Genomic DNA, 115343 nt, shown 5'->3' with positions numbered 1-115343 from the left:
ATGAAATTCACCACCTAAGCCAGACTTTCCTCTGCTCTCGCGTGCGAAGTCGGCGTTTTGCTCAAATTCAGGTCGCAATGCTTGGCAGGCTAACAGTAATTGCTCTGCGCCATATTCAAGCATTAAGCTCTGAAATTATTTTTTCGGGAAGCCCGTCAAATTTGAACAGCCGAGTGCTAAAAATATTTGTCAATTTTTGTTGAAGATCCGTTTCCAAGTAAGTACTCCCTTTTAGCGTGATGAATTTTCAAAAACAACCCTACCGTAACCGAGCCGATTCTTGAATTGGAATAACAGTAAAGGCATCTTTTTCATAGTTTTGCGAGCTTTTTCCATTTTGCTCTGCGTCCAAACCCCGCGTCGAACTCATGCGCAACATAGTATTGATCACAAGCTGTACATTGACAGGTCATTTTCGACCTCCTCGTTTGTGGGTCTGCCTCATTTAATATTATCTCAATCATGCCTTTATCCGCTTCACTGTGGGCAAAGTAAGATAGCTGGAGGTATTTTACGCATCTGCAACCCGTTGTTCTCACAGCCTCGAGAAACTTTATAATTCTATCTATTGATACACGTACGCAGTGCTTATTTCCATGAGAGGACCAACACGAAGCACTAGAGAATGGCGTGATTAACTCAAGGCTGCCCGCGAGCTTTTGTAAAAAGGTATTGTCTGACACATTCATCAGACTATATGAAATATCCGATATCTCACGTTCGTTGCCAGATTGCAAAATGCTTATTAAGTCTTCGATTTCCATACCATCCCCTGTGAAATTAACGCCCGTTCATAGCTGCATGCACATGATTAAAGCGAGCGAAAGACAAACGCTAGTCAAGGGTTTAACTCCTATTAATAGATTATGCACTTGCTAAATTGTCTTGCGACATCCAAAACAAGTGCAAGACTATGTGAACAGCTAAAAATATAGCTGAGCATAAAAGCATATAGAGCTCAACCCAGCCACCACCTAATTTGAATAAGTCACCATCAAGGTCAATGACTGAGGAATGAGTGAATATTAGAGACAAAAAGCCAAAAATAAGAAATAACAATCGAACTTTATGCTTGAGCTTTAAACCCCAACTCACAGAGGTTAATGCTACATAGCCAAGTATTCCCCCCAAAGAACAAAGGATCCATTGTAAGCTGAAACCAACCGGCATAGTGGAAATATTTGCAACACCACCAAACAAGCCGATTAGCGCAAATATCATAAGAAATGATGCAGGTAGCCAAGCAAACACGGTTGTTAATCCGATTAACAAACTTCTCCAGAACATATATTTAACCTTGGTTTTCAAGCACCTTTATAATCGACTAAACATAGTTGGCTAAATTTACAGCTCCGCATAAAACTTAGGCACCTTTGATTGAGGCTACATGCCAAGCAACCAAGGCAGTATAAATAGGAAAACAATGAAAAACATAAAGCCATACACATAACCTGTGTTTCTAGACTTTCTCCAAAACAAATTTTGAGCTCTTTGTTCTGACTGGCTCAGTAAATAATCACAATGCGGACATTTGTTTCCCAAATACATTATCAATGTACAATTAGGACACCTCGCTGATGGCTCAAACTCTGCCATTCCCATGATTGTTGGCTTTTTGGGCTTCATAGCTTCCTCGACACATAACACGCAGGCACCGCAGCCTATCCACTGAAAGTGTTTTTTATGTAATTTAATTGTGCTCTTGTTTAACGGTAGAAAGTATGAGGCTATCAATTTCATTGTTCACAGCACCGATACTACTATTATTTAATATTACGTAACCAAAATTTAGGTCTGTGACAGAACGTGATAGAGAGACCCAACCTCGATTAAATCCAGCAAATCCGAGACTGTTATTTTCTGTGTCCACAACATAGCTCATGCTCCAGCGCCCGTTAGTATTCGGAGCTGGCTTAATCATTAGATCTATGAGCTTTTCTGGCAACAAAATTGAACCGTTATAATGTCCATCGCTATTGCGCAAAACTGCCATATTGAAGCGAGCTAAATCTACAGGCGTTGTTTGTAAGCCCGCCGCTGCTTGTTCATTGAAGTACACCATCCCCGTGACTTTACCAGTATCATCATAAGGTGTTGCCGACTTACTCATTACTATCTCAGTAATATTGAATGTAGAATCCTTCATATTCAGAGGTTCGAATACGTTTTTCTGCATATAAGCTTCAAATGTCATTCCGGACACATCTTCAATTAACAGTTGTACCACTGAATATCCACCACCGGAATAAGACCACTTTGTATTTGGCGCATGGATAAGTTCAACGGGTCCAGCGCCGTTGTTATTACCATTTAGTGAGTCGACAATAGAGGATAACTTGTCGCGAGACTCCCACCCTGTATAAGGCCCCAAAGACAGGCCGGAAGTGTGAGACAGAATATTTCTTAGTGTGACTTTTTTTACATCAAAATCAGATTGGGGAATTTGCCAGCGTTTAAGATATTGATTAATTGGTGTATCGAGATCTACTTTGCCTTGAGCGACTAATTGCATTGCTCCCCAAGCAGTAACCAGCTTAGAAATAGAGCCTACATTGAACAAAGTCCTTTGAGTAATTTCAGTTTTAGCCGCAACGTCAGCAAAACCATAGGAACGAAAGCTCACAACTCTACTTCCATTAACGAATGCCAGAGCAACGCCGGGAGCTTTGTGCTTTTCTAAAATTTGCGGTACACCATCGTCCAAACGCTTTGTGAGCTCAGATATATCTTTAATTTCTTTGCCAATAGAAAAGTTGACAAAAAAAGCCCACGATATTATCAAGATAGTTCGAATCATAACTTTCCTTGTGTGTACGGCTCCATGATACGAGCCGTTTTAAACTTGAACGAGGAGCGAGTGTCAGCCAAGCTTACAACGTCGCTCACGTATTTATTCTGTTAGGCGTTTGTAATGACAAACTCGTGAAAGCCCTCTGTTTCAACAGGCTCCACTTTCTCAACAAGGGCCACATTTAATTGAGTAAACAAGTTACTCCAAAACTTCAACGCCAAGCTGTCGTCTATATAAACTGCTACATGCCATTGTTCGCTCACAGCTTGCATCAAGTGTTGAACGACAAATTTCCCGACACCTTGCTTTCGATATTTAGAGAGGATAAATATATCAGCCAATTCCGGCATTTCTTTACCCCGAATCTCGGTCGTCTCAACAGTGGCAAAGCCTGCAACCTGGTCAGAAACAAAAATTAGATAAGCGGCACACTCTTGTTCACCGCAAACAACGGAATTGAGGTATTGTTCATCAATATCAAAGCGCCCGTCAGTACCTACATCCTCTTGATCAAATGAACTTTGGTGATATTGGTAAAACTGCCACAGCATACACAATGTGCCACTGTCAGTTGTTTTAGTTTTCCTTACTTTGATTTCCATTTGGTGCTCGTTCTTATTAAGGCTCAAATCCATAGTTTCCAACGGTGAAGGCTACCTTGGGTTTCTGATGCCAAACCTACATAACAGCCCGTTAAGTGTTTAACATAGTTGGCATTTAATTCTATTGCAGTCTTAAAGCCCAAGAAACATTCACCGTTAAGTTGATATTTAATCATCCCATCATGATGTTCCCAGTGATAGGTTTTTCTGAAGTATTCTTTGGCCGCTTCTTCAGTGGGGAAAGAAAAAATTAGTTCGAATTTACAAGATTCTATTTCCGGATAAGTTTTTCGAAGTGACCCAACTAACGTTGCGATTCTATTCATGCTCACCTAGATATAATTCCCCGCATACAACCTCCTTATTACATTCACTTGCAAATCGAATATAACACTAATTGATGCTGAGAATACTATGCTCTCCTGTAAGTACTTTCCAGAGATTAAGGACTTATTTAGTCGAAAGCCGAGACTTTGATTCGTTCAATATCGGCATTAGATCCGCACTGTGTATAGCTCTTCGAGCAATTCTGCTTACTATATTTTGTTATTCATTTTTATAGGTTGATAAGAGCCAACTGCAAGCAAGCCTACCGCTTTAAGTCATTCATTAGCTTTTTTGTTCACTTAACAACGCTAGCTTGTACACAAATGGCGCTAAATTAAGTGCTTAGGCACGCCACTGAGCTTACCTTTACGGCCGCTAATACGCTTGCATAGCGCCGAGGGCGTGGCATAATCAGCCCATCAATAACGATGTGAGTTAACTATGAGCTGGTTAGGTAAGCTATCGCACCAACGTGCGCCTTGGGTACTGTTAGCGGTGATTGCCACCGTATTCGAAGCAACTGCTTTGTATTTCCAATATGCCATGGACTTAGCGCCATGCATTATGTGTATTTATCAGCGTACAGCAGTCTTGGGTGTGCTATTTGCTGCCTTAGTGGGCTGTATTAATCCACAAAACGTGTATTTACGCCTAGTGGCGCTGGCGAGTTGGCTGGTTGCCAGTATTTGGGGTTTCTTGCTCGCCAAAGAGCATATCATGATGCAAACCACCACAGATCCGTTTGCCTTCGTATGCGAGTTTGAACCTAACTTCCCAAGCTTTATGCCTTTACACGAGTGGCTGCCGAGCTTTTTTGCTGCTACCGGTGATTGTGGCAACATTGATTGGCAATTTATGGGGTTATCAATGCCTGGGTGGATGCAGGTGATCTTTGCGGTGATGGCAGTCGTTGCAATTATCATTACCTTAAGCAGCTTTTTTTATAAACCTAAGGCTTCATGATTTACTTTCTTCCCAGTCAAATTCCGAAACTCAAGTCGCTCAGTCACAATGAGCGACTTGCTATAGTAACGGATTCATTAAACAGGCTATCAGCGCAGCGCCGAGTCATGCTCAATATTATTAAACTGCTGCTGATCACCCCACTATTTCTGCTGCTGGTGCGCTTTGAAGGCTGGCACATGTTGCCATGGCTGCTCTTAGCCGGCATCGCCTATCCTATTATTGTGCTCCCAGTGCGCCATGCATTCGCGCTGTTTCACCTTGATGAAGCCATCGCCGCACATAAAAAGGGCAACTAAACGTTGCCCTTTGGTTTATCAGCAATACTTTGCCACTATCTTACCTTCACCAATTCCCGAATTTGCGCCAACGTACTTGCACCAATACCTGGCACGGCGTCTAGCTCATCAACACTGCGGAAATTGCCTTGCACCTGACGATACTCGATGATGGCGGCTGCTTTAGTGGGGCCAATGCCCGGCAGCGATTGTAGCTGTGCTTCGGATGCTTGATTAATGTCAAGTTTGGCTGGGGTTACCTGCTCACTCGCTTGTTGAGGTGCCTCAGCAGCGACCACCGCTGGGGTAAGTACAAGCGCACAGGTGGTGTAGAGTGCGGTTAGTAGCTTCATGCTTCTCTCCTTAGAAGTTAAAGTAAAAGTCCTTGTTACTTCAACAGTAAATAAAGAATAATTACTGAGATGTGTCAAATAAAACTAACGATAAAATCGTGCTTTTTGTGGTAAAAATGCTTAACCCTTTAAAAGGAATAATTAAAACCCTTGACGGGCGAATCGCCAACCACTACCCTTACTGTATAAAAAAACAGTACCCTTGAGGAGAAGCCATGGCTGTTGTAACTAAATACGTTGTAGAACGAGACGGAGTCGAGCGCATGACCTTTACTAGCAAAAAAGAAGCCGATGCCTATGATAAGATGCTCGATATTGCCGAAAGCTTAGAAGAGTTATTAGGCGGCGTTGATGTTCCCTTAAGTGAGCAACAAGTAGAAAGCCTGTCGTTGGAAATAGCAAAACAAAAAGACGACTTTATGCACGTACTTAAAGGTACCAAGCCTGCAGCAAAGGCCACAAAAAAAGCCAGCAAAGAGCCAAGTGATAAGGAAAATGTTACCGAGCTCAAAGCCAAAGAGGCGTAAAGCTATTTCTTAGACATAAAAAAAGCCAGCATTGCTGGCTTTTTTTATCATTCGCGTTACTTAGTAACCGCTGCAACGGCATCGGCAAAGTAATCGATATTATCTTTGCTTACCCCTGCCACATTTACACGGCTAGAACCGACAATGTAGATTGAGTACTCTTTTTGTAGGCGTTCGATCTGTTCTTTGTTAATCCCTAGGAAAGAGAACATACCGTGCTGGCGTTCAATAAATGAGAAGTCCATGCCTTCGCATTTGTCGTTTAACTTATCCTTAAGCAATGAACGCAAACCATTGATACGAGAGCGCATGTCATCAAGCTCTTGGTGCCACATCGCAGTTAGCTCGTCGCTACTAAGAATAGTATTAACAATATCCGCACCGTGTGCCGGCGGCATAGAGTAAATACTGCGTACCACACTGAGCATCACTGAATTAGCAATATCAGCGGTGGCTTGATCTTTTGAGATCACCGAACAGGCACCAATACGCTCACGGTATAAGCCGAAATTTTTCGAACATGACGAACAAATGATTAGCTCATCTACCTGCGAGGCCAAATGGCGTAAACCCGCAGCATCCTCATCCAAACTCGTACCAAAACCTTGATAGGCGATATCAACCAGTACTGTAAAGCCTTGAACTTTAGCGATTTCAGCTACTTTTTGCCACTGCGCAAAATTCAAGTCCATGCCGCTTGGGTTGTGACAACATGCATGTAACAGCACCACATCACCCGCAGGCACTTGGCTGAGCGTGTTCACCATGTCATCAAATAACAAACCTTTGTTATCATAGTCATAGTAAGGGTACTCTTTCACATTCAGGCCAGCCGCTTCAAATAGGCTAATGTGGTTGGCCCATGTTGGCGTAGTCACCCACACCGTGGCTTGCTCATTACAACGCTTAATGAACTCGGCCGCCACCCGTAACGAACCCGTGCCCCCTGGAGCCTGAGCTGTACGCACACGGTCCGCTAGCAAAGCCGGGTGAGCACCGCCAAGTAGCAGTTGCTCCATTTTCTGACAATATTCCAAATTACCGGCCAGCCCAATGTATGACTTAGTGGTTTCATTGGCGAGACGAAACTCTTCAGCCTTTTTTACGGCCTTCAATACAGGGGTTTGCCCTTGCTCGTCTTTGTATACGCCAACACCTAGGTCGATTTTTTTGTCATTGGTGTCGGCTTTAAACGCAGCCATAAGCCCAAGAATTGGATCTGTCGGTAAAGGTTTTAATTGTGAGAACATGGAACTCTCTTTATTATCTCAGGTTAGGTTAGTCCTGACGGCTGGTTGGTAAGTGCTCGCTAATCTCTAAACACGCAGCTATTAGCAACGCAACCTGATCAGGGGTAAAAAACTCGTCGGTAAATGCTTCAGCATCAATAATGCCCACTACTTTACCTGTCTCGTCATAAAGCGGCAAGCAGCTTTCTGCTTTCACTTTGGGGTCACATGTATAGTATTCGCCACCGTTGGCAACATAGTCTTCCACATCATTTATCACCCGAGCAACCCCGCTGAGTGTAACCTGCACATTATTGCTGGTTGTTGCAAAGTCAGGGTTAATAGGAAAAAGAGGGCGACTAGGTGCGCCGTAATAAGCTAGCTTAAGTAGCTGTGGCTGACCTTCAATATGTTGACTTTGATAAATACCAAACCAGTCTACGCCACTTTCTTGAACAACAAAATCGACAATCGCTTGAAGCTTTCTCAACTTTGCTTCACTGCTCGGGGGCAAATGTTCGCGTAAATCGAAGGGCTGCTCTTGCAGATGACCAAATAAACTACACGCCCCACCCTCGCCCAACTCAGGAATTTGATATTGCCAACGAACATCGGCACTCGCGTTGTTAAGGTATTGCTGTAGCGCCTGTTGTTTATTCGCCACTAACTTGGGCTCAGCGCTAAGTTGTGCATTTTCTAAGTAGCTTAAAAGCATTTAGCCGTCCAAACATCTAAACATTTAGCCGGATGCTAGCACACCTTTTTATTACCGTGCAATACAAAACCGTCACTTCGACACTAAGCCAGTCATTTAAAGGTAAAAAATAGGGTTCTGAGGCAATATGAGAGGGTTAGTCGATATGGTAGCGAATGCGTATTTCATTTCCCGCTTGATTGTATTCCACATCTTCAGCCAGCTCTTTAAGTAGCTCAATACCACGGCCATAGCTTTGCTGGAGTTGGCTACCTGCTGCGGGCTCAAAAGAAAAACCAGCACCCGAGTCGGTAACGCTTAAAAGCAGTGTTCGTTGCTGTGGCTGATAACAAACTCGCAGGCATATCTCACCTTCGGTGAGTTCGCTTAGGCGTTGCTCACGCTCGCTGTAGTATTGTAAAAAGCCGTCGTCATCGGCCTTCAAAGCAGAGTCTAACCCTAAAATACCGTGCTCTAGAGCGTTGTTATAAGCCTCTGATAACAATATAAACAGTGTCGATTTGTGGGTGTTCAGCCCAGGCAAGTGGCCAACGAGGTCCATCAATTGCGCCACTGGGTCCACCGTTTTCAACTCCTCGGCACTTAACGCTACCTCAAGCTCAATGGGGAGTGGACTTATGGTGTGATTAATAGGTTGTAATGGCGCCTGAGGTTGCGGGTCGATAATAACCACGCTGTAATCGTCTTGTTGATCTTCATTATCGGTAAAATAATGCACAGCGGCAATGATGTTGTCAGTACGGATCATCGCTTGCGACGCCAAGGTGCGTAGCAAACCGCTGTAGCCAAATTGGTGCTGTTGTGCATTTTCGGCCTCAATGATGCCATCGGTGTAAACCACGATACGGCTATATTCATTGAGCGTGACATGGCGCACATCACACTCAAACTCCTCATCATCCAAAATACCCAATGCCATGTGTTTTGATTCGAGCTGACTAAGCATGTAGCCCGAATGGTCAATAAGATAACCATCAGGCAAGCCGCCCATCCAAAACGTCGCACTTTGTGCATTAGCACTAATTTCGAAAATAGTTGCAGCGCAAAACATATGTGCCGGCAACAAATCGTATAAAGCGGCATTTAACTCTCTGGCTATATCTCCTACGGCCAAGTTCTTTTCCACCATAGTGTAGAAAATACGCGCCACTGGCAGCGCCCCGGTGGCAGCGGCTAACCCATGTCCAGTGAAATCGCCTAATAGATAATATTGCGAGCCATTTGGCCCCAAGGCATTGAGAAACACGTCGCCATTAAACATAGAAGCAGGCGACAGGTGTGAGTCGACCCCCTTGGGTTTATCCTTATGTTGCAGGGCATTATTGAAAATATGCTCGACTAGTTCATGTTCACGTTCAGTTTGATTTTGATAATAGGTCAACGCGTCCGTTTGCTTTTTTGACTCGCTGACTAAATGGCGAATACGCAGATGTGCGTGTAACTTGGCTCGCAATATCTGTAAATCGAACGGTTTGGGCATAAAGTCGTCACCGCCTACGTCCAAACATCTTGCCAATGAGGGGTTATCTTCCAAAGCAGTAATAAAAATAATGGGGGTATAAACTCGTGTATTAGTGCGTTTAAGCTCCGCTGCCGTTTCATAGCCATCCATTTCGGGCATAAGAATATCCAGCAGTACCACATCAACATCGTGAGCCTGACATTGCGCTAGCGCCTGAATGCCATTTTCAGCTTCGATGACGCGATAGTGGTCACGCTCCAGCATCGCTCGCAGAATACGCCGGTTCATGGACTCATCATCAACAATGAGCACTAAGGGCAAGTCTTCGCTAAGCCCATGTGAAGGAAAGGAAATGTACTTTTCAGTCAATGGTAAATTTCTTATCGAAACGCGAAATTTGGAGAATCTTTTTTAACTGCGGGTTTGCATGGCTGATGGTAATGCCCTCTACCTGCCCCTTCAGAGCTTTATGCATATTGAGCAACATACCCAACGCTGAGCTATCCATGTAACTGGTTTCTCGCAGGTCGACTTCCACGTGCTTAGTGTCTGCGTGCACGTCTGCATAGGCTGTACGAAAATCTTGCACAAGATTAAAGTCAAACTTTTCCTTTATCACTATCACTAGTTTTTGTTTTTCCTCAACATAATGCTGTTGTAAACTCATACCCGCTCCTAAGCCACTGATAATCTACCTGTTTAAAATATAAACCTTGCCAGCCATTTCGCAATGACAACACCAAAATATGTTAGGATGACACTTTATGTTTATTAATTGGAGCAACCCATGAGCGATAATAACTTGGTTTACTCTACCGACACTGGCCGCATTCGACCTGAAAAACAAAGTGAACAGCCGGATGTTAAGCTTTTTAAAGACGGTGCACTGCGTATTGAGCGTCAAACCAAAGGACGCAAAGGCAAAGGTGTCATGCTCGTTGTGGGCATTGATCCGAGCGAGCATGATATGAAAAAGCTGGCAAAAACCCTGAAATCAAAAATGGGCCAAGGCGGCGCCGTTAAAGAGGGAGTGATTGAGATTCAGGGCGACGATCGCGACAAGCTCAAAGGTTTGCTTGAAGCTCAGGGCTTCAAGGTTAAAATTGCTGGCGGTTAAGCTCTAGTTAGGGCTATATAACGCCTGCCAGCGCGCTCTCATGGTGGCCGGATCATAGTCAATATGAGCCACCCCACAGGTTGCGAAAATGGGCATTTGCTCAGGGCAGAACTCCGCGACCATGTAACTGACGATTGGCATGTGTGCCACCACTAACCAAGTGTCTATTTCAGTATGAACTTCGGTGAGTGCTTGTAAGTAGTCAACGGCGGTTTTCGCATTAGCGCTGGGGATAATGTCATCGCACGTTTGCTCCAAGGTGAAACCTCGGCAATGTTCTTTGACACACTCGGCAGTCTGCTGAGCGCGCACATAAGGGCTTACTAACAAGCCTTGTGGATTAAACCTTTGTGCTAACCATTGGCCTACATGATCAGCTTGTTGCCGACCTCTTTGAGTCAGTTCGCGCAAGTGGTCCTGCGCTTGTAGCGCTTGAGCTTCCCCATGGCGCATGATTAAAATGGTTTTCATTGCAAAGAAATCAACTAATTAGCAAAAAAGTTTTAACCTAAAAGCTAGCCATCTTGGTTGCATGTTCGCTATAGTCTAGCTTAACCATCGATATTCGGGTAGGCACCAAGCCGTAACAGCTGGCCCTGAACGTCTTGCAACTTCTCTAGTTTCAGGAGCATTGTTTGAATATCAGCCGCAATGATAACAGACTCTACCAACCGCTGACACTGCCCAATGGTCTTAGGGTGTTGTTGGTCGAGGATCAAGACAGCCAAAAAGCCGCTGCGGCACTGACGGTGAATACCGGGCACTTTGATGATCCTTGGCACCGACAAGGATTAGCGCATTTCACAGAGCACATGTTATTTCTCGGCACCAAAGATTTCCCTGCCTCTGGAGAATTCCACGATTTTATCAGTCATCATGGTGGCAGCAGTAACGCTTGGACTGGCACCGAGCACAGTTGCTACTACTTTGATGTCGCCAACGAGCACTATCACCAAGCGTTGACACGCTTCAGCCAGCTTTTTTATGCACCGTTGTTTAACGCTGAAGAGGTCGATAAAGAACGTAACGCCATTGACGCCGAGTTTAAACTTAAAATAAAGGACGATGGCCGACGCATATACCAGGCGCACAAAGAAACGGTGAATCCAAAACACCCTTTTGCCAAGTTCTCTGTGGGCAACAGCAACACATTAAGTGATGAGCAAAACGCTATTCGCGATGATTTGCTGGCTTTCTTTAAGCAACATTATCAAGCCCAGTGGATGACATTGGTATTGAGCGGCCCTCACTCTTTGTCTGAGCTCAAGCAATGGGCTCTGGAGCTATTCACCCCCATCTCTGGCACCCAGCAACCTAAACCTGCGATCACCGAGCCATTATACCGAGAGCAGGACTTGGGGGTTGAGCTGCATATTGAGCCACACAAGCACTTACAAAAGCTCATAATTAGTTTTGCTATGCCCAGCATTGATGCCTTTTATAAACACAAAACGGTGAGCTTTTTGGCCCACTTATTAGGCTACGAAGGCCCGGGTTCCTTGCACTCACTGCTAAAAAATCAAGGATGGATCAATGCGTTATCCGCAGGTGGAGGCATTAATGGCAGTAACTTTAAAGATTTTAATATCAGCCTCGCACTCACCGATGAGGGCATTGAGTATTACCAAGACATCGTTGAAACGGTGTTCGCCTATATTGCGCTGATAAAATGTCACGACGATAAGCTGTCGCCGCTGTATCGTGACAAGCAAACGTTGTTGCAAATTGCCTTTGATAACCAAGAGCGAGTTCGCTTACTCGATTGGGTCAGCGGTATCAGCGTGAATATGCACCACTACCCCAGTGAGCATTACTTGTACGGTGACTACCTGATGACTGGCTTTGATAGTCAGCAATTTGCTGAGGTACTGCAATGGCTGACTCCCCATAATATGCGTCTGGTGCTAATTCACCCCGGCGTCGAGCCAAGTCGCTATACAAAGTGGTATAACACACCGTACCGCATCAACGCACTCGATAAAGATTGGTTAACCGCGCTGGAGAGTATTGATACGCCACTCAATACCATGTCTCTGCCAAGCACAAACCCCTACCTACAGCGTCCTTGCGTGCTTCATGAATTAGTGGCGCCAGGCAATAAACCACAAAAGCTCGCCACTCATCCAGGACTTAATTTCTGGTTTAAGCAAGATGCGACCTACCGAGTTGCTAAGGGTCACTTTTATCTCGCTTTGGACTCAGAGCTGGCGGTCAAAGACGTGCAGCACATGGCGCTGACTCGTTTATTTGCCGATCTGTTTATTGATTGTGTGGCAGAGCAATTTTACCCTGCTGAGTTGGCTGGGCTGAATTACCATATTTCATCGCATCAAGGCGGACTGACTTTACACACCGCCGGCTTGTCATCAAGCCAACTAGAACTGGTGCAGGGCCTATTGCAAGCGCTGTTTCATGCGGATATTTGCACGAAGCGCTTTGCTGAGTACAAAAAGCAGCTAGTGCGCCACTGGCAAAACAGTAACCAGAACAAGCCTGTTAGTGAGATTTTCAGCCGTATCGGCGCGCAGATTATGCCTTGGAACCCGACCCCGACGGAGCTCGCTCAGGCACTTAAAAGCACCAGTTACATGCAATTTAAACAGTTCCGCCAAGCCTTTTTCGAATCCGTGCATGTAGAGGCGTTTTTACATGGTAATTGGCGCCCTGCCGATGCCTACGATTTCTTACGTTTGGTGCAATCTCATTTGCGTACCCGCGCCAGTATCGACAGCATTAGCCGCCCACTGAACGAAATCACGCAAGTCGATACTCATCACCTAAAACTGCAATGCAGTGACAATGCCATGGTCATTTACTACCAAGCACAGACCGCAGATATAAAAGAAAAAGTATTGATGATGGTTGTTAACCACTTGATTAATCAGCCCTATTTTCATCAACTGCGTACACAGCAGCAATTAGGTTATTTGGTCGGTGCAGGCTATGCACCGTTTAATTCTCGCGCTGGACTGGCATTTTACGTGCAATCACCCAATGTCGATGCGCACACGTTACTTTCTCATCACCGCGCCTTTATCAAGCAGTATGTGCAGGGGTTCGCTGAAATTGATGAGCCTCACTGGCAACAAGCCAAGCACAGCCTCTACCGGCAAATTGCCGAAAAGGACAAAAACCTGCGCTTGCGTTCACAACGCTTCTGGTTAGCAATTAGTAACCCGGGCGTCGATTTTAGCCTGCAAAGTAACTTATTAACGACACTTGATGCTATCTCCTTGGAAGACGTACAGCACTATATGCAGCAGCTTTTTTCTCCTTCGCGGGCTCGCATGGAGTGGCTCAGTGACGGGCTTAAACAGTCGCAACAAGCCTTGGAACACGCATAATGCTTTACTCAATCAACGGCTTGAATTAACCTAGCATGATTGTAGTAAATAGAATGACAGTGTGTGTTTAGGTCAGGTTGTAGAAAAGGCTTAATAATAAGCGGATTGTTGTTTGTCAGTGGGTGCTCGTTTGCTCATGAGCAAACGCACATGCTGTTCGACTCTCCTTTACACACGGTTGTTTTATCACTACTTCTTGCCTTGCTATGCGTTATGACATTCAGTGTTATTTCGTTGCGCCGCTCACGTAAGAAATTGGCACGCTCAGAACAACACCTAAAACTGACCTTAGAAGGCAGTGGTGACATCCTCTGGGATTGGTATATAAAAACCGGTGAGGTCAAACGCGTTAATGATGAGCATGCCAATCACAGTGCAACCACACAAAGTTTTTGCATTCCCCCGAACCAAGCACTGATACACCCACAGGATTTACCTCGCGTTCAAAGTGCCTTACGCGCCCACCTTGCACAAAAAACAGCGTTTTTTGAAGCTAACTACCGATTGCTTGACCAGCAGGGACAGTGGCGATGGATGCTAGATAGAGGAAAGGTGGTAGAAAAAGACGCCCAACTACAACCGCTGCGTATGAGTGGCACAATGAAAGATATCGACGATATCAAAACCACTGAGCAGCGCTTAGACCTATTTGCTAAATGCGTTGAGAACCTCAGTGATGCGATGGCCATATATGACCATGAATTCAAGCTCGTTGATACCAATCCTGCATTCACCGAATTGTTCTCCTTATCTCAGAAAAAGCACCAAGGCTTGGCTTTTACTCTTCCGGGTTTGAATACCAAGCAAATAAGTACACTGAAGCGCCAAGTGCAACAGCACAGCCATATTCAGTGTGAAGTGTCGGTGCGCAGCCAACATGGCAAAAGATTGGCCATGGAACTGAGCGTGGACCCGGTACTTAACCAACAGGGCGAGGTAGACTACTATATTATGGTCTACTCCGATTTAAGCGAACGCAAAAAGACTGAACAAGCCCTCAATGATTTATCTAATCAAGACAGCCTCACTGGGCTTGCCAATCGTAATCAATTTTTTGTCGACCTCGACACCTTAATGAAACAAGACAGCCACCACGCCATGATGGTGATGGACTTGGATAACTTTAAAAAGATTAATGATTCGTTGGGCCATCAATTAGGCGATAAGCTGCTTATCAAATTAGCCCAGCGTTTAAGTGAGCGTAAGCGCCCGCAAGACACTTTTTATCGCCTCGGCGGCGATGAGTTTGCATTGGTGATGCGCGGCACCAACGACATTCATACTATTACCGCGATTAGTAACGACTTTTTGCAAACCATTGCCACACCATTTCGGATGATGAACCATGAACTCGCCATCACCGCCTCTATTGGCATAGTATTGAGCCCGGAGGATGGCGTATCGCCACAAATTCTATTAAAGAACGCCGATACCGCAATGTACCATGCTAAGCAACAAGGGAACCGTTACTTATTCTTTAATGATGCGATGAACCACCAAGCGGTTAAACGACTGCAAATTGAGAACTTAATGCGTTTTGGTCTCAAGCGGGATCATTTCGAGGTTTTTTACCAACCGAAGATGGATATCGCCACTGGCCAATTAGCCGGAATGGAAGCACTGGTGCGCTTTATAACCCCGAAAAAAGGGTTAATCAGTCCAGGCCAGTTCATTCCCATTGCCGAAGAAACCGGACAAATTATCGAGATTGGTGAAGTAGTATTAAAAAAAGCCTGTCGCGATGTAAAACGCTGGCGCGACGCCGAGCTATTTTCCGGGCGAGTTGCTGTAAACTTATCGGCGAAACAGTTTGCACTGCCTGATTTAACCGATCGTATCGACGCCCTACTACAGCGATATCACCTTCCCGCCAGTGCTCTTGAACTGGAAATAACCGAGGGGACCGTAATGGACAGCCCAGAGCAAGCAATCGCGATTATGCACGCCCTAGTAGGGAAAGGAATTCACCTCGCGATGGACGACTTCGGTACCGGTTATTCATCGCTGGCCTATTTAAAACGCTTCCCATTGCACACGTTGAAAATCGACCGCGCCTTTATCGTTGATATGGTTAATGAACGAGGTAAAAACATGGTCGACTCGATTATTACCATAGCGCAAAACTTAGGTCTTCATGTGGTTGCTGAGGGCGTTGAAGAAGCCAAGCAACTGCAGCAATTAAAGCAGTTAGGCTGCGAAACAATGCAGGGCTACTACTACGCCAAACCGCTTTCGGCTGAGCAATTTGAGGCGTTTTTATTGCGCGAACGCAGTAAAACGCAAGATCAGCATCACTTGTCGCTGGTGCAATAACCACAGTGTGACGCGGAATCAATGAAGGCTTAACAAGGATATTTTAGGCCGCTGTTAAAAGGACTTTAGAAATGAAAAAAGAACTCACCTTCATCGTCAAAGGGCACCATATTAGAATCATTAATTCCTGGTTCCATGGCGCCAAATTGTATGTCTACGCTAGCTCACATTCTAATAATAATTCGTGACAAAGTTAACCCGAGCACCTATCAAAAATAATTAGTAAGATGAAAGCATTTATAATTAAGTCTTCAATAAATATTAAACATAATAAAAGTCAAAATATAAAAAATAAAATTACAAACCATTCATAGCAAGGAAGAAGCATGAAATTAATTGATAATAAAAACAAAAAAGAAATAATAAAACTACTGGATGACCACCCTGACGAGGAAATTATAAATAAGTTTTCAGATTTAAATATCGACCTTAGAGAGGACATTCGTCTTTTTGAAGAAGAAACTCTCCTGCAAACCTTATTGAAGAGAGGTAGACCAAATCTGGTAATGTGTTTGATCGATAGTAATTGTTTTATAAGTTATCAACATGAGCTATTGAATACCGTTTTAGGTTCATGGGGTAATTGGGTAGAGAACAACGAGCTTAAGTTAAAAGATCTATTAGAAAAGTTGTTTGAAAGTGGTCTGTTAGAGCAATTACAACTCCCAGAAAACGCGGAAAGCTTTATTTTCGGAGGTTTTTCAAAACTTGTAGAATCCAGCCAATTCGACACTGTACAGTGGCTTCAAGAGTTAGGCCTAAACTTTGATGAATTGTCTGCAATCAGTGGTCACGATATAGCAAAACAACTCGTAGAGTGTGCCCATCAAGAAGATGACGAAGCGGTAGCCAGTTTATTCAAAAAAGGTTTAATCAGCCTAGAAAAATGGAAAAATAGAGGGCTTGCTACAGACTCAATATTAGTATCAGCAATGAGTTCCGGGCTATTCAAAACTTTACAGTTTTTATTGACTGAGATACCTTTAATCATAAACTCCCATTATATCGCATGCCTTAGTGTCAGATATGACATTCCAGAGGATCTATTACCCACATTTTTACCAAAAGAAATTCTGAAAAATAATAAGTATAAATCACTATCTTTACTTTATTCAATAGAAGAAGGTGATGGCAATGAAAAGTTACTTACCTATTTAGTGGAAAACGATCCTTCACTAATAAAAAACAATGATGACTTACCACTACCACGGGCACTTCATCGCAACTATGCCCTGTTCAAAAAAATAATTGAACTGGGTGCAGACATTAACTACGTTAATAAATTTGGCTATTCTTTACTCGACTATATTCAGCTTAATGATGATTTTGATGATGAGCATATTGAAAAAGCACGGTTCCACGGTGCTAAAACAGCCTTCGAGCTGAGTATCGATGCCCCTCTATGTCCTAAAATGTATGATATTTTAAAGTTAATTGATGGTGGGGAAAGCTGGAGCGACGGCTTCATTGCAAAACTGAGTATTCTAAATGATCGTGAAACCTCAAGATGGCACGCATTAATTGCACATTGTGTTAAAAACAAAAGCGCAACCCCTTCAAAATTGTGGCTTAAACAAGCTAAGGAAATGATCGACGATATTGGCGCAGACGAATTTTCTTCGATGATCTCATCTTTATTACCTTTGATAGAAAAACCTCGAAACAATAATTTAGCGCTTGCTGTAAATTCTAAATTTGCGGAATACATGGGCTTTGATAGTGTTATGACTAGTCGGTCCGATGAGCTTATCTATGCCTTTAGTCAATCAAATGTACTGGCTTTAAAAGGGCTACTATGGTCATCTATCTTTTCTTCAGATATTTCTATTTCGAGTCAACTTCGCAAAGTAGCTCAATCGATGTATAAAAAAGTTCATGATGTTGGTATGAGAAATGCTAAATTAGCCAACGCAGCTATGACAGCATTGACCCTGTTACCTAATGAACAAGGAATAAGTGATATTTTAATTATCTATTCAACGACTAAATACAACCCAGCCTTAAAAAATGTTCAACGGATAGTCAATAATATCGCACAAAATAAAGGCACCACAGCTGAAGCATTAGCTCAATCTTATATTTCTGATTTCGGTTTGTATGATATCGGCAAATATCAAAAGAAGCTGGGGGACAGTATTGCGGCTATTTCTTGTACACACGTAGGTAAGTGTGAATTGACTTGGCAAACCAGTGAAAAAACCCAAAAATCTGTGCCTACCAATTTGAAAACGAAATTTAAAGAAGAAATAAAAGCATTAAAAGGGCTTGTTAAAGAAATACAAAACGCCACAACTGCTCATACGCAACGTATTGAAAGCTTTTACATTAGCTCACAGAGTATCTCCTTTAGCGATTGGCAAGCACGATACATTGATGACAAACTCATTGGATTTATAGCTCGCCGCCTTATTTGGCGCTTGACCGGAAATGACGGTCAAAGCTGTGATGTGCTTTTCGTCGATAGCCAGTATATTGATTGTCACGGAAAAAAGGTTGAATTAGATAGCCAATCGGTTATCCGTTTATGGCACCCAAGCGAGGCTAACAAGGATGAGATTATTGCATGGCAAACGCTCTTGGCACATCACAAAATAACGCAACCGTTCAAGCAAGCACATCGCGAAATATATATTCTGACAGAAGCCGAAAAGCGTTCTCGCACACATAGTACGCGGTTTGAAAATCACGTCCTAAACCAACAGAAGTTTCATGCAGTTGCCACTCAACGTCGCTGGCACCAAACGCGAGGCGGCAGCTGGGACGGAGGCAGTGAAACAGAAGCTACAAAATATATTGACTGCCTACACTTAACCGTTATTTTTGATACGCAGGGCCTTGGCCAGTATGGTGACACAGATACTGGAATTCACAGCTGTGTGGGCACCGGTAAAGTTTTCTTTCGCCATCAAGATAGTGATGAACTGATAGCTTTAGAAGATGTTGATAAGACCATTTTTTCTGAAGTAATGCGTGATATTGATCTATTTGTGAGTGTTGCAAACATTTCCAATGACCCTGAGAGGGAAAATGGCGAAGCAAGTTACTGGTTCCAGCAAGGCTTTGGAGAGTTGAGTCAGATTGCAAAAACACGCAAGCAAGTATTGGCAAATATTATTGCTACACTCCCCAATAACAAGGTATTTACGCTAGAGGGAAACTTTCTATATGTTCAAGGTAAGTTGGCTAAATATAAAGTTCACTTAGGTTCATCAAATATATTAATCCAACCCCATAACCAATACTTGTGCATCTTACCCAAAATCACTAAAACCAAAGCCCACCTCCCTTTTGAAGAGGATAAGAAGCTTTTAGTTATTTTATCCAAAGCCTTATTGCTCGCTTCGGATAACAAGATAAAAGACGAAGCTATACTATCTCAGATAAATGGCTCATCACTAGTTCGGAATTAATCGAATTTAAAGTTCTACCGAAGTCAGAGAGTTAACTCTTTGTCTTCGGCTAAGGTTAAAGCACACTTATTCATTGCTTATTAATCCACTGCAAGATGCTGCTTCGTCGTTTGTGCTATTGCTTGATAACAACTTCTCTATCTACTTTATTTTACTTCATGAACTTTCTAAATACACCTTCCACTTTAAACATTGGAAAAGGTACTAACACTAAGGTCGCCAAATGATACCGCAGTGGGCAACGCTGCGCATTAATGCACGACGATAATGTACGTTAAACAGCGCTAACGCGACCGGGCCAATTAAGCCACCCGCCAGCGCCCAGCGTTTTGCTGGCATGCCTTTAAACGACGCCACAAAAAACAACAACAAAGCAAAACACACACTCACTAACAACAACATACAACCCCCACTGAATGTAGGCGCGCAGTTTAGCATTTTTACGCTCAGTTATTAACCACACCAAAGTCGTAAGTTCATCGCTCTAAGCAGTAACTATAGTGCCTTTTTAGCGCCTTTGAGCACGTCGCGGCCTAAGCCTGTGGCATAAAAAAGCGCCGGTTAAAAACCAGCGCTAAGTGTTAGGCGATTGGCAGAGCCATTACGACGGCTGCGTCGAGGGGTCATCGGTCCCCTGCTCTGCTGTATCCTGCTCGACCGTCTCCTGTGGCGCCGCGTTTTGGTCATAAAAACGCTGCCCTTTTTCAGCCATTGCCACCAAAGCGGGGGCTGGCGTGAACACTTCGTTTTGCTGGGCGTAGCTCGATAGCGTTGAGCACACATTGCTCAGCCCTAACTTATCCATGTAACTGAAAGGTCCGCCATGGAAAGGTGGGAAGCCAATACCGAAGATGGCACCAATATCGCCATCACGGGCGCTCGCAACAATGCCCTCATCCAAACAACGCGCCGCTTCGTTAAGCATTTGCATAACACAACGCTCGGCTATTTGCTCTTTGTTCAGCTTCGGAGCCGGAGTCACGCCAAGAAGTTCGTACACTGACTCGTCAGGCTTTTTGTCTTTTTTCGAGTAATCGTAGAAACCACGGCCTGATTTGCGTCCTAGTCGCTTGTTATCGATTAAGCGGCTAAACGCATCAGGGGCTTTAAAACGCTCACCCAGTTCTTTTTCCAAGATAGGCGCTATCTTAGAACCAATATCGATGCCCACTTCATCAAGTAAAGCTAATGGCCCCACTGGGAAGCCAAATTCAACCAAGGCTTTGTCGATTTTCTCAATGGGCTCACCGGCTAACAATAGGTTGGCTGCTTCGTTTACATAAGGCGCCAAGATACGGTTTACAAAGAAGCCGGCTTTATCCTTCACCACTATGGGCGTTTTGCCTTGTTTGCGGGCAAAGCTCACCGTACGGGCGATGGTCTGCTCACTGGTGCCTGCATGGGGGATAATTTCCACCAGCGGCATTTTTTCTACCGGCGAGAAGTAATGCAAGCCAATAACATTCTCTGGGCGCTGCGCTTGCTCAGCAATTTGAGCAATGGGCAGTGACGAGGTGTTACTAGCGAAAATAGTGTGTGCTTGGCCATGGCTTTCAATATCGGCAACCATTGATTGCTTCAGCTTGAGATCTTCAAATACCGCTTCAATCACCATATCTACGTGCGCAAAGCCACTGTAATCAGTGGTGCCGGTAATACGGCTCATCTGCTCTTGTAACTGCGCTTTGGAGATAATACGACGCTTGCGTTTTTTCTCTAGTAGCTTATAGCTGTAATTCATCGCCCCGCTAATGCCTTTATGGGCAACGTCTTTGACACGCACCGGCACGCCCGCTTTGATGGCACTGACATGCGTGATACCGGCGCCCATTAAGCCGCCGCCCAGCACCGCCACTTTATCGGTGCTCGGAGCATCATCGGCGCGCCACTCTTTTTTCATTTCCGTGGTAGCAAAGAAGATACCGCGCAGCGATTTCGATACATCACTCATCACCAAATCGGCAAAGCCATCGGCTTCGGTCTTGTAGGCTTTGAGGGTATCTAGCTCAACGCTGGCGCGCACTGCCTTAATAATATTATTCGGTGCGGGATAATGACCACCGGTCTTTTTGGCGACGTTTTCAGCCGCTTTTTTGAAAATCAGGTTGCGACCAAATGGATTAGACTCCAACAACGCCGATACTTTATCCAACGGCGGCTTGGTTGCACGCGCTTTGCCTTTAAGTGCGTATTTACACGCCACTTCAAGTAAAACACTGTGAGGGACACTGTCATTGACGAGGCCAGCTTTTTTCGCCTGTTTAGCGCGCACTTGCTTGCCGGTTAGCATCCACTCTAAGGCTTTCTGCAAGCCCACTAATTTAGGTAAACGCTGTGTACCGCCGCCTCCTGGGAGCAGGCCAAGCTGCACTTCAGGCAAGCCCATTTTGGTAATGTCACTGTCGCTGCACACCCGATAATCGCATGCCAAGGCAAACTCTAAGCCCCCGCCTAGGGCGGCACCATGAATAGCCGCGACGGTGGGATAAGGCAGCTTTTCCAGTTCAAAAAACGCTTCCTGACACATGGTCGATAACGCTAAGGCTTCTTCACGTGAATGAGCGTTATCGAGCATGTTGATATCGGCGCCGGCGATGAAGTTATCTGGCTTGGCGCTAGTAAATACCAAGCCTTTGACGTTATTTTCATTGGCGGTGCGAACAATGTCTTGCAGCTGCTCAGCAAAACTGGCGCGCAAGGTGTTCATTTTCTCGCCCGGCACGTCAATAGTGACGATGCCAACACGCTCATCGTTTAACTCAAAACTAAATACGGATTCTGTTGTCATTATGCGCTCTCCAATACAAAGGCCGCACCTAAACCACCGGCAGCACAGGCTGTAGTTAGGGCTAAGCCACCGCCGCGACGGTTAAGCTCATGAATACTTTGTGTAATCAAACGGGCTCCGGTAGCGGCGAAGGGGTGGCCATATGCTAGCGAGCCCCCGTTGACGTTAAATTTGTCCATGTCAATTTCACCAATGGCTTTATCACGGCCAAGCTGCTCTTTGGCAAACTTATCAGAAGCAAACATTTTCATATTAGCCAAGGTTTGCGCCGCGAAAGCCTCGTGCATTTCAATTAGGTCTAGATCGCCTAAGGTGATCCCAGCTCTATCTAGGGCAACAGGGGTCGAATGTGCCGGACCCATCAACATATCCTCGTGCACACCGATGGCACTGAAGGCATAACTGCGGATGTAACCCAAGATTTCATAGCCCATCGCTTTGGCTTTGCTTTCATTCATCAGCATCACCGCAGCCGCACCATCGGTTAATGGCGTCGAGTTCGCGGCAGTGACACTACCGTATTTGCGATCGAATACCGGCTTCAGTTTGGCATAGCCTTCAAGCTGTGAATTAGTACGAATGTTATTGTCTTGTTCAATAAATGACTTATAAGGTGGTACATGCGCAGTCATAACTTCCTGCGTCAATTTGCCCTCAGCCCAAGCTTGGCTGGCTAACGTATGCGAGCGATGCGCTAGGGCATCTTGATCAGCGCGGCTAATGCTGTGGCTTTTCGCCATTTGCTCTGCCGTTTGCCCCATAGAAAGCCCGGTTGAGTACTCGGCAACCGCCGGTGGCACTGGCATAAGATCTTTAGGACGCAACTTAGAGAAAATCTTCAAGCGCTGCGAGAGGGTCCGCGCTTTAGTTAAATCCACAAGGCTGCCTGCCAATTTCTTGCTTACACCAATAGGCAAGACAGAAGAAGAGTCTGCACCGCCAGCAATACCCACTTGGGTATGACCCGCCATAATTGATTCAGCGACATTAGCAATCGCTTGGAAGCTAGTCGCACAAGCCCGTGATACCGAGTAAGCATCAACATTGACTGGCATGCCAGTGCCCAAGACAATTTCACGGGCAATATTCGGTGCTTCCGGCATTTGCACGACTTGGCCAAACACCAACTGATCAATTTCTTTGCGATCAAAGTCCAAGCGCTCAAGCATTTCGTTGACGACCAGCTTGCCTAAATCGAGTGCTGGGACGTGGTGAAAGGCGGTAGCTTGTTTTGCAAAAGGCGTACGCAGGCCGCTAACAATGGCGATGCGCTCCCCGTTGCGTGTTGTTAATTTTGTTTGCTCAGACATAAAATGCTTCTCCTGCTGACAGGTCTGACCTGTTAATATTTCCTCGATTCTAAAACAACCCAAAGCGCAATGCCAATAGTGACGCTAAAATTCCTGCGCCAGCTACAACAATAGTTAAGAACTGGGTACGATGAAAATAAAAACAAGACTTTAAAACTATGTAATTGTGAGTAAAATCAATCGAACTTTTTAAACAGTGCAGTGCCTAAAGGGCGTTGCGCCAACCTAGGGCTGGGTTCCCCACCATTTAGGTTGCTCTGTTTCATTTATGCCGGCAAGGATACGTACACTTATGGCAGTTGCTAAGTTTGCACAATTAAAAACCTACCTCGATAGCGAAATTATCGGCCAACCCCATTTGACTCAAGCATTATTAATTGCTGTTCTCGCTGATGGTCACTTATTGGTGGAAGGGCCACCTGGGCTTGCCAAAACGCGGGCTGTTAATGCGCTGGCCAAAGGGTTGGAGGGGAGTTTTCAACGCATTCAGTTCACCCCTGATCTACTGCCCTCAGATGTTACTGGAACCGATATCTATCGTCAGCAAACCAGCGAATTTGTATTTGAGCCAGGCCCGCTTTTCCATAACTTAGTGTTAGCCGACGAAATAAACCGGGCACCAGCAAAAGTGCAATCGGCATTATTAGAAGCCATGGCAGAGCGGCAAATTACCGTGGGTAAAAACACCTATCCGCTAGAGCAGCTGTTTATGGTAATGGCGACGCAAAATCCGCTAGAGCAAGAAGGCACCTACCCACTGCCCGAAGCTCAGCTTGACCGGTTCCTACTACACCTTAATATTGACTACCCCGATGCGGACTCCGAGCTCGCCATTTTACGGCTGACGCGCGGCGAAGCACTTGAGGGGGAACACGCCCGTATTGAGCCGCTCACCCAGGCGGATTTATTTGCCGCGCGCAAGGAAGTATTAGCCTTGCACTTAGCCGAGCCGTTGGAGCAGTACCTAGTGCAACTCATTATGGCGACTCGCGATGGCAAGCAACTGGATGACCAGCTTGCTAGCTGGCTAGAATATGGTGCCAGCCCCCGTGCCACCATAGCCCTTGACCGTGCTGCGCGGGCCCATGCTTGGCTAGAGGGTCGTGACTTTGTCAGCCCCGAAGATATTCAAGCGGTGTTCCATAACGTGCTGCGCCATCGCATCATTTTAAGTTATGAAGCGCAAGCCGATGGCATCACCAAAGACCAAGTGCTGCAGCACATTCTTGAGCGAGTGGCTGTGCCCTAATGAACAATCAGGCCCCCACTCACTCAGTGGCGTACTGGCTTGAAAAGCTGCACAGCAATGGTCATAGCCTGTCACTGAAAGAGCTGACATATTATAAAAGCAAAACCCAGCTGTTGGATTTGGCGGTGCAAAAGCGTTTACGCAGCCCGCTAAGTGGTCAGTATCTGGCGCCGCACAAAGGCCGTGGTATGGAGTTTGCTGAGGTGCGCCATTACCAACAAGGCGATGATGTGCGCAGTATCGACTGGCGTGTCACCGCTCGTACTGGCGAAGCGCACACCAAGCTTTTTCAAGAGGAAAAAGAACGCCCTGTGTTGCTAATGGTCGATCTTAGCTCGTCGATGCAGTTTGGCTCACAGTTTGTATTCAAATCGGTGCAAGCCGCTCATGTGGCTGCGCTGGTGGCTTGGTCGGCGTGTAAACGCGGCGATAAACTTGGCGCCTTGGTATTTAACGAACAGCAGCACCATGAGTTTCGCCCACAAAGCCGTGATAAAGCGGTATTGAGGGTACTTCATGCAATGCAAGACATGCAGCATGCAGACATTGGCGAGCAGGTACACGTGGGGAACCTGCTCAGCCAGTTGCAACGCATGAACCAATTAGCCAAGCCAGGCAGTGTGGTGTATTTGCTCAGTGACTTTGTTGAGCTCAACGATGAATACGGCGATGCCATAGAACGTCAACTGCAGCACCTGGCACGCCATTGTGAAGTGGTGGCCGGTGTCATTAGTGACCCGTTCGAGCGCCAACTGCCACAATTCAATGACACCATCAACGTTGACACCGGCCGGGGTAAAATAAGTTTGGCCCTGGATGATGCCCACTTTCGACGCCGCTATCACCGCCAAGCACAGCAATTTGACTCGCAGCGCTTACAGCGTTTATCTCGCCATTGCCACTCACTGGTGGAGATTTCCGCTGCCAGTGCCCTTGAGCAACAATTTTCGCTTCGGAGTGCATAAATGCAAGGCAATCCCCTTTCTCAATTAGACGATGTCATGGTCCCTGAGCAGGTAAGTGCTTGGCCGCCAGGTCCCGCATGGTGGGTTATCGCAGCTGTGCTGTTGATTGCTGCGGTATTGGCGATGGCCCTGTATGTGCGTCAACGCCGCCATAACCGCGCCAAACGCGAAGCACTGCGCTTGGCGCAGAGCCAAGATGCCGCCCGTTTGCATCAACTGCTCAAACGGTTAGGCAAACATTACTATGGTACGCGTGTAGCGGCGCTCAGTGCCGAGCGCTGGAGCCAAGTATTGACTCTATTAAGTGATATTGATTTTAACGCCCGGGAGTTGCAGCAGTTATATCAGCCTAGAGCAGTCAGCGATGAGCTAAAAAACAAGCTGCACCAAGCCATAAAGCAATTTAAAACCAAGGAGCGCATCGATGTTTGAATTTGCTTGGCCCTGGGCTTTTGCCCTGCTGCCTTTGCCTTGGCTTATTGCGCTCATCGTTGGCAAACAAAAACACCATAGCACCTTGATGCTGCGCATCCACGCATTGGCACACATGGGAATGACCAATACCAAGGTCACGCCCAGCCGCAAGTGGCCACACTGGTTACTCGCAATTGTCTGGGCGCTTGTTGTAGCCAGCGCTGCCAATCCGGTGTTTCGTGGTGAACCCATCACCCTCTCAGAGCCAGGCCGTGACATTATGCTGGCGGTGGACTTATCTGGGTCAATGCGTGAGCAAGATATGGCTTATCAAGGGCGATTCGTCGACCGCCTTAGTGTCGTTAAAGCGGTGCTCAGTGAGTTTATTAGCCAACGCCGTGGCGATCAGCTAGGACTTATTTTATTTGCTGACACCGCGTTTTTACAAACGCCACTAACACGCGACGTTGACACTGTGGCGCAAATGCTCGAAGAATCACAAATTGGTTTAGTAGGACGTGCCACCGCCATTGGTGATGCCCTTGGACTGTCGGTAAAGCGTTTTAATGAAAAGTCACAATCAAACAAGGTAGTGATCTTACTCACTGATGGCCAAAACACCGCTGGTAACCTGAAACCCGAAGAGGCGCTTATTTTGGCCAAAGACGCTGGCGTCAAAGTCTATACCGTGGGTGTCGGCGCAGATGGCCGCAACCAAGGCGGGTTATTCTCTATGCTTGGCAGCTCTGGGGCCATGCTCGACGAATCGCTGCTAAAAACCATTGCAAAGCAGACCGGCGGTCAGTATTTTCGCGCCACAGACACCCAAAGTTTGGCCAATATTTATAAAGAACTGGATGCGCTCGAGCCACAAGCTGAGCAAGAGCAAACATTCCGCCCAGTGGATGCCCTGTTTTACCTGCCCCTAAGCGGCGCTTTATTGATGTTATTTTTGGCTGCTTTATGGCGACAACTGAAGCAGCAAGCTGTAGTAGGTGATGCATGACCGAGTTTACGTTTATTCGCCCCGATGCATTGTGGTTGCTGATAGTGGTGGCTTTGTACATGCTCTGGCGACTCACTGGGAGCAAACGCCAACCTAGCAATAGCCAGCTTATTGCCCCGCACTTGGCGACACAGGTCCTGAGTCAAGGCCAGCAAAAGCGTGCACCTAGTCATATATTAAGTACTTTGCTTATGGCTTTGATGGTAGTGGCGATTGCCGGCCCAAGCTTTAGCAAAAAAGAGGTGCCAGTCTATCAAAGCAAAATGGCCCGGGTGTTAGTCATGGATATGTCGCGCTCTATGTATAGCACCGACATCGCGCCAAGCCGCCTGCAACAAGCACGCTATAAAGCTCTGGATATGGTGGATTTGTTCACCGAAGGTGAAACTGCGCTGATTGCTTACGCCAATGATGCCTATACAATTTCGCCCTTAACCTCAGATAGTCAGACGTTGACCAATCTGATTCCCAGTCTCAGCCCAGATATTATGCCCGGACAGGGCAGTAATGTGCTTGCTGGGCTGACACAGGCACAAGAGTTACTCAGCCAAGCAGGCTATGCACGTGGCGATGTGATCTTACTGAGCGATGGCATAGATGCCGATGAAGAAGCGGATGTCCGTGATTGGCTCGCCAGTCATGACTACCGCTTACATATCTATGCCATAGGCACTGCCGAGGGTGCTCCGATTAACTTGCCAGATGGGGGTTTTCTTAAAGATCAGTACGGGCAAATCGTTATCCCCACCACCGACTTTTCACGACTCCAGCGCTTGGCCCAAGCCGGCAACGGAAAACTATTACGCTATCAAGCAAGTGCGGCAAACCTCAGGGTACTGCAGAGCACCGAGCAACAGCAGCAAGAATTGCAACAGGACAATAAGCAGACCTTATGGCGTATTGATGCGGGGATCTATTTGACCTTGCTCATCGTGCCGTTAATGTTGTGGCTGATGGGCCGTCGTGCTTTAGTGCTGTGCGCCTTTATGGTGCTACTACCACAACCTAAGGCCTATGCGGCGCAGTGGCAGAGCTGGTTTAACAACGAGCAGCAAAACGCCCTATCTGCTTATCAGAACGAGGCCTATGATCAGGCCAGCCAAACTGAAAACCCGCTGATAGCCGGAGCAGCAAAGTATCAACAACAGGATTACCAAGGCGCTCTTGATGCCTTTGCCTCAGACAATTCAGCGCAAGGGCTGTACAACCAAGGCAACGCCCTAGCGCAATTAGGGCAACTGGATGAGGCGATTGAGCGTTATCAGCAAGCGCTGGAAAAAAATCCTGAGCTCGAATCGGCTGCACGGAACAAAGCATTAGTGGAACAAATGCGCCAACAACAGCAACAGGATTCACAACAAGGAAATAGCGAGCAAGACTCCTCGCAAGATGAGCAGCAAACAGAGCAAGACAACAATAATCAGCAGCAAGGTCAGCAACAACAGTCACAACAAGGGCAACAACAAAGCGCAGGTCAGCGTAACGACGCAAACAACAATGACCCGCAAAACAGTGCCCAAGCAAACGATGAATCGAGTGGGCAACAACCCTCCGAGTCTGAGTCTAAACAAAGCGACAGTGAACAGTCGCAACAACAGCAACGCCAAAATGGCGAGCAGCAACAAGGTGATAAAGCGCAAAGTGCTGAACAACAGCAACAAGCTCAGCAAATGCAGAAACAGCAAGGTGATCAGCCTGGCACAGAGCAACAACTGGCGGCTCAAGCCAGTGAGCTGACGCCTGAGGAGCGCGAGCGCGCCCAACAGTTGAATCAGCTGCTACGTAAGATCCCTGATGATCCTGAAATTCTGCTGCGCAATAAAATGCAACTTGAATCAAGAAAAAGACAACGTTATCGCCGCTTACCACAAGGAGTTGAAAAATCATGGTAAGAACCGCCTTCATCATCGCACTCACCTGCTTAGCAATGCCCGTTTTGGCGCTCACTAAGCTTACCGCCAGTGTCGATAAAAACCCTGTGCTTGCCGGTGAGTATTTCGCTATAACCATCAAAGCCGATGATACGGTCAACAACAGCCAACCCGATACTCAAGCGCTGCTCGATGACTTTGTGGTTGGCCCTATGTCTCGTAGTAACCAAACACGTATTATCAATGGTGCCGTAAGCCGACAATCTACATGGCAAATCGAGCTGATGGCACGTGAAGCGGGTAATTATGAAATCCCGGCGTTTACCATTAATGGCGTGAGCTCAGAGCCCTTTACCCTAAAAGTGGTTAACAACGCCAACAGCAGTCTTGACGATAGCACCGCCTTTATTAAAACCGAGCTCACCCCGCAGTCACTGTATGTGCAGCAAGCCGGGGTTTATACCGTTAAACTTTACTTAGGTGTTGATTTAATTGATGGTTCACTGGCCGCGCCGAGTATGGAAAACGCCAATATTACGCAAATGGGCAAACAGCGGGAGAGCCAGGAAGTCATTGATGGGCGGCGCTACCTGGTGATCCAACGCGACTACTTAGTACAACCACAAAAAAGTGGTACCTTTGAGTTACAAGCACCACGGTTAAACGGCAAAGTGCGTAAAAACTACCGCGCTATGGCAGTTAGTGCCAGTGCCACAAATACATTGGTTGATGTGAAGCCCATGCCCGAGGGCATTAATGACACGTGGCTGCCAAGTGAGTTGGTGGATTTAAGTGAACAGTGGCAAGGCGCTGATGAACAAGTGCAGGTAGGCACCCCCATCACTCGTACGCTTACACTGACGGCTTTGAATACCACCAAAGAGCAACTGCCGGATTTAACCAGCCCAGACCTGGAAAACGTGCGCAGCTACCCCGATCAATCCGAGCGCACGCATCTTATTCGCGATGGTCGTATTATTGCTCAAACCACCACATCCATTGCCTATGTGCCACAACAGCCTGGCACCTATACGCTGCCAGCAATCGAGGTGCCTTGGTTTAATACCGTTACAGGACGAGCGCAGATAGCCAAAGTAGCAGAAAAAACCATTACCGTGGTCGGCGAGGCCAGTACCACGGCCGCCCCCTCCCCTAGTGATGCTACGCAAACCACGGCAATTGACGATGTTAGCGCGCCACCCGCGCACGCTGATGTAAGCTTGCTATGGGCGATACCAGGTTATGTGCTGTGGCTCCTGACTATGGCAGCGTGGTGGTGGCAACATCAACGTACTCAACCTCTAACACCAACCAGCACCAAACCGCAGCCTAAAACAGCAAAGGGTAATTTGCAGGCTGTGCAGCGCGCGCTTAAAGCGCAAAACCCGCAGGAGCTCTATCGCGCCTTAGATGCGCATGCCAAAGCGAACAAAAGCTCACTTCACCAATGGCAAAGCCACTGGCCTGAAGATGCCCGCCAAGAACTTACCAAGTTGCGCCAGCAACTCTATAGCCATGACGAGACCGTGGTTGACTACTCTTTGATTGCTCAGGGTATTAACACACCCGTGAGCATGCAGCAAAAGCAACAAACTGAACTAGACTCCTTGTATTGAGGCATTAGTTCGCTTAACTGCGAGTGGCCACTGCAATCGTCTTTAAGCGCCTGCTATGCGGGCGCTTAATATTGCCTTGAGCAAATAAATTTCCCGTTAAGTGAAATGTTTTATTGCTGTCGGAGGTCTTAATGGGCATGGCAGATAAACAAAAGCGCTATGAGGCGCTGGTGCAGGTATACCACAAAGAGCTCTATCGCTTTGCCTATTGGCTTTGCAAAGACCCTAGTGTGGCTGAAGACCTGGTCCAAGAAACTTTTTTACGAGCATGGCGTTCATTAGATTCATTAGTCGATCAGAACGCTGCTAAGTCGTGGCTGTTTACTATTTTGCGACGAGAAAATGCTCGCCGCTTTGAACGCAAGCAGTTTGATTACAGTGATGTCGAACAAGACACCCTCTGCGACGAACGCAGCACTTCTTTAGATGACGAAATGGAAATGACCGTTGTCCAACGACGTATTATGGAGCTTGCGCAAGAATACCGTGAACCGTTAATCCTACAAGTGATTGGTGGCTGCAGCGGCGATGAAATTGCGCAAATCCTCGGCTTAAACAAAAACACGGTTATGACGCGCTTATATCGAGCTAGAAATCAGCTAAAAAGCGCACTCACTCGAACCACTGAACCTATGAAAGGGGCTCCAAATGGATGAATTAGAATTTCGCCGGCGCCTTTTTGCTCATCCAAACACCAAAGACAAGGACGTGCTTGAGTTTGCTGAGCAAAGTCCTGAGCGCAAACAATTAGTTAATGAGTTAAAGCAGCTTGATAAAGAGCTTGTTGAGGCGATGCAAGTACCTGTACCCGATAATTTGGCTGATAAAATTATCTTTAACCAAACCATGGGGGAGCAAAGCGATCAACGCTCGGGCAATAATCCCGCAGCGAAGCAGACTAAACCAAAAACGCCGTGGTATATTGCCATAGCTGCGTCTGTCGTTATCGCCTTTACTGGGCTCTTATATCATCTGATGTCGCCAACGTTATCTATTGGTGAGCACGCTTTGGCGCATGTTTATCATGAAATTGACGCACTGAGTGTAAATGAGGAAATAGCCTTGGATGAGGTCAATTTACGACTCTCTGAGCTTGGCGGCCACCTTGATGAGTTACCTGGGGCTATCACCTACGCTCGTTACTGTAATTTCAAAGGGCAAAAAGGTTTGCACCTAGTTTTTCAATCGGATTTCGGCCCGATGACGGTATTTATCGTCCCCTCTGCGAACGATTATCTCGGTGATGCTCATTTTAATGATCAGCGCTTCGCTGGACGCGTTTCACACTTCCCTCAAGGAGACGCCATACTCGTGGCCATGGCGCAAGCGCCAGTGGATGAATACCAGGCACGAATAAACCAATCTCTGCGTTGGAATTAGGGGTTGCTTAGCGAACTAGGCTTGCTGTTACTAAATACCCTCAACGCTATTTAGGACAATTCAAAGACACAAAAAAGGCCACCGTTTAGGGTGGCCTCTTACTATCTCTAATTCTCAGGGATTAGCCTTCTTGCAACTCTGCCTCAACCTTATCAAAGGTATCTGTCAGTGCTTCGCTGGGCTCTTTAGTCGCCAGCGATACTGCAACAATAGCGATACTCGCAAGAATAAAGCCTGGGACAATTTCATACATCCAGTCGCTTAATGACTGGCCATCAATTGTAACCGGCGCATAAATCCAGAACAGCACCGTAGCCGCACCAACAATCATACCTGCAAGCGCGCCTGGAAGGTTCATGCGGCGCCAATACAAGCTAAATAACACCAACGGACCAAACGCTGCACCAAAACCGGCCCAAGCGTTACTCACCAACGATAAAATCGAGCTATCGCGGTCATATGCAAGGTAGATGGCACACAGTGCAACCAGTAGCACGCTGATGCGACCCACGAGCACAAGCTCCTTTTCTGAAGCATCACGTTTGATATAAATCTTGTAGAAATCTTCTGTCAGTGAGCTGGAACTCACTAATAGCTGCGAGGAAATGGTACTCATGATAGCCGCTAAGATAGCTGCTAATAAGAATCCGGCCACCAGTGGGTGGAATAGCAATTGAGATAAAATGAGGAAAATGGTTTCCGCATCTTCAACGGTAATGCCTTTCTCATAGCTATAAGCAGCACCGCATAAACCTGTTGCCACTGCACCTACCGCAGCAACAATCATCCACGACATACCAATACGGCGCATAACGCGAATATCTTTCAAACCACGAACTGACATAAAGCGTACGATGATATGGGGCTGACCGAAGTAACCCAGACCCCACGCCATAGCCGAAATAATTCCTAGCACTGAGCCGGTACCCACCCACTCAAGCATATCCGGATTTACCTGTTCAAGCGTGGCTGGCAGAGGCTGCTCAAGTAAGGTATAGGTAACAAAAGGCACGATAATGAGCGCTAAGAACATAATGCAGCCTTGCACAAAGTCAGTTAGGCTCACGGCTAAAAAGCCGCCAAATAAGGTATACAATACGACCACGCCGGTGGTCACATATAAGCCCATTTCATAGGATAAACCGAACGAGCTTTCAAACAGTTTACCGCCAGCGACAACGCCTGAAGAGGTATATAAGGTGAAAAACACGATGATCACCACCGCCGACACCACACGCAGCGCGTTTTTGGAATCGTTAAAGCGGTTAGCAAAGTAATCAGGAATGGTTATCGCATCATTGGCCCGCTCGGTATATACACGTAAGCGCGGCGCCACTAATAGGTAGTTAGCCCAAGCACCGATCACCAATCCTATGGCAATCCAGGTAGCACTAAAGCCAGTTAAGAACATAGCTCCAGGCAAGCCCATCAATATCCAACCGCTCATGTCAGAAGCACCTGCAGAAAGCGCTGCGACACTGGGTCTAAGATTACGCCCGCCTAACATGTACCCTGATACATCATCCGTTGATTTCTTGTATGCATACAGACCGATGCCGAGCATAACGATGAAATACAGAGCAAGAGAAATTATCGTACCTACTTCCAATTTAGCCTCCAACTTAGCGCTGAGCTTCACCCCAAAAGCCGCACGAAGCACAGATTGGGCGAAGAATGTTGTTATTATTACTTAGGCGCGTTGACCTTTGCTGCCTGTTTTTGCAGCAAAGGTCAGCATACCCTAACGACGTTGCAGTGTCTTTTTATCACAACGTACGCTCACACCACTATAGCATGGCCCTGACCCGCAACTCCAATTAGTGCGATATCCATACTTATGTATTAAATATTTGATACATATGATGGTTTCAACGTCACATTTGCGCACTTAGCTCACAAAAAAGTATAATTATTAATGAAAACAACCTAGATTTTTCATATATTGTTAAGCAATTAGCAACGTATTTTTGGAAGTGCCAATAAATGAATTTTTACGCTGCGCGTCAGCCCATTCTGGATAGAGAGAAAACACTGGTCGGCTACGAGCTGTTGTTCCGCGATGGCTTAGCCAATGTGTTCCCACAAATCAATGGTGATGAAGCCACCTCCAAGCTTATCGAAGGAAGTCAGTTTACCTTTGGCCTTGAAGAGCTAACCGACAATAAGCCGGCTTATATCAACTTTACTTTGGAAACGCTCAGTAAAGGATATGCCACCATGATGGGCACTGACGAAATTGTCGTTGAAATACTCGAGACCGTGCAGCCTGGCAAACGCCTACTAGCCTTAGTAAAAGACCTCAAAGAGCAAGGCTATACCATTGCCCTTGATGACTATAAGCATCAAAACGTCTGGCGTCACTTCTTCCCTTTTATCGATATTATTAAAATCGACTACCTGGAAAGCAACGAACAAGAAATACAGGAAGTGGTCGCGGCGATTAAAGGCTTTGACAACATCAAGCTGTTGGCTGAGAAAGTAGAAACTTATGAGCAGTATCAGCACGCGCTCGATCTTGGTTTTAGCTACTTCCAAGGCTTCTTCTTCTCTAAGCCTGAGATGGTACAAAGTAAGGCATTGCCGCCCTCGGAGTTGACGCTTGCCGAGTTGCTATACGAAACATCAACCAGTGAAATGGATTTGGAAAAAGTCACTAAAGTGTTTGAACGCGACGTTAACCTCTCTTACAAGTTGTTGCGCTATTCCAATTCCGCCATGTTTAAACGCCGCGCTGAGGTATCCACCATTAAGCAAGCGCTCGTGGTGCTCGGTGCCAAAGAGATTAAAAAGTTTTTATCGCTGCTGTTCACCGCGCAACTGTCTTCAGACAAACCTGCCGAACTGATGCGTTTATCCCTTACCCGCGCCCGTTTTGCCGAGGTATTAGCAGAGCAGCACCAGAATGCAGGTGATCCAGGGCGTGCATTCTTAACCGGCATGATGTCTCTGTTAGACGCGATTTTAGACCAAGATATGGCAGCGGTCGTTGAACGTTTGCCTTTGGCCAATGATATAAAAGCGGCGCTGCGCGACAACGAAGGCGTACTTGCGGGCTATATCACCTTGGTAAAATATTATGAGCACGCCCAGTGGCAACAAGCTAACGCAACAGTAGAAGAAATGAAACTGGATGCCAACAAAGTGCCCGATGCCTATCACGAGGCAATTCATTGGGCCAACGAGCAAATGCAAGCCATTATGTAATAATTGAAAAAGCCGGTAAATTGCCGGCTTTTTTATTATTCGCTGTTCGCGCTAATCGATTAGAGGTTTTCCAAAAAGTCATCGTCGTAGTCTTGCGCTTCAGGCTCTTCCTCTACAGGCGGGTTGCCGTCATGTAGCTCATACAGCTGGCGCTGGTAGTATATATCTTTCATAAAGGTATACGGGTCCAGCGATTCATTTAGCAGGCTCTCTTGGGGGATCAATGAAGCTCGCGCCTCCACGGCCTTCAAAGCAAACACTAAAATAGTTTGCGGTGTGGTCAGAGCGATTTCAGGCAATACCACATTATCAACAATATCGCCGGCTACGTTGCGTGCGGTGCTCGGGCCCATTCCTGGGATCATCACATACGCTCCATCACCGACCCCCCAAACCCCTAAGGTTTGGCCAAAGTCTTCATCAACATACTCCAACCCCAGGGATGAAGCCACGTCAAATAATCCCCCTATACCTACTGTGGTATTGACTAAAAAGCGCGCGATGCTTATGCCGGTATGATCCGCTTTGCCTTGCAGTGCTGCGTTAATAGCATCGGTTGGCGCGCTGATATTGTCGGTAAAGTTCACCACCGAACGACGAACAGGCGCCGGCGTTACTTCCACATAACCCACTGCAACTGGCCGCAAAATGTAAGCATCCAACACATCCATATTAAAGTCATACAATGGTCGGTTCAGGCTTTGTAGCGGATCGCGCGGATCCTCTTTTTCTGGAGGAACCTGGGCACAGGCACTGAGTACTAACGCTACAAGCGTTATAAAAGTCTTCTTTAACATGTCACTTCCTACTGAATCAAAGTGTCGATAAGCACGTCCACTTGCTTCTGTTGCTGCTGGTCAATCACACCAGACTGTCCTTGTAATTCGCCGCTGGCAATGGCGACATCACCATCTTTGGAGATACGAGCAATGATTTGCACTTGCTCAAATTGAGCCAATGTTAATTCCGCCATCATCGCATCCGCTTGCGATAAAGTCACCGTCATTGGCAATGAAAATTCAGAAAAGCGCTTTACTGCCAGAGGCATAGGCGGCCCGGAAGCAGCTTTAGCATAGACAAACAAAATGGCTTGATGGGGAATGCGATCTTTAACTTTATCGCCAAGCGATACAGCAACCGTTATTTCATCACCTGAGCTTTGCTGCGATTGACTAATGCGTTGCGCGATTTCATCGATGCGCTGCGCCACCATGGCATAACGCGGGTCGTCTGGACGCATGGACGATAAAATAAGCTCAAAGGCACTTTTTGCTTCAAGCCAATCTTGGCGTTCATAGGCTATCAGCGCCAACATGGAAATCGCATCCATGTTTTGAGGCTGCTGCTGCAACACTTGCGAGAGTAACTTTGCCGCCTGCGTCATACTGCTATCGTTACCCCGAACCAGTAGCGCCTGTGCGTAGCTGACTTTAGCGCCTAAGTTGTCTGGGTCCATGGCCAATACTTTATCAAAGGCTTGAGTGGCCATTTCAAACTCATCCAAGGTCATAGCAACGCGTCCTAACATTAGCCAGGCAACGGCATCATCGCCGTCTTGTGCTAGGCGGGTGCGAAGCCCGAGTAATAACGCTTGTCGCTCGTTGGCCGACAATGGCTCACCTTTGCCCATCACCGCGCGCTCACCTAACTCAGGCAGTTGTTCAATAGCCTGCTCCCAGCTCTTTAGCTGCTGATAACTGCCAGTAAAGTAGTAAAACACGCCACTAAGGACCACTACAAAGAGCATCCCTGTTAACGCCAAAATACGGTTATTACCTCGGCCATGTAGCTGTTGCTCAGGTGATAAATCATTCAGTAAACGACGCTTCAGCTCAACCATGGACTCGTCAAAACTGCTTTGTGAGATGCGCTCCATGGCGAGTTCGTCTGCAAGCTCTTGCTGACGTTGATTGAAGATGTCGATACGCTGCGCATTCACGCCTGAATTACTCTGTGCCTGAAAACGTCGAAAAAACGGCCAGCAGACAAACGCTAAAGCAATAATAATCAGGGCAGCAAAGCCCCCCCACATAGTAAGCATTACGCTGACTCCTTACGCTGATATTGCTTGATAAGTTGCTGCAGTTTTTGCTCATCGGCCGCTGACCAACTTGCTTTTTGCGCCGCTTTCTTTTGCCGTAAAACAATAAAAGCTAAGCCAGCAATAACGATCAGCCCTGGCAAGATCCATAATAAAATGGTCGCAGGGGTGACTGGCGGCTGATAGTGCACAAAGTAACCATAACGATCAATCATATAATCAATCACTTGGTCTTTATTTTGACCCTCTTTAACGAGCTCTTCGACTTTATCGCGTAAATCTTTGGCCACCACGGCATCAGAGTCAGCGATGTTTTGATTTTGGCACTTTGGACAGCGTAGCTCTTTGGTTAGCTCTGAAAACAGCTGTGCTTGGTCGTCATTAGCAAAATCGTACTTTTCCTCCACAGCAAGTGCTGGCAGCGCCAACATCAGGACTATGGCTAATAGTAAATATCTCATTGCGCCTCCTGCATTAAGGGTGCGAACTTAGCGCGCCACACACGTTGGTTAATGTCGCCGGTATGATGCACAAGCACTTTCCCCTCGCTATTAATGAGGAAGGTTTCGGGCGCGCCTGAAACGCCTAAATCAAGAAGAAATTGGCGGTCTAGATCAAGCATGTTGAATTGATATGGGTCGCCTGCACGAGCCAACATATCACGCACTTCTTGCTGCAAAGCAGCGAGGTTAAATTGACCGTCAAAGTCAGGATCGTAGCCTTGCTCATAATACAAACCAACAATACTAACTCCCTGCTCACGCAACTCGGTCAAATAACCCAGCTCCGCCAAGCAGGTAGGACACCAAGTGCCCCAAACGTTGAGTAAATAGGTTTGCCCTTGCAAGTCGGCATTGGTCCAGCGTTTATCTGGATCCATGAGATCAGGCAAGTCAAAGGCCGGCAAAGGCTGATTCACGCGACCGCTTTGTAATTCGCGCGGATCCGAGAAAAGGCCTTTGAGTAAAAACCCGCATAACAGCACGAAAACTAATAACGGCGTAATCACTATCCACTTTTTACTCATGACTGACCTTCCTTACGCACGCGGCGGCGATAGCGTCTATCGAACAACACAACAAACCCAGCTAAGGAGATTAATATCCCACCTAGCCACATCACCCGCACATAAGGTTTATGGTACAAGCGTAAGGACCAGGCATTACCACTGAGCTGCTCACCAAGGGCCAGGTATAAATCACGAGTAAAACCTGGGTCAACCGCAGCTTCGGTCATAAACTGCATGCCGATGTCATAGCGGCGTTTTTCTGCATGTAATACGGCTTCCACCTCATCGCCATCAAACACAGTGACGACGCCAGCGTGACCGCTGTAATTGGGGCCGCGAATGGCTTTCACACCATCAAAACGGAATTCATAGCCGCCTAAAGCTACTTGTTCACCGGGCTCAACGCGCACGTCTCGTTCGGTGGAATAAGCCGATGTTAGGGTGACCGAGATCACGACAAAGGCAAGACCGACATGGCCAAGCAGCATCGCCCAATAGCTCAGACCGAGGCGCTTAATGCCAGTGGCCACACTGTTTGCTTGTGACACTTTTAACAACAGGTCTTGGGCGCTCATGATTAACACCCACACTCCAAGGCCGGTGGCCAGTAGCGTCAAGGCACTGACGTTATCGAAGCTGCTATACAGCCACACCGTTGTCGCGATCAGTGTCAGGACTAACCCGAGGCCATACTTACGAGCCACTTGGCTAAACTTATTCTGCTTCCAGCGTAGCAGTGGTGCGGCGCCTAATAGCAAGGCAAAAGGCACAATTAAATAACTGAACATCTGATTGAAGAACGGTTCACCAATGGAAATAGAGCCAAGGCCGAGCTCCTTATGCACCATAGGAAGCAAAGTACCAAGCAGGACAATAAGGGTTGCCACCACCAATAAAATATTATTTAGCCACAGTGCCACTTCACGGGAGAATAGGCTGTAACGCCCCTCACTTTGTACCTGCCCTGCACGCAGAGCATACAGCAACAAGCCGCCACCGACGACGATGGCTAAAAACGCCAAAATAAACATACCGCGATCTGGGTCTGACGCGAACGCGTGCACCGAGACGATGATCCCTGAACGCACGATAAAGGTACCCAGTAAGCTCAGCGAGAACGCTGCGATGGCCAATAGCACAGTCCATGACTTAAAGATGCCGCGTTTTTCCGTGGTCGCCAAAGAGTGCAATAATGCGGTGGCCACCAGCCACGGCATCAGTGAGGCGTTCTCTACTGGGTCCCAGAACCACCAACCCCCCCAGCCGAGTTCAGCATAAGCCCACCAGCTACCAATAGTGATACCGAGAGTCAAAAAGCCCCAGGCAGCCATCGTCCAAGGACGAGACCACTTGGCCCACAAATTATCTAGCTGACCGGTCAACAGTGCGGCAATAGCAAATGAGAAAGAGACAGATAAACCCACATAGCCCATATACAGCAATGGCGGGTGAATAATCATGCCAGGGTCTTGCAGCAAAGGATTAAGATCGCGCCCTTCTACTGGAAAGTAAGGTAATAAGCGTTCAAACGGGCTCGACATCAATAAGGTATAAAGCATAAAGCCAACCGCTAAGAACCCAAGTACGCCGAGCACCCGTGCCCGCAGCGGCCATGGCAACGATTTAGACATCAGCGCCACTGCGGCTGTCCAACCCGCTTGCATGACCAGCCATAATAAAATAGCGCCTTCATGGCCACCCCAAGTCGAGGTTATTTTGTAATACCAAGGTAGCGTGCTACTGGAGTGGTAAGCAACGTAGGCGACAGTAAAGTCATCGGTGACACTGGCGTAAATAAGAGCCGCGAAAGAGAGCAGAACAAAAATGAATTGGCCCACGGCCAACGACGGAGCTGCACGCATTAACCTGAGATTACCGGTATGCGCACCCCACAAAGGAAATATAAACAACAGTACACACAGCACCATTGCTAAGGTTAGGGAAAAGTACCCGAGCTCTGGAATCATAATTTAGTTGCCGTAATTGCTATTGTATTTAGGTTTCTCGTGTTTGATACCCTTCACCGCTTCTGCCACTTCCTCTGGCATGTACTCTTCATCGTGCTTGGCGAGTACCTCGAATGCCTCAACCACATCGGTCTGCACTAAGGTGCCCTGGGCTACGATGCCTTGGCCTTCACGGAATAAGTCCGGCAAGATGCCTTTGTAACGGATGGTAACCATAGGGCCACTGTCGATCAGTTTAAACTCTACAAATAGCGAGTTTTCGTCGCGCTTAACTGAGCCTGGCACCACCATGCCGCCAATCCGTAGTTTTTGGCCAATACTGGGTTTTTCCAAATCTTTACCCTTGCCTTCAATCAGCTCACTGGGGGTATAGAAAAGGTTAATGTTCTCTTGCAACGCATACAGAGTAAGCCCCACCGCCGATGATAAACCGAGTAATAAGGCAATAATGGTGATTAAGCGTTTTTTGCGTCTTGGGTTCATAGTGACGACTCCTGCTGCGAGCGTTTCGCCCTCTCAATACGTTGCTCTCGTGCGCTTTGAGCGGCAACCTGCTTGAGCACGTTACGTTTCTCTAATAGCGAGGTCACTAAAAGCGCAATCAAAATAAATGCACAGCTGCCGAAGGAAAGCCATACATAAAAGCCATACCCACCCATGGCGAGAAATTCAGAAAAACTATTAAACTCCATGTTTTGCTCCTGTGGCGAGTGCTCTCACCCATGGTCGATGTTGTTCACTTTTTAACAGCTCCGTTTTCAAACGGATCAACGTTGCCCAGCCTAGAAAACCAGCAAAAGCGACAATATTAACCATTAACGGCCAAAACATACTTGGGTCGATGGCAGAGGTATCAAATTTGGTAATGGTTGAGCCCTGGTGCAGGGTATTCCACCACTCGACTGAGAAGTGAATAATGGGTAAGTTGACCACTCCGACAAGGGCCAAAATAGACGCTGCCTTGCCTCCAGCACGTTTGTCCTCAAAGGCATGGTACAAAGACAAGACCCCTAGGTATAAAAACAACAGGATGAGCTCTGAGGTTAAGCGCGCATCCCATACCCACCAAGTACCCCACATAGGTTTACCCCACGCGGCGCCGGTCAATAATGCGATCACTGTCATTGCCGCACCCACCGGCGCTATAGCAATCACCGCCAGTTGGGCATTGCGAATTTGCCATACTAACGCGACGATGGCGGCAATGGCCATCGACGAATAAGCACCCATCGACCAAATAGCCGACGGTACATGAATGAAGATAATGCGATAGCTGTCTTTTTGTTGGTAATCGGCCGGCGCATAAGCCAACCCCCAAACCCAACCTAAGATCATGCATATCACGGTAACCACTGCAAAAAACGGCAACAGTGTGTTACACAGCGTGTAGGCCCGCTCGGCCTTGGCATAGGGATGTAACCACTTCCACATACTAGTTAATACTCACTTTCAATGCTGATGAAACGGCAATAGGCGCAAGCACAATGGCGACGGTAAGAAATGCACCTAAGATTGCGAGCTGACCGCCATACGCCAACGACATGCTGGCTGTATCAATGGCGGAAGTCGCAAAAATCAATACGGGAATGTACAGCGGTAAGACCAACAAACTGAGTAACACTCCCCCTTTTTGCAAACCCACGGTTAACCCCGCGCCGATCGCCCCGATCAAGCTTAATAATGGAGTACCGATAAGCAACGTTAACAACGTTGCATTGAGGGCCTGCATTTCTAAATTCATTAGTAATGCGAACAGTGGTGTTAATAACACCATTGGCAAGCCTGTAATGGTCCAATGCGCTGCAATTTTTGCCGACACACTCAGCGACAAAGGGAATGGCGACAATAATAACTGCTCCAAAGTACCATCTAGGTAATCATCTCGGAACATTTTATCCAGACCCAACATCGTCGCTAGTAAAGCAGCGACCCAAATAATACCCGGCGCCATACGTGCCAATAAGTTTGGCTCAGGACCTACGCCAAGTGGGAACAGTGTAATCACGATTAAGAAAAACAGCAGCGGATTAACAATATCGCTGCGCTGGCGAAAAGCAAGACGCACATCTTTTTTATATACGCTGGCCCAAACTCGCCAGTAGGAGTGCTGCTGAATCATTAAATGCGATACTCCAACTGCAACTTACTGAGGTGTGAAAAGTGTGCGGTCAAATCTTGGTGACTGGTGAGTAAAATCGCCCCTTGTTGGGCTAAATGCTGAGCGAAACGCTGTTGCAATAATGCCACGCCTTTTTTATCTACGGCAGTGAATGGCTCATCTAAAAACCACAGTTTGGCATCATTGAGCCACAACCGAGCCAATGCAACACGGCGCTGTTGGCCAGCTGATAATTGTCGCACCGGAACATCTTCTAGTCCTACTAAGCCAAGATTGCTCAGCACATCATAAATATTGAGGTCGGTTTTCAGTCCGTGAGTATCAAGCCAGAACTGACAATTTTCTAATGCATTTAACTGTGTGTTTACACCTGTTTTATGGCCAATAAACAACACTTGTTGCGCATAGTTTTCGTAGTCACGGCGAATACACGTTTGCATAAAGCGCACTTGCCCTTGCATAGGCTCTGAAAAGCCCGCCAAAATGCGCAATAAAGAGGTTTTCCCAGCCCCATTAGGCCCCTCTAACTGCATGATCTCCCCAGCGTTTATTGAAAAGCTAAGGTCTTCAAACAGGCATCGCTCTTGCTTAATGCAAGTGACTGCGTCAACGTGTAACACGAACAGACATTCTCAGTGCTTAAAATTGGGCGATAGTCTACCATAATGCTATGCTAATGCGAAAAATTGCGGGCAAAACTTTGATCTTGTTTCGGGGGTAATATGTCGGGCCCATCTGCCCCTTTAATTCATCACACACAAACGCTGAGCATCGCTGGCGATACGCAGCAGGCTAAGACACTCACGCTGCCCACTGAGCAGCCCTTGGCGGTTAAAAATGTTCATATCAGCGCTGACAAAGCAACAATGCAAGTTCAGCTGCAAGGTCAATGGCGTACCCTCGAGGTTCCCCTGCAATCAGCACCAAAGGGGCCGCTACCATTAACTATTGAGCAAGGCACCGTACAACTTAATGCTCAAGGACAACTGCAATTAACGCCCAGCAAAACCTCGCTGCCGCTTGGCTCCGCTCAGGATATAATGCGTTTGCTTGGCGCAGCCTTAAGCAATGGTCAGGGCCAAATTGTAAGCCCAACGCGTTTGGCGCTAACAGTGCAATTAACTGACAAAGCAGCGTTATCAATACCGGCGCTTAATGCCAGTTTGCATCTAAATAAATCCAGTGCCGAGATAATTAATGCTCAGCCATCGCCGACATCCTTGGTCGTTCAGTTAGTGAAAGGAAAGATTCAGGCCCACTTACCGCTTAGTGGAGGGAGCCAATTACCACTGCCGATGAGCCAACAAAAGCTCGTTGCCATGCTGCTAAAGACGCCGATGAACTTGCAGTTGTTACCACGTCCCGATGGCAAGCATGCTCAGCTCAACCTGGTCGGTGGCCAAGCGAATAAAGCCATATTGACCTTGCCGATAAACCGAACCGTATCGGCTCAACTGCCAACTCAGGGCCTCACAACAAGCCTGGGGGGGGCGCCAACATCACCTGCGTTACAACTCAAACTGCAATTGCCGCGTATTGACTTACACGTTGCCCGCCCACAAGTGATTGTGGACACTCAAAGCACCGCCACTGCCTCCTCGGCAACACAGCAACTCGGTGATAGGCCGGTAACAGAGAACAAAGCAAGCACCTCGTTATGGCAGCATGCTAAGCAACAATTACAGTCTTGGCAGCAAGGGCGAAGTGCGCCAAGTATCAATTCACTCGCAAGTGCTCAGCAGTTATTACAAAGTACTGCAAAACCACTACTGAGTACGGTGTTATTTGATACGCCGAAAAAGCTTGAACCGGTGTCTCTCAGCGCCTTTAATGGCGCGGCAAGACACAACGCCATGGCGCAACCATTAAACCCAAGCGTTGAGGTGAGCGCCTTGCTTAATACCCTTCGCAATCAATCGCCGCTATTAGCATTAACCGCACAGATGCAACACACGGTAAAAGCGACCTTGGTGTCTGGGGCTGCTACAGAAACGGTATCAGGGGCACAACAAGTACTCTCCTTGCCTCTCAGTAAGGCGTTAATGGCACCACTAATAAAGCCTTACACAGCACAGCATAGCTTGACCCATCACCTTGCCAATCTAGACACTCTGGTGCAAAACGCGCCTAAAGATCTACAGCAACTCGTCAATCAAGCTTTTAGTAAAATGGTTGGACCGCATACCCCGCCAGCCAACACAGTCAATCAGTTGCAAGCCCAATTGCAGCCTTGGTCACAGCCTATTAGCCAATACCGTGCAAGCGTCACAGCTCAAATCGATACTCTTTTGCTATCACTGTTGGGCGCTCAGAGCCTGCAACAGCTGCCAAGCACCATGGCTCCTCACAGCCAAAGCGCCTTGATGCCACTGATAAACCTACTTTTAGCCCAAACACCGCAAGCGCCAGCGTCTGCTGCTGAGCAAGTATTACAGCAACTGCAAAGTGCGGGAGCGCAAGCATTAGGCGGCGATTTGGCAGCCATTAAACAAAGTATGACGCCACAGTCCAGCGCTCCACAATTAACAACGCAGCAAGATTCTAACCCTTTGGTACAGCTGTTTTTACCTATGCGCTTGCCACCTGAAGCAGGACAAACGCAGCTAAGTATTGGTCGCTACAAAGAAAAGAGCCAACAAGGTAAAGGCGAAGACGTGTGGTTTGTGCGTATGCAATTTGACTACCCGAAATTGGGAGAGCTCAGTGTGCAGGCGCACTTGTGTAAGCAAACCCTCAATTGTGAACTTCGCGCCAGCTCTCAGGCTTTGCACCACCTTGCCAACGAACACAGTGAAACACTAAGACGCAAGCTGCAAAGTCACGGCCTCGGTGTTGCGCCCATTAAGGTTGAGCAGGTGAGTGAACAACAAGTACAACAGTGGCGGCAGTTTTATCGCCGTCATAGTATCGTTAATTTAAAGGTGTAGTATGACATCATCGACTCAACGCAGTGCCATTGGACTGCTCTACGAGCATGGCAGTGCGCCAACCGTATCAAGCAAAGGGTTTGGCGAGTTAGCCGAGCACATTATCGAAGCAGCGCAAGAACAAGGCATCTTAATTCACCAAGATGCTGATTTAGCGAAGACCTTAGAAAAGCTCGATCAAGGCCAAGAAATCCCCAAAGAGCTTTATTATGTGATTGCTGAGCTTATTGCCTTTTCCTATGTATTACGTGGGAAATTTCCACCTGGGTGGCAGAACTTTAGCAATAAGCTCAATGTGAAAGCTTAATTTTTCTGATGCAGTGAGAACAGTAACTCAGCTTCTGCCCGAGGTAGCTCACATTCGCTCATGACTTCTTCCATGGGCGCACCTAGCTCAATCATTTTTACTGCTCGAGAGTAGATTCGCGCTTGCGGGTCTGCTTCACGAATAGTGTCTTGCTGTTGCGCCACTTCTTCGGTGCGCTGTTGAATTTGGCCAATACGGTTGCTCATATTTGCCAATGCTGTGCGCAACTCACTGACCTCCGCACGCAAAATTTGCGTTTGTGATGACGCCTGTTTTTCAGTATCCATGTTTTGTCGCAGCGCCCGCATTTGCCGCGCTAATTGCGACGTACGTAACCACAACACTATTACTAAAACCGCCAGCAATAACACTATGCTAGCGGCTATCATATACAGCAGATTCGGGTCTTTCATTACTTAGATATTACTTAACTCGTCCCACTCTTCATCACTGAGTAGTTTGTTTAGATCCACCAAAATCAGTAACTCACCGTCACGGTTTGAGACCCCTTGGATAAACTTAGCACTCTCTTCTGTGCCAATGTTGGGCGCACTGTCGATTTCGGAGCTGCGCAGATACACCACCTCAGCGACCGAGTCGACCAAAATACCAATAACCTGCTTTTCCGCCTCGATGATCACAATACGAGAGTTGTCAGTGACTTCAGCGTCAACCAACCCAAAGCGTGAACGGGTATCAATCACGGTAACCACGTTGCCCCGCAAGTTAATAATACCCAGGACATAACTGGGTGCACCGGGCACGGGCGCGATTTCGGTATAACGAAGTACTTCTTGTACCTGCATCACATTGATACCATAGGTCTCTTCCTCTAACCGGAAGGTGACCCATTGCAGTACCTCATCACTGCTGTCTACATCTTTCGCTGATACTATTCTTTCTTCGCTCATACTTAGCTCCATAACGCCGTCTGTCATGAATCGGCCTTGGTTACCAATTAGTTTGTGCCTGATTACTCAGCCTGACTGTCTAACCCTTGCTCTAAAAGCAGTTGCAGGTTATCCACATCAATTAAAGCACACATTTTTTCTTTTATAACCCCAGCAAGCCACGGACGCTTACCATGGCTTTGTCGCCACTTTACGTCTTCACTTTTCAGGGTTACATTGTTGATCAAATTCTCAGCGGCTAATCCCCACTGAGATTCTCCAAGCATTATCACATACTTATAGTTTAATGCCTGTTCCAAGTTTTTGTCATATTTTTCTGGCATTACCCAGCGGGCAGTGTCCACAAGGCTAACTTTTTCATCGCGGTTTAACATCACCCCTTTAAACCAAGGTGGTTTCCCGAATAATTGGTTTACTTCACCAATCTGGTGAATACCACCGAGAGATTTCAGAGGCACTGCTAATAGCAAACCAGCCACGTCAAAAAACAGCGCCTGAAATTCGCCCTGCATATATTCTTCTCGCGCCGCCTGTGGCGCGCGCAGCTGAGTGCCAGAGGATGCAGGTTTTGCCTTATTAATTGCCCGAGCAATATCCTCAACGTGCGTACTGGATTGCTGTTGCTGTTGCTGTTGCTGTTGCTGTTGCTGTTGCTGTTGCTGTTGCTGTTGCTGTTGCTGTTGCTCGCGAGCCTGTGCTTGCTGCTCTGCCTGCGCAAGTAACTTTTCAAGTGGCTCAAGTTTATTTGCCTCAGGGGATTCAGTGATGACCGGCTTAGCTACCCGCCTAGGCTCTGCTTCTTCTTTAAGTAGCGCGCTGAGGTACTCCTTCATCACCTTTTCATTAGGGCCACTCATGCATCCACCTGCTTGTTTTGCAAATAGTCTAACAGCGCACGATAGGCTTGTACGCCTCGCGCCTTAGCACAGTGCTTACTAGGCACCTGCTGCGCAAGGCTGGCATCGCGAAACTTGGTATCAATGGGGATCACGCCCGGCCAAACACTGTCATGATACGTAGCGCGCAGTTTTTTGTATGCATCCAAAGAGGCATTGGTGCGCTTATCATACATAGTCGCGACCACCGTGTATTGATAGCTATAGGTTTGTGCACTTTGCTGCATCAGCTCCATGGTGCGCATCATGCGATCTAGTCCTTTGAGCGCAAGAAATTCAGTTTGCACAGGTATGAGCACGCGCTCGCTTGCTGCCAACGCGTTCACCATTAACACCCCAAGTACCGGCGGACAATCGAGAATGGCATAGTCATAATGTTCGCTGATTTTCGCTAATACCTTTTTAAGTATTAACCCCATGCCGTTTTTATTACCCATGCTTCTATCAAGCGTGGCAATGGCCATGGTAGCAGGCAGAATATCAATATTTTCGACACCGGATGGACACAGCGATTGCAGTATTTCCTCGCTCGCCATATTTTTACCGCGAGTGAAAACATCGTAAGCACTCACTTCGATGGCCTCTGAATCTATACCAAAATAGTAGGTAAGCGACGCGTGAGGGTCAGTATCAATTAATAAGACACGCTTTCCTTGTTCAGCCAATAGACCACCTAAAGACACCGTTGTGGTGGTTTTACCCACCCCGCCTTTTTGGTTCGCGACCGTCCATACCTTCATTATTGCTGTTCCTCATTGCGCGTCGTAATACGAATACCGCCATGGGGTAGTTGTATTATTTTTATTGTATTGTCAGTGCTTGGCAGCTCTTGCTCCACTGCGGGCTCAACTGATTCAACGGCACCGTCTTGTTGCGAAGCCTCTTGCAGTGGCAAGGCAAACTTTGAAATTGCGATGACCACTTTACGATTTTGCGCCCGCCCTTGGGCAGTATCATTGTCAGCAAAAGGGGTGTACTGTCCATACCCTTCCAACGCCATTCGCGCAGGGTTTATGCCCAGGGTTTGCAACTCTTTGACTACGGCCGCTGCACGGGCCGCTGATAACTGCCAATTGGAGCGGAACATTTCGTTATTGATACTGCGGTCATCGGTATAGCCACGCACACGCAAGTAATTGCGCATTGGCGAAATAATCTCAGCAATACGAGCCACCACTTGTTCGGCACGATTCGTCACCGTGGCGCTGGCGCTTGGAAAAAGCAGCCCCGAACTCATCTCAATAGTAAGCCAGTTCTCATTCAGTTGGAGCTGTGCATCACCTTGGCGAATTTCGTTAAGCAAAGTGCCAGTTAACTTATCTAACAAAGTTTCTAAAGGCTCTCCGAGCTCTTTTTGCTCGATCAGACTCACGTCTGCTTGCTCTGGAATCAACTTTGAGCCACGAATAGGCTCTTTGACAATACTTTCACCTTCTAACACATTCTCATTAACAGGCAGTGGTTGTTGCAACACACCGTCCCCTGTGGATTGCTGCTGCTCAGTTAATATGGGTTGAGTCACTTGGGTAGCACGGTCAAAAAATTGCTCCAAAGTCTGCGAGAAAATAGCAAACTCCTCATCTTTTTTATTAATAGCAATCGCGTACATGACCACAAACAAGGCGAACATAATGGTCATATAGTCAGCGTAAGAAACGAGCCAACGGTGGGTGTGTTGCGACTCCTTTACATGACCTCGGCGGTGACGAATACGCATCATATTAGTACCCTGCACTAACATGGCGCTCAGCGCAGTAAGCCTCGAGTTTCAACTCTATATTTGCGGGTGTCTCTCCCTGCTGCATTGCCATGATGCCCTCAGCGATGAGCTCATGATAGAGCATTTTTTCTTCAATCACTTGCTTTAGCTTGTTGGCAACGGGCAGGAATAACAAGTTGGCAAAGCCCACACCATAAATCGTGGCCAAAAACGCGGTGGCGACCCCTGCACCCAATTTATCGGGTTCGCTAATGTATGCCATCGCCTGAATGAGCCCGAGCACAGCCCCTAAAATACCAATGGTCGGCGCATATCCTCCCATGGCCTCGTAAACCCGAGCTGCATCTAGCAACCGCTCGCGCTCTAACATAAGCTCGATTTCTAGGGTGTCACGCAAGCGCTGCTCATGAGAGCCATCAATCAGCAAGCTTAAGCCTTTAGCGGCATAAGGATCTTCACTTACGAGTGCTTGTTCCTCAAGAGCCAGGTATCCTTTTTGACGTGCGGTACTGGCCCACGATTTAATTTGCTCAATCCCAGCTTGAGTATCATAAAAAGGGGGAACAAATACCCACTTAAAGACTCCCAAGGCCTTTTTGAAGGTCGCTAGTTGCGATTGCAACATCACGGCACCTAAAGTGCCACCAAGGACAATGATCAATGCCGGTCCATCAATCAGCCCTGAAACCATACCGCCCTCGAGGCTATAGCCTAAGGTAATGGCGATAATGGCAACAGCAAGGCCAATTATGGAAAGTTTATCCACAGCCGACTTCCTTGAGTAAATGCGCGGCAACATCGTCAAGAGCCACTTGGTGATCATGCAAACCGGCGCTGGCTATCGCTTGCGGCATGCCATACACGACACAAGACTGCTCGTCTTGTGCCCAAACCCGTGAGCCTGATTGTTTAAGCATCCGCGCACCTTCGCGACCATCAGCACCCATGCCGGTCAGCACAATGGCTAATACATCACCGCCGAATGCTTTTGCGCTACTGGCAAAAGTAACATCAACACTAGGTTTATAAGTAATTCTTGGGTTGTCGTCTTGAAATACCTTCAGGGTTTGCTGTTGAGCGCGGCCATCAAACATCATTTGCTGACCACCGGGTGCAAGGTACGCTGTTCCAGGTTGTAAACGGTCTCCCTGTTGCGCTTCTTTCACCTTGATTTTGCAAAGGTTATTCAAACGCTGCGCAAATGCAGGAGTGAATGCCGCCGGCATATGCTGAATAAGCAAAATAGGATGAGGAAAATTGGCTGGCAGCTTGGTCAGAATTGTTTGCAGCGCCACAGGCCCCCCGGTAGAGGTGCCGATAGCCACTAGCTTGTACTTTTTGCCGCTGGGCTTGAATTGGCTGGCGCTTTGAGGCCGAGTCGACGCTCCTTGGTTAAAGCTTCTATCAAGTTGCGCTGAACTGCGTGTCGTGACACTGGGGCGCGCTGGTGATGATGCCGTTGTCGATGTCGTTGGGCGATTAAAACGCGAAAGGCGACGGCGTCCTAGCTCGCGCACTTTTTGTCTAAGTATCTCAATCGCATCTTGGTTGTTGCGCGCGATATCTTCAAACTTTTTCGGTAAGAAATCCAATGCCCCAGCATCAAGTGCATCCAGTGTGGCGCTGGCTCCTTCACGCGTCAGTGAGGAAAACATAAGAATAGGTGTTGGCGATTTCGCCATGATTTGTTTCACTGCAGAAATACCATCTAACACTGGCATTTCCACATCCATGGTGATCACATCTGGGCGTAACTTAACTGCTTTTTCCACCGCATCAGCGCCATTGACAGCTGCGTCAATGACTTCGATATTGGCATCACCTTCAAGAATTTCAGTAACCCGGCGACGAAAAAAGCTTGAGTCGTCAACTATTAGAACTTTGACAGCCATTTAATACTCGATTTTAGTTAACGCTGGAGCGCCCAGCGTAATGTTTTAGCATGCTTGGCACGTCTAGAATTAAGGCTATGCCACCGTCTGAGGTAATTGTCGCCCCGGCCATACCTGGTGTGCCTTGCAGCAGCGCATCCAGAGGCTTTATGACTACTTCCTCTTGACCAATCAGCGAATCCACCACAAAGCCGACCTTTTTAGTACCAATTTGAACGATGACGACATGGCCTTCGGCTTTACGTTGAGTGCGGTCCGCACCTTTGACTAACCAATGCTCTAAATAAAATAGTGGTACAGCTTTTTCACGCACAATAATGGTGAGCTGACCATCAACAATGTTGGTTTTGGTCAAATCAAGGTGGAAAATCTCACTAACAGCCGCCAATGGCAGAGCAAAGGTTTGTTCACCAACAATCACCATCAGCGTTGGCAAAATAGCAAGCGTCAACGGTACTTTGATATCTAGACGGGTACCAACACCGAGCTGTGAGTCGATATTAATGGTGCCGTTAAGCTGGCTGATCTTGGTTTTCACCACATCCATACCCACACCACGCCCAGAAATATCAGAAATTTCCTCTTTGGTGGAGAATCCAGGTGCAAAAATAAGGTTATAGGCTTCCGTGTCACTCAACCGAGCGGCTTGGTCGTGATCAATAACCCCTTTGCTAATAGCGATTTTCTTCAGTTTTTCGGCATCCATCCCAGCGCCATCATCGTGGATGCTCAGGAGAATGTGGTCGCCCTCTTGAGAAGCCGATAAGCGCACCGTACCGGTGCGAGGTTTACCTGCTGCTTCTCGAACATCAGGCATCTCAATACCATGGTCCACTGAGTTACGTACTAAGTGCACAAGTGGGTCAGCGAGGGCTTCGACAAGGTTTTTATCTAAATCAGTCTCTTCCCCTTCAAGGACCAAGGAAATATCTTTTTGTAAGCTGCGGGCAAGGTCACGTACCACACGTGGGAAGCGGCCAAATACTTTCTTAATTGGCTGCATCCGAGTTGCCATCACCGCACCTTGTAAGTCGGCGGTGACCACGTCAAGATTAGAGATAGCCTTACCCATAGCTTCACTGTTGTTATTATTCGCTAAGGTAATAAGACGATTACGCACCAATACCAGCTCACCCACCATATTCATGATCTGATCTAGTCGTTTGGTATCGACACGCACTGTCGTTTCTGCTTGTGGCGGTGGTGCGGCTTTAGGTGCCGGTTTTTTGGCATCCCCACTGCTAGGCGGGGTGCTCCCCTTAGCCGTGCTTGGCGCTGGTTTTGCGGCCGCCGGTGCTTGACTAGGCGCTGGCGTTGCCGGCGGTGTATCTTTAGCTTTACTTTGGCTTACTGGCGCCGCAGGCTTTTCAACGGGCGCTGGCGAAGCGTCTGCCGAGCTTGCTTTAGGCGCATTGCCTTTACCATGCAGCTCATCAAGTAGCGCATCAAATTCATCTTCGGTAATGTCTTCATCATCACCACTGGCCGACTCTGATTCGCCCGAAGCGGTCGGTGCACTCTGCTGCGCAGCTCCCTGCTCGTCGGCGCTCGGCGCGGAACCATTATCGCTAATGGCACCAAAGCTGCCTGCGCCATGTAATTCGTCTAGTAGCGAGTCAAACTCATCATCGGTAATATCTTCATCATTACCGGATGCTCCAGCATCCGCTGACCCTTCACCCACAGACGGGCCTTTGCCTTGGCCGTGCAATTCATCAAGCAAGCTTTCGAATTCATCTTCGGTGATTTCATCAATCGCTTCGCCTTCGTCACTGCCAGCACTTGGCGCATCGAACAAAATATCATCGCCAAAATCATCGGCCCCTGATGCGTCATTTTCAGGCACGGGTTCGGGTTCAACAACAGGTTCACTGGGAGTTGCGGCAGGTTCAGGCACTGCAATAGGTGCCTCATCTTCGGATTCAGGTTCGCTCAGTTTATGCAATACAGCAAGTAACTCAGGGTCTGCAGGTTGCGGCTGCTCTCGTGCTTGAATAAGCGCAAACATGTCGTTAATTGTATCGAGCGCTTGCAGGATCACGTCCATCAGTTCAGAAGTAACCTGGCGCTTACCTTGGCGCAGAATATCAAACACATTCTCAGCACCATGGCAGGCATCCACCAACTCATTCATGCCGAGAAACCCAGCTCCCCCTTTAACAGTGTGGAAGCCCCGGAAGATAGCGTTGAGCAAGTCTTTATCATCAGGGTTATTTTCAAGCTCTACTAACTGCTCAGAGAGCTGCTCCAATATCTCACCTGCTTCGACTAAAAAGTCCTGTAAAATATCTTCATCTACTTCAAAGCTCATGCAGCCGCTCTCCTCTTTAGAAGCCTAAACTAGACAACAAGTCGTCTACTTCATCTTGGCCTGAGACCACGTCATCACGTGATTCTGTGTCTATAATTGGCCCTTCTGGACCTTCTGCGTTCACAGCTGGTTTTGCTTTTTGTTGTTCAACCACCGGTTCTTCACCTTCGTTGCCCGCAAACACAGTTAATAAATTAATAAGGCTGTCTTCTACCTCGCGCACCAGCTCGATTACGCGGCGAATTACTTGCCCTGTTAAATCTTGGTAATCTTGCGCCATCAGCACATTGTTAAGTAGATCGTGCAGCTCCACTGTGCTGCCTTGAGAGCGGTTCATAAAGCTATCGAGCTGATGACACAACTGCTTGAACTCACCTAATTCGAGATCACGACGCATCAATTTATCCCAAATGGGTTTAATTTGATGTAGTTCAGTGGATAGCTGCTCAGCGATGGGCAAACTGGCTTCCACGGCATCCATGGTTTTGTTTGCCGCCTGCTCGGTCATTTCCATCACATAATTAAGACGCTGCTTAGCATCGGGAATGGCTTCTTGCGTGAGGTCGTTCAAGCGCGTATCGAGTTGGAAATTCTTCAACGACTCGTGAAGCTGCCGCGTCAACTTGCCAACCTCAGCAAACAGTTCGGACTGTTCCTTGGAAGCAGCATCGAGGATCAGCTGATCGGCTTTCTCCTGCTCACCTTGCTCAAGAAACGATACAAGCTGTTTGGCTTGCTCTAGGGTAATGTGAGGTGCAGCGGGAGCTGACATAAACCTCTCCTTCTCGGTTAACCTAAGCGCTCAAATACTTTATCCAGCTTGGTTTTTAATGTAGCTGCGGTAAAGGGCTTAACAATGTAACCGTTCACGCCAGCTTGGGCAGCGGCAATGATTTGTTCTTTCTTCGCCTCTGCAGTTACCATCAGTACTGGAATGTGCTTTAAGCTGTCGTCGGCGCGAATTGCACGGAGCAAATCGATACCCTGCATACCTGGCATGTTCCAATCGGTAACCACAAAGTCAAACTCTTGGTTTTGCAACATGGGCAGCGCGGTACTACCATCGTCCGCTTCTTGCACGTTGGTAAAGCCTAAATCACGCAATAGGTTTTTAATGATTCTTCTCATAGTGGAAAAGTCATCGACCACGAGAATTTTCATGTTTTTATCCAAAGTATCCTCCAGTGAGGTATGAACCTTTATTCTTACTACTAATTGACCCAGTCATTGACTTTCGCTTTGAGCTTAATCATTGCCTGACCATGTATCTGACTCACACGGGACTCACTTACGTCCAGTATTTGCCCAATTTCTTTTAAATTCATTTCATCGTTATAATACAACGATAATACCAATGCATCACGCTCGGGGAGAGAATTAATTGCCGCTACTAATGCTTGGTTAAAGCGTTCATTGTGAACGCTGATGTAGGGCCGCCCCGTTTGAGATTGTTCACAGCTCGGGGTGAGTACATCTTCATCGACACCTAAGTCTTCGATACCGAGCACTTTAGAGCAATTAACATCGTTTAAAATATGATGGTATTCATCGAGCGAAATATCAAGTTTTTCAGCTACTTCAACATCCTTTGGTTCCCGACCTAGGGAGGTTTCTAATTCATGTACAGCGGTAGCTACAGCGCGGCTATTGCGATGTACCGATCGTGGAGCCCAATCTCCTCGTCGTACTTCATCAAGCATCGCACCACGAATACGAATACCAGCAAACGTCTCGAAACTGGCGCCTTTACTGGCGTCAAAGGTTTTTGATGCCTCAATGAGGCCAATCATGCCGGACTGAATGAGATCATCGAGCTGCACACTCGCCGGCAGTCGAGCCAGCAAATGACATGCAACACGCTTGACCAGCGCGGCATGGCGCTCGACCAGAGTGTTTAATTGTAATTGATCTTGATATCCAGCCACTTTATTCATAAATCCGAACAACAGTTAATTATTGACCAGCTTTTCAATGAAGAACTCCAAATGCCCCGATGGTTGATTCGGGGTTGGCCACTTTAATGCCTTGCCAGCGAGACTTTTCAACGATACCGAAGCGGGTGAGTTAGGGAATAACTCCACAACGGCTTTCTGGCGACGCGTTGATTTTCGCATGTTTTCATCATAGGGCACGGTGGCCACTAATTCGAGCGCCACATCTAAAAATCGGTCGGTTACTTTGGAGAGTTTGGCAAATAAGTCTTGCCCTTCACGCTGGCTGCGTACCATATTGGCAACGACTTTGAATTTGTATACGCCATGTTCACGACTAAGCACCTTGATCAACGCATAGGCATCGGTAATTGAGGTTGGCTCATCACAGACCACCACCACAACATCTTGCGCAGCACGCGAGAAGCTCAGTACCATATCGGAGATACCGGCGGCGGTGTCGACAATGAGGACATCAAAGTCGTTATCGAGCTCGCTAAACGCACGGATTAAACCTGCATGCTCTGCAGCACTCAGTTCAACCATGCTCTGTGACCCCGATGTTGCCGGAGCAATACGAATGCCTGCAGGCCCAGTTACCAGTATATCACGCAGTTCGCACTCACCACTTAGAACATGAGAAAGGTTTTTTTCAACACGCAGACCAAGCATAACGTCACAGTTTGCCAGTCCTAGGTCAGCATCTAACACTAAGACACGTTTGCCTTGCTGACCCATGGCAATAGCTAAATTCAAAGAGACATTGGTTTTACCGACGCCCCCTTTGCCACCGGTCACGGCGATTACTTTTACGCCTTGGCTATTGTTTTGATTCATTTTTCGAAGGCCACTTGCTTGATCGTGCACTGTGTTAATCATACATTCCTACTGCCTGAGACGCCACTGTTTGGCGCCCTGCTGGTGCCGCTGATTTTTGTGTTTTTTGGCGTTTGATAAACAATTGTTCAGCTTTTCTAACCATTTTTTCTGAGTTAGCAACGCGAATATCTTCTGGAACGCGTTGACCGTTAGTAAGATACCCTATTGGTAAGCGATTTTGAATCGCTACACTAATAATCTCGCCTAAACTTAGACTTTCATCAAGTTTGGTGAAAATACAACCACTTAAGTCAACTTTTTGGAAGTGCCTTACGGTCTCTTGAAGCACTTCATGTTGTGCTGTGGCACTGAGCACTAAATAACTACGAATATCGACTCGCGTACTGCGCATGAGCGTGTTTAATTGCTCACTTAAACGTAAATCGCGCTGGCTCATTCCCGCTGTGTCAATTAATACTAGACGTTTATTGCGTAATTGATAAAGCACATCGGCCAATTCATTGGCATCTTTTACTTGCTTCACAGGGCAACCAATGATGCGTCCATAAGTTGCTAGCTGCTCGTAAGCACCGATACGGTATGTATCCGTGGTGATCAGCGCAACCTTGTCAGCGCCGTATTTTTGCGCCCCTAATGCGGCCAGTTTTGCAACCGTCGTGGTTTTGCCTACGCCCGTAGGGCCGACTAACGCATAGACGCCGCCATGACGTAAAATCTCATTATTGGTGGTGTGTAGCTGCTTTTGCACCATATCCAGGGCTGCACTCCATGCCTGCTTGCGCGATACATCGTCTGGTACATAACGCACCAACTGCTCAGCCACTTCAGTGTCGATGCCCATGCCCTGCAAGCGCTCGATAAAGCAGGCACGAGTTGGATCGCGGCGCGCTCGGTCCTGATGTAATAAGCCGGATACTTGATGTTCAAGAAGCTGACGAATGGCATTCATCTCATCGCGCATGGCACTGATCTCTTCGCTGTCCATGGCCTCTTGCTGTACAGAATCATTGGGCTGGCGATGTAGCTCGTCAAAACCGTCACCGTCTAAATCATCACCCATGGACTGCGCTGCAGCGCGGGCTTGAGTTGGCTCTGCTAGCGTTGGCTGCGGAGCATAGTGATTGGCCGGCGCGGCGCGATGGCGAGGCTGTTCAACGGGCTCTTCAGGCGCGCTCATATCAATACCTGATTGCGAAAACATGTCGGCGAGAGCAGCATTCTTTGGTTTCGGGCTCTGACGCTCTAACAACGCCTGTAATGAATCAGCCACACCATTGTGACTTTGCGGCTCGGGACGTTGCGTACGTGTTTGTGGGCGTACCATACGCTGCTCAGTGGCGCGCGGCTGCATTTGCTGCTGGGGAGCGCTTTTCGGTGCGGCTGCTGGGCGTTCATGGTCAATAGCAGCAACGATTTCAACGCCATCTGCAAGCTTTTTGTTCGACATGATCACCGCGTCAACACCCAGCTCATCTTTTACTTCTTTCAGTGCTGTACGCATATCTTTAGCAAAAAAGCGTTTGATTTTCATAATATTACCCTCTCACAACCGGCTTTCCGATCTATTGCTGTCCAACGGAGCTAACAATCTTAATTTGACGCTCATCGGGCACTTCTTGGTAAGACATCACCTTAAGCCCTGGGATGGTGTGCTTCACAAAACGTGATAACACTGTACGAAGCATCCCGGAGGTCAATAAGATGGAAGGTTCACCCGACATTTCTTGGTTCTGGTGGGCTTCGCTTAAAGAGGCCTGTAGCCGCTCTGCCAAGCCTGGCTCAATGCCAGCACCCTCATCTCCTGCGTTCTGAAGCGACTGATGCAACATCTGTTCCAACTCAGGCGCCAATGTTATGACAGGAATTTCTGGCGTAGCGCCAACCGCATCTTGCACAATCAAACGACGCAATGAAATACGTACCGCTGCGGTTAATACATCAGGGTCTTGGCTGCGCGGACCATACTCTACGAGTGTTTGTACTATGCTGCGCATATCGCGAATAGCAACGCCTTCATTGAGGAGATTTTGTAGCACTTTCACTATGGTCGTCAGCGGTAACACATCTGGTACTAGACCTTCTACTAGACGCGGATGGCTTTTCGCTAGCATATCAAGCAGACTCTGAACTTCTTCGTGACCCAATAGCAGTGAGGCGTTATTAGTGAGTAACTGGCTAATGTGGGTCGCTACTACCGTAGCAGCATCAACGACGGTGTAACCTAAAGACTGTGCTTCATCTTTTTGCTCTGGCTTGATCCACACCGCATCCAGACCAAAAGCCGGATCTTTGGTCGCCACACCATTGATTGGGCCAAAGACTTGACCCGGGTTGATGGCCAGTTCATCACCATGACTGAGTTCACCATCACCACTGGACACGCCCATTAGGGTAATACGATAGGCATTAGGGTCTAACTCTAAATTATCGCGAATATGAACGGGCGGCACTAAAAAGCCCAGTTCCTGTGAGAGCTTCTTACGGACCCCTTTAATGCGGCTTAACAATTCCCCACCTTGGGCCTGATCCACCAGCGGGATCAAACGGTAGCCTACCTCCAAGCCGATGACATCGACTTGCTGCACATCGTCCCAGCCCAATTCTTTTGGTTCGTCGTGGGTGGCAACATTGCTGCCAGGGCCCTGCTCAGCTTCTTGTTGCTCCTGCTCAGCAGCAAGCTTTGCCTGCTTTTGCGAATAATAAGCAATAAAACCAAGTAAGCCACCCAAGCCTAAAAACGCCACATGTGGCATACCCGGTACCAACCCCATGGTGATGAGAATACCGGATGCTATCCACAGTGCTTTGTCATTACCAAGCTGGGTTTTAACTTGCTCGCCCATATTGTGTGATTCATTTTGGCGAGTTACGACGATAGCAGTACCGATTGATAGCAACAGCGATGGCAGCTGTGCCACGAGGCCATCACCAATGGTGAGTAAGGTATACACTTCCATGGCCTGAGAAAAACTCAAGTCATGTTGGATCATACCGACGAACAATCCGCCAACGATATTGATCACTAAGATAACGATACCCGCAATGGCATCGCCTTTTACGAACTTACTGGCACCGTCCATCGAACCGTAAAAGTCCGCTTCACGGGTGACTTCTTCACGCCGCTCCCGCGCTTGCTCGGCGCTGATAAAACCCGCGTTCAAATCGGCATCAATGGCCATTTGTTTACCGGGCATCGCGTCGAGGGTAAAGCGGGCAGACACTTCTGATATACGCCCGGCCCCTTTGGTGATAACCACGAAGTTGATAATAATTAAGATCAGAAAGACAACCAGACCCACGGCATAGTTACCGCCGATCACCACCGAGCCAAAGGCTTCAATTACTTTACCGGCCGCATCCCCGCCTTGGTGGCCCTCTAATAACACCACCCGCGTACTGGCAACATTAAGCGCCAGACGCATAATGGTCGCGACTAAAAGCACCGCTGGGAACATACCAAATTCAAGCGGTTTCATGGTGTAGACCGTAACTAACAGTACCACCAAGGCCAGCGCAATATTAAACGAAAATAGAATATCCAGTAGAAATGGCGGCATAGGTAATACCACCATTGCCAGTGCAGCAAGCACCAACAGCGGCGTACCTACGCCTTTTGCATATTCTTTTTTATCGCGATTAAGCTGGGTGAGAACGGCCTTAAAATCCATAAATGCTACAGCAATAAATTGACACTGCAGTCATCAAAGCAAGGAGTAGGCCAGTTTTTTATATCTTATATTTCAGTTGGTTAATACTTGAATTCATCAGGAATAGGTAGTTTGTCTGCCAGTTTAGACGGCCGGCGACCGCGTCCTTTTTCAAAGCGTTTCAGCTGATACACATAGGCCAACACTTGCGCGACGGCGGTAAATAGCTGCTCGGGAATTTGTTCGCCTACTTCAGTGGTATGATAGAGCGCCCGGGTTAGCACTGGAGACTCTACCAGCGGGACGTCATTCCCCTTGGCTATTTTACGAATTTGTAAGGCCATTTCATCGGCCCCTTTCGCCAATACTATTGGCGCACCGGCTTTTTCAGTATCGTATTTTATCGCTACCGAGAAGTGTGTCGGGTTGGTTACCACCACATCCGCATCAGGCACATCTTGCATTTGCCGACGTTGTGACATTTCCCGCTGGGTTCGCCGAATACGCGCTTTGATCTGCGGGTCACCTTCGGAGTTTTTATACTCGTCTTTAACTTCTTGTAAGGTCATCTTCAACTGTTTGTGGTGGTTATGCGCCTGATAAGGCACATCCACCGCCGAGACAACAATCATGGTGCAACTCAATGCTAGAAACATCCAGGCAATAATTTCCAACGCGTGAGCTATATTGTTCGGTGGCGTTTCGATACTCAAATGCAGGATTTCGTAAAAATACATTTTGATCAGAAACACCGCACACGCTGCAACTAGCCCGAATTTGAGCAGCGCTTTTATCAGTTCAACTGCTGCTTGCGGCCCAAGTATACGTTTGAACCCTTTCATCGGCGACATCTTACTGGCTTTGGGTGCCATCGCTTGCCATGAAAAGTTAAACCCGCCAAGCATGGTATTACCAATAAACGCGGCGATAACTATAACCAGTACAAACATGCTCATGGGATAGAGCAATGAATCCGCTACCGCCCCCCATGCCGCAAACATCTTGGTGGTGTCATAAGTTTCGTTGCGACTGAGCGATAGCATTCGCTTCATGACTGTGTGTAAACCACGACCAATATCGGGGCCATAAATGAGCAAAGAAACCGCCGACATAATCAATACAAAGGTGGTACCCAACTCTTTTGAGCGTGCTATTTGGCCCTTTTTCTTCGCCTCTTGTAGCTTTTTCGGCGTGGGCTCTTCGGTACGTTCTTGACCTGAATCTTCTGCCATAACAACTCCTAAGGACTACAGCCTGCCATCGAGCAAAGTAGCTCAACCATGCGTAACCACTGCGCCTCAAACTGCGCCATGAAGTTTCCTAAGGTTGCCCAGATAATGGTTAACCCCGCCACTAGGGTGAAGGGAAAACCAATTGAGAAGATATTTAATTGCGGTGCCGCTCGCGTCATCACGCCAAAAGATAAATTAATGACCAACATGGCAGTCAGCGGTGCCAACGCCAATACCAAAGCGGTGGTAAACATCCACCCGCCCCAGGTAACGATATCCCAGTAGTGATCAACCGCCCACCAAGTGCCGTCGATAGGGACCGCGATAAAGCTGTGTACAATCATTTGGATCATCATCAAATGACCGTTAAAAACAAAAAATAATAAGGTGGTGAGAATTAAATAGAACTGCCCCACCGCCGGCACGCTTAGGCCATTTGAGGGGTCAACCACCGAGGCAAAACCCAAGCCCGTTTGCATTGCTAAGATTTGCCCGGCGAGAATGAAGGTATTCAATAATAACTGCGAGGCAAAGCCCATAGCCACACCAATGAGCAGTTGTTGCAGCACCACAAACACCATTTCCAACGAAAACAGGTTGGTGAACTGAGTAGGAGGCAATACCGGCACCGCAACAAAGGCAATCACCAAGGCCAAGCCAAGCTTAATACGCGAAGGGACATTACGTGCCCCTATCCCTGCCATGACCATCAACATTGCCAGTATACGGACTAAGGGAAGTAAGTAGTCACTTAGCCACTGAACAATGACGGCAAAGGGGTATTCCATGGTTACCCCGCGATTTCAGGTATCGACAGCACTAAGCGGTTAAAGAAGTCCATAAGTTCCTGCGTAAACCAGTGGCCACCGATAATAAGTGCACTTAGGGTGACGAGCAAACGAGGTAAGAAGCTCAAGGTTTGCTCATTGATTGAGGTCGCCGCTTGGAATACCGCAACAATCAAACCAACAATCAAACTAGGGACAATGATCGCCGACACCAGCTTTATCACCAAAAATAAAGCATCACTGAGAATATCGACAAAAATGCCCGGCTCCATTGTTACACTCCCAACCCAAAGCTACGTGCCAAGGTGCCCATTACCAGTGACCACCCATCCACTAATACAAATAGCATAATTTTAAAGGGTAAGGAGACAATCATGGGCGAGAGCATCATCATACCCATGGCCATCAAGACACTCGCCACGACTAAATCGACGATCAGAAAGGGAATGAAAAACATAAAGCCAATAATAAACGCGGTCTGTAATTCGCTGGTAACAAATGCGGGGATCACCACGATAAAAGGTGTGTCCGCAGGCGAGTCTAGTTTTTCATAACCGGCTATTTGCGCAAAAGTTTCTAAATCTTTTATCCGTGTTTGTGAAAGCATAAAAGCCTTCATCGGCTGCTTAGCGGCTTCCAGCGCCTGCATAGAGGACATTTCTTCGTCTAGGTAAGGCTGAATCGCTTGGTCATGCACCTGATTGTATATCGGTGCCATAATAAAAATACTCAGAAACAAAGACATGCCCAGCAGCACTTGGTTCGAAGGAGTTTGTTGCAAGCCGATGGCTTGGCGCAATATCGCCAACACCACAATAATACGGGTGAATGAGGTCATCATAATAACGGCGGCAGGGATAAAGCTCAGCGCCGTCATAATCGCTAATACTTGCAAGGTGACTGAGTAATCCTGCGTGCCGTCGGCGTTGGTGGTTACGGTCACGGCGGGAAGCCCTTGCTCTGCAAAAGCAGTCGGGCTTAAAAGCATAGCAAAAAGAAGTATTAGCCAGTATTTCATTATCTTAGGTCTTTTTTTTAGTATTGAGTATGTGGCTGAGTTGCTTTGCCAGTGGCGCCATCTCGCGCTCTTTGAGCGGCGTTTCCAGCTCATATAAGTAATTGATGGCACCTGGCGTAACGCCTAATAAATGTTGCTTATTATCGATTTCTACCACCAGTAGCCGCTCTTTAGTCCCCAGTGGCAAAGTGCGTATAACTTTAAAATCGTCATTATTGGCCATATTCGGATTAAAACGCTTAAGCATATAAGCTAATGCGATAATTGTCCCGACCACCAACAACAGCGACAACAACATAGACATAACATTGAGATTAAGCCCCGCGCCAGGCTGGGCGGCACCATTTTGCGCATAAACGGGAAGTGCCACGAGGGCAAAAAGCGAGGCCAATGCTCTCATCGTAGTTTTTTGATCCGCTCTACTTGGCTAATCACGTCGGTTAAGCGAATACCAAACTTATCGTTCACCACCACCACTTCACCGTGCGCAATCAAGGTGCCATTCACTAATACATCCAATGGCTCGCCAGCAACGCGATCAAGTTCAACCACTGAACCTTGGTTAAGCTGTAGCAAATTTCGGATATTGATTTTAGAGCGGCCCACTTCCATAGAAATGGTCACCGGAATATCTAAAATGGTATCCAGCTTACGCTTTTCCTCTGGCGTGACCTCATCACGCTCTTCGGAGAGCTCGTCTAGCTCTGCAACCTGGGCATCGTCGCCACCGCCTTGTTCACCTTCTTCGGCTTCGGCTAGGGCTGCGGCCCATTCATCCATGGTATCTTGATCATCACTCATTACATACAACCTCTGTTGCTAGGCGCGCATGCGCGCACCTTTTTACCAATCTAAATCTACGCCTTCACTTAAATGCAGATCTTCCTCAAGCTCGGCTAATTCAGCATCTGAGTCGAGCTTCTTACCGCCTTTCGTAAACACATGAAGTTCCGACTTCACCGATTCTGGGCGTTTAATCTTTTCACTAATTTGCAATGCCACCATATCCCGAGAGCGGCCCATCTTAGCGCGGAAGGTCGGCAAATCTTCAACAAACACAGTGATATGCTCAGGCATTTCTACTGGAATAATGTCTCCAGCTTTGAGCTCCATAATCTGCTCAAGACTCAAGTCTACCTCTAATAACCGTGTCGATAAGTCGACTTCAACATCCATGATTTCATCGCGCAGCGCTTTAGACCAGCGTAAATCAGTGTCTTCAGTATCAGACTGTACACCGGCATCAAGCAGCTCACGGATGGGTTCCAACATGGAATATGGTAGGGCAATATGGAAGTCGCCACCGCCACCATCAAGCTCAATATGGAACGAGCTGATCACCACCACTTCAGTGGGGCTGACAATATTGGCCATCGCCGGGTTTACTTCCGAGTCTAAATACTCAAACGACACATCCATGACCGGAGCCCACGCTTCTTTGTAATCCTCAAAGATGATTTTCAGCAGCATCTGTACAATACGGCGTTCGGTAGGGGTGAATTCACGACCTTCAATTTTGGCATGATAACGGCCATCACCGCCAAAGAAGTTGTCTACCAATATAAATACCAGCCGCGCTTCCATAGTAATCAGCCCGGTGCCTTTTAACGGGCGAAAGCGCACCATATTCAAACTGGTGGGAACAAACAAGGTGTGAATATATTCACCAAATTTAATCATTTGCACGCCGTTGATGGACACTTCAGCGGTGCGACGCATCATATTAAATAAGCTGATGCGCATATGTCGGGCAAAGCGCTCATTGACAATCTCAAGCGTTGGCATACGCCCACGGACAATACGATCTTGTGAAGAAAAGTCATACTGCAGCGCGCTCTCGCCACTGGCACTGGCACCCTCGGAGGTATCCTCTTCTTCGACATCGTCTACCCCGTGCAGTAGCGCGTCAATTTCGTCTTGAGATAATAAGTCGCTCACATCTACCCCTTACTGCATTACAAAGCCGGTAAAGAGCACTCGCTCTACGACTTTCGAACCCTCTACGCCTTCGAGGGCTTGTTGTACTTGCGTAAGCGCTTCGTCACGCAAAGATTCTTTACCTGCTGCAGTGCTTAGCTCATCGGCATTAGTACCGGCGAACACACTTAATAATGTGCCTTCAATAAGTGGAATATGCTTTTTAGCGGCCTCTTCGTTCCCTTCGCCACGCACTAATAGCTGTACTTTAATTTGTACTATGCGATCACGTGCAGCGCCCGGTACATTGAATACGAAAGGACGAGGCATACCCACATACAATGCACTGCCAAGCTGTGCACTCGGTGCTGCACCACCTTGCTCTGATGCACCACCTTGCTCTTGTTCCAGTGTAGCAGGCGCCGGGTCGTCGCCCCCAGCAAACAGGAAGTAGCCTGCACCACCACCGACTAATAGCACTACAACAGCAATGATTATAATCAGTTTTTTCTTTGAGCCGCCGCCTTCTTCTATTTGCAGGTCGGTTTGCTTATCATCGGCCATAGGTTGCCTCGAATAGAATCACTTAACTGTATAATAGCAATAGTTATTACGCATAGAAATCAATTCCTTGTTCCATTGGCGCGTTTTTCTGCTGTTGCTCTAAGCCATGGTTTTCATCATTGCTTGCTTGCTCTGTCAATGGGCCATGCTCGCTGCCTTGACCTTGTTCACCATCGTGCTGCGCACTTTGCTGATTTTGCTGCTCGACGTTGGTATCACCCAAAGATAACCCCTGCTGCGCTAGTAGATCTCTTAATCGCGGCATCGCCTGCTCTAGCGCTTCTTTAGCTTGTTGATTTTGCACTACAAAATTAACATGTGCTTGTTCTCCCTCACTGCGTACCCGCACTTGCATACTTCCTAGCTCCGGTGGATCAAGACGGATTTCGGCTTCTTGGTTATTGAGGTTAAGCATCATATTCACGCGCTGCTGTATTTGCTGCGCGGCGTCGTTTTTAGTGATATTAATTGCTTGCAGTAGTGCCGGATCCAGCGCCATACGCTGAGTTTGCCCTTGAGCTTGGCTGTGCTGCGTACTTTGCATGGCGGCTTGTTGCACCTGCTGCCAATGAGCAAGGTCCGCCTCAATTGCACTGCTGAGCTCGGTATTGCCTTGCGCGTGCGCCACTAATGCACTGGCAAGCTGGGTCACTTTAGACTGAGCGCTCAAAGCACTGGCTGAAGGTTGAGCGCTCTCTCCTTGAGTACCTTTACTTGGCGAAACCGCTTTATCCCCTGACTCAGCCATAGGCTCGGTGCTGAATTTACTCGCTGATAGATTAGTTTGCTTATCCCCTTGTGGCTGAGCCGCTTTCATTTGTGCATCGCCCAACATTGGATTAACCGCTGCTTGAGTCGTTTTGCTGGCACTGGGCCCGCCTTGGTCGGCTTCAACTTTGGCTGCTGCCAATATATGCTGAGTTTGAGTTTGAGTTTGGGATTGGCGTTGCTGTTGCTCTGGGTTTAATGACCCTGGCACCGCGCTCGCGGTACTATTTTTTGCATCAGACTTAGCAGCCTCTGCACCAAGGGCTTTGCCACCAGCGAGTACTTTATTCAGTTCTTGCTGAACATCACTGGCAACCTTAGTTGAATTATTTAGTTTGCTGGCATCCTCAGCACTGCGTGCTGCTACACTCTCGGCTGGACGCTGCACCTGTTCACTGGCTTTTGCCATTGATAATTCTTTGGCTTGCACGGCAATACGTTCAGCATCGCTCAGGCCTGACTGCCCTGGGGGGGCCACTAACTGATTCAGTTGTGTCTCTATGCTAGCCAAGGCTTTTGCGTCTATCCCTGCTGCCGAGGCCATTTGCTGTAGTTGCACACTCAACTCACTGCGCTGTGCCGGCGTTAAACGGGCAAGCGATTGTTTAAGCTCGATTGGCAGCTTAGCAATAAAGTCGACATCAATATCATCACTGAACCCGGTACCATTAAGAGCACTGCCCACTTCTTTGGCAACCGCAGAAAGCTCCGTGCTCATCGATAATTGCGCAAAAAGTTGCTGATAAAAGTCATCTTCACTAGCCGCTATAGGAGTCGTCTGCGCCACCTCTTCGCTAGGCTGCGCTGCATGACTAGGCGGCTCAGCGCCATCAGCTGCATCACCCTCGCCATCCAAGACCGTTGCTGATGGTTCTTTATCACTACTTTGCTCGTTAACCTTTTCCGCTGATTTATCAACACTTTGTTCGGTTTCTTGAGTATTTTTTTGGGGCTCTTTTGAATCACTTTTTTGACCCACAAAGCCACCAATGGCCTGCTTTTCATCCTCTGGGGAGCGCTTCACACGGTCTTGGCGTTGCTGCTCTTGAGAATAGAATTGCGCAAACTCTTTCTCACCAGAGTCGTAAGTGGATGAAGCCCCCTTATCTTGGCTCTGTCCCGATTGGGGAAGGACAATTACTGATTCTACCTGTGTCATCATATGACCCCTTCAAAGGTGGCAAAGCAGTGCCGCTTTGCAAGGTTAACTAAGCTTTTAGAAAATTACAGCAAGTTACATACCAGTTTCGCCTGAACGCCGTCGGGCATAAAACTGATTGGTAGCGAATTCATCCAACATTTTTTGCTCTGCTTTCGCTAACTTCGCTTGTTGCTTAATTTTTTCTTTTTCAATTAACTTGGCTACGGCTTCAGTACGTACCCGCTGTTGACGCCATTGTGATTGGTGCTGCTCGGTGACTCTGTGGGCAGTTTCAACCACCTGTGTTTGCTGCTCAATGGCTTGGTCTATTTTGCTGATGAAGTTTTGGTAGTGACTAAATCCAGCGCTGGATAAACCGGCCTGTGCCTTTTGTGTCAATTGTGCAAAATACTCTTGGCGAAACTGGTTAAGTCCATTGAGCTTTTGCTGATGAGACTGCCAGTGCTGTTGCGCGCCTAGAAAGTCAGCACGCAGCTTCTCTTCTTTATCCGATTCAAGTTTATAAAGCAGCGCCAGCTTAGCCATGGTTACCTCCCTGCCCTAGTAAATTGGCTAACGACGTTAAACACTCATCGTAAGGCACCACATCCTTCATTCCCTGGCGTAAAAAGTTATTAATACGCGGCATCATATCAATGGCTTGATCGAGTATCTGATCGGTGCCTTTTTGGTATGCGCCCAGGGTGATCATGTCTTTGTTTTCATTGTACATTGCCACCACTTGCTTGATTAACCGCGCTTGCTGCATATGTTGCTCTGAGACCACTTGCGGCATGACTCGACTAATCGATTTTTCGATATCAATGGCCGGGTAATGGCCACTGTCGGCAAGCTCTCGTGAAAGCACAATATGGCCATCTAAAATAGCTCGTGCGGCATCAGCAATCGGGTCTTGCAAATCATCTCCCTCTGACAACACCGTGAAAAAGGCAGTAATGGCGCCTTGGCCTTCACCGCCATTACCCGCACGCTCAATCAGAGCAGGTAGCTTGGCAAACACCGAAGGGGGATAGCCTTTAGTGGCGGGTGGTTCACCAACGGCGAGCGCTATCTCCCGTTGCGCCATGGCATAACGAGTGACCGAATCAAGTAATAACAATACATTGAGGCCTTGGTCGCGAAAATATTCGGCAATAGTGATGGCGCTTTCACAGCCTTTTAGACGCATCAATGGCGATGCATCAGCCGGCGCGGCCACCACCACAGAACGACGGCGCCCTTCTTCACCCAGTATTTCCTCGATGAATTCTTTAACTTCACGGCCACGCTCACCCACCAAGCCAACCACAATAACATCGGCCGCGCTGCCTCGGGTCATCATCCCTAACAATACCGATTTACCCACGCCACTACCGGCAAACAAGCCCATACGTTGGCCTTGACCTACGGTGATAATAGAGTTGATAGCACGCACGCCTACGTCCATGGGTTGGCTTATTTGTCGCCGTGCTAAAGGATTGATGGTGTTTTTGGCAAAGTGAGTAAACTCCTCGCAGCGCAGTGGCCCGAGTCCATCTAAAGGGCGCCCCAATCCATCGACCACACGTCCGAGTAAGTTCATCCCGACGGGCAGCCCTTGCTGCTTGTGTTGAGGGATAACGCGGGCTCCTGGCAACACCCCAGAGATACGGTCATTGGGCATTAAATAAAGCACGTCGTCGTTAAACCCCACCACTTCGGCATCGACTAAGCCTTGGTTCGTTTCGACCTGACACTGGCTACCCAGCGGTGCTTGCAGCCCTTTTGCTTCAAGGGTCAGGCCAACAACGCGGGTCAAGCTCCCCGCTACCGCGACCTGAGGTTGATGGATGTGTTTACGCTGCTGGTGCAAACGCTCACTTAATGAAGTTGTCATGATTTTGGCTCATCACGCACATGGACACCGCTGTCGTGCAAAAACGGTTCCAGTACTTGTTGGATTCGCAACCCTAATGTGAAATCGATAGATGAACGCTGTTGCTTGATTTTACAATCACCGCGCGCCAAAGTCGGCTCACCTAGTAGCTGCCAATGACGATTATCCAACTCGGTATCACTGAAGTGTGACGTCACTATCGCTAAATCATCTGGATGGAGGCTGATTTGGCACATTGCCTCATTACTTGGCAAGGCTTCGGTTGCCGCGCGAAGCGCATTTAAAATAGTGTCGGGGTTGGTTTTTAACTCACTCAAGGTAATGGCTTTGGCTAACTCGCTGGCGAGAAAAATCAGCTCATGTTCAACCTGCTCATCAATGTGTTTGGCGGGTTCATCAAGCGCTTCTAACGTGCTTTTTAACGCCTCCAGTTGTTCGTCAATAATGGGCTTCGCATCTTCGAGCCCTTGCTCTTTGCCTTGCTTTAGCCCTTCTTGGAACCCCGCTTCTTTGCCTTCACTGGCACCTTTATCAAATCCATCAACGTAGCCTTGTTCATGCCCCTGTTTGAGGCCTTCTTCGTAGGCGTCTTGGCGAATTTGCTCTAACTCTTCAAGGGTTAGTTTAGGAAAGTCGGTCTCCTCAGGAGTCTGGATCTCTTCGCCATCGCGGTGCTCATCTTCCTCGACATGCTTTTTGTAAAGCTGTTCGAGCGGTGTCCCAAAGGCGGTTGAACGCCCTTGGTATTTCTTTGGGTCGGCACTGACATCTGGAATAGGCCAGTTCTGCAGCAGCTCATCGGCTGCCTCACTGGCGTCTAATCGTTGCCCACGACGTAATTTTGACTCACTCATGGCTTAGAGGAACTCCTCGCCACCACCACTACCGAGCATAATTTCACCGGAGTCGGATAAGCGTCGCGCCGTGGAGAGAATCTCTTTTTGCGCCGCTTCCACTTCGCTGATACGCACAGGGCCCATGGCTTCAAGGTCGTCACGCAGCATATCGGCTGCCCGTTTGGACATATTGGTAAAGATTTTCTCTTTCAGTCCGTCATCAGCGCCTTTGATTGCCTTCATCAGCACATCTTGCTGTACTTCGCGTAGGATGGCCTGAATGCCTCGGTCATCGACATCCATAAGGTTCTCGAAAACGAACATGAGATCTTGAATTTGCTGCGACATTTCTTCGTCGTGCTCGCGAATAGAGTCCATTAACTGGCCTTCGACATTGGTATCGAGGTAGTTCATGATATCGGCCGCCGCTTTCAGGCCGCCCATCTTCGCAGCTTGTGCCCCAGCTTGACCTGCAAACTGCTTCTCCATAATCTCGTTGAGCTCTTGCAACGCTGCTGGCTGCACCTCTTCGAGGTTGGCAATCCGCATGGTTAAATCCAGCCGTACTTTTTCTGGGAACTGGGCCAGAATTTCTGCACTTTGCTCTGGCTCCAGATAAGATAAAACGATGGTTTGGATCTGCGGGTGCTCGTTGCGAATAATGTTCGCCACCTGTTTGGAGTCCATCCATTTCAATGAATCAAGACCTTTCGCACCTGAGCCCATCACAATTTGGTCAATCAGGCTTGCCGCTTTATCTTCACCTAATGCGGCCGTCAGAGCTTTCTTAATAAAGTCTTCTGATTGGAAGCCAATGGTGCTGAACTGCTGAATTTGCTCAATGAACAGGTTGTGCACAGCGCTGATCTTATCCTGACTAAGGTCATCAAGCGCGGCCATGGTCATCCCCACCTTTTGCACTTGTTTAGGCTCAAGGTGTTTAAGAATTTGCGCGGCATCCTCTTCAGACAAGCTCAGTAGCAGGATTGCTGCTTTCTCTACGCCTTCGAGTTTATCAACATCGAAGCCGCTAGTTAGTTGCTGTTGTTCTTCAGTCATCTTCACTCAACCATGCTTTAACTACTTGCGAGGATAGTTCAGGCTCATTGGCAACCAAGGCGCGAACCGCTTTTAGGAGATCTTCATCACCATGTAAGTCTGGCAGCTGTAGTGTCCCGTCGGAGGAGAAGCCCACCGCTGCCGAGTCGAAATCTTTGTTTAGCATCTCTAATGTGCTATCACCGATATCCACACCCGAACTCAACGCATCTTCATTGTATTCTTCCAGTGTATCATCTGGGTAGATAAGTCGTTTAAGCATGGGGCGAACAACGGCGATGATCAACACAATTATCACTAATGCGCCCAGTGCTAAACGCACTATCTTCATAAACCAATTTTGCTCCCACAGTGGCAGTTCAGCAACCGCACCTAGATCTTCACGTACAAAGGGGACACTTACGACTTCTAGGGCATCACCACGCTGCATGTCGAAACCCACGCCTCCTTGTAGTAGGCGACGAATATTGTTGAGCTCCTCGGCACTGCGCGGCGCACTGGTGGTTTGCCCATCCGCACCAGCCGTTTGTGTGTAATCCACAGCCACGGAAACACTGATACGGCGGATCACCCCAGTCTGCTTACGTTTGTGAGAAATAGTGGTATCAAGCTCATAATTACGGGTCGCTTCTTTGTGGCTGCGCGACGGTGAGCGAGTTTGCGCACTTTGCTCGTCCAACGCATTCTCTGGAATGTTAGAGTTCACTGGCGGTTGATTTGTTAAGGCGCCAGGAATACCGACCGCTAAACCACCAATGTTATTCTCTTCTAATGTGGTTTCACTGCGAACCGCTGGCAAATCTGGGTTGTAACGCTTTTGAGTCTCTTCTACTGCGCTGAAATCCATGACCAAGTCAACCTGCGCAGTATAGTTACCCAGTCCGACCACCGGGATCATGATGCTGTCAATTTTTTCTATATATTCCTGCTCTCGTTGACGCTCAATCTCATACTCTTTACGTGAGCGCGCCGATAACGAATTTTGTGAACCGGAGTTAAGCAGACGACCATTTTGATCGGTCACCGTGACTCGTTCAGGAGACAGTCCTTGTACGGCCGAGGCGACAATATCGACGATAGAGTCTATTTCCTCACTGTTGAGGTTTCGGCCGCGTTTAACCGTAGCAACAACCGTGGCTGAAGGCTTCTTCTCAATACGAGCAAATACGTTTTCTTTAGGAATAGCCAGTAACACTTTGGCGCGCGATACTTTATTAAGTTCTTCAATAGTACGCGCAAGCTGCTGCTCGCGAGAATGCTTGAGACGTTCACGTTCAAGACGCTGTGATACGCCAAACCCCATGTCTTGCATCAAGATATCGGTACCCGATTGCGGGCCTTGAGTAAGCCCCTCTCGGGCCATATTTAGTTTTATATCTTGATAGGCATCTTCGGCAACCATGATCACGTTGCCATCGAGTTCATAATCGATTTTTTGCGCGTCCAAGAAATCCAAGGTCTGAATCAATTCCTCAGTAGGCATTTTGCCTAACGGGCGCATATCAGGCTGACGCGCCCAAATTATGATAAAAATAGCGATGGCCAAGCAAATAGCCAAAGCGATGATCAGCGTCACCTGTCGAAGCATATCCACGCCATTGAGGGCGCTTAAATAGCCAGACTTTTGTTCTTGCTGTTCACCCGAGGAGTCGGTGTTCATGTCAACACCGCCATCGGCAAGGGCTAAATCTGTTGATTGGTTTGCTTGTGCCACAACTGTTCTCCGCTATCCGTTATACAGGCATGTTCATAATGTCTTTGTAGGCTTCCACTAGCTTGTTACGAACCTGCACAGTGGCCTCAAATGCGACAGAGGATTTTTGCGATGCGATCATTGCTTCGGCAAGAGAAACGCGGCGATCACCCATCTCCACAGCAACCACTTTCGATTTAGCATCTTGCTGTAGGTTATGAACATTATCGATTGCGCTACTTAGTAGCTCACCAAATTGGCTGGTCGATGTTTGCGGCACTTGGTTTTGTGCCTCTTTCAATGGGTTGCGAGCTTGCGCTTCTTGCGCGAGCGACTGCATTTCTTGAAATAATGAGTTGGCTTGGACTTTCATCTTGGGCATCACTCAGTTAATTAAACTTACCCTGAACAATGCACAAGTCGTGCCAATAAAATATTGTTATTTAACAAAGAGTTATTGCGCTTTTAATTTTGACACTGAAGAATTAGACAAGCTATATTTTTGACGCCCACAAGAAAGCCCGAGCATATCCCGGGCTGAAATAGAGCACTATGACGAGACTATGCAGGAAGGTGGATCCCCTGCTCGCGCATTTGCGCTATTTTGTAGCGCAAGGTACGTGGGCTGATCCCTAAGGCATCAGCAACATCCTTACGTTTCCCGTTGAAGCGCGCTAAGGTATCGAGAATTATTTTGTGCTCTTTGTTTTTAAGCTCATCTTTAAAGTTATGGGCTTGGTCTACACCTTGGGGTGATGCCACTGGCAATTCATCGTAGTGTTGATTGAGCGCAGCGGGCATGTCTTGATGCGCATTGAGCTCAACTTCATCATCAGAGACGAACTCTTCGATATAAATGGCGCTGGCGTGCACCTCGTCACCGGATTTTAAGATCAGCGCACGCTGAATAACATTATCAAGCTCACGCACATTTCCCGGCCAAGTATGCGCCATTAAGCGCTCTTTGGCATCGGCACTGAGCGAAGCAGTCGCTTGTTTGCTAGCTTGGCAATGACGCTCTAATAAATGTTCAGCCAGTGGAATTATATCCCCGGGGCGCTGATTGAGCGGCAACCAGGTCAGCGGGAACACGTTGAGGCGATAATATAAGTCTTCCCGGAATATACCGGCTCTGACCGCTTCTTTGAGATCACGGTTTGAAGTAGCCAACACCCGCACGTTGAGCTCGATGGTTTTGCGACTCCCTAAGCGCTCAACCTCGCGCTCTTGCAATACACGTAGCAATTTCGCTTGTAGGCCTAAATCCATTTCAGTAATTTCATCAAGTAAAATGGTGCCATTTTGTGCTTGCTCAAATTTACCTGGACAGGCATTCACAGCGCCAGTGAACGCGCCTTTCTCGTAACCGAACAAAGTCGATTCAAGCATGTTTTCAGGAATGGCTGCGCAATTGATAGCGATAAATGGCGCCTCTTTGCGCGGCGATTGGTCGTGAATATAGCGCGCCAATACCTCTTTACCACTCCCGCTTGGGCCCATCACCATAACACTCGCGTCACTGTCAGCCACTTTATTGGCTAAATCAAGTAGCGCCAAACTTTTGGCATCGGCAACCACTGGGCCACTTTGGCTAGCCGTCTCATTAGGTAAATAACGACTCACTAAATTCAGTAAGACCTCGGGGGCGAATGGCTTTGCCATATAGTCGATGGCGCCCAAACGCATGGCTTCGACCGCGTCATCAATAGTGGCATAGGCCGTCATCATCAATACCGGCATGTCTGGGTAGTTAAGCTTGATACTTTTTAGTAATTCAATGCCGTTAATACCGGGCATCTGCACATCACTGACCACTAAAGCAACATTATGATCTTTTAGCATCATGATTGCTTCTTCACCACTTTTTGCTGCGATGCAGCGAATATCTGACAGTGTTAATGTATCGATTAGGGCTTCGCGTAACCCCTTGTCATCCTCGACAACAAGTACATAGTTATTCATTGCTCTGCTCCTGGGTATTGCTGTGCAAAACAGGAAGCGTTAGCGTAAATTGCGCGCCACCGTTTTGAAGGTTCTCTACTTTTATTTGCCCCTTATGGGCATTCACCACTGAGGCAACCACAGCTAGGCCTAAACCTGTGCCCTGACGCTTAGTGGTAAAAAAAGGCTCAAAAATTTTGTCAATAATCTCTTCGTTGATCCCTGGGCCATTATCGCTAATGATGATATCGACATAATCACTGTTCGTGCGTTGACGACGTGCCTGCATCTTAATATGCGCACCACTGCCTATCACCTGTAAGCTATTGTGCACCAGGTTATTGATAGCACTGGCCAACGCTGTACGATTGCCCATGACTTCAATATCGGGCTCAGGAAGCTGGACTTGTAGATGCGCTTCATGCTCGCTGAGCATGGCTTCACTGCCAGAATTTACATCATTGAGTAACTGCCCTAATGACATCGGCTCAACGACTTGCTGCTCACCACTTTTGGCAAACAACAGCATATCATTCACTTGGTTTTCTAAATCTTTCAAACGCGACATCAGTTTGTCGTGACAGTGGGCACGCGATTGATTATTCAGTCGCGACGAACCCAGGTTGGCCCCATATAACATGGCTGCCGAGAGCGGTGTACGCACTTGGTGGGCTAAAGTAGCGACCATTTTGCCAAGCGCGCTTAAACGTTGCATGTGCGCCACTCTTGATTGCAAACGACGCGTTTCCGTTAAATCGGTCATTAAAATAAGCTGCCCGGGCTCGGGCGTAAGCGCGCGAATTTCTAGTTTTATACGCCGTCCATCGCGCAACGACACTTCATGGCCATCATCCTGTTGCGGGCGGAATGAGCGCTGGATCACCGCGAACCACTTCTCGCCTTCGAGTGGCTCGCCTAACATATCACTGGCAATTTGATTGGCTTTGGCTATCATTCCCTGTCCATCAAGCACCACCACACCCGCAGGCATGGTATCGACTAAATGACTCAGCCAGCTGGCTTGTAGCCGTAAGTCGCTCAGCTCTCCAACGTAAGCTTCTTGCGCTAATGCCGGACTAAACTGCCCATGATGAAGGATTTGTGGGTTGATAACACTCGCTAATGCCATGATTTTCACTCTTAAACACAAGGTTTAATCCATAAAAGCACAAAACGTACCAACTTTATTTTATTTAATATTCATTAAGTTACATTATTTTTTTGCTATCAAAAAAATGACACTGTATAAAAAAACAGTTACCTGATACATTAGTTGATAACGCTTTCTACAAGGAGTTTTTATGTGTATTCGCTGCGCCTGGGTGGACTTGAGCAAGCCCGATTACGTTGCCTACCATGACGATGAATGGGGTGTGCCTGTTTATGATGATCAACGCTTATTCGAGTTTATTACTCTCGAATCGGCACAAGCTGGTTTGAGCTGGTATACCATTTTAAAAAAACGAGACAACTACCGCCGTGCTTTTGCTGACTTTGATATTCACACTGTCGCCGCTTTTGATGGCGAAGACATCACGCGCTTGCTCAATGATGCCGGTATTGTGCGCAATAAGTTAAAAATTAATGCCGCTATTAATAACGCCCAACGCTTTATTGAGATTCAACATCAGTTTGGTAGCTTTAGCGCGTATCAATGGCAATTTGTGAATGACAGACCGCGCGTCAATAGCATCGCGAGTCCTGAAGATTACCTAGCAACCAGTGAACAATCCGATATTTTTGCCAAAGATTTGAAAAAGCGTGGCTTTAAATTTTTAGGATCCACTACAGTATACGCTCATATGCAGGCTTGTGGCATGGTTAACGACCACCACAACCAATGCTTTCGCAAAGAGCAAGTGATTGCTTTGTATTAGCTTGGAACCTGAGTTAACCGCTTAAGGGGCGCTGGCACCGCTTGTGTTACTGCGGCAAAGCTAATCGCGGTTGAGATTATATTTCTTCATTTTCTCAACTAAGGTGGTGCGACGCACGCCCAGCACCTCCGCAGCACGGGCAACAACATAGTCATAGCGCTCAAGCGCTTGCGTGATAAGACTTACTTCTAACTCGGCAAGGTATTCTTTGAGGTTGACCCCATCATCAGGCAACACCCCAATATTGTCCGCTACAGATTCATGTTCAGCAGGTAGTTGCTCATCGTCATCAACAAAGCCTTCACCGAAAATATCATTCAGGGCTTGGCGCTCTAATAGCTCTTCGGGGTACTCTGGAACAAATGCTTCAACATCAAGATGCTGATACTTCTTCGGTAAGTCTGGTACATCAACCACTTGATCCGGAAACATAATCACCATGCGTTCGACAAGGTTACCGAGCTCTCGAATATTTCCGGGCCACGTATGGCCTTTTAAACTTTCAATGGCACGATCGGTAAACTTAACGCTTTGACCACTTTGCTGGGCTGTTCGCTTAGTCAGCTCTTTGAGCAGCAAACCAATATCATCGCCACGTTCACGCAACGCCGGGTTCTCGATGGGGAAAACGTTCAAGCGATAGTATAGATCCTCACGGAAATCTCCCGCTTCAATCATTTGCTCTAGGTTTCGGTGTGTCGCTGCGATGACTCGAACGTCGGCTTGAATGGCTTTGGTACCACCCACTCGCTCGTAAGTGCGCTCTTGCAATACACGCAGTAACTTAACCTGCATTTGCAATGGCATATCGCCGATTTCATCCAAGAACAAGGTACCACCTTGAGCCAACTCGAAGCGCCCCTTACGCGCTGATATGGCGCCAGTAAATGCGCCTTTTTCATGGCCAAACAATTCGCTTTCTAATAATTCGCCGGGGATAGCGCCACAGTTTACCGGCACAAATGGGCCTGAACTGCGTCCCGAAAGAAGGTGTACGTTACGAGCCACCACTTCTTTACCCGTGCCCGACTCCCCAAGAATGAGTACATTTGCTTCCGTTTTCGCCACCTGAGAGATCAAAAAGCGAACATGATTGACGGCTTCAGTATCCCCCACTAAGCCATTGAAGGCTTTAGGATTGTGCGCACTTTGGGTGGGCTTCATGCGCGCATACTGCTGACAGTCATGGAGCAATTGGGTGGTTACATCATGGTGAAAAGGCTCGGTTATAAGGCCAATGACGTTAGCGATATCTAATAAAGGCTTTAACGTTTCACCAATTAACAAAAATGGTAACTCTGGATGCGCTTTAATTAATTGCTGGTGTTCGCCGTTATTGAGTGCCCCGAGCACAATAATGGGCTCGTGGTGCTTATCAATATTTGCACACAAATCACCTGAGGTGGTCAGTTCATTAGCCTCACCCACAAAGGTTAATGCTGAGCTCAACCCTTGGGCTCGAGTCGTATTGTCATCTAGAATCAGGATCATCGCGCCGCCAAATACTAAGCGATTGTTATAACTCTAGATTGTATTGCAGTTCAGGGAGGATTCAAGGAAAAGCGGCATGTTTTTGACGTTAATGCCAAAAATCAGACGCTTTTCCTAGTTTTGTTTGATTCAGCGCATAGTGAACCACCATTACAGCAGTCCTAAAATTGCGGCGGCGTTTTGGTTAGCTTGGCCGCGCAGCGCGATAGATGCTTGGTTAAGGATGTCATTACTGGTGCGCTCGCTCACCGCTTTTGCATAGTCGGTGTCAGCAATGCGGCTTTGACTTGCTGCAACATTCTCGTTTTGCTCACCAAGCGAACGAATTTGACTGCTTAGGCTATTCTCGAAAGCGCCCAGCTGCGCTCGCTGCTCGTTCACCTGCTCTGCGGCTTGCTCAGTCACATCTAACGCTGAATTAGCGCCTGCTTGAGTGCTGATGTCAATAGCATTTACGGCACTAAGGAAGTCGCTATTAGGCTGTTTAAGGGCATTTGTTTGATTCGCATCAGCGCCAATTTGGAAGCTGACACTTTGGCCATCAAATAACGGCTTCCCGGCAAAACTGCTTTGCTCTAACGTGTTGGTAATTTCGCTTTGCAGTTGCACGACCTCTTCTTGCAAAGCCTGGCGGTCGCTATCGGAAAGTGCGCCATTACCAGCTTGTAAGGATAGCTCGCGAATGCGGCCAACAGAATCATTGACGTTACTCAACGCTGACTCACTCACTTGCGCATAGGAAATACCGTCATAGGCATTACGGCTGGCCTGTGTAAAACCATTTTGCTGCGCCGTTAAGCGGTCAATAATCTGCAGCGCTGCTGCATCATCAGCCGCAGAATTAACGCGCTTACCTGTAGCGAGTTGCTGATCTAATTGCGTCGAACGAGTATTGATTGACGCTAGTTGGCTTGCAGCTTCTGAGTTGATTTTCATAACCTGCCTCCTAGAGTTTTGTGGCCTGCACTTATATTAAAGTGTAGAACATTAGTCTCCAACAGGCACTTTAAATCGCTGTCCACCCACCATCTAAGAATATGCTCTGGCCAGTCATATAGTTAGATAATTCACTACTAAGATAAGCAATGGCTCCTTTGACGTCTTCTTCTGTGGCCATTCGAGCCAAAGGTACTTTGGCATTATATTTATTCAAGAATGAATCTGGCTGGCCACGCTCAATGCCGCCCAGAACTATATTATTCACTCGGACTCTAGGTGCAACATTGGCAGCTAACCAGCGTGTCAATTGCATCAACCCTGCTTTGCTGGTGGCATATGCAGCTGGATTGCCCATATCGGTGCCTTCATACATGTCCATTTGTGGGCCAACAACGCCGTAAATTGAGGAGATATTAACGATCCTTGCTGCGGCACCGGGCGTGTTTTTCATTAGCTCATAAGCATGTTGGCACAGCTGAAACGGCGCGGATAAATTCACATTTAGGCAGTCGTTGAAAGTCTCTAATGACTGCTGCTCAAAAGGCACACACCAGCCTGAGAGCTTGTCAGTGCCAACAAACGCTGCGTTATTAATGAGAATGTTGAGCTTCCCTTGAGTGAGCTCGCTAACCTTAGCCATTGCTGTGCTTATTTCACTTGGCTGTGATAACTCGCAAGGGAGAGTATGAACTTTGTCACTGCTGCCATACACCGAGCTATGGACTTGTTGTAACTGCTGTTCACTTCTATCTAGTAAAATCACATGAGCACCAAGCTCTAGCAGCGTTTGCGCTGCAGCATGGCCAACATGCCCAGCACCACCGGTGATCAATGCCCATTGGCCATTTAACTGTTGTAATTGTGACAATGTTCTCATACTTTCCTCATTCTCTTAGCCAACAGCTCGGCGAAATCAAAATCCAATTGTGTATCGATATCTACGGCTCGCTCTGCGGGTACGCAAATACTGGTTACTTTCCCCGCCAATAAGCCTGTGGCTTGGCGGATATAAGCTGGCCGCGCGGCGTACACCACTGTAGTAATATCATAAACGCTGGGCGCATCCTGACGACGTGAAATCCCTGACGGCGTCTCGCATACTAACTGCACGGTTTCGTCCTGCTGACGCATTACCATATTAAAGAAAGGACTACGTGCCGCTGGTGTTGTTGAAATGCAAATATCTGCACCGACTTTTTGCAACTGCTGCAAAGCCCCTTCAATGTCTTCACTGGCGCGCAATGGGCTTGTCGTTGGTAAGCTGATAAATGTATCAAACTGACCATATTTTTCCTCAACCCACTGCACAGCATGCTGCCAAGCAAGCCACTCTGGTGAGTCATCCTGTGCCAAGGCCATGGGCCTGATAATAACCTCCGCTCCGCGTTCTTTCGCTAGACGAGCTATCTCTGGATCCTCAGTTGAGACAAAAACCCGCGATATCAATGAAGTGGCTTTAGCTGAATCAATCGACCAATGTATTAACGGCTTTCCAGCCAAGGGAAGAACATTCTTGCGAGGCAGTCCCTTTGACCCCCCTCGAGCAAAGATAAAAGCATAATGGTTCATTAGGCACTCTGTTTTATAGCATCAATAAGGTTAACGACTTCTAAAGCTTGCGCCACGCTCGCCCCTTGATAAGGCCGCTGTGCGATTTGGTTATGAAAATTATCCAACATATCCAGATACATAGTGTTGGCTTGCCAATGAGAGTCGCCAAACTGTTGGCTCTGCCCTTGCGAGTCTGTTAACACCAACTCGTTTCTTAGTAAATTCCAATCAAGGCGGCCTTTATTTCCAACCACACGGCAAAATCGTTGTGGTTGACGTTGCAAGAAATCAAGATGTATTTGCACGTGCGCGTCGTGCTCGGTACGCAGGCTAACATCAACTAAGTCCTCTACCTCTAAGCCAAGCTCCGATGATGAACGCAAATGGGCGTGGCTTAGTGCCAAAGGACCAAATATCCAGCGAGCGTAATCCAACTCATGGCTCAGCTCCAACAAGGCACCGCCTCCAAGCTCTTTACGCGCTGACACCGAATCACGGTAGTCTAAACCTGATCGCCATTGTGGCAAATATTGGCCAACCTCAATGTGGATATTAAAGATTTCGCCCACTGCCTGTTGTTGAACCAGGTCTTTCATGATTCGTGCTGTCGGCATAAACCGCAAGCAGTAACCCACTGCACAAGCAGGGGCCGATGGCTTCTGAGCACATCTCAACAATTCCTGAGCTTGGTCTAGGCTTGCGCCCAATGGTTTCTCTATAAGGCATGGAATTCCTGCCTCTAGCAGCGATTTACCATGGCTTGCATGTAGATTCGCAGGTGACGCGACAATGACGTATTCAGGTCGCAGCTCAATCAGCTCATTGAGTTGCGTTACACAGGCATCGGCATGGGCCGGCAAAGTTGTTAATTGTCGATTGCTTGCTGGCATGGCGATAACTCGAGCGTCGGGTTTTAGAGCTTTCAGGTTCTCTCTATGGCGGTGAGAGATATTACCTAAACCAATAACGGCTACGCTTTGCATTAACCCATTCCCAGACTACGAATATCCACCTGAGCGCGATTGAAATCGTCCATTCGACCTATATCAAGCCAATATTCATGGATGGGAAACATTAATACATCTTTATCTTTGGCTATTCGCTGCTCTAGCACGGTGGGCATATCGATGCGATGATTAAAGGGTACGGAACTAATCACTTCTGGGGAAACCACATAGATACCGGCGTTAACAAAAAACCGTTGTATTGGTTTTTCCACCATATCGGTGATTCGACTTCCTTCACCTTCAATAACACCGTAAGGAATTTGATACTCGTACTCACGCACACACATTGTTGCGTCTGCGCCATTCTCACAATGAAACTCCAGTAAACGCGCAAAGTCAACTTTTGTGAGTACATCACCATTCATTAAAATTAATGGTAGGTCGCGTCGCATACTTTTTGGCAATAAACCGAGAGCTCCCCCTGTCCCCAAGGGAGACTCTTCGTGAACATATTCTATTTCTACCCCCCACTGGCTACCATCGCCAAAGTGCTCTTCGATTTGTTCAGGCATGTAGTGGGTTGAGATATAAAAATTACTGAAGCCTGCTTTAACAAAACTTTTCAGAACAGTTTCTAGTATCGGCTTATTGCCTACCTGCAACATAGGTTTAGGGCAGTGGTCGGTCAGCGGACGTAATCGTGTGCCAAACCCGCCAGCCATCAGAAAAACAGGGTTATCAAACTTTGGTTTACTTAACACATGCTTGAGGGTCTGTAAGCCGACCACTTTACCCTGGCGCACCACGGGAATAGATAAGATCCCCTTTTGCTCCATAGTCTCGATAAGCTGTTCTTTAGGTGTGCCCACCTCCGCGCATATCGGTGAGGTATTCATGACCTCCGATAACGCAACTTCCAACCCGAGATTATTTAATAACGCGCGTCGTATATCACCATCGGTAATCACACCTAGTAAGTGCGTTTGCTTATCAACAATGAGTACCACTCGCGACGCTTGTGTATTTATCACTTCAAGCGCTTCGCGCAAAGACTGCTCTGGGGCCATTAATATTTCTTGCCATGAAAAGCTCATTTGGGTCTCCCTTTATTTCTGCTTCGCCCGTGCACCATAAACAACAGCGTTACTCTCGACATTTCTATCAACCAGTGCCCCTGCACCGACCACTGCGCCTGCACCGACTTTAACGCTCGGTAATATAGTCGCACCTGCGCCTATGTATGCATGCGGGCCAATTTCAGCACCGCCTAACAGCACAGCACCGGGGGCTATATGGCTAAAGCTTGCCACCTTGCAATCATGCTCGACTACGGCTCGAGTATTCACTACCACATGTTGTTCTATGTGCGCGCCCGCATTAATTATCGCCCCACTCAACACCTGCCCTCCTAACTGCACACTGGCATAAGTCGAAACTTCTGCGGAGTCGGCAATAACGGTTGCAAAACGATAACCTCTACTTTGCAAGTTTGACGCCAGCTTCGAGCGACTGTCGCCGTAGGGTTGCGGGCCAATGCCGATAACCACCTGACAATCCTCAGGGTTAAATAACGTCACGTCTTGATCATCTTTATAGTGAGTTATTCCTATCAACGCTTGACGTTGAATAGACTGTGGCGAGAACACGGCTGTGAGTGACTGCCCTTGTTTCATTAATATATCGGCCAGTACACTGGCATGCCCACCAGCGCCAAACATCAAAATGGCTGGTTTATTCATTGATTAAGTCGCCAGGCTTATAATTTTGCGAGGCGTTACAGTTCAGTAATCGCCAATACAGATGCGGAGACATTCCCGTGCCAGGCCTTTTCACCGCAAGGTTACAGTGCGTAAAAGGCGCTCCGGCAGGGATTTCCTCAGCCGCGACTAAACTCTTACGGGCTGCAGCTTTATTATTAATTTCACTTGCTGTGGGCATTTTCACACCATGACCGAGCACCTGCTCGCTTTGGCGAATATAGCGTATCATCTGCTGAAGCTCATTTGGTTCAAGGGATGCTTTGTGGTCAGGCCCTGGCAAATTACAATCCAAGGTAAAGTGCTTCTCAATGACCGTTGCCCCTTTGGCCACAGCTGCAACAGGCACCAGCCAACCAGCACTATGATCGGAGTAGCCTACAGGTAAATGAAAAGCCTGTTTCATACTGTCTATCGCGCCTAAATTGATTTCATCCAACGGTGCTGGGTACTCAGTTGTACAATGTAAAAGTGTAACCTTGTCACGCAAACACTGTTGCCCACGCTCACTGGCATACGCTTTTGCAAAATCCCCCTCTTGCGGACGCTCACTGTCAGGGTGAGTTAACCCATATGCGATAACCGACAACGCCTGCTCGACCTCCCCTAAAGTCGCCATACCTGTTGACACTAGGAGGTCGCAACCTGTTTGAGCATGCTTTAATAACAATGGCGCATTGGTAAGCTCCCCTGACGGTATTTTTAAACGTTGCAGACCCAAGTCATTAATTAGAAAAGACAGACTTTGCTCGTCAAATGCCGTAGATAAAAACTCCATACCTAATTGCTGACACTCTTGAAGCAGACGGCGATGACACTCATAACTCAACTCTAGGCGCTGCAACATGGCAAACTGAGATTCCTGCTTGCCAATATTTTCGCTTTGATAACGCGCTTGCGCAGCATCTTGCGTAACAATTTCTGCCGCTTTAAACGTTTGAAATTTAACAATATCAGCTCCAGCCGCATGGGCTTGGCGCACAAGTTCAAGCGCTAGGTGCTCATCACCATTATGATTTACGCCTGCTTCAGCAATGATTAAAGTACGACTATTCATAAGCGTTCTCAGATTGGTAAAAAGGCTGGGGCTGCAACTGTTGTAGATCGATATCAGCCAAAATACTCACTATTTTCTTTGCGGTATTACCTGAGCCATATGGATTCTCTGCACTTTGGCAAGACATTACAAACTCTGGGCTCAATGCTTTATTAAGCGCACTGCTTACTTCAGATAACTGACAGTCAATCACCGTGCAACTTTTCGGCCGACCTTGTTGCCGAGTACCAATGTTAATTGTTGGCACTTTAAAACTAGGCGCCTCAATAATACCACTTGATGAATTACCGAGCACACAGGCTGCACGCTCCATAACACTAAGATAGCGCTTAAAGCCAAGGGAGGGACAGACCGATACATGGGGCAATGTACTTAATGTTTGCCACTGTGAAATCATTTTCGCGCCTTCGCCGTCGGCATTGGGATAGGTGATCATAAAGTTTAAATCGGTACGTTCTTTAACTACGTCAACAAGCGCAGTGATATCATTTTCAGCACTCGCCCCCCGAGTCACAGGGTGATACGTGACAAGCACTAAAGGAGCGGAGTGATCAGTAAATGTAAGCACGGCATCAAGTTGTTGTTGGCTTGCTCTAGGTGCTGACATGATGTTATCAATGCCTGGCGCACCGACCACAAAAATACGACTCGGTTGCTCGCCTAACTGCATTAACCGCCTAGCAAAGACCTGCGCTGCGGGAAAGTGAATATCCGCCATTTTACTAATGCTATGACGCAAAGCATCATCAAACGCGCCTTCGGTTACTTCACCGCCGTGTATATGAGCAATGGGAACACCGAGAAATAGCGCCGCTTGCGCGGCCGCGAATGTCTCAAAGCGATCGCCTAATAATAGGATGCAATCTAGACTATGTTGACTAAAAGCGTCAGCAAAACTGATTGTGGCAAGACCTGTGGATTTTGCCACGCCTACTTTGGATGCCGATGAAAGCAACATTTCCACAGTCACTATATTCTCAACACCATTGCCCCTGAGCTCGTCTATAGTCAAACCATATTCAGGCGACAAGTGCGTGCCACAAGCAAATGTGTAAGTGTCAAAGTTGCTGTGACTCTGTAACAGCAAAATCGTGCGACACAGCAAGCCAAAATCAGCTCTGGTTCCGGTTACTATCCCTATTTTCTTCACCTTACCTCCTTCTCGGGCGCAACCGAGCTCGGTATATTGACCAAATGGTCCGCAAGAAATTCGGAGTTTGTCAGCGGTCCTCGAGGAGCACCATTAAACATTGGTAAGGTGTGCATTAATTGCCAGACCGGCCTGGTCATTATACCGGCTGAATTACTTTGCTCTAAAAATGCATCGCGATATTGTCGTGAGGGGCATAACAGCGCATTGAGCCAGAAGTTTGAATGAGCATCTTGAGGCTCATCCACAAACACCAGTTCACTGTTATTAAAGTGGGCTTTATAGGTTGCTGCTAATCGACGCTTATTTTCCAGATAAGCCGGTAGCTGTTCCATTTGCGCGCACCCCAAAGCGGCATTGATATTAGGCAAGCGATAATTGAATGCGAGTTCATCATGATAAAACTCATAAGCATGTGCCACTTTCGCTGTTGTTGTTATGTGTTTAGCGCGCTGGCCTAATTCAGGTGTGCCGCACAGGACCATACCTCCACCGCCTGTTGTTATGACTTTATTGCCATTAAAGCTAAGCGCCGAGAAATCAGCAAAGGTCCCTGTGTGCTGGTTTTTATAAAAGCTTCCCAAACTCTCTGCCGCATCTTCAACTAGCGTAATATGGTAACGTTCACAGACCTCTTTCAAGGCATCCATTTTGGCTGGGTGACCAAAAGTGTGCATTGGCACCACGCTAGCTATTCTAGCGCCACAAGTGTGATAACAATGGCCATCACGAATCTCACTGTGAGCACACAAATAGTCCTCAAGGGCGATTGGGCAAAGACTGAGCGACTCCCGGCAAACATCAATAAAAAGTGGTGTGGCCCCAAGGTGGGCAATGGTATTACACGTAGCGACGAACGTAAGTGCTTGAGTGATAACAATATCACCACTTCTCACACCTGATAGGAATAACGCGGTATGCAATGCAGCCGTGCCATTAACCGTCGCAACGGCTGCGCCAGCTCCGGTGAAAGTGCAAACTTGGTCTTCAAACTCATCCACATAAGCACCCACACTGGATACAAACGTGGATTCTAAGGTATCCGATACATAACGCTTTTCATTGCCATTGAATCGGGGGGCATGCAGTGGAATAAAGTCATTGGTACCGTAGTGATCACGCACCAATTCAACTAATTTTTTGACCTCCACCATCACATTTTCCCATCTAGATAACGACCCATTTCGGTATGGGAAAATTCAGGAAGCAGTTTGATAAACTCAGCGACAAGGTCAGCCTTACTCCATTGTCCCGCACTTTTCATAGCATGAATATTGTCTACAAATGCGCTTAGCTTGGTCGAGTCATAGGCAAGCTTGCTCTTGACGATGCCGAGGTCATCAAAGCGTGTCATATCCAGCTCTTCTGTCGGGGTATAAAACTCTTCGATGTCTTTTTCCCCGGTGGTGTCACTGGGACTAAATAAACAAGGCCATTGCCCTTGTTGAGGCAATGAGTGCACTAATTCACGTGCTTGTTGTTCACTCTCACATATAAAGGGCTCATATCCACGTTGATATAGATAGGCCTTTGCAATCTCACTAAAGGTTTGTAAGTGCAGTTCATCACTGAGTTTAGGAAAGAAAATATCTCCATTGTCACCTAACAAACATGACATCAAGCATAATTGCCCTGACTCTGTTGGGGTGACAAAATAACGTTTAACGTCGCTAGGAGCGACAATAGGTTGTTGCTTCAGTAGCCGCTGATTGAAGCCGTGAAGTAACGAGCCATCACTAAAGGCCACATTAGCAAAGCGAGCCATTGAGACGGGAATTTGCATACCAGCACGCATGAGAAACATTTCCATGATACGTTTTGATGCACCCATCATATTTACTGGGTTCGCCGCTTTATCAGTGGATACGCTGAAGTACTTGCTGCTGTTATGGGCAATTGCCTGCTGCAATGATTGTTCGGTATTAAAGATGTTTGTGTTAATCATACGCATCAGCGTATAGGGATCTTTCTCACTGCGCACATGCTTCAATGCAGAAAGGTTAAGCACATAATCGTATTTAGGTTGTTGTTCGATAAAGGCGCGATACTCTAAGCTGCCAATATCCAAAGCAAAAGTTTGGAAGTCTCCCTCGATGTACCCTAATGACGAGCGTATATCGCGCACTAGTTCCACCAAATTATTTTCGCTAATATCGATAACGTGGAGGGCTTGAGGGCTGCGCTTAAAGATCTCTTTGCATACGGCTTGACCAATAGTCCCCGCGCCACCGAGCACTAAAAACCGTGACGCTGACACTTTCGCCGACAACTCTTGCTCATGCGCTTTGAGATCCTTTGAAAAGAGCGGCTGGCTGCGACTGACTACTCGCAATATATCCATCACTTGGCCTCTTTATATTGCTGGTACTGTGGTTTTGTCCAAGTACACTTGGCTTTCCAGTTAACAGGGAAGTCATCTTTAATATCGGCCAAGAACTGATGCCATAAATCTAAGCAGCGTTGAAATTCTTGCAAGGTTGCAGCTTCGTCTTCAAAGTAATACAGCAGGCTCACCATAGGACAATGGAAGTACAGTAAAGTACCTTTAATTAGATGGAATAAGTGTCTATATTTTGATGCTTTATAAGCAAAAACAACTCGCTGCTGGGCTTTCAATATGGCTTGCGCTTCATCTCGGGTAGCATAAGGACGCTGGCCGATTTCAATAAGGTAATCACATAGAGAAGCCAGCTCATCAAAGCCCATGGACTGCTCAATATCATCGAACTCCAACGCCTCAAAATAATTACTTTTAATACCCTCGACTAGAGCGCTCTTATCCAATGGCACGCTTAATGGCACCAACGATTGCTCCTCTACGGCCATGGCGCCTTCTAACTTGGCTCCCTCGCCGACATTGTATATTTTTATATGGTTTCCCAGCTGCATGATAAGTCGCTCAAAACTCGCTTTAGACATAGCCATAAGCGGTGTAGCCATCACATCGTGTTGCAAGTTACCATCGAAGCGAATTTTCGCACCATCAAGCACTTTAAAGCTGCTCTTATGCTTATCATCGTTATATATGCTCAAGGAAGAATGCGTTTTACCACTCAAACTGTAGCCGTTATCAACGCCGAATAGATAAATGTCCCTAAAACCTAACAAGCAGGCATAAGAAAATGCAGTGTTGGAAACAAAAGGCCCGCAAGCCGGCAGCTCACTTACTTGGCGACCATATTTAAGCAAGCTCTTCATTGCTAAAAACGCGGTGGCCGACTCAGGTCCCTTTAATGCCATTCCAGCCCATTTGTATAACCCCAAAACATCAGGGTACATGACGTCTACGGTCAATAAGTTAGTATCATGGTAGCCCTGCTCTGGCTCTATTGTCTTTTGGATGTCGTAAGTAATCCTGGGCCTTTCTACTAGCACATGAAAGTCCGGAGTAATACCCGCCTTTAGCAAGCTTTGATAGGCAGTCCCTGCCGCTAATATAATAGCCTTATGCTGATTATCACGAAGATAATCTAATGATTCATCTAGCGAAGGACCATTACCGACAACAAACACGGGGACGTCATGGAGCTCGTTTGCTTTTCGCGGTTGTGCGAAGAAACACTGGGCTCCTTGCTCTATATTGTGCACACAATGAGCAAGACCGGTAATAGCGTCATTGTAAAATCCAAACCCTTGATGTAGCTGGTAATAGTTTTCAAAGAAGGTTTTAATTAGTTGGTTAATCTTCTCCGACGGGTAATGCTGGTAGCAAAAACTCATACTCGTCGAAAAAGCCCCTATCTCCCCCGCTAAGCGGAAAACATCTTCAAAAAAGGCTTGGTAGTCTAAACCTATATTTATGAACAAGCAGCCATCACTATCGTCAATCTTTTCTATTACCTTATCCCACTCTATGCAGAACAAGCTGGCGAAAAAGAGCTCCGGGTCCGGCTCACAAATAAACATGTAATCAAAGCTGTGATTTTCTAAAAGCTCTGGAATGTGGTACCCCAGACCGATACCAAAGATAAGAGCCGTTGGATAATGCTCTGGTAAAGCGACGATTTTTTTGTAGTCTTTTTGGTAGACATCATGTAGCACTTGACTTAACCGCTGCATGTACTGAAGGTGTAGCCTGTCGTCACCAGCCTCCCATGACTTTCTGGCCAAGTAGTCGGCTTGACCGAAGTTTGCTTTCTCCGTATAGCGCTTCAGTTGTTCTCTTGTTTGTTCTAAGGGGTCGTCACCGTACAAAGGGACACTGCTGTCCTTCGGAAAAAAGTTGCCGTGTCCAGATGTCGTAACATGAAGGCAGAAATCTTCTCTGGTTTGATAGGTTTCTATAAACTGAGCGATATTAGGGTAATATTTTCGGAAGGCCGTCAAATTATTGTCAAAGCGCTGATTGGCTTGTTGTGCAAACTCAGCCTCTCGACGTTGATGTTGTTGCGCTTGACTGAGTTTTTGCTCTGCTTCATCTAACGCTTTGTGCAGCTCTGTTTGCTTGTTGTCTGGGCTCATTATGGATCCCGTTTTACTCTATGCTATAGACTAATTTAGCATATTTGTCAGCAAGTTGAGTGCCAATTTGCGACTAAGAGAAGAAGGGGCTATCGAGGTATATCATATGCTCTAAGTTTGCTTTGGTTTGCAGTAAAGTTAGAGAGGTCTCGTTTTACATTTGTTCGCTTACTCTCAGCTTGTGCCATTATGCTGCCTAACTGATCGAACATAGCTGCAAGCTCACTCTCATTCGCTGACACCTCATTTGCATTTAACGAACGTAACTGCTCATCTATGCGTTGTTGAAGCTCAAGAGCATTGCTAAGACTGTCATTAACGATAGCATCTTGCAAAGATGCTATGTCATCACGAATACGCTCAACCTTATCCAAGCTGAGCCTCTTTAGTATTCAGCGTTTGTTCTCTTACATCGACGGGAATACTGTCCCATGCCGATTTAATCTCTTTCAATAGGGTAATGACTTCTTCTACTTTATCGACACTGTTTTCTACACTGGCATCGATGAGCTGATCGAGCATATAAGAATAGAGTGCGTATAAGTTTTCTGTGACTTCACCGCCCACATTAAAATCAAGACAACCTCGCAGCGCCTCAATAATTGAGGAGGCTTTACCTAAATGTTCAGCCTTCGCTTCAAAGTTTTTATGCTCAATAGCAACCTTGGCGTGGACCATTTTCTCAACCGCACCAGCCATTAGGATTTGGATAACTTCATATCTATCAGCACCGGCTAGGCGAGTTTTAAGTGCTTCTTTCTGATAATTTTTTACTTTTGCATTGTACATAGGTTATCGCCCTTATTAAGATGATGATTTACCGCTAGTAAAGCCCGGTAAGCTTGCAAGCTGTGCACCCAAATACTGTTGGGTCGAGCTCATTTGCGCCAGCAATACATCTAAATTTGAGTATTGCTTACGTAAGCGTGTTTCTAGCTCGCCCATGCGGTATTGGTGATCTAAAACATCGTCTTCTAGTTCATCAATCTGGTTGTTTATATCCTGTTCCCTGGTTTTTAGAATGCCGCCTGAGTCTACAAATGAGCCAAGTAACTCATCCAGTTTTTTCGCGACACCATTTTCTCCTGCAAATGCCTTGCCAATATCGTCATAGTTAGTATCCATGGCCTCATTGAGGCTGCGAACGATACTCGACTTTTCTAGATAACCTTTTTTATCAACACCCAAACCAATATCAAAAATACTGGTAAATGGACCGGCATCAGTCAACTCGCTGGACAATACACTGACAAGCTGATCGCTCAACGAACGCATGGTCGCATCACCGCGCAGCCCTACTTGGCGTTCTTCGTCATAACTAGTGTGATAAGCGATTGTACCGACTAAGTTGTTATAGTCTTCGATAAGTTTATCCACCAGCTTTGTGACACTTTCACGATCAACACTAACATTGATATCGGCACTTTCACCTGCCGCACTAACTTGCTTTGCAGTAATAGTCATGCCTTGTACAGCATCTTTAAATACATTGCTGTCGTTGACAATTTCAATTCCGTCAACGGTAATTTTCGCATCTTTGGCCTCGTCCCCAGCAGCAATCGACATGCCACCAGCACCACCACCATTGGCTATAGTTGATACAGCATCAAGCTCAGCATTGTCATTGGTGATCACCAAGTCGTTACCAGCCCCGGTTTCGCTTGAAGTCAGTACCAATTTTGCTTCGCTACCGGTGTTGATAATGTTTGCGGTTACGCCAAAGTTGGCGTCAGAATTATTAATTGCGTCACGCAAATCAGAAAGAGTCGCACCTGCATCCAAGGTTAAATCAAAGCTCTTATCGCCAGCGGCAAAACTAAGCGTGCCTCCTGACGCACTGACCACTGAGGTATTATCGGCAAAAGCACCGGCGCCAGACATCGCCCTGCTGCCTTGCGCTAGCTGCTGGACTTCAACGTTAAAATTGCCGGGAGAAATGTCGCTTGAAGGACTCACCGAGATGATGTCACCACTGGCAGGTTGAGAAATATCAGCCAATCGCTTGTTAAAATTTTCTGGATCCGCCAGCTTTTCAATGGTGTCTTTAAGTTGAGACAACGCAGATTTAACCGCGCCAATAGATGATAGCTCAACTTGCAACCGCTCATCACGCTGAATGAAAGACTGCATTTTAGGAGCATTTTCAGCCTGAACCGATGCTTCGATTATTTGCTCTAAATCTAAACCTGAACCAATACCGGCTTGTGTTATTAATGGCATAAAAAACCTCCTACATCTCGCGTTTAAGCGGATTGATCAAAGAACACACCGCGATTGTCTAATTTATCGGCGAATTCTTCTAAAGCTTTAGCTATCTCGCGAAACTCTTTCGGTGGGATTTCCCGAATAACTTCTTCACTATCACGATCCACGACCTTCACAACTGGCGGATCGCCAAGCTCATCAAATTCAAAAATTAAGTTCGTAGACCTAATGGGAACGAACTCGTTTAGCTTTTCTAAACTCTCACGTAGCTCTTCGCTTTGCTTTTGCTGCTTTTCAAATAGCTGCTCTGCAACTACTTGCGATTGCTCACGCTGCGCATCACTGGTTGCTGACTGTTCAGCGCGTACGTCTGTTTGCGGCACCAAATCCGGCTTCTGGGCTGTTTGCTCAGGCGCCTTTTTTTGATTTTGCGTCACGTTGCTCTGCAAAATATTTGCCGTGTCTTGACCAAGATTAATTTCAGCCATGGGTTCTCTCCAACATCACCTACTAAGAGTATAAGCCATAACCGACCAGTGGTCAGTTATGGCCCACTCTATCAATTAACCAAGTAGCGATAGAGCGACCTGAGGACGCTGATTCGCTTGGCTCAAGATTGAGCTACTTGCCTGTTGCAAGATCTGGTTTTTAGTCAGTGCGGCTGTCTCAGCGGCGAAATCGGTATCTTTAATGCGTGAACGTGCAGCACTTAAGTTTTCCGAGATGTTCGCTTGGTTGCGAATTGTTGATTGGAAACGGTTTTGTACCGCACCCAGTTCAGCTCGCTTCTTATCAACCACAGCAATCAATGAATCCATACCTGCCATTACAACTTGCGCATTGGCTTGGCTAGAAACACTGATACCTGTCTCTGTAAAGTTCGCAGCAAAAGTTTCACCTGCACCTGATACGCCGGTTGTAGCCTCGCTCAAGCCTTCTAGTTGCGCAGAGAGCACCTCGCCTGTTACCGCACTGGCAATACCGGCGATACCAGAAAGAGTAAAACCACCGTTAGCTGTCAGTGAATTGGCAGCAGCCGTACCACCTACGTTCTTCATACTAAAACCGATGGTTTGTACTGCATCAGCACCCACTTGGAAACTTGCCTGATAGGTCCCATCAAGTAAGTTTTGACCACCAAAGGTGGTATCAGAAGCAACTCGGTTTACCTCACCCATTAGTGAGCGAATTTCTTCTTGCAGTGCCAAACGGTCTTCATCAGTGTTAGAGCCGTTCGCAGCCTGTTGAGCTAGGGTACGAACACGCTGGAACATAGTGGTCACTTCTTCCATCGCCCCTTCAGCTGTTTGTGCTAAAGAGATACCGTCGTTGGCATTTCGGTTACCTTGATTTAAACCATTTACCTGGCCGGTAAGACGGTTCGAAATCTGTAAACCAGCCGCATCATCAGAAGCACTGTTGATGCGAAAACCTGAAGACAAACGCTTGAAAGAAGTATCAAGCTCATTGCCCGAATTCATTAGTTGGCGCTGTGCATTAAGCGAACTAACGTTCGTGTTTACATATAAAGCCATATTAGCCTCCGCTTTATCTTAATTATATGAACCTAAGCGAAATACCCCTATTCAGCTTAAATTCACGATAAGAACTAGAGTTACAGTTCTCTAGCTCTGTTATCGACAGATAAAACGAAGGCTTTAATAACTTTTTTAAAAATACGAATTAAGTACCAGTTTAACCCTGAAGTAAGCTTAGTGCTGCTTGCGGGCGCTGGTTAGCTTGACCAAGAATAGTCTGACTTGCCTGCTGCAATATTTGGTTCTTAGTCAGTTTCGCAGTTTCCATAGCAAAGTCAGCGTCTTTGATTCGCGATTTTGCAGCACTTAAATTCTCTGAAATGTTTGCCTGGTTACGAATGGTAGACTGGAATCGGTTCTGCACCGCACCAAGCTCGGCCCGTTTTTTATCCACAACAGCAATAAATGCATCCATACCTGCTAATACTGCTTGGGCATTTGCTTGCGATGACACACTTATTCCAGTTTCGGTAAATGAGGTGGCAAAATCATACGCGGTAGCTAGTGCCGTAGTTGCTTCACTCAATCCTTCGAGGGACGCAGATAATGCTCGGTTTGATACCGCTGAGGCGATGGAAGCAATGCCTGAAATAGTAAAGCCACCATTCGCGGTCATAGTATTCGCTGTCTCACCGACATACTTCATACTAAAGCCGATGGTCTGCACTGCGTCCGCGCCAACCTGGAAGCTTGCTTCATAGGTGCCATCAAGCAGGTTTTGTCCACCAAATGTCGTATCCGATGCGACTCGGTTAACTTCAGAAGAAAGTTGACGTATCTCCTCTTGCAGCGCCAAACGGTCTTCATCGGTATTTGAACCGTTCGCAGCCTGCTGCGCCAGAACTCGAATACGCTGGAACATGGATGTCACCTCATCCATCGCACCTTCAGCGGTTTGTGCTAAGGAGATGCCGTCATTGGCATTTCGGTTACCTTGGTTTAAACCGAGGATTTGTGACTGCAGACGGTCAGAGATCTGTAAACCTGCCGCATCATCGGCTGCACTGTTAATACGCAAGCCTGAAGACAAGCGCTTAAACGAGGTATCTAACTCATTACCAGAGTTCATTAACTGACGCTGTGCATTAAGCGCACTGACGTTGGTATTTACATATAAAGCCATAATAGCCTCTCTTTCACTCTCAATTTGGTTATTAACCGCTGCTTGCGGCGAATTGTTTCCACACTAAGGCGGATCCTTTACGCCGCTTTCAGAGGGGGCTTGGCAATTATTTGCCGTTAAAAACCCGCGCTAGCCGCGTATAAGAGTAAATGAGCAATAAGTGGGCCAATATGAAAAAAGGGCCGTTACGGCCCTTGTGTTTGAGAGTGAAATCGACTGCCAAAAAATTGTTATACTTTTTGGCATAATAGCTGCTTATACTGAATGAAGTTGGGTGGGATGTAGCACCCTGCCCAACTTTGGGATTTTTTTAGCAATTAGCTTCCGCTTTAAAATCCAACTTCGCGCCCTTGCTAATACCCCATCAGCAAGGGCGCTTTTCATTTTACTTATCCAAGAAGACTTAATGCTGCCTGTGGACGCTGGTTTGCCTGACTAAGAATGGTCTGGCTTGCCTGTTGCAAGATCTGGTTCTTAGTTAGGTTAGCGGTCTCTTGAGCAAAGTCTGCATCTTTGATACGTGACTTCGCCGCATTCAAGTTTTCAGAGATGTTCGCTTGGTTACGAATCGTTGATTGAAAACGGTTCTGTACTGCACCGAGCTCAGCTCGTTTCTTATCAACTACCGCAATCAATGAATCCATACCCGCCATAACAACTTGTGCGTTCGCCTGGCTAGAAACACTAATACCTGTTTCTGTGAAGTTAGCAGCGAAGGTTTCACCTGCGCCTGAAACACCTGTTGTTGCCTCACTTAAACCCTCAAGGTTAGCTGACAACACTTCGCCAGTTACGGCTGAAGCGATCCCTGCGATACCCGATAATGTAAAACCACCATTTGCTGTTAGCGAGTTGGCTGCCGCCGTGCCGCCCACATTTTTCATACTGAAGCCAATGGTTTGTACCGCATCAGCACCTACTTGGAAGCTTGCCTCATACGTTCCGTCAAGAAGGTTTGTACCACCAAATGTGGTGTCTTCTGCAACACGGTTAACCTCACTCATTAACGCGCGAATTTCTTCTTGCAGTGCTAAACGGTCTTCATCAGTGTTGGAGCCGTTTGCTGCTTGCTGCGCTAGGGTACGAACACGTTGGAACATACTGGTTACTTCGTCCATCGCCCCTTCAGCGGTTTGTGCTAAAGAGATACCATCATTGGCGTTACGGTTACCTTGGTTCAGACCCATGATTTGTGAACCTAAACGGTTACTAATTTGTAGACCTGCCGCATCGTCAGCCGCGCTGTTGATACGAAAACCTGATGATAAACGCTTGAACGAGGTGTCTAACTCGTTACCTGAATTCATTAACTGACGCTGGGCGTTCAGTGAACTTACGTTAGTATTTACATAAAGTGCCATGTCATTTCTCCCACAGTAAACTTTGAATTTACTCTCAAACTGTCAATTACTAAGCGAAAGCTTGTTTTTTGACGTTTTGCTAAGTTACTTAGGTTATCGGGCGAGCACTTTTTTCCTTTAGTATTTTTTTATACTTTTTTTCAACACTATGAATTTAAATATAAAAATTAATGACTTTACTTATAAGTTGGTAACTTTGAGGCAGGAGAAGAGCAAATAGTTATAGGAACAAATAATAAAAAAGGGCCTTACGGCCCCAACCACAAATAGCAACCTCAACTAACCGATATAGTCAAATAAGGATAAGTTCGACAAGCGGTTAAAAGTGGCCTGCGAAGCCTGCAGCGCAGTCTCATGACGAGTTAACTCGGTCACCGCTTCAGCCATATCCACTTCAACAAGATCAGCTTTTGCTTCTTTGTTATTAATATCAACATCGGCGTTGGAAAACTCAATACGTTCAGCCGTATTAAGGCGTCCACCTAAACCTGCTTGGGTAAGTGATACCTGGTTTTGTGCACTACTTAACTGCACCAAACCATCGGCCAAAACTTGTTGGTAATCCTCAATACCTAATCCAGGTGTGGTGATCCCATTAATCAAATCCTCAAGGGTATTAAGCACGTTGTCTCGCCCCGGCGGGGCCAAATCGAAGGTCGCCTGTCCAGGAGCTGCGCCTTGAATATCAATTTCCATACCGGCAAACTTAATCGGCTCGCCGGGAGTGTAGGTCCCAGTAACCGCAGGCGTTAATGGCGCCCCGTCTTGCAGTATTTGATAGCTATCGGGAGGACCGGCCGTGATATCCACCGTCATCGTGTTGGCGGTTGCGCCAGCGGCTGGGTCTGAGTTGTAATTTTGTTTATGAAATTGGTCAAAAGCGTTTTGTTCGTTCACATACACTGTTGCCGAAGTCACACCGCCGCCGGGCGTAGCTGTATTGCTATCAACATTTAAACGCGTGGGTACTTTTTCAAAAACATCGAAACCGTTGTCTGATGATTTAATACTCACCCCTTCGGCAACCGTGACTTTATGTTGGCCTTGGTCGCCACCATACTCGTAACGCCCACTTGCACTATTAAACTGGTAACTCTGGTTGTTATCTTGATAGCCAGAAAAGATAAACTTACCGTCTTCAGACTTGGCATTCATCAAATCAAGCAAGTTAGCCTGGATGGCTTTTAACTCTTCCGCTAAACCTTTACGGTCTTGCTCTGTTAATGCACCATTACCAGCCTGTACGGTAAGCGTATTAGCACGTTGAATAGAGTCTTTAATGTTTTTAAGGACACTGTCTTCTGTCTCTAAACGACTGTTGAGCAAATTAAGGTTCTTGGTGTATTGCTCGTTACTGGCAATAGCATCACCATATAGCATGGCTCGCGTTGTCGCAGATGGATCGTCGGATGCAGTTAACACGCGCTTTTGCGTATTGATCTGCTCTTGTGCTTTGGCAACCTTAACCTGGTTTTCTAAAATACTGGTTAAGCCTTTTTGATAAATTTGATTATTGGATAAACGCATATTATTTACCTCGCGGAGCTAAGCAGGCTATCAAACACCGTTTGTGCTGTAGAAAGCACTCGCGCTGATGCCGCATAACTTTGTTGAAAGCGCAGTAAATTAGCCGCTTCCTCATCTAAATTGACACCTGACATCGACTCATACCAAGCGTTCGATTGCTCCTCCAACGCAGAGAAAGCCGCATGACTGGTTTGTGCTTGGCTAGTTACAATCCCTATATCAGTCACTATACCTGCGAATGCTTGGTTGAATGTTTTGAGATTATCGGCGCTGCCACTGCTGAGCACATTTTCTCGCACTAACTCTTCGCTTTGTAACCCAGCGAGTGCCAGGCCATTACGGTTATCGTCAAAACCCCCGGTGTTAAACTCGAGGCTAAACGTATCACCTGCAGCCGGGTTGCCTTCAATATTAAAGTCAAAGCCATAGTTTGCGTACGGTGCTCCTGCTTGAGCGAGCATATTTTCAGCAGGCGGTGTAATGGTAAAAGTCGTTGTGCCATTGCCATCGGTAATCGTGTACTCGTTAGGATTACCTGTTTTTTGCAAGCTGATTGGCCCGTTCGTTAAGCTTGGCGGCGGGCCCACAGTGATGCCGGTTGAGTTGGCAATATCAGTCACCGAACCGGGAGAAATTGCCGCTTCACTGACGTTATTTAACGCTGTTTCGGTGCGAATTGGCGACGCTAATGCCAGCTTTTCTGGCCGCGTAGTTGCCAACCCAACATTACTGGCTGCAAAGGCATTTAACTTGATATCAAAGCTATCTCCCGCCGCTGGCGCACCAGTCACATCAATATCTAAGCCATAAGACTCGCCACTTGTTACTGTGGTTGAGTCTATCACTCCAGCCGTTACGTTGGCCGTCGACGGCGTACCGATAGGCTCACCTTTATTATTAAGGGGCACTATCTCTACGGTTGTTGGCGAAGTAAAGGTAACACGGAAATCCGTTGCCGGAATCTCTTTGCCCATTCCCTGCTCTAAACCAGCCTGCAAATTGCCCGACCCCGCATTAGCGGCAAATGGTAAGCCGTTGACGGTGGGCAAAGTGAACAGATCACCGCCTATTTCACCGATGGCGTCCATCCCCAAGCGGTTTTGCTGATTGAAGGCGTCGGCTAATGATAAGCCCATTTGTCCTAGCTGATTTTGCGCCGGTGTAAGTACCTCATCTCGATAAGCCAGCAGGCCACCAATCTCGCCTTTTAAGCTGTTGGTATCAATCTCTAAGCTATTGGCTTGCCCGGAGGTCACATCAAGGCGAAGTTCCTTAAGGTTCGGATCTGGGTCGCCATTTAACGAGAACAAGTTAAAGCTACCATTTTCCATAACCAAGGCTTCACCTGTGGACATGAACACCAATTTTTCACCATGAGGTCCGTCAAGTGTTTCTAGGTTCATTAGCTCTGAAAGATCTTTAATCGCTTTGTCGCGCTCGTTATAGACCGAGCTGGCATCAGCTTGATCTTTCTTGCCATGAACAGCGGTAATTTGGTTGTTCAGCTCACTAATTTTCTCAATTAAGCCATTGGCTTCATCAGCAAGGATCCCAAGCTGATCATTCACCACACTCTTTTGTTGCGACACAATCCCTGACAACCTATCCATCTGATTAACAAAGTTTTCCGCGTTGGTGAAGAACAACGAGCGGGTAACATTGTTAGAGGGCTGATTCAGCGCCTCTTGCAAATTATTAAACATGCCATTGATTTGCGTAGACAGGCTATTGGACTCCTCAGAGAACTGGCTATCAATACGCTGTGCTTCCTCCATAAAGCGCTCAAAGAAGGAGCGATTAGAGGTATCTCTATTGAGTTGCTGTTGTGCAAACTCATTGAGCAAACGATAGGTTTGCCCACGGCCAACCTGATTGTCGAAGGTGGTGCCATGCTCTGTACGCTCGCGCACGTAGCCTTCGGTATTAATATTGGCAATATTTTTACTGGTAGTATTAAGCAGCTCAGTATTGGCACGAATGCCTGAACTGGCAATGTTTAGTAGGTTAAATGACATGATCTACTCTCCTTGCCTTAGCAGATCACCGGCTAGGGCGCGTAATTCGCTTTGCCCTAACACACGTTTAATTTTCTCTGCATACTGTGGATCGGTGGCGTAGCCAGCTTGTTGTATAGCGTCGATAAACTGATGAGGCTTATCGGCCACATCTAAAGCCTGCTGGTAACGGGGATTAGTTTTTAAAAATGAGACAAAATCATCGAAACTTTGTTTAATAGAGTCATACACTCGGAACGGTTCTTTACGCTGAACCGCAACTCCTCCTTCATACTCTAATGTTGGTTTAACAGTCGCTTCCCCCTGCCAGTCACGGTGCGCTTTGATATTAAATAAATTGTTCGAACTTTCGCCGCTCGCAGTTTTAATAATGTGCTTGCCCCAACCAGTTTCCAATGCTGCTTGAGCAACCATAACACCGGGGTGCACACCGATTTTACCAGCCGCTTCACGGGCAACGTCCCACACCCCTTCGACAAACTCCTTGGCATTGGCGAAATCGGCTTTGTGAGTGATAGGAGATGCCTCAGTGTGTTGTTCTTGGGTTTTCACTTGCGCGTTGTTTAACCGCGCATCACGCAAAGCTGACGCAGGCATATAGCTGTCTTTTTGTGGGGATAACTGTTGCACAATCAAATCGGCCAAGCCCAGTGAGCCATTCGCCGATAACTCACTGGAAAGCTGCTGATCATGCATGTCTTGGAAGTATTTAACGCTGCTGGCATTAAACGGACTGTCTTCGTCTTCGAAGGCTTCATTGGCTTTGCGCATGCTTTTGAGCAGCATTTGCGTAAAGATAGACTCAAACTGCTGCGCTGCTTGCTTTAGGGCCGCGCGCTCGCCGTCGCTGCCGGCAGGCTGTTTTAACGCATCTTGACGAAGCTTATCTAAGCTATTGAGATCGAAGACGCTTTGCGTTTGCAGTTGGTTAGCATCCATAAGACTGACAAAGTTATGACTAGATGAATAAACTAAAGCAAAAAACGTACCACTGACTTTATAGTTCTGATTAACAAGAACTTAGATGGCTATAAAAACAGCAAACCCCAAGGCTTTGGGCACTTGGGGTTTGCTGTTGCAGTATCAGATTTAAATGACCACCAACTGACCATTAATAGCACCAGCCTCTTTTAACGCCTCAAGGATGGCCATTAAATCTCCAGGTGCGGCGCCCACTTCATTAATCGCGCGCACAAGGTCGTCTAAACTCACCCCGGGGTCAAAAACAAAGGCACGCGAGTCGTCTTCACGCACATCAATAATACTTTGATTGGTAACCACCGTCTCACCCTCGGCCAATGCATTAGGCTGCGACACTTCTGCATTTTCGGCGATGGTCACCGTGAGCCCGCCATGGGTAATAGCCGCTGGCTGTAACTTGACATTTTTGCCAATCACTATGGTACCGGTACGGGAGTTGACAATGATTTTCGCAGCATTATCGGCAGGAGTGAATTCAAGGTTTTCCAGCGTCGATAAATAAGCGACTCGTTGCGAAACATCACGTGGGGCAGTTACGCGCACTGACGCCGCGTCCATTGCCATTGCGGTATTCGGCCCGACGAGATTATTAATGGTATCGGACAAGCGCTTCGCGGTAGTAAAGTCAGGGCGATTAAGGTTAAAGGTAATGTAATCCCCTTGGGTAAAGGGGCTTGGGATCGCGCGCTCGACAATGCCGCCATTAGGAATTCGCCCCACAGTTGGCGTATTGACCACCACACGTGAGCCATCAAGCCCTTGCGCGCCTAATCCACTGACAACTAAACTACCTTGAGCAATAGCATAAATATTACCATCGACACCTTTCAAAAAGGTTTGCAATAAGGTACCACCGCGTAGGCTCTCGGCACTGCCTACTGAAGAGACAGTGACATCCATACTCTGGCCGGGTTTGATAAACGCCGGCATATCCGCATGAACGGCAACCGCTGCAACATTATTTATCTTTGGCTTAAGGTTGGCCGGCAAAGTAATGCCAAAGTTATTCAACATCGCTTTAAAGCTTTGTTCGGTAAAGCGGCTTTTCTCTCCCGTGCCAGGCAGACCCACAACTAGACCATAACCCACTAATTGGTTACTACGTACGCCCTCAACCATGGCCACATCTTTGACACGCTCGGCAAAACTTTGCCAGCTAGTCAACGCCATGCAGAACACGATAAGGTTTAACCATTTCATGACTGGACTCCTTAGAATGGGAACAAAGTGCTCATAAAGAACCGTGATAGCCAACCGGCACTTTGCGTTTCTTGCAGCTCGCCTTTGCCAGAATATTGAATACGCGCATTAGCGATACGGCTACTTTCTACAGTGTTTTCGGAGCTCACATCAGCTGGGCGAACAATGCCTTCTAAGCGAATAAACTCCTGCCCAGTATTGAGCGTTAACCATTTTTCGCCACGAATCACCAGGTTACCATTGGGCAGCACACGCATCACATTCACGGAAATATTGCCTGACAAACTATTGGATTGATTAGATTTAGCGTCGCCGGTGAACGAAGCATCTGAGTTCACACCCATTTGAATGCTATCTCCACCGATATTGACCGGATTGCCGCCTAAACCAATAACCGGCTCTAACCCCAGCTCGGTCTCCCTGTCAGTTTCCGTTTTTGCCGTTTTTGATGCTTGCGTTGACTCACGCAGTACCACAGTAATGATATCTCCAGTACGCAACGCTTTCTTATCGGCATACAAATCGTTCGCCAATACGGGATTGAAAAGGCCGCCACTTTGGGTCATGTTTTGTGTTGCTTCCTGCGGATACATCGGCGCATAGTAAGGGTCGTTTTCGACAACATGGGAGTTTTGTGTAGAAACACACCCTGTAGCAAGTACAAAAGTAATTGATAGTGCAATTGGCCTAATCATAATGCCCCCACTTATAGCTGCTGATTAATATAGCTGAGCATCTGGTCTACAGATGAAATCACTTTAGAGTTCATCTCATAAACACGCTGTGTCTCAATTAAGTTGACCAGCTCTTCGGTCACATTGACGTTCGAGGTTTCCAATGCTCCTTGAACAATAATACCCAAGCCGTCTACTCCCGGGTTACCTTGCACCGGAGCGCCACTGACAGCGGTTTCGGTGTAAAGGTTTTGGCCCATAGGTTCAAGCCCTGATGGATTAATAAAGTCACTGATCACCAACTGACCAATCACCACATTGTCCGCCTGCCCGGCTACGCGCACCGAAACCTCTCCGTCTTGCGACACAGTAATAGACTGCGCGTCATCGGGCACGTTCATTTCTGGTTGCACCGGAAAACCAGCACCACTGGTGACGATACGACCGTCTTCGTCGGTCGTGAATTGACCATTACGGCTGTAAGCAATATTGCCATCAGGGAGCAACACCTCAAAAAAGCCTTGTCCTTGAACCATCCAGTCGAGGGAGTTCTCCGTGCTTAGCATATTGCCCTGGGAGAAATTCTTCTGGTTAGCAACCACCTTGGCACCGGCGCCAAGCATCAACCCCGAAGGCATCTCTGTATCTTGTGAAGAGCGCCCGCCAGGTTGGTTGATATTTTGATACAACAAATCTTCAAACACGGCGCGGCTCTTCTTGTAACCGACCGTGCTGGCGTTGGCCAAGTTGTTGGAAATAACCGAAATATCGGTCTGTTGGGCGTCAAGCCCGGTTTTACTGATCCACAATGCTGGGTTCATAGTAGTGACTCCTCGCTAATGTTACATAATCCGTAGCAATGACTCAGCACGCTGGTCATTTTCTTCGGCGGTTTTCATTAGCTTGACTTGTAATTCAAACTGACGTTGATGGCTGATCATATCGACCATCTCATGTACAGGATTGACATTCGACATCTCGAGAGCCCCTGACATGATTGATACATTTTCAGAAACATCAAGTTGTTGGCCATTTACGGGTCGAAACAGACCGTCGTTGCCCTTTTCCACCTGATGCCCTGTGGCCTCAACAATTTGCAATCTGTCCACTTCTTCAAGAAAGTTGGCCGGTGCGCCTTGAGGGCGAACTTGAATGGTGCCGTCTTTGCTGAAACTTATTTTCTCAATCGGAACAGGCAGGATAACAGGCCCCCCTTCGCCAACAACTTGACGGCCATCTCTATCGAGTAGCATCCCCTCTTGGGTCATTTTCAATGAACCAGCTTTGGTATAGGCCTCGTTACCAGCATCATCTAATACCGTCAGCCAACCGTGCTCACTCATAGCAATGTCTAAGTCGCGACCGGTTTCAGAAATACCGCCGGCTGTGGTGTTGGTCCCTGCGCGTTCTTGTAGAGCAAAAACGCGTGTCGGCAGCCCTTCACCAAAGGCCTGCATCGAGCGTGCCTGAGCGATATCGGCTTTAAAGCCTGTGGTGTTAGCATTGGCAAGGTTGTTACTTTTAACCCCCATCCCCAATAGGCTTTGCTTAGCTCCTGAGGTGGCAATGTACAGCATCTTGTCCATTGGCTTGCTCCTTAAAATCGTCGTTATATTGACTAAAGCAAGATTGATACCAGAAAAAAGGGAGTTATTAAAAAGGAGAGATTAGAGAGATGAAAAAAAGGCCACCCAAAGGTGGCCTAGTAGAATTTTTCTTATCGGATCTGCAGGATATTCTGTTGCAGCGTTGAGTTCACCTCTAACGCCCGAGAGTTAGCCTGGAAGTTTCGTTGTGCACTGATTAAATCAACTAGTTCATTAGTAAGGTTGGTATTCGATTGCTCCAACGCTTCGGAATTAATCGTGCCCAAGGTCCCGGTTCCTGGCTCACCGGCGATGGGCTCACCAGAGTCTAAGCTCTCTTTCCAGCTGGTATTACCTACCTGCTGCAAGCCCTGAGAGTTAGGGAAACGGACCATCGCAACCTGACCTAAGAAGGTAGAGTCGCCATTACTATATGAGGCAACTAACTTACCATCACTACCGATTTCAATATTAGATAAGCGGCCCACGGTCGAACCATCTTGTTCCAACGCCTTCACCTCGAAGCGGCTAGAGAATTGGGTTGGGAGCTTGTTACCCGTCGCAGCTTCATCACGCCAATTTAAGTTAATATCATTAAACTGGGCGCCGTTGGTCAAAATACCGCTGGCGCTAAGGTTAGCACCCGATAACGTCATTGGGTTAAACGTCGCGCCGGTATTGGGCGTGCCATCTGTTTGCAATGGTAAACCCGCTGCATCAAAAGTAAACTGGGTGATGGGGCCTGCACCTGCGTTACCCGCGTTATCCACTTCAGTGCCATCGACGGTGGCGCGCACATCCCATTCGTTGGAAGCCGTTTTTACAAAGAAAAACTGCAGCACGTGGGGCTCACCCAGAGAGTCATAGACCGTTGTTGATGTTGACGAATTATAGGTGGCCGAGTCACTTGGGTTAAATGGCGTTACCGTTGGCACCGTGGCGCCTGCATCCAAGTTAAACGAGCTGTAGACATTATCTGTCGCATTTGGAGAGCCTGATGAATCAGGTATTTGAATCGGGTTGGCCGTACTCAAACTCACCGAAGTGGTATCACCGGTTACCGCATCTGTTGGGAAACCTTGCAGTAAGTTACCTTTAGCATCGACTACGAAGTTATCATCATTAAGCTTGAACGCCCCAGCTCGCGTATAGGTAAAGTCTTGCGAGGCTAAATCATCAGCCATGGCAAAATAACCTTCACCGGTAATCGCTAAATCCAGTGCATTTGACGTGAACTTCAAAGAACCTTGGTGAAACTGCTGCGCGACCATAGTGGTTTGTACACCATCACCGTTCTTCGTTTTACCGCCACTGAATACTGATGCCGCATACACATCAGCAAACTCTGCGCGGGATTCTTTAAAACCTGTGGTATTGACGTTCGCAATGTTGTTTGCGGTCACATCTAAGTCTTTTTGGGCTGCTGCCAACCCTGTTAAAGCGATATTGAAACTCATGTTTCACCTCTTCGTAATAACTGCCCGCAGGCAAATGCTTTACACTGAAATCTCAGCCACCTCAGCGAGCTTCACTGCGCCCTCTTTGGTGTTCACGATGATCCCATTCGCGCCGTTGATATTAACGCTTTCAATATTTTTGAATGTTGCCATAGGTAAAGAGCTGTATTCACCATTGATGCTGCCCTCTGCCACAATGTCGTACTCACCAGGAGGAAACGGATTGCCGTCTTTGTCGAGACCGTCCCATTCAAAGCGAATTGCACCAGCAGGTTGCGAGCCTAAATCAACCACCTCAACCACCTGACCTTTATCGTCTTTAATAGTGAGGCTTAAATTATCAACAGGCTCTTTAGCAAGAACAGTCCCTTTACTCACTTCACCGCTATACAACTCGATAGTTTCAGACTCCAACAACGCCTTTTTCCCGACTAGCGTTGACGCCTGCAGCGCCGAGTTAGATGTCATTGACGCAGCCAAAGAGTTAAAATTCTCATTGAGCTTTGAGATCCCCTCAGCCATGGTGAAATTAGTCATCTGCGCAATCATCTGGTCATTATCCGCAGGTTTGCTCGGATCCTGATAGGACAACTGCTGAGTCAGCAGGCTGAAAAAATCTTCCTGGGTGAGCTCATCGCTCTTTTCTTCCGGCGCCTTATTTTGGTTATCCCAATACAGGGAGCCTAGACCCGTTGCTGATTGCACATTATTGTTCATGCTCTATCCTCGCTTTAACCCTTACCAAGCTGCAACGTTCTCGTTAGCATTTGCTTAGCAGAGTCGGCTATTTGCACATTCGTTTGATAGGAGCGTGACGCCGAAATCATGTTTGCCATTTCCTCAACCACATTGACATTGGGTTTATAGATATAGCCGTTCTCATCCGCCATCGGGTGACCTGGGTTGTATTCAATTTGCAACGGTTTGTCACTCTCGACTACACCCAGGACTTTCACTCCCACAGACTCACCTTGCTGTTTGCCTACCGCTTGCTGCAACTGAGCAGCGAAAACGGGTTGGCGAGCGCGATATGTCTGCTCCACTGAGGAGCTAACCGAGTTTGCATTTGCTAAGTTACTGGCCGTGGTATTTAAGCGCACGTTTTGTGCACTCATGGCCGAACCAGAAACATCAAAAACATTAAATAAACTCATGATTATGCTCCTTGACCACCTAGGGCTTTCTTAAGACCGGAAATCTTGCCGTTCATAAAGCGTAAGCTGGCCTGATACTCTATAGCGTTCTGTGTATACAAGTTCCGTTCCACCTGTACATCAACAGAGTTACCATCGCCTGTATCTGGTTGATTTGGAACACGAAATTTTGCTTCACCCATACTCATTTGGGTACTTGCTTGGAGGTGTTCCGGATGGGTGCGAGCTAAGCTATTGCCGCTTAACTGCCGATTGTTTGCCGCTTTTAATGCGCTGGCAAAATCAATGTCTTTCGCTTTATAGCCAGGGGTGTCTGCATTGGCAATATTCGACGCCAATAGCTCAGCCCTTTGCGAGCGAACGAGCATTGCTTGGGGATGAATACCAAATGCTTTATCAAAACTGATAGCCATAGCCTCTCCAAATTTTTGACTCTCTTAGAGGGGCTACAGCAATTTTTAGACCATAGATTGTAAGGTTATGTATTTATGACTTTTTTTGGTAGATGATACCGGGATTACAACGGATCATATCGAACTCGGTACTCAAGCCTGTCATTGATTCACTCGCTCCTAAAAACAAATATCCCTTAGGGTTAAGCGCTTGCGCGAATTGACCAATGATCTTGGCTTTTACTTCCGGAGAAAAATAAATAAGGACGTTGCGACAAAAGATAATGTCAAACTTACCCAGCAACGCATATGAATCCAATAAATTCAAATGGCGAAAGCTCACCATACGTTTTACATTGTCATTAACTTTAGCCATACCGTTGCCGCTATCGCTAAAAAACTTTTTGCGTCTTTCAGCACTGAGTCCCCGAGCCAATGCCAATGAGTCATACTCAGCATTTTTACAAATATCGAGCATGGTATTAGAGATATCCGTACCGATTATTTGCGCTCCCGAGGACAGTTGACCTGGGCGAGACTGCTGATATTCGGCCACTGACATCGCTATTGAGTAGGGCTCTTGCCCTGAAGAACTGGCCGCCGACCAAATTTTTACCGGCCGACGTAAATCTTTGCACTCAGGTAAGAGCTTTGTCTTCAATAATTCAAACGGATAAGAGTCGCGAAACCACAATGTTTCATTGGTGGTCATGGCATCAACAACAGCGGCACGAAGTTGCCGCTCATGCGGACTCAACGTTTTGCTAACCAGCTGCGACAAAGATTCAACGCTAAAGCGAGCCATCAGCGGAGCCAAGCGACTTTTAACTAAGTAAAGTTTGTTATCACCCAGCACAATGCCACACTGCTGTTCTAAAAATGCACGAAACTGGTTGTATTCACCGAGCTCTAAATGCTTATTTTCCAAATTACTCTCACCTAACTCACTTGAAGCGGTTACAAGACAAGGCGGCATTAATCACAATGCACCCACTTTTTAACTGCTGTAGCCAGTTCGTCGGGGTTAAATTTGGCAATAAAATCATCCGCCCCAACTTTTTCTATCATCGCATGGTTAAATACGCCACTTAAAGAGGTGTGCAGTATCACATGCAATGGTGCCAGCTTCGGATCCGCTTTGACCTCTGCTGTTAAGGTATAGCCGTCCATCTCTGGCATTTCCACATCCGATATCAGTAACGCCACTCGCTCAGTGATATCATCTTTGCAGTCGAGCTTCGCTATTTCTTTTAATCGCAGCAGGGCCTCTTTACCATTTTTCGCCAGCTCAGTTTGCACCCCGAGAGGCTCTAGCGCCCGCTTTACTTGATTACGCGCCACGGCAGAGTCATCGGCAATAAACACAATACGCTCACCGAGATCTTTCTGCATCTCGCCATCTGAGGCAATGCCCTCGCTGACCTCGGTATTAACAGGGCTGATCTCTGCAAGAATTTTTTCGACATCCAAGATTTCTACGAGCTCGTCATCAATCTCAGTCACTGCGGTAAGGTAAGAATAGCGCCCCGCACCTGACGGCGGTGGCATAATCTTTTCCCAGTTCATATTGACGATACGCTCAACGCCACCCACCAAAAACCCCTGCACAGAGCGGTTATATTCGGCGATAATAATAAAGCAATTTTCAATATCAGTGATGGCCGGACCGCCCACAGCCATAGACAAATCGATGATAGAAATGGTTTGTCCACGAATATGCGCAACCCCACGAATATAAGAATTCGTCTTCGGCATATTTGTTAGTGGTGGACACTGAAGGACTTCTCTAACTTTAAAAACGTTGATCCCGAACCGCTGGCGTCCTTTTAGTTTAAACAGCAATAATTCAAGGCGGTTTTGACCCACAAGTTGGGTTCGTTGATTGACAGAATCTAAAATGCCAGCCATCGGATTCTCCTAGCATTAATTTACAACTTCGCACACTCGCGCCAAATAGGAACGCATTTTGCTTCTTAGCTTCATACGTTAGTATAACTACGCTAGAACGCCCAGTTTTTGACGCTTCGTAGTTATACCCTGTTTTACCCAATAAGCATAGTCGAAACATGGTGAGTATGTTCAAAAAAATTCAACTTTTCCAAAGCTTATGGTTAATAGCCGGTGTATTAATAAGCTCAACGGCTGAGGCAAACAACAGCCAACAACAGCGCTATGATCGCCACGCTTTGCAAACGCTTGCTGAGCAATACATCACAGAGCAAGCGCACATTCAGCCCGATCAAGAGCTGCAAGTGCAAGCGATGGACTTAGATGCGCGCATCGGTCCTAGAGAGTGTGCAGTAACACCGCAAGCCTCTACGGCTAGCGCTCCGCCATTTAATCGGCAGGTAACAGTAAAACTTAAGTGTCCAAGTCCTGCTCTTTGGAGTCAGTATGTCCATGTACGCATCAGTAAGCTCTCTACTATCGTGGTCGCCAATGATCACATTGCCCGTGGGCAAATTATTAGTGCTGATGATTTAACTACGGAGCAGCGTCCGCAACATTTTGTTCGCGCTCGCTACATAGAGCAGCCAGAAGTTATTGTCGGCAGCCGTAGTAAACGCAGTATTCGCAGAGGATTGCCAATTAGTATGAATCAGTTGTGCATGGTGTGTAAGGGCGATAATGTGAGCATTATTGCCCGCTTTAACGGACTCACTATAAAAACATCTGGAGAAGCGCTAGAAGATGGCGGTGTCGGCGATAATATTCGCGTGCGTAATGTAAAGTCTGGCCGGCTGATCAATGCCAAAGTAACAGCAGTGGAAACCGTGGCGGTTAATATTTAAATTTTATGCTAAAGTATTGGCTAGAATGGCCGATAAACAATGCAAAGGTCAATATAGCTTAGGTAATTAGTGATGGTGAATCAAGTCAACAAAGGCCAGCAAGGCTCGGTGTACAACACACCACAAAATAAAGTGGAGCAACAAAAGCTCAACCAAACGCAAACTCAAGGTAATGAGGCAAATGCAAAAGCCAGTACTAAGGCTGCAGCAGATTCAGTAAGCCTTACCCCACAAGCAAAGCAAATGAAGTCTTTGCAAGAAAAAGCTGAGCGCTCATCAGGGTTCGATCAACAAAAGGTTGACGAATTAAAGCAAGCTATCAGTGAAGGAAAATATCAAGTAGATAGCGAAAAGCTTGCTAAAAACATCGCTGCGTTTGAGTTCGATTTGTATGGCTGATTCAGCACTTAGTGTAGCTCTCGGCCAACAGCTCTCAAGTTTACAAAACTTGCTACAGCTACTTGAAGACGAGCTGAGCGCTATTGCTGGGCGCAGTGGTGATGAGCTGAAGGAATTAACGCCTAGAAAAGAGCAAGCGCTTGTTCAAATTCAGCAACAAGACCAGCATATTGCTCAGCTATTGAAAGCGCAAGAGCAAGAGGTATTAGCGCCGCACCAAGAGATGATAGAGCATGCACAGACTTTATTGCTAAAATGCAAACAGCAAAATCAAGTGAACGCCCAAGCTGCTCATAATGCTCAACTCACGGTCAAACAACTCAAAGATATTCTTATCGGCGCACCAAGTTCATTAACCTATGCTGCCGACGGTGGGATTGACCGCAGCGAAAATAAAATCGTAAAGAATTTAAAAGCCTGAACCTACTAAGCTAAATATTGATTTGAAAAAGGGAGCCTGAGCTCCCTTTTTTGTCTTTTATAATTCGCCTTTGCCTGAGCTATCCAGCATCGCTTTGAGCACTTCATCTTCGCCAACAGTGGCATAATGCGAGGCTCCTCCAAAGCCATGCTCCTCACTTGTTACTGTTTGCTCTGAGGCTAAATCATCAAATTGAGCTAATACTTCTTCTGCCTCACCGGGATTATCCAAAATTGACTCTGCTCCTAACAAGCCCGATTCACTGATAGCTTGCTCGGCACTGACTGTGATTTCTTTTACTTGGTTAAACTCGGTAAACTGCTCATTATTTAAGCTCAAACTTACAGCCTCATAATCCAGAGTCTCAACACTGGCATAATGGCTTTGACTATCAGTTTCTTCAACCACCACCTCTTGAGCGGAAGCGCTGATCTCTAAAGGTTGCTCTGCTGAGGAGTTTTCATAAATAGAGCCACTATCAAACACCTGATTATTGGTATCTTTTACTAAATAGTTGCCCGCATCATCAATGGTCACGAAATAATAATCCTCACCACTGAGTAAATCTAAATCAAGTAATGAGAGAGTATATCCCCAGTCCCCACTAGCGTCAGTGGTTGTACTCGGGTAAGTATTTAGAACATCCAAGTCAATACCCAATAGGCCAACACCAATTAAGCTAGAGCCAACAATGTAGATCTCTGTACCTGCAGGTGCTGTGCCTTCCGCTGACGGTAGCACTAAACCCAAAATGCCGGGGTCAAAATCAGTGACCTCAAAGCTAATGGGAGTTGTATCTATGATACCGCTATCCACAGCACTGCCGGTATTACCCGCTTGGTCGGTAGCACTTGCGGTCACCGTATATTGACCATCGACTAGTACTGCGCTGGCGCTAATAGACCAATCACCGTTGTTATCTGTGTTGGTGGTCACCGTATGGATAGTGCCCGCATCATCAACAAATTGCACACTCACTTGAGCATTCGCTTCATTTGAAGAGCCACTGACTTGCGGGGTGTTGTCATTGGTTAGTGCTACGCTGCTTGCATCAATGCTTACTGTCGGTGCAATGGTATCTATGGTGCCAGTGTCGCTTGCACTGCTGCTATTGCCAGCAGCATCAGAAGCACTGACGGTTACGGTGTAATCTCCTTCAGCCAGGCTGGGGGCAGACACCGACCAATTACCACTGCCGTCTACCGTCGCACTGAGTGTGTAAGTATCACCGTTGTTATCCAGCACACTAATACTCACTTCCCTGCCTATTTCACTGGAAGTACCGCTCAGCAGCGGTGTAGCATCGTTCCCTAATCCCAATGGGTCAAGGGTGACACTCACTCCTTGAGTGTCAATATTTCCGGTGCTAGACACTGTGGTGGTATTGCCCGCATCATCCATGATCGTTGCACTCACGGAGAAGGTGCCATCAGATAACGCCGAAGGCGTCATAGACCAAGTGCCATCGGCTGCGACAACGGTTGAAATATTCTGGCTATCACCATTACCGTCAGTGACTGTGACTGAGACAGTAGCACCTATTTCATCACTGTTCCCTGAGATAAGCGGGGTATTGTCATTGCCATTTGCAGGCACGTTCACACTCAGGCTAGGGGCGGTAGTATCCACCTCACCGGTTGCGCTCACTTCGGTTAGATTGCCAACGTCATCACGTACTGCCGCTGCTACAGTAAAACCACCTTCAGCCAGCGCCGTAGGCACAGCCACAGACCAGTTTCCATTTGAGGTAGACGCTTGCAGGGTTTGCTGGTCACCGAACGCATCGGTCACTATCACCTCTACCACTGTGCCATCTGCCACATCCGTTGTGCCACTGATGACTGGCGTGCTGTCATTAGTTAAGCCAAGGGTATCAATGCTAAGGACAGGTGGTTCATTATCAAAATCGAGTGTACTGATGGTGGTCGAATTACCAGCGGCATCAGAGGCTGAAGCAGTCACATAGGCTAATGTCAAAAGCGGCACCGTCAGATTAACCAAAGTCCAATTGCCATCCGCATCGGTGATCGCTGTGTACGTTGCACCAATCCCTCCTCCGACTAGGTGTTCTGTGATGGTGACTTCACTGCCTGCGGGCAAATCCGAAGTACCAGACAAGGAAACAAGGTTACCCAACAGAAACGATGGCACTATGGTCAACTCAGGGCCAATAGTATCAATTACAGCACTTTGTGAATCAGTACCCGTATTGCCTGCATCATCAACAATGGTCGCGGCCACGGTATAAGTACCATCGGCTAACGCTGAAGGAGCGGATACCTGCCAATTCCCATCGGCATCAGTGGTAGTGATTACGCTTTGACTGTTCCCCTGAGAGTCAGTAAAGATAAGTGTTAATTGGCTGTTCGCCTCGCTTGAGCCACCAGAAATAAGAGGCGTGTTGTCGTTAGTGAGCTCGAGTGGGTCAATCTCAACACTTGGAGCAAGAGTATCGATAACCCCTGTCTCAGAATCCGTTGAGGTGTTGCCAGCTCCATCGTCAACGCTGGCTGTGATAGTAAACTCTCCTTCTGCCAGCGCTGCACCAACGTTTACGCTCCATGTACCGTCTGCACCGATTGTGGCGCTCAAGTTCTGAACATTGCCAAGGGCATCAACCACGACTATTGATACCACGGCTCCAGGCGCAGCGCCCGCCGATATACCAGAAATAACGGGAGTCGCATCGCTTATCACTCCTACGGGATCAATCGTGATCCCTGGACCGGCAGTATCAACAGTACCAGATTCATTGTCGGTGCCCTCGTTTCCTGCGGCATCAGTAATGCTGGCGGTAATATCAAAATCCCCCTCAGCAAGTGCAGTGGGCACCTCAGCTGTCCAACTGCCATCACCGGCTAACAGTGCCGTAAAACTCTGGCTATCTCCGCTGGCATCGACTACGGTAATTGATACAACGTCCCCCTCATTGCCTTCAGCACTGCCGCTAATTACAGGGGTTTCATCATTCACACTGCCAACGGGCGCTATAGTCACAGTAGGTGCTGTAATATCCACTTCACCTTGGACTTGATCATTCGCTTGGTTACCGGCATTGTCACTGACTTCGGCGGTGATAGTGTATTGCCCTTCAGCTAAAGGCGCAGCGAGCGACGCACTCCAAGTGCCATCACCTTGCACCGTCGCCTGAACGGTCTGGGTATTACCACTGGCATCGACCACGGTGATAGCCACCGTTGCTCCAACCTCAGAGCTACTGCCAGTAATGATTGGAGTCGTGTCATTGCCTATACCCGGGTTGTCGATAGTCAAATCCGGTGCGCTGGCATCAATACTGCCCTGCGCTGACGCTTGGGTATTATTCCCTGCTTCATCAGTCACTGATGCAAGTACAGTATAATCCCCTTCAGCTAATGGCTGGGAGGCTTCTACCTGCCAGCGACCATCGCTTTGCACCACCGCTGTTAACGTTTGCGTCGTACCATCGTTATCGGTGACCTCGATAGCCACGCTTGCGCCCACTTGCGAACTCACACCGGAAATAATAGGCGTGGTATCACTTTGCGCGCCAAGCGGGTCAATACTGAGCGTCGGAGCCGTAACATCTATTTGCCCTTGGGCATTTGCCTGCGCTTCATTTCCTAGGGCATCAGTAACACCCGCTGAAACGGTAAACACTCCCTCAGCAAGCGCCTGCGCAGCAGATACTTGCCAACTACCATCTGCCGCCACCACCGCTGTCAGGATTTGTATTTGCCCATTTGCATCGGTGAGAGTCAAATTTACGACAGCGCCTATTGCACTGCTAGAACCTGAAATCGTCGGTATTTCATCATTGGTGGGTGATAGCGGGTCGATGCTTAAATCGGGAGCATTGGTGTCAATTGTTCCACTTGCCGTTGCTGATGCGCTGTTTCCGGCTTCATCGGTCACACTGGCCTCAACTTGATATCCACCTTCAGCAAGCTCTGCCGGCACCTCCACTTGCCAACTCCCGTCGCTTTGCACCACAGCAGTGAATGACTGGGTTGTGCCATTCGCATCAACCACTTCGACCGCAATCGTTGCTCCTATCTCATCACTTGTTCCGGAAATCACTGGGGTGGGATCGTTCGTGACGCCAAGTGGGTTAAGAGTCAGACTTGGCGCCGTAGTATCTATCTCACCTTGAGCAGTATCACTGGCACTGTTACCGGATGCATCAACCACACTCGCCTGCACTTGGTAAACTCCTTCACCTAGCGGTTGTTGAGTTTGTACTTGCCAGCTACCATCTTGCTGAACTGTCGCTTCTAATGTTTGTCGATTGCCCTCGGCTCCTGTGATAACCACAATAACTGTAGCGCCTATTTCACTACTGGTACCAGTTATATCAGGGGTTGTATCATTGGTAATCGCAGGGGGATCTATGGTTATCTCCGGCGCACTGACATCTATCACTCCTTGCTCGGTATCGCTGGCGCTATTACCTGCCGCATCAGTGACACTTGCCTGTACCTCAAACTCTCCCTCAGCCAGCGCTTGTGGCACCTCCACCTGCCAGCTACCATCTGCCTGGACAATAGCCGTTAAACTTTGTGTAACTCCCGCCGCATCTGTAACCACTATATTGACGGTAGCGCCGATTTCATCACTACTACCTGAAATTAATGGTGTACTGTCACCAGTTGAGATCAATGGTTCAATATCTAAACTTGGAGCAGTGGTATCTATATTGCCTTGCTCGGTATCGCTGGCGCTAT

At 47.4% G+C, this 115343-nt stretch carries 111 protein-coding genes (1 of these 111 running past the window's edge); 22 read left to right on the top strand and 89 right to left on the bottom strand.

The window, feature by feature from the left end:
- The 5 genes from W04_RS13390 to W04_RS13365 all read right to left on the bottom strand — a co-directional run.
- Positions 1 to 123: the 5' portion of a hypothetical protein gene (locus tag W04_RS13390; RefSeq protein WP_053911173.1), read on the bottom strand. It extends 78 nt beyond the left edge of the window; 123 of the gene's 201 nt are visible here — the first part of the coding sequence; the start codon lies at positions 121 to 123; the stop codon falls past the left edge of the window.
- 741 nt (positions 124 to 864) lie between these two features.
- Complete coding sequence (locus W04_RS13380) at positions 865 to 1287, bottom strand: hypothetical protein (protein ID WP_231658155.1); 423 nt, start codon at positions 1285 to 1287, stop codon at positions 865 to 867.
- 403 nt (positions 1288 to 1690) lie between these two features.
- Positions 1691 to 2797: a serine hydrolase gene (locus W04_RS13375; protein ID WP_053911170.1), complete on the bottom strand. Its 1107-nt coding sequence runs from the start codon at positions 2795 to 2797 to the stop codon at positions 1691 to 1693.
- A 101-nt stretch (positions 2798 to 2898) separates the two neighbouring features.
- Positions 2899 to 3393, bottom strand: a complete 495-nt coding sequence (locus tag W04_RS13370) for a GNAT family N-acetyltransferase (protein WP_053911209.1) — start codon at positions 3391 to 3393, stop codon at positions 2899 to 2901.
- 23 nt (positions 3394 to 3416) lie between these two features.
- Positions 3417 to 3719 carry a hypothetical protein gene (locus W04_RS13365; protein WP_053911169.1) on the bottom strand — a complete coding sequence of 101 codons (303 nt, stop codon included), beginning with the start codon at positions 3717 to 3719 and terminating at the stop codon, positions 3417 to 3419.
- 442 nt (positions 3720 to 4161) lie between these two features.
- On the opposite strand from W04_RS13365, the gene dsbB reads away from it, so the two are divergent.
- Together dsbB and W04_RS19120 are read left to right on the top strand one after the other, a co-directional pair.
- On the top strand, positions 4162 to 4683 hold the full coding sequence (dsbB, locus tag W04_RS13360; protein WP_053911168.1) for a disulfide bond formation protein DsbB: 522 nt from the start codon (positions 4162 to 4164) through the stop codon (positions 4681 to 4683).
- Positions 4680 to 4982, top strand: coding sequence for a DUF6170 family protein (locus W04_RS19120; RefSeq protein ID WP_053911167.1), 303 nt, complete (start codon positions 4680 to 4682; stop codon positions 4980 to 4982). Before dsbB ends, W04_RS19120 begins: the two co-directional genes overlap by 4 nt.
- A gap of 35 nt (positions 4983 to 5017) precedes the next feature.
- Here the strand turns inward: W04_RS19120 and W04_RS13350 are convergent, their stop codons facing one another.
- Positions 5018 to 5314, bottom strand: a complete 297-nt coding sequence (locus W04_RS13350) for a ComEA family DNA-binding protein (protein ID WP_053911166.1) — start codon at positions 5312 to 5314, stop codon at positions 5018 to 5020.
- A gap of 215 nt (positions 5315 to 5529) precedes the next feature.
- Here W04_RS13350 and W04_RS13345 point away from each other — a divergent pair, with 215 nt between their 5' ends.
- Positions 5530 to 5841 carry a YebG family protein gene (locus tag W04_RS13345; RefSeq protein WP_053911165.1) on the top strand — a complete coding sequence of 104 codons (312 nt, stop codon included), beginning with the start codon at positions 5530 to 5532 and terminating at the stop codon, positions 5839 to 5841.
- A gap of 56 nt (positions 5842 to 5897) precedes the next feature.
- On the opposite strand, the gene W04_RS13340 is transcribed toward W04_RS13345, so the two are convergent.
- From W04_RS13340 to W04_RS13325, 4 genes are all read right to left on the bottom strand, one after another.
- A complete protein-coding gene (locus W04_RS13340; protein WP_053911164.1) occupies positions 5898 to 7091 on the bottom strand; it encodes an amino acid aminotransferase in 1194 nt (397 codons plus the stop codon).
- A gap of 28 nt (positions 7092 to 7119) precedes the next feature.
- The gene (locus tag W04_RS13335) at positions 7120 to 7785 is read right to left on the bottom strand and encodes a GAF domain-containing protein (protein WP_053911163.1); all 666 of its coding nucleotides are present in this window, start codon (positions 7783 to 7785) and stop codon (positions 7120 to 7122) included.
- Positions 7786 to 7921: 136 nt separating this feature from the next.
- Positions 7922 to 9616 (bottom strand): fused response regulator/phosphatase, encoded by a 1695-nt coding sequence (locus tag W04_RS13330; RefSeq protein ID WP_231658153.1) that lies wholly within the window; start codon positions 9614 to 9616, stop codon positions 7922 to 7924.
- A complete protein-coding gene (locus tag W04_RS13325) occupies positions 9609 to 9914 on the bottom strand; it encodes an STAS domain-containing protein (protein WP_022944742.1) in 306 nt (101 codons plus the stop codon). The genes W04_RS13330 and W04_RS13325 overlap by 8 nt, the downstream gene beginning before the upstream one ends.
- A gap of 120 nt (positions 9915 to 10034) precedes the next feature.
- Here W04_RS13325 and W04_RS13320 point away from each other — a divergent pair, with 120 nt between their 5' ends.
- Positions 10035 to 10364, top strand: a complete 330-nt coding sequence (locus W04_RS13320; RefSeq protein ID WP_053911162.1) for a translation initiation factor — start codon at positions 10035 to 10037, stop codon at positions 10362 to 10364.
- Positions 10365 to 10367: 3 nt separating this feature from the next.
- Here W04_RS13320 and sixA read toward each other — a convergent pair whose 3' ends face one another.
- Positions 10368 to 10835 (bottom strand): phosphohistidine phosphatase SixA, encoded by a 468-nt coding sequence (gene sixA, locus W04_RS13315; protein WP_022944744.1) that lies wholly within the window; start codon positions 10833 to 10835, stop codon positions 10368 to 10370.
- 164 nt (positions 10836 to 10999) lie between these two features.
- Here sixA and W04_RS13310 point away from each other — a divergent pair, with 164 nt between their 5' ends.
- From W04_RS13310 to W04_RS13300, 3 genes are all read left to right on the top strand, one after another.
- Positions 11000 to 13708 carry an insulinase family protein gene (locus W04_RS13310; protein WP_053911161.1) on the top strand — a complete coding sequence of 903 codons (2709 nt, stop codon included), beginning with the start codon at positions 11000 to 11002 and terminating at the stop codon, positions 13706 to 13708.
- 150 nt (positions 13709 to 13858) lie between these two features.
- The gene (locus W04_RS13305; RefSeq protein ID WP_082342238.1) at positions 13859 to 16021 is read left to right on the top strand and encodes a bifunctional diguanylate cyclase/phosphodiesterase; all 2163 of its coding nucleotides are present in this window, start codon (positions 13859 to 13861) and stop codon (positions 16019 to 16021) included.
- 326 nt (positions 16022 to 16347) lie between these two features.
- Positions 16348 to 19431 carry a DUF4132 domain-containing protein gene (locus W04_RS13300; RefSeq protein WP_053911160.1) on the top strand — a complete coding sequence of 1028 codons (3084 nt, stop codon included), beginning with the start codon at positions 16348 to 16350 and terminating at the stop codon, positions 19429 to 19431.
- Between the two features lie 210 nt (positions 19432 to 19641).
- Here W04_RS13300 and W04_RS13295 read toward each other — a convergent pair whose 3' ends face one another.
- The 3 genes from W04_RS13295 to fadI form a co-directional block, all read right to left on the bottom strand.
- Positions 19642 to 19833, bottom strand: coding sequence for a hypothetical protein (locus tag W04_RS13295; protein ID WP_022944749.1), 192 nt, complete (start codon positions 19831 to 19833; stop codon positions 19642 to 19644).
- A 199-nt stretch (positions 19834 to 20032) separates the two neighbouring features.
- Positions 20033 to 22219, bottom strand: a complete 2187-nt coding sequence (gene fadJ / locus W04_RS13290) for a fatty acid oxidation complex subunit alpha FadJ (RefSeq protein WP_053911159.1) — start codon at positions 22217 to 22219, stop codon at positions 20033 to 20035.
- Positions 22219 to 23529, bottom strand: a complete 1311-nt coding sequence (fadI, locus tag W04_RS13285; RefSeq protein ID WP_022944751.1) for an acetyl-CoA C-acyltransferase FadI — start codon at positions 23527 to 23529, stop codon at positions 22219 to 22221. Before fadI ends, fadJ begins: the two co-directional genes overlap by 1 nt.
- A 292-nt stretch (positions 23530 to 23821) precedes the next feature.
- Between fadI and W04_RS13280 the strand changes: the two genes are divergently transcribed.
- The 8 genes from W04_RS13280 (at position 23822) to W04_RS13245 (ending at position 32030) form a co-directional block, all read left to right on the top strand.
- Positions 23822 to 24778, top strand: coding sequence for a MoxR family ATPase (locus W04_RS13280; RefSeq protein WP_022944752.1), 957 nt, complete (start codon positions 23822 to 23824; stop codon positions 24776 to 24778).
- A complete protein-coding gene (locus W04_RS13275; protein ID WP_053911158.1) occupies positions 24778 to 25743 on the top strand; it encodes a DUF58 domain-containing protein in 966 nt (321 codons plus the stop codon). Before W04_RS13280 ends, W04_RS13275 begins: the two co-directional genes overlap by 1 nt.
- The gene (locus W04_RS13270) at positions 25744 to 26175 is read left to right on the top strand and encodes a DUF4381 domain-containing protein (protein ID WP_053911157.1); all 432 of its coding nucleotides are present in this window, start codon (positions 25744 to 25746) and stop codon (positions 26173 to 26175) included. It begins immediately after the preceding gene.
- The gene (locus W04_RS13265) at positions 26168 to 27163 is read left to right on the top strand and encodes a VWA domain-containing protein (protein ID WP_053911156.1); all 996 of its coding nucleotides are present in this window, start codon (positions 26168 to 26170) and stop codon (positions 27161 to 27163) included. Before W04_RS13270 ends, W04_RS13265 begins: the two co-directional genes overlap by 8 nt.
- A complete protein-coding gene (locus W04_RS13260) occupies positions 27160 to 29055 on the top strand; it encodes a VWA domain-containing protein (RefSeq protein ID WP_053911155.1) in 1896 nt (631 codons plus the stop codon). Before W04_RS13265 ends, W04_RS13260 begins: the two co-directional genes overlap by 4 nt.
- Positions 29049 to 30650, top strand: coding sequence for a BatD family protein (locus W04_RS13255; protein WP_053911154.1), 1602 nt, complete (start codon positions 29049 to 29051; stop codon positions 30648 to 30650). The genes W04_RS13260 and W04_RS13255 overlap by 7 nt, the downstream gene beginning before the upstream one ends.
- Before the next feature lie 131 nt (positions 30651 to 30781).
- The gene (locus W04_RS13250) at positions 30782 to 31306 is read left to right on the top strand and encodes a sigma-70 family RNA polymerase sigma factor (protein ID WP_257220993.1); all 525 of its coding nucleotides are present in this window, start codon (positions 30782 to 30784) and stop codon (positions 31304 to 31306) included.
- Positions 31299 to 32030: a DUF3379 family protein gene (locus W04_RS13245; RefSeq protein ID WP_053911153.1), complete on the top strand. Its 732-nt coding sequence runs from the start codon at positions 31299 to 31301 to the stop codon at positions 32028 to 32030. Before W04_RS13250 ends, W04_RS13245 begins: the two co-directional genes overlap by 8 nt.
- Before the next feature lie 121 nt (positions 32031 to 32151).
- Here the strand turns inward: W04_RS13245 and putP are convergent, their stop codons facing one another.
- Positions 32152 to 33639: a sodium/proline symporter PutP gene (gene putP, locus W04_RS13240; protein ID WP_053911206.1), complete on the bottom strand. Its 1488-nt coding sequence runs from the start codon at positions 33637 to 33639 to the stop codon at positions 32152 to 32154.
- Between the two features lie 374 nt (positions 33640 to 34013).
- Here putP and W04_RS13235 point away from each other — a divergent pair, with 374 nt between their 5' ends.
- Entirely contained in the window at positions 34014 to 35234 is a 1221-nt protein-coding gene (locus W04_RS13235) for an EAL and HDOD domain-containing protein (protein ID WP_053911152.1), read from the top strand.
- Positions 35235 to 35293: 59 nt separating this feature from the next.
- Here W04_RS13235 and W04_RS13230 read toward each other — a convergent pair whose 3' ends face one another.
- The 10 genes from W04_RS13230 to ccmA are packed head-to-tail and all read right to left on the bottom strand — an operon-like array spanning position 35294 to position 42990.
- Positions 35294 to 36031, bottom strand: coding sequence for a VacJ family lipoprotein (locus W04_RS13230; RefSeq protein ID WP_053911151.1), 738 nt, complete (start codon positions 36029 to 36031; stop codon positions 35294 to 35296).
- An 8-nt stretch (positions 36032 to 36039) separates the two neighbouring features.
- Positions 36040 to 37275 (bottom strand): c-type cytochrome biogenesis protein CcmI, encoded by a 1236-nt coding sequence (ccmI, locus tag W04_RS13225; protein WP_053911150.1) that lies wholly within the window; start codon positions 37273 to 37275, stop codon positions 36040 to 36042.
- Positions 37275 to 37736, bottom strand: a complete 462-nt coding sequence (locus W04_RS13220) for a cytochrome c-type biogenesis protein (protein WP_022944764.1) — start codon at positions 37734 to 37736, stop codon at positions 37275 to 37277. Before W04_RS13220 ends, ccmI begins: the two co-directional genes overlap by 1 nt.
- On the bottom strand, positions 37733 to 38302 hold the full coding sequence (locus tag W04_RS13215) for a redoxin family protein (protein WP_045979862.1): 570 nt from the start codon (positions 38300 to 38302) through the stop codon (positions 37733 to 37735). Before W04_RS13215 ends, W04_RS13220 begins: the two co-directional genes overlap by 4 nt.
- A complete protein-coding gene (locus tag W04_RS13210; RefSeq protein ID WP_053911149.1) occupies positions 38299 to 40251 on the bottom strand; it encodes a heme lyase CcmF/NrfE family subunit in 1953 nt (650 codons plus the stop codon). The genes W04_RS13215 and W04_RS13210 overlap by 4 nt, the downstream gene beginning before the upstream one ends.
- 3 nt (positions 40252 to 40254) lie before the next feature.
- Entirely contained in the window at positions 40255 to 40734 is a 480-nt protein-coding gene (gene ccmE, locus W04_RS13205; protein ID WP_022944767.1) for a cytochrome c maturation protein CcmE, read from the bottom strand.
- Complete coding sequence (gene ccmD, locus W04_RS13200) at positions 40731 to 40943, bottom strand: heme exporter protein CcmD (protein WP_022944768.1); 213 nt, start codon at positions 40941 to 40943, stop codon at positions 40731 to 40733. Before ccmD ends, ccmE begins: the two co-directional genes overlap by 4 nt.
- Positions 40933 to 41682 carry a heme ABC transporter permease gene (locus W04_RS13195; RefSeq protein ID WP_022944769.1) on the bottom strand — a complete coding sequence of 250 codons (750 nt, stop codon included), beginning with the start codon at positions 41680 to 41682 and terminating at the stop codon, positions 40933 to 40935. Before W04_RS13195 ends, ccmD begins: the two co-directional genes overlap by 11 nt.
- A gap of 1 nt (position 41683) precedes the next feature.
- Entirely contained in the window at positions 41684 to 42370 is a 687-nt protein-coding gene (gene ccmB, locus W04_RS13190) for a heme exporter protein CcmB (RefSeq protein WP_022944770.1), read from the bottom strand.
- Positions 42370 to 42990, bottom strand: a complete 621-nt coding sequence (gene ccmA / locus W04_RS13185) for a cytochrome c biogenesis heme-transporting ATPase CcmA (RefSeq protein ID WP_082342237.1) — start codon at positions 42988 to 42990, stop codon at positions 42370 to 42372. Before ccmA ends, ccmB begins: the two co-directional genes overlap by 1 nt.
- A 102-nt stretch (positions 42991 to 43092) precedes the next feature.
- On the opposite strand from ccmA, the gene W04_RS13180 reads away from it, so the two are divergent.
- Both W04_RS13180 and W04_RS13175 read left to right on the top strand, forming a co-directional pair.
- Positions 43093 to 45297: a flagellar hook-length control protein FliK gene (locus W04_RS13180; RefSeq protein ID WP_053911147.1), complete on the top strand. Its 2205-nt coding sequence runs from the start codon at positions 43093 to 43095 to the stop codon at positions 45295 to 45297.
- 1 nt (position 45298) lies between these two features.
- Positions 45299 to 45604 carry an EscU/YscU/HrcU family type III secretion system export apparatus switch protein gene (locus tag W04_RS13175; RefSeq protein WP_053911146.1) on the top strand — a complete coding sequence of 102 codons (306 nt, stop codon included), beginning with the start codon at positions 45299 to 45301 and terminating at the stop codon, positions 45602 to 45604.
- On the opposite strand, the gene W04_RS13170 is transcribed toward W04_RS13175, so the two are convergent.
- The 31 genes from W04_RS13170 to W04_RS13020 all read right to left on the bottom strand — a co-directional run bounded on the left by W04_RS13170 (position 45601) and on the right by W04_RS13020 (position 75714).
- Positions 45601 to 46017 (bottom strand): DUF2802 domain-containing protein, encoded by a 417-nt coding sequence (locus W04_RS13170; protein ID WP_022944774.1) that lies wholly within the window; start codon positions 46015 to 46017, stop codon positions 45601 to 45603. The two genes, W04_RS13175 and W04_RS13170, sit on opposite strands and share 4 nt — an antisense overlap.
- 3 nt (positions 46018 to 46020) lie before the next feature.
- Complete coding sequence (locus W04_RS13165; protein WP_022944775.1) at positions 46021 to 46515, bottom strand: chemotaxis protein CheW; 495 nt, start codon at positions 46513 to 46515, stop codon at positions 46021 to 46023.
- A 62-nt stretch (positions 46516 to 46577) separates the two neighbouring features.
- Positions 46578 to 47372: a chemotaxis protein CheW gene (locus W04_RS13160; protein WP_053911145.1), complete on the bottom strand. Its 795-nt coding sequence runs from the start codon at positions 47370 to 47372 to the stop codon at positions 46578 to 46580.
- Positions 47369 to 48151, bottom strand: coding sequence for a ParA family protein (locus tag W04_RS13155; RefSeq protein ID WP_022946899.1), 783 nt, complete (start codon positions 48149 to 48151; stop codon positions 47369 to 47371). Before W04_RS13155 ends, W04_RS13160 begins: the two co-directional genes overlap by 4 nt.
- Positions 48151 to 49131 (bottom strand): OmpA family protein, encoded by a 981-nt coding sequence (locus tag W04_RS13150; RefSeq protein ID WP_053911205.1) that lies wholly within the window; start codon positions 49129 to 49131, stop codon positions 48151 to 48153. The genes W04_RS13155 and W04_RS13150 overlap by 1 nt, the downstream gene beginning before the upstream one ends.
- A gap of 1 nt (position 49132) precedes the next feature.
- Positions 49133 to 49897 (bottom strand): flagellar motor protein, encoded by a 765-nt coding sequence (locus tag W04_RS13145; protein ID WP_045978608.1) that lies wholly within the window; start codon positions 49895 to 49897, stop codon positions 49133 to 49135.
- Positions 49890 to 51023: a chemotaxis response regulator protein-glutamate methylesterase gene (locus tag W04_RS13140; RefSeq protein WP_053911144.1), complete on the bottom strand. Its 1134-nt coding sequence runs from the start codon at positions 51021 to 51023 to the stop codon at positions 49890 to 49892. Before W04_RS13140 ends, W04_RS13145 begins: the two co-directional genes overlap by 8 nt.
- Before the next feature lie 13 nt (positions 51024 to 51036).
- The gene (locus W04_RS13135; protein ID WP_053911143.1) at positions 51037 to 53334 is read right to left on the bottom strand and encodes a chemotaxis protein CheA; all 2298 of its coding nucleotides are present in this window, start codon (positions 53332 to 53334) and stop codon (positions 51037 to 51039) included.
- A gap of 16 nt (positions 53335 to 53350) precedes the next feature.
- On the bottom strand, positions 53351 to 54106 hold the full coding sequence (locus tag W04_RS13130; protein ID WP_022946904.1) for a protein phosphatase CheZ: 756 nt from the start codon (positions 54104 to 54106) through the stop codon (positions 53351 to 53353).
- 17 nt (positions 54107 to 54123) lie between these two features.
- On the bottom strand, positions 54124 to 54507 hold the full coding sequence (gene cheY, locus W04_RS13125) for a chemotaxis response regulator CheY (protein WP_010560568.1): 384 nt from the start codon (positions 54505 to 54507) through the stop codon (positions 54124 to 54126).
- A 38-nt stretch (positions 54508 to 54545) separates the two neighbouring features.
- Positions 54546 to 55268: an RNA polymerase sigma factor FliA gene (locus tag W04_RS13120; RefSeq protein WP_053911142.1), complete on the bottom strand. Its 723-nt coding sequence runs from the start codon at positions 55266 to 55268 to the stop codon at positions 54546 to 54548.
- 15 nt (positions 55269 to 55283) lie between these two features.
- Positions 55284 to 56144, bottom strand: a complete 861-nt coding sequence (locus tag W04_RS13115; protein WP_022946906.1) for a MinD/ParA family protein — start codon at positions 56142 to 56144, stop codon at positions 55284 to 55286.
- A complete protein-coding gene (flhF, locus tag W04_RS13110; RefSeq protein WP_053911141.1) occupies positions 56137 to 57636 on the bottom strand; it encodes a flagellar biosynthesis protein FlhF in 1500 nt (499 codons plus the stop codon). The genes W04_RS13115 and flhF overlap by 8 nt, the downstream gene beginning before the upstream one ends.
- 31 nt (positions 57637 to 57667) lie before the next feature.
- Positions 57668 to 59773, bottom strand: coding sequence for a flagellar biosynthesis protein FlhA (gene flhA / locus W04_RS13105; RefSeq protein ID WP_053911140.1), 2106 nt, complete (start codon positions 59771 to 59773; stop codon positions 57668 to 57670).
- 80 nt (positions 59774 to 59853) lie between these two features.
- Positions 59854 to 60984 carry a flagellar biosynthesis protein FlhB gene (gene flhB / locus W04_RS13100; protein WP_022944828.1) on the bottom strand — a complete coding sequence of 377 codons (1131 nt, stop codon included), beginning with the start codon at positions 60982 to 60984 and terminating at the stop codon, positions 59854 to 59856.
- A gap of 8 nt (positions 60985 to 60992) precedes the next feature.
- Positions 60993 to 61772: a flagellar biosynthetic protein FliR gene (fliR, locus tag W04_RS13095; RefSeq protein WP_022944829.1), complete on the bottom strand. Its 780-nt coding sequence runs from the start codon at positions 61770 to 61772 to the stop codon at positions 60993 to 60995.
- Between the two features lie 2 nt (positions 61773 to 61774).
- Complete coding sequence (fliQ, locus tag W04_RS13090; RefSeq protein ID WP_022944830.1) at positions 61775 to 62044, bottom strand: flagellar biosynthesis protein FliQ; 270 nt, start codon at positions 62042 to 62044, stop codon at positions 61775 to 61777.
- A gap of 2 nt (positions 62045 to 62046) precedes the next feature.
- Positions 62047 to 62790, bottom strand: a complete 744-nt coding sequence (gene fliP / locus W04_RS13085; protein WP_022944831.1) for a flagellar type III secretion system pore protein FliP — start codon at positions 62788 to 62790, stop codon at positions 62047 to 62049.
- Between the two features lie 4 nt (positions 62791 to 62794).
- A complete protein-coding gene (gene fliO, locus W04_RS13080) occupies positions 62795 to 63190 on the bottom strand; it encodes a flagellar biosynthetic protein FliO (RefSeq protein WP_022944832.1) in 396 nt (131 codons plus the stop codon).
- On the bottom strand, positions 63187 to 63591 hold the full coding sequence (gene fliN, locus W04_RS13075) for a flagellar motor switch protein FliN (protein ID WP_022944833.1): 405 nt from the start codon (positions 63589 to 63591) through the stop codon (positions 63187 to 63189). Before fliN ends, fliO begins: the two co-directional genes overlap by 4 nt.
- A gap of 42 nt (positions 63592 to 63633) precedes the next feature.
- Positions 63634 to 64728: a flagellar motor switch protein FliM gene (fliM, locus tag W04_RS13070; protein WP_022944834.1), complete on the bottom strand. Its 1095-nt coding sequence runs from the start codon at positions 64726 to 64728 to the stop codon at positions 63634 to 63636.
- A 9-nt stretch (positions 64729 to 64737) separates the two neighbouring features.
- Positions 64738 to 65271: a flagellar basal body-associated protein FliL gene (fliL, locus tag W04_RS13065; RefSeq protein ID WP_053911139.1), complete on the bottom strand. Its 534-nt coding sequence runs from the start codon at positions 65269 to 65271 to the stop codon at positions 64738 to 64740.
- A gap of 46 nt (positions 65272 to 65317) precedes the next feature.
- Positions 65318 to 67201 carry a flagellar hook-length control protein FliK gene (locus W04_RS13060; RefSeq protein WP_082342236.1) on the bottom strand — a complete coding sequence of 628 codons (1884 nt, stop codon included), beginning with the start codon at positions 67199 to 67201 and terminating at the stop codon, positions 65318 to 65320.
- Between the two features lie 72 nt (positions 67202 to 67273).
- Entirely contained in the window at positions 67274 to 67726 is a 453-nt protein-coding gene (fliJ, locus tag W04_RS13055) for a flagellar export protein FliJ (protein WP_053911137.1), read from the bottom strand.
- Entirely contained in the window at positions 67719 to 69056 is a 1338-nt protein-coding gene (fliI, locus tag W04_RS13050) for a flagellar protein export ATPase FliI (RefSeq protein ID WP_053911136.1), read from the bottom strand. The genes fliJ and fliI overlap by 8 nt, the downstream gene beginning before the upstream one ends.
- Complete coding sequence (fliH, locus tag W04_RS13045; RefSeq protein WP_053911135.1) at positions 69053 to 69910, bottom strand: flagellar assembly protein FliH; 858 nt, start codon at positions 69908 to 69910, stop codon at positions 69053 to 69055. Before fliH ends, fliI begins: the two co-directional genes overlap by 4 nt.
- Before the next feature lie 3 nt (positions 69911 to 69913).
- Positions 69914 to 70951: a flagellar motor switch protein FliG gene (gene fliG, locus W04_RS13040; RefSeq protein ID WP_022944841.1), complete on the bottom strand. Its 1038-nt coding sequence runs from the start codon at positions 70949 to 70951 to the stop codon at positions 69914 to 69916.
- Positions 70944 to 72665 (bottom strand): flagellar basal-body MS-ring/collar protein FliF, encoded by a 1722-nt coding sequence (gene fliF, locus W04_RS13035; RefSeq protein ID WP_022944842.1) that lies wholly within the window; start codon positions 72663 to 72665, stop codon positions 70944 to 70946. The genes fliG and fliF overlap by 8 nt, the downstream gene beginning before the upstream one ends.
- A 19-nt stretch (positions 72666 to 72684) precedes the next feature.
- Positions 72685 to 73017, bottom strand: a complete 333-nt coding sequence (gene fliE, locus W04_RS13030) for a flagellar hook-basal body complex protein FliE (protein ID WP_026111098.1) — start codon at positions 73015 to 73017, stop codon at positions 72685 to 72687.
- Between the two features lie 188 nt (positions 73018 to 73205).
- On the bottom strand, positions 73206 to 74606 hold the full coding sequence (locus tag W04_RS13025; RefSeq protein WP_053911134.1) for a sigma-54 dependent transcriptional regulator: 1401 nt from the start codon (positions 74604 to 74606) through the stop codon (positions 73206 to 73208).
- Positions 74599 to 75714, bottom strand: a complete 1116-nt coding sequence (locus W04_RS13020; protein ID WP_022944845.1) for a PAS domain-containing sensor histidine kinase — start codon at positions 75712 to 75714, stop codon at positions 74599 to 74601. The genes W04_RS13025 and W04_RS13020 overlap by 8 nt, the downstream gene beginning before the upstream one ends.
- A 172-nt stretch (positions 75715 to 75886) precedes the next feature.
- On the opposite strand from W04_RS13020, the gene W04_RS13015 reads away from it, so the two are divergent.
- On the top strand, positions 75887 to 76462 hold the full coding sequence (locus tag W04_RS13015) for a DNA-3-methyladenine glycosylase I (protein ID WP_053911133.1): 576 nt from the start codon (positions 75887 to 75889) through the stop codon (positions 76460 to 76462).
- A gap of 60 nt (positions 76463 to 76522) precedes the next feature.
- Here the strand turns inward: W04_RS13015 and W04_RS13010 are convergent, their stop codons facing one another.
- The 32 genes from W04_RS13010 to W04_RS12855 all read right to left on the bottom strand — a co-directional run bounded on the left by W04_RS13010 (position 76523) and on the right by W04_RS12855 (position 108936).
- A complete protein-coding gene (locus tag W04_RS13010; RefSeq protein WP_053911132.1) occupies positions 76523 to 77953 on the bottom strand; it encodes a sigma-54 dependent transcriptional regulator in 1431 nt (476 codons plus the stop codon).
- Positions 77954 to 78103: 150 nt separating this feature from the next.
- A complete protein-coding gene (locus W04_RS13005; protein ID WP_053911131.1) occupies positions 78104 to 78889 on the bottom strand; it encodes a flagellin in 786 nt (261 codons plus the stop codon).
- A 70-nt stretch (positions 78890 to 78959) separates the two neighbouring features.
- Positions 78960 to 79769 (bottom strand): SDR family oxidoreductase, encoded by an 810-nt coding sequence (locus tag W04_RS13000; protein ID WP_053911130.1) that lies wholly within the window; start codon positions 79767 to 79769, stop codon positions 78960 to 78962.
- The gene (locus tag W04_RS12995) at positions 79766 to 80461 is read right to left on the bottom strand and encodes a cytidylyltransferase domain-containing protein (RefSeq protein WP_053911129.1); all 696 of its coding nucleotides are present in this window, start codon (positions 80459 to 80461) and stop codon (positions 79766 to 79768) included. The genes W04_RS13000 and W04_RS12995 overlap by 4 nt, the downstream gene beginning before the upstream one ends.
- Positions 80461 to 81426, bottom strand: a complete 966-nt coding sequence (locus W04_RS12990; RefSeq protein WP_053911128.1) for a Gfo/Idh/MocA family protein — start codon at positions 81424 to 81426, stop codon at positions 80461 to 80463. The genes W04_RS12995 and W04_RS12990 overlap by 1 nt, the downstream gene beginning before the upstream one ends.
- Entirely contained in the window at positions 81426 to 82484 is a 1059-nt protein-coding gene (locus W04_RS12985; RefSeq protein ID WP_045978591.1) for a nucleotidyltransferase family protein, read from the bottom strand. The genes W04_RS12990 and W04_RS12985 overlap by 1 nt, the downstream gene beginning before the upstream one ends.
- A 12-nt stretch (positions 82485 to 82496) precedes the next feature.
- A complete protein-coding gene (locus tag W04_RS12980; protein ID WP_053911127.1) occupies positions 82497 to 83129 on the bottom strand; it encodes a NeuD/PglB/VioB family sugar acetyltransferase in 633 nt (210 codons plus the stop codon).
- Positions 83122 to 84204, bottom strand: a complete 1083-nt coding sequence (gene neuB / locus W04_RS12975) for an N-acetylneuraminate synthase (RefSeq protein ID WP_053911126.1) — start codon at positions 84202 to 84204, stop codon at positions 83122 to 83124. The genes W04_RS12980 and neuB overlap by 8 nt, the downstream gene beginning before the upstream one ends.
- A complete protein-coding gene (gene neuC, locus W04_RS12970; RefSeq protein WP_053911125.1) occupies positions 84197 to 85354 on the bottom strand; it encodes a UDP-N-acetylglucosamine 2-epimerase in 1158 nt (385 codons plus the stop codon). Before neuC ends, neuB begins: the two co-directional genes overlap by 8 nt.
- On the bottom strand, positions 85351 to 86508 hold the full coding sequence (locus W04_RS12965; protein ID WP_053911124.1) for a LegC family aminotransferase: 1158 nt from the start codon (positions 86506 to 86508) through the stop codon (positions 85351 to 85353). Before W04_RS12965 ends, neuC begins: the two co-directional genes overlap by 4 nt.
- A complete protein-coding gene (locus tag W04_RS12960; RefSeq protein ID WP_053911123.1) occupies positions 86508 to 87698 on the bottom strand; it encodes a UDP-N-acetylglucosamine 4,6-dehydratase in 1191 nt (396 codons plus the stop codon). Before W04_RS12960 ends, W04_RS12965 begins: the two co-directional genes overlap by 1 nt.
- A complete protein-coding gene (locus W04_RS12955) occupies positions 87695 to 89815 on the bottom strand; it encodes a 6-hydroxymethylpterin diphosphokinase MptE-like protein (protein ID WP_053911122.1) in 2121 nt (706 codons plus the stop codon). The genes W04_RS12960 and W04_RS12955 overlap by 4 nt, the downstream gene beginning before the upstream one ends.
- 89 nt (positions 89816 to 89904) lie before the next feature.
- On the bottom strand, positions 89905 to 90189 hold the full coding sequence (locus W04_RS12950; RefSeq protein WP_053911121.1) for a hypothetical protein: 285 nt from the start codon (positions 90187 to 90189) through the stop codon (positions 89905 to 89907).
- On the bottom strand, positions 90182 to 90604 hold the full coding sequence (gene fliS / locus W04_RS12945) for a flagellar export chaperone FliS (RefSeq protein WP_045978583.1): 423 nt from the start codon (positions 90602 to 90604) through the stop codon (positions 90182 to 90184). The genes W04_RS12950 and fliS overlap by 8 nt, the downstream gene beginning before the upstream one ends.
- A gap of 15 nt (positions 90605 to 90619) precedes the next feature.
- Positions 90620 to 92035: a flagellar filament capping protein FliD gene (fliD, locus tag W04_RS12940; protein ID WP_053911120.1), complete on the bottom strand. Its 1416-nt coding sequence runs from the start codon at positions 92033 to 92035 to the stop codon at positions 90620 to 90622.
- A 23-nt stretch (positions 92036 to 92058) separates the two neighbouring features.
- Positions 92059 to 92508, bottom strand: coding sequence for a flagellar protein FlaG (locus W04_RS12935; RefSeq protein ID WP_082342234.1), 450 nt, complete (start codon positions 92506 to 92508; stop codon positions 92059 to 92061).
- A 75-nt stretch (positions 92509 to 92583) separates the two neighbouring features.
- Positions 92584 to 93555 (bottom strand): flagellin, encoded by a 972-nt coding sequence (locus W04_RS12930; RefSeq protein WP_045978581.1) that lies wholly within the window; start codon positions 93553 to 93555, stop codon positions 92584 to 92586.
- A 160-nt stretch (positions 93556 to 93715) separates the two neighbouring features.
- Positions 93716 to 94681 carry a flagellin gene (locus W04_RS12925; protein WP_053911119.1) on the bottom strand — a complete coding sequence of 322 codons (966 nt, stop codon included), beginning with the start codon at positions 94679 to 94681 and terminating at the stop codon, positions 93716 to 93718.
- A 389-nt stretch (positions 94682 to 95070) separates the two neighbouring features.
- Entirely contained in the window at positions 95071 to 96042 is a 972-nt protein-coding gene (locus W04_RS12920; protein WP_045978579.1) for a flagellin, read from the bottom strand.
- Between the two features lie 279 nt (positions 96043 to 96321).
- Positions 96322 to 97569 carry a flagellar hook-associated protein FlgL gene (gene flgL / locus W04_RS12915; protein ID WP_045978578.1) on the bottom strand — a complete coding sequence of 416 codons (1248 nt, stop codon included), beginning with the start codon at positions 97567 to 97569 and terminating at the stop codon, positions 96322 to 96324.
- A gap of 5 nt (positions 97570 to 97574) precedes the next feature.
- Positions 97575 to 99584, bottom strand: coding sequence for a flagellar hook-associated protein FlgK (gene flgK / locus W04_RS12910; RefSeq protein WP_053911118.1), 2010 nt, complete (start codon positions 99582 to 99584; stop codon positions 97575 to 97577).
- Between the two features lie 3 nt (positions 99585 to 99587).
- Positions 99588 to 100523 carry a flagellar assembly peptidoglycan hydrolase FlgJ gene (gene flgJ / locus W04_RS12905; RefSeq protein ID WP_053911117.1) on the bottom strand — a complete coding sequence of 312 codons (936 nt, stop codon included), beginning with the start codon at positions 100521 to 100523 and terminating at the stop codon, positions 99588 to 99590.
- Positions 100524 to 100673: 150 nt separating this feature from the next.
- Entirely contained in the window at positions 100674 to 101765 is a 1092-nt protein-coding gene (locus W04_RS12900; RefSeq protein WP_022944051.1) for a flagellar basal body P-ring protein FlgI, read from the bottom strand.
- Between the two features lie 11 nt (positions 101766 to 101776).
- Complete coding sequence (gene flgH / locus W04_RS12895; protein ID WP_026110987.1) at positions 101777 to 102457, bottom strand: flagellar basal body L-ring protein FlgH; 681 nt, start codon at positions 102455 to 102457, stop codon at positions 101777 to 101779.
- Between the two features lie 14 nt (positions 102458 to 102471).
- Positions 102472 to 103260 (bottom strand): flagellar basal-body rod protein FlgG, encoded by a 789-nt coding sequence (gene flgG / locus W04_RS12890; protein ID WP_022944053.1) that lies wholly within the window; start codon positions 103258 to 103260, stop codon positions 102472 to 102474.
- 21 nt (positions 103261 to 103281) lie between these two features.
- Positions 103282 to 104025 carry a flagellar basal body rod protein FlgF gene (locus tag W04_RS12885; protein WP_022944054.1) on the bottom strand — a complete coding sequence of 248 codons (744 nt, stop codon included), beginning with the start codon at positions 104023 to 104025 and terminating at the stop codon, positions 103282 to 103284.
- Positions 104026 to 104156: 131 nt separating this feature from the next.
- Complete coding sequence (flgE, locus tag W04_RS12880; protein WP_053911116.1) at positions 104157 to 105482, bottom strand: flagellar hook protein FlgE; 1326 nt, start codon at positions 105480 to 105482, stop codon at positions 104157 to 104159.
- Between the two features lie 39 nt (positions 105483 to 105521).
- Positions 105522 to 106199 carry a flagellar hook assembly protein FlgD gene (locus W04_RS12875; protein ID WP_022944056.1) on the bottom strand — a complete coding sequence of 226 codons (678 nt, stop codon included), beginning with the start codon at positions 106197 to 106199 and terminating at the stop codon, positions 105522 to 105524.
- Between the two features lie 14 nt (positions 106200 to 106213).
- Complete coding sequence (flgC, locus tag W04_RS12870; protein ID WP_045978575.1) at positions 106214 to 106636, bottom strand: flagellar basal body rod protein FlgC; 423 nt, start codon at positions 106634 to 106636, stop codon at positions 106214 to 106216.
- 2 nt (positions 106637 to 106638) lie between these two features.
- Positions 106639 to 107049, bottom strand: a complete 411-nt coding sequence (gene flgB, locus W04_RS12865; RefSeq protein WP_045978574.1) for a flagellar basal body rod protein FlgB — start codon at positions 107047 to 107049, stop codon at positions 106639 to 106641.
- A 73-nt stretch (positions 107050 to 107122) separates the two neighbouring features.
- Entirely contained in the window at positions 107123 to 107956 is an 834-nt protein-coding gene (locus tag W04_RS12860) for a protein-glutamate O-methyltransferase CheR (protein ID WP_026110988.1), read from the bottom strand.
- A 47-nt stretch (positions 107957 to 108003) separates the two neighbouring features.
- Positions 108004 to 108936, bottom strand: coding sequence for a chemotaxis protein (locus W04_RS12855; RefSeq protein WP_022944060.1), 933 nt, complete (start codon positions 108934 to 108936; stop codon positions 108004 to 108006).
- 167 nt (positions 108937 to 109103) lie between these two features.
- On the opposite strand from W04_RS12855, the gene flgA reads away from it, so the two are divergent.
- From flgA to flgN, 3 genes are all read left to right on the top strand, one after another.
- Complete coding sequence (flgA, locus tag W04_RS12850) at positions 109104 to 109820, top strand: flagellar basal body P-ring formation chaperone FlgA (RefSeq protein ID WP_082342239.1); 717 nt, start codon at positions 109104 to 109106, stop codon at positions 109818 to 109820.
- A 72-nt stretch (positions 109821 to 109892) separates the two neighbouring features.
- The gene (flgM, locus tag W04_RS12845; RefSeq protein WP_022944062.1) at positions 109893 to 110219 is read left to right on the top strand and encodes a flagellar biosynthesis anti-sigma factor FlgM; all 327 of its coding nucleotides are present in this window, start codon (positions 109893 to 109895) and stop codon (positions 110217 to 110219) included.
- On the top strand, positions 110212 to 110640 hold the full coding sequence (gene flgN, locus W04_RS12840) for a flagellar export chaperone FlgN (protein ID WP_053911114.1): 429 nt from the start codon (positions 110212 to 110214) through the stop codon (positions 110638 to 110640). Before flgM ends, flgN begins: the two co-directional genes overlap by 8 nt.
- 57 nt (positions 110641 to 110697) lie before the next feature.
- Here flgN and W04_RS12835 read toward each other — a convergent pair.
- Positions 110698 to 115343, bottom strand: a 4646-nt coding sequence (locus W04_RS12835) for an Ig-like domain-containing protein (RefSeq protein ID WP_197275968.1), incomplete at its 5' end; no start/stop codon positions are given.

The sequence above is a fragment of the Pseudoalteromonas sp. SW0106-04 genome, from assembly GCF_001293805.1.
GTDB lineage: Bacteria > Pseudomonadota > Gammaproteobacteria > Enterobacterales > Alteromonadaceae > Pseudoalteromonas > Pseudoalteromonas ruthenica.
Note: the sequence above shows the minus strand (reverse complement) of the source record. Positions and strands in the feature narration are given on the sequence as shown.

Coding starts and splice junctions, on each gene's coding strand:
- W04_RS13380 (WP_231658155.1), bottom strand. CDS start 1,287: ATGTTCTGGAGAAGTTTGTTAATCGGATTAACAACCGTGTTTGCTTGG.
- W04_RS13375 (WP_053911170.1), bottom strand. CDS start 2,797: ATGATTCGAACTATCTTGATAATATCGTGGGCTTTTTTTGTCAACTTT.
- W04_RS13370 (WP_053911209.1), bottom strand. CDS start 3,393: ATGGAAATCAAAGTAAGGAAAACTAAAACAACTGACAGTGGCACATTG.
- W04_RS13365 (WP_053911169.1), bottom strand. CDS start 3,719: ATGAATAGAATCGCAACGTTAGTTGGGTCACTTCGAAAAACTTATCCG.
- dsbB (WP_053911168.1), top strand. CDS start 4,162: ATGAGCTGGTTAGGTAAGCTATCGCACCAACGTGCGCCTTGGGTACTG.
- W04_RS19120 (WP_053911167.1), top strand. CDS start 4,680: ATGATTTACTTTCTTCCCAGTCAAATTCCGAAACTCAAGTCGCTCAGT.
- W04_RS13350 (WP_053911166.1), bottom strand. CDS start 5,314: ATGAAGCTACTAACCGCACTCTACACCACCTGTGCGCTTGTACTTACC.
- W04_RS13345 (WP_053911165.1), top strand. CDS start 5,530: ATGGCTGTTGTAACTAAATACGTTGTAGAACGAGACGGAGTCGAGCGC.
- W04_RS13340 (WP_053911164.1), bottom strand. CDS start 7,091: ATGTTCTCACAATTAAAACCTTTACCGACAGATCCAATTCTTGGGCTT.
- W04_RS13335 (WP_053911163.1), bottom strand. CDS start 7,785: ATGCTTTTAAGCTACTTAGAAAATGCACAACTTAGCGCTGAGCCCAAG.
- W04_RS13325 (WP_022944742.1), bottom strand. CDS start 9,914: ATGAGTTTACAACAGCATTATGTTGAGGAAAAACAAAAACTAGTGATA.
- W04_RS13320 (WP_053911162.1), top strand. CDS start 10,035: ATGAGCGATAATAACTTGGTTTACTCTACCGACACTGGCCGCATTCGA.
- sixA (WP_022944744.1), bottom strand. CDS start 10,835: ATGAAAACCATTTTAATCATGCGCCATGGGGAAGCTCAAGCGCTACAA.
- W04_RS13305 (WP_082342238.1), top strand. CDS start 13,859: ATGCTGTTCGACTCTCCTTTACACACGGTTGTTTTATCACTACTTCTT.
- W04_RS13300 (WP_053911160.1), top strand. CDS start 16,348: ATGAAATTAATTGATAATAAAAACAAAAAAGAAATAATAAAACTACTG.
- W04_RS13295 (WP_022944749.1), bottom strand. CDS start 19,833: ATGTTGTTGTTAGTGAGTGTGTGTTTTGCTTTGTTGTTGTTTTTTGTG.
- fadJ (WP_053911159.1), bottom strand. CDS start 22,219: ATGACAACAGAATCCGTATTTAGTTTTGAGTTAAACGATGAGCGTGTT.
- fadI (WP_022944751.1), bottom strand. CDS start 23,529: ATGTCTGAGCAAACAAAATTAACAACACGCAACGGGGAGCGCATCGCC.
- W04_RS13280 (WP_022944752.1), top strand. CDS start 23,822: ATGGCAGTTGCTAAGTTTGCACAATTAAAAACCTACCTCGATAGCGAA.
- W04_RS13275 (WP_053911158.1), top strand. CDS start 24,778: ATGAACAATCAGGCCCCCACTCACTCAGTGGCGTACTGGCTTGAAAAG.
- W04_RS13270 (WP_053911157.1), top strand. CDS start 25,744: ATGCAAGGCAATCCCCTTTCTCAATTAGACGATGTCATGGTCCCTGAG.
- W04_RS13265 (WP_053911156.1), top strand. CDS start 26,168: ATGTTTGAATTTGCTTGGCCCTGGGCTTTTGCCCTGCTGCCTTTGCCT.
- W04_RS13260 (WP_053911155.1), top strand. CDS start 27,160: ATGACCGAGTTTACGTTTATTCGCCCCGATGCATTGTGGTTGCTGATA.
- W04_RS13255 (WP_053911154.1), top strand. CDS start 29,049: ATGGTAAGAACCGCCTTCATCATCGCACTCACCTGCTTAGCAATGCCC.
- W04_RS13250 (WP_257220993.1), top strand. CDS start 30,782: ATGGGCATGGCAGATAAACAAAAGCGCTATGAGGCGCTGGTGCAGGTA.
- W04_RS13245 (WP_053911153.1), top strand. CDS start 31,299: ATGGATGAATTAGAATTTCGCCGGCGCCTTTTTGCTCATCCAAACACC.
- W04_RS13235 (WP_053911152.1), top strand. CDS start 34,014: ATGAATTTTTACGCTGCGCGTCAGCCCATTCTGGATAGAGAGAAAACA.
- W04_RS13230 (WP_053911151.1), bottom strand. CDS start 36,031: ATGTTAAAGAAGACTTTTATAACGCTTGTAGCGTTAGTACTCAGTGCC.
- ccmI (WP_053911150.1), bottom strand. CDS start 37,275: ATGCTTACTATGTGGGGGGGCTTTGCTGCCCTGATTATTATTGCTTTA.
- W04_RS13220 (WP_022944764.1), bottom strand. CDS start 37,736: ATGAGATATTTACTATTAGCCATAGTCCTGATGTTGGCGCTGCCAGCA.
- W04_RS13215 (WP_045979862.1), bottom strand. CDS start 38,302: ATGAGTAAAAAGTGGATAGTGATTACGCCGTTATTAGTTTTCGTGCTG.
- W04_RS13210 (WP_053911149.1), bottom strand. CDS start 40,251: ATGATTCCAGAGCTCGGGTACTTTTCCCTAACCTTAGCAATGGTGCTG.
- ccmE (WP_022944767.1), bottom strand. CDS start 40,734: ATGAACCCAAGACGCAAAAAACGCTTAATCACCATTATTGCCTTATTA.
- ccmD (WP_022944768.1), bottom strand. CDS start 40,943: ATGGAGTTTAATAGTTTTTCTGAATTTCTCGCCATGGGTGGGTATGGC.
- W04_RS13195 (WP_022944769.1), bottom strand. CDS start 41,682: ATGTGGAAGTGGTTACATCCCTATGCCAAGGCCGAGCGGGCCTACACG.
- ccmB (WP_022944770.1), bottom strand. CDS start 42,370: ATGATTCAGCAGCACTCCTACTGGCGAGTTTGGGCCAGCGTATATAAA.
- W04_RS13180 (WP_053911147.1), top strand. CDS start 43,093: ATGTCGGGCCCATCTGCCCCTTTAATTCATCACACACAAACGCTGAGC.
- W04_RS13175 (WP_053911146.1), top strand. CDS start 45,299: ATGACATCATCGACTCAACGCAGTGCCATTGGACTGCTCTACGAGCAT.
- W04_RS13170 (WP_022944774.1), bottom strand. CDS start 46,017: ATGAAAGACCCGAATCTGCTGTATATGATAGCCGCTAGCATAGTGTTA.
- W04_RS13165 (WP_022944775.1), bottom strand. CDS start 46,515: ATGAGCGAAGAAAGAATAGTATCAGCGAAAGATGTAGACAGCAGTGAT.
- W04_RS13160 (WP_053911145.1), bottom strand. CDS start 47,372: ATGAGTGGCCCTAATGAAAAGGTGATGAAGGAGTACCTCAGCGCGCTA.
- W04_RS13155 (WP_022946899.1), bottom strand. CDS start 48,151: ATGAAGGTATGGACGGTCGCGAACCAAAAAGGCGGGGTGGGTAAAACC.
- W04_RS13150 (WP_053911205.1), bottom strand. CDS start 49,131: ATGATGCGTATTCGTCACCGCCGAGGTCATGTAAAGGAGTCGCAACAC.
- W04_RS13140 (WP_053911144.1), bottom strand. CDS start 51,023: ATGGCTGTCAAAGTTCTAATAGTTGACGACTCAAGCTTTTTTCGTCGC.
- W04_RS13135 (WP_053911143.1), bottom strand. CDS start 53,334: ATGAGCTTTGAAGTAGATGAAGATATTTTACAGGACTTTTTAGTCGAA.
- W04_RS13130 (WP_022946904.1), bottom strand. CDS start 54,106: ATGTCAGCTCCCGCTGCACCTCACATTACCCTAGAGCAAGCCAAACAG.
- W04_RS13120 (WP_053911142.1), bottom strand. CDS start 55,268: ATGAATAAAGTGGCTGGATATCAAGATCAATTACAATTAAACACTCTG.
- W04_RS13115 (WP_022946906.1), bottom strand. CDS start 56,144: ATGATTAACACAGTGCACGATCAAGCAAGTGGCCTTCGAAAAATGAAT.
- flhF (WP_053911141.1), bottom strand. CDS start 57,636: ATGAAAATCAAACGCTTTTTTGCTAAAGATATGCGTACAGCACTGAAA.
- flhA (WP_053911140.1), bottom strand. CDS start 59,773: ATGGATTTTAAGGCCGTTCTCACCCAGCTTAATCGCGATAAAAAAGAA.
- flhB (WP_022944828.1), bottom strand. CDS start 60,984: ATGGCAGAAGATTCAGGTCAAGAACGTACCGAAGAGCCCACGCCGAAA.
- fliR (WP_022944829.1), bottom strand. CDS start 61,772: ATGGAATACCCCTTTGCCGTCATTGTTCAGTGGCTAAGTGACTACTTA.
- fliQ (WP_022944830.1), bottom strand. CDS start 62,044: ATGGAGCCGGGCATTTTTGTCGATATTCTCAGTGATGCTTTATTTTTG.
- fliP (WP_022944831.1), bottom strand. CDS start 62,790: ATGAAATACTGGCTAATACTTCTTTTTGCTATGCTTTTAAGCCCGACT.
- fliO (WP_022944832.1), bottom strand. CDS start 63,190: ATGAGAGCATTGGCCTCGCTTTTTGCCCTCGTGGCACTTCCCGTTTAT.
- fliN (WP_022944833.1), bottom strand. CDS start 63,591: ATGAGTGATGATCAAGATACCATGGATGAATGGGCCGCAGCCCTAGCC.
- fliL (WP_053911139.1), bottom strand. CDS start 65,271: ATGGCCGATGATAAGCAAACCGACCTGCAAATAGAAGAAGGCGGCGGC.
- W04_RS13060 (WP_082342236.1), bottom strand. CDS start 67,201: ATGATGACACAGGTAGAATCAGTAATTGTCCTTCCCCAATCGGGACAG.
- fliJ (WP_053911137.1), bottom strand. CDS start 67,726: ATGGCTAAGCTGGCGCTGCTTTATAAACTTGAATCGGATAAAGAAGAG.
- fliI (WP_053911136.1), bottom strand. CDS start 69,056: ATGACAACTTCATTAAGTGAGCGTTTGCACCAGCAGCGTAAACACATC.
- fliH (WP_053911135.1), bottom strand. CDS start 69,910: ATGAGTGAGTCAAAATTACGTCGTGGGCAACGATTAGACGCCAGTGAG.
- fliG (WP_022944841.1), bottom strand. CDS start 70,951: ATGACTGAAGAACAACAGCAACTAACTAGCGGCTTCGATGTTGATAAA.
- fliE (WP_026111098.1), bottom strand. CDS start 73,017: ATGAAAGTCCAAGCCAACTCATTATTTCAAGAAATGCAGTCGCTCGCG.
- W04_RS13025 (WP_053911134.1), bottom strand. CDS start 74,606: ATGAATAACTATGTACTTGTTGTCGAGGATGACAAGGGGTTACGCGAA.
- W04_RS13020 (WP_022944845.1), bottom strand. CDS start 75,714: ATGGCATTAGCGAGTGTTATCAACCCACAAATCCTTCATCATGGGCAG.
- W04_RS13015 (WP_053911133.1), top strand. CDS start 75,887: ATGTGTATTCGCTGCGCCTGGGTGGACTTGAGCAAGCCCGATTACGTT.
- W04_RS13010 (WP_053911132.1), bottom strand. CDS start 77,953: ATGATCCTGATTCTAGATGACAATACGACTCGAGCCCAAGGGTTGAGC.
- W04_RS13005 (WP_053911131.1), bottom strand. CDS start 78,889: ATGAAAATCAACTCAGAAGCTGCAAGCCAACTAGCGTCAATCAATACT.
- W04_RS13000 (WP_053911130.1), bottom strand. CDS start 79,769: ATGAGAACATTGTCACAATTACAACAGTTAAATGGCCAATGGGCATTG.
- W04_RS12995 (WP_053911129.1), bottom strand. CDS start 80,461: ATGAACCATTATGCTTTTATCTTTGCTCGAGGGGGGTCAAAGGGACTG.
- W04_RS12990 (WP_053911128.1), bottom strand. CDS start 81,426: ATGCAAAGCGTAGCCGTTATTGGTTTAGGTAATATCTCTCACCGCCAT.
- W04_RS12985 (WP_045978591.1), bottom strand. CDS start 82,484: ATGAGCTTTTCATGGCAAGAAATATTAATGGCCCCAGAGCAGTCTTTG.
- W04_RS12980 (WP_053911127.1), bottom strand. CDS start 83,129: ATGAATAAACCAGCCATTTTGATGTTTGGCGCTGGTGGGCATGCCAGT.
- neuB (WP_053911126.1), bottom strand. CDS start 84,204: ATGAATAGTCGTACTTTAATCATTGCTGAAGCAGGCGTAAATCATAAT.
- W04_RS12965 (WP_053911124.1), bottom strand. CDS start 86,508: ATGGTGGAGGTCAAAAAATTAGTTGAATTGGTGCGTGATCACTACGGT.
- W04_RS12955 (WP_053911122.1), bottom strand. CDS start 89,815: ATGAGCCCAGACAACAAGCAAACAGAGCTGCACAAAGCGTTAGATGAA.
- fliS (WP_045978583.1), bottom strand. CDS start 90,604: ATGTACAATGCAAAAGTAAAAAATTATCAGAAAGAAGCACTTAAAACT.
- fliD (WP_053911120.1), bottom strand. CDS start 92,035: ATGCCATTAATAACACAAGCCGGTATTGGTTCAGGTTTAGATTTAGAG.
- W04_RS12935 (WP_082342234.1), bottom strand. CDS start 92,508: ATGGCTGAAATTAATCTTGGTCAAGACACGGCAAATATTTTGCAGAGC.
- W04_RS12930 (WP_045978581.1), bottom strand. CDS start 93,555: ATGGCTTTATATGTAAACACGAACGTTAGTTCGCTTAATGCACAGCGC.
- W04_RS12925 (WP_053911119.1), bottom strand. CDS start 94,681: ATGGCTTTATATGTAAATACCAACGTCAGTGCGCTTAATGCACAGCGT.
- W04_RS12920 (WP_045978579.1), bottom strand. CDS start 96,042: ATGGCACTTTATGTAAATACTAACGTAAGTTCACTGAACGCCCAGCGT.
- flgL (WP_045978578.1), bottom strand. CDS start 97,569: ATGCGTTTATCCAATAATCAAATTTATCAAAAAGGCTTAACCAGTATT.
- flgK (WP_053911118.1), bottom strand. CDS start 99,584: ATGTCATTTAACCTACTAAACATTGCCAGTTCAGGCATTCGTGCCAAT.
- flgJ (WP_053911117.1), bottom strand. CDS start 100,523: ATGGATGCTAACCAACTGCAAACGCAAAGCGTCTTCGATCTCAATAGC.
- W04_RS12900 (WP_022944051.1), bottom strand. CDS start 101,765: ATGAAATGGTTAAACCTTATCGTGTTCTGCATGGCGTTGACTAGCTGG.
- flgG (WP_022944053.1), bottom strand. CDS start 103,260: ATGAACCCAGCATTGTGGATCAGTAAAACCGGGCTTGACGCCCAACAG.
- W04_RS12885 (WP_022944054.1), bottom strand. CDS start 104,025: ATGGACAAGATGCTGTACATTGCCACCTCAGGAGCTAAGCAAAGCCTA.
- flgE (WP_053911116.1), bottom strand. CDS start 105,482: ATGAGTTTCAATATCGCTTTAACAGGGTTGGCAGCAGCCCAAAAAGAC.
- W04_RS12875 (WP_022944056.1), bottom strand. CDS start 106,199: ATGAACAATAATGTGCAATCAGCAACGGGTCTAGGCTCCCTGTATTGG.
- flgC (WP_045978575.1), bottom strand. CDS start 106,636: ATGAGTTTATTTAATGTTTTTGATGTTTCTGGTTCGGCCATGAGTGCA.
- flgB (WP_045978574.1), bottom strand. CDS start 107,049: ATGGCTATCAGTTTTGATAAAGCATTTGGTATTCATCCCCAAGCAATG.
- W04_RS12855 (WP_022944060.1), bottom strand. CDS start 108,936: ATGGCTGGCATTTTAGATTCTGTCAATCAACGAACCCAACTTGTGGGT.
- flgA (WP_082342239.1), top strand. CDS start 109,104: ATGTTCAAAAAAATTCAACTTTTCCAAAGCTTATGGTTAATAGCCGGT.
- flgM (WP_022944062.1), top strand. CDS start 109,893: ATGGTGAATCAAGTCAACAAAGGCCAGCAAGGCTCGGTGTACAACACA.
- flgN (WP_053911114.1), top strand. CDS start 110,212: ATGGCTGATTCAGCACTTAGTGTAGCTCTCGGCCAACAGCTCTCAAGT.